General features: G+C 64.0%; 97 protein-coding genes and 1 tRNA gene (1 of these 98 running past the window's edge). 47 read left to right on the top strand and 51 right to left on the bottom strand.

Translation table 11 applies throughout. From position 1 onward, the window contains the following. Positions 1-450: 450 nt before the first annotated feature. On the top strand, positions 451-1,332 hold the full coding sequence (locus ACH196_RS13205) for a LysR substrate-binding domain-containing protein (protein WP_396647364.1): 882 nt from the start codon (positions 451-453) through the stop codon (positions 1,330-1,332). A gap of 58 nt (positions 1,333-1,390) precedes the next feature. Here the strand turns inward: ACH196_RS13205 and ACH196_RS13210 are convergent, their stop codons facing one another. Further along, positions 1,391-2,023 (bottom strand): YybH family protein, encoded by a 633-nt coding sequence (locus ACH196_RS13210; RefSeq protein WP_396647365.1) that lies wholly within the window; start codon positions 2,021-2,023, stop codon positions 1,391-1,393. A gap of 44 nt (positions 2,024-2,067) precedes the next feature. Between ACH196_RS13210 and ACH196_RS13215 the strand changes: the two genes are divergently transcribed. Further along, positions 2,068-3,015: a LysR family transcriptional regulator gene (locus ACH196_RS13215; protein WP_396647366.1), complete on the top strand. Its 948-nt coding sequence runs from the start codon at positions 2,068-2,070 to the stop codon at positions 3,013-3,015. A 313-nt stretch (positions 3,016-3,328) separates the two neighbouring features. On the opposite strand, the gene ACH196_RS13220 is transcribed toward ACH196_RS13215, so the two are convergent. Then, positions 3,329-4,486 (bottom strand): phytanoyl-CoA dioxygenase family protein, encoded by a 1,158-nt coding sequence (locus ACH196_RS13220; RefSeq protein WP_396647367.1) that lies wholly within the window; start codon positions 4,484-4,486, stop codon positions 3,329-3,331. Between the two features lie 279 nt (positions 4,487-4,765). On the opposite strand from ACH196_RS13220, the gene ACH196_RS13225 reads away from it, so the two are divergent. Together ACH196_RS13225 and ACH196_RS13230 are read left to right on the top strand one after the other, a co-directional pair. After that, the gene (locus ACH196_RS13225) at positions 4,766-6,088 is read left to right on the top strand and encodes an NAD(P)H-dependent oxidoreductase (RefSeq protein WP_396647368.1); all 1,323 of its coding nucleotides are present in this window, start codon (positions 4,766-4,768) and stop codon (positions 6,086-6,088) included. Between the two features lie 16 nt (positions 6,089-6,104). Then, entirely contained in the window at positions 6,105-6,686 is a 582-nt protein-coding gene (locus ACH196_RS13230) for a histidine phosphatase family protein (RefSeq protein ID WP_396647369.1), read from the top strand. Positions 6,687-6,771: 85 nt separating this feature from the next. On the opposite strand, the gene proC is transcribed toward ACH196_RS13230, so the two are convergent. The 3 genes from proC to ACH196_RS13245 all read right to left on the bottom strand — a co-directional run bounded on the left by proC (position 6,772) and on the right by ACH196_RS13245 (position 10,042). Next, the gene (proC, locus tag ACH196_RS13235) at positions 6,772-7,584 is read right to left on the bottom strand and encodes a pyrroline-5-carboxylate reductase (RefSeq protein WP_396647370.1); all 813 of its coding nucleotides are present in this window, start codon (positions 7,582-7,584) and stop codon (positions 6,772-6,774) included. Positions 7,585-7,650: 66 nt separating this feature from the next. Further along, positions 7,651-9,039 carry an O-antigen ligase family protein gene (locus ACH196_RS13240; RefSeq protein ID WP_396647371.1) on the bottom strand — a complete coding sequence of 463 codons (1,389 nt, stop codon included), beginning with the start codon at positions 9,037-9,039 and terminating at the stop codon, positions 7,651-7,653. After that, positions 9,008-10,042: a glycosyltransferase family 2 protein gene (locus tag ACH196_RS13245; protein WP_396647372.1), complete on the bottom strand. Its 1,035-nt coding sequence runs from the start codon at positions 10,040-10,042 to the stop codon at positions 9,008-9,010. Before ACH196_RS13245 ends, ACH196_RS13240 begins: the two co-directional genes overlap by 32 nt. Positions 10,043-10,306: 264 nt before the next feature. On the opposite strand from ACH196_RS13245, the gene ACH196_RS13250 reads away from it, so the two are divergent. Beyond that, on the top strand, positions 10,307-11,170 hold the full coding sequence (locus ACH196_RS13250; protein WP_396647482.1) for a DUF6492 family protein: 864 nt from the start codon (positions 10,307-10,309) through the stop codon (positions 11,168-11,170). A 236-nt stretch (positions 11,171-11,406) separates the two neighbouring features. On the opposite strand, the gene ACH196_RS13255 is transcribed toward ACH196_RS13250, so the two are convergent. Beyond that, positions 11,407-12,702 (bottom strand): lipopolysaccharide biosynthesis protein, encoded by a 1,296-nt coding sequence (locus ACH196_RS13255; RefSeq protein ID WP_396647373.1) that lies wholly within the window; start codon positions 12,700-12,702, stop codon positions 11,407-11,409. A gap of 193 nt (positions 12,703-12,895) precedes the next feature. On the opposite strand from ACH196_RS13255, the gene ACH196_RS13260 reads away from it, so the two are divergent. The 5 genes from ACH196_RS13260 to ACH196_RS13280 all read left to right on the top strand — a co-directional run bounded on the left by ACH196_RS13260 (position 12,896) and on the right by ACH196_RS13280 (position 20,402). Beyond that, positions 12,896-16,003 carry a Wzz/FepE/Etk N-terminal domain-containing protein gene (locus tag ACH196_RS13260; RefSeq protein WP_396647374.1) on the top strand — a complete coding sequence of 1,036 codons (3,108 nt, stop codon included), beginning with the start codon at positions 12,896-12,898 and terminating at the stop codon, positions 16,001-16,003. A gap of 134 nt (positions 16,004-16,137) precedes the next feature. Then, positions 16,138-17,037 (top strand): bifunctional methylenetetrahydrofolate dehydrogenase/methenyltetrahydrofolate cyclohydrolase FolD, encoded by a 900-nt coding sequence (folD, locus tag ACH196_RS13265; RefSeq protein ID WP_396647375.1) that lies wholly within the window; start codon positions 16,138-16,140, stop codon positions 17,035-17,037. 126 nt (positions 17,038-17,163) lie between these two features. Further along, positions 17,164-18,126 (top strand): GlxA family transcriptional regulator, encoded by a 963-nt coding sequence (locus tag ACH196_RS13270; protein ID WP_396647376.1) that lies wholly within the window; start codon positions 17,164-17,166, stop codon positions 18,124-18,126. Between the two features lie 7 nt (positions 18,127-18,133). Then, on the top strand, positions 18,134-18,634 hold the full coding sequence (locus ACH196_RS13275; RefSeq protein ID WP_396647377.1) for a GNAT family N-acetyltransferase: 501 nt from the start codon (positions 18,134-18,136) through the stop codon (positions 18,632-18,634). 73 nt (positions 18,635-18,707) lie between these two features. Then, positions 18,708-20,402 carry a VWA domain-containing protein gene (locus tag ACH196_RS13280; RefSeq protein WP_396647378.1) on the top strand — a complete coding sequence of 565 codons (1,695 nt, stop codon included), beginning with the start codon at positions 18,708-18,710 and terminating at the stop codon, positions 20,400-20,402. A gap of 36 nt (positions 20,403-20,438) precedes the next feature. Here the strand turns inward: ACH196_RS13280 and ACH196_RS13285 are convergent, their stop codons facing one another. After that, on the bottom strand, positions 20,439-21,236 hold the full coding sequence (locus ACH196_RS13285; protein WP_396647379.1) for an SDR family NAD(P)-dependent oxidoreductase: 798 nt from the start codon (positions 21,234-21,236) through the stop codon (positions 20,439-20,441). Positions 21,237-21,320: 84 nt separating this feature from the next. Between ACH196_RS13285 and ACH196_RS13290 the strand changes: the two genes are divergently transcribed. After that, positions 21,321-22,280 (top strand): GNAT family N-acetyltransferase, encoded by a 960-nt coding sequence (locus ACH196_RS13290; RefSeq protein WP_396647380.1) that lies wholly within the window; start codon positions 21,321-21,323, stop codon positions 22,278-22,280. 109 nt (positions 22,281-22,389) lie between these two features. On the opposite strand, the gene ACH196_RS13295 is transcribed toward ACH196_RS13290, so the two are convergent. Beyond that, positions 22,390-22,842 (bottom strand): hypothetical protein, encoded by a 453-nt coding sequence (locus ACH196_RS13295; protein WP_396647381.1) that lies wholly within the window; start codon positions 22,840-22,842, stop codon positions 22,390-22,392. Between the two features lie 447 nt (positions 22,843-23,289). On the opposite strand from ACH196_RS13295, the gene ACH196_RS13300 reads away from it, so the two are divergent. Further along, positions 23,290-24,819 carry an ABC-F family ATP-binding cassette domain-containing protein gene (locus ACH196_RS13300; protein ID WP_396647382.1) on the top strand — a complete coding sequence of 510 codons (1,530 nt, stop codon included), beginning with the start codon at positions 23,290-23,292 and terminating at the stop codon, positions 24,817-24,819. A 526-nt stretch (positions 24,820-25,345) separates the two neighbouring features. Here ACH196_RS13300 and edd read toward each other — a convergent pair. The 3 genes from edd to zwf all read right to left on the bottom strand — a co-directional run bounded on the left by edd (position 25,346) and on the right by zwf (position 29,404). Next, positions 25,346-27,166, bottom strand: a complete 1,821-nt coding sequence (gene edd / locus ACH196_RS13305; protein ID WP_396647383.1) for a phosphogluconate dehydratase — start codon at positions 27,164-27,166, stop codon at positions 25,346-25,348. Positions 27,167-27,235: 69 nt separating this feature from the next. After that, on the bottom strand, positions 27,236-27,934 hold the full coding sequence (pgl, locus tag ACH196_RS13310) for a 6-phosphogluconolactonase (RefSeq protein ID WP_396647384.1): 699 nt from the start codon (positions 27,932-27,934) through the stop codon (positions 27,236-27,238). A gap of 6 nt (positions 27,935-27,940) precedes the next feature. After that, complete coding sequence (zwf, locus tag ACH196_RS13315; protein WP_396647385.1) at positions 27,941-29,404, bottom strand: glucose-6-phosphate dehydrogenase; 1,464 nt, start codon at positions 29,402-29,404, stop codon at positions 27,941-27,943. 190 nt (positions 29,405-29,594) lie between these two features. Here zwf and ACH196_RS13320 point away from each other — a divergent pair, with 190 nt between their 5' ends. Beyond that, positions 29,595-31,070 carry an aldehyde dehydrogenase family protein gene (locus ACH196_RS13320; protein WP_396647386.1) on the top strand — a complete coding sequence of 492 codons (1,476 nt, stop codon included), beginning with the start codon at positions 29,595-29,597 and terminating at the stop codon, positions 31,068-31,070. 153 nt (positions 31,071-31,223) lie between these two features. After that, positions 31,224-31,970 (top strand): SDR family oxidoreductase, encoded by a 747-nt coding sequence (locus ACH196_RS13325; RefSeq protein ID WP_396647387.1) that lies wholly within the window; start codon positions 31,224-31,226, stop codon positions 31,968-31,970. Positions 31,971-31,973: 3 nt separating this feature from the next. Here the strand turns inward: ACH196_RS13325 and ACH196_RS13330 are convergent, their stop codons facing one another. From ACH196_RS13330 to aceA, 7 genes are all read right to left on the bottom strand, one after another. Continuing rightward, positions 31,974-32,519 (bottom strand): DUF3291 domain-containing protein, encoded by a 546-nt coding sequence (locus ACH196_RS13330; protein WP_396647388.1) that lies wholly within the window; start codon positions 32,517-32,519, stop codon positions 31,974-31,976. Between the two features lie 76 nt (positions 32,520-32,595). Next, the gene (locus tag ACH196_RS13335) at positions 32,596-33,462 is read right to left on the bottom strand and encodes an SH3 domain-containing protein (RefSeq protein ID WP_396647389.1); all 867 of its coding nucleotides are present in this window, start codon (positions 33,460-33,462) and stop codon (positions 32,596-32,598) included. Between the two features lie 322 nt (positions 33,463-33,784). Continuing rightward, the gene (locus ACH196_RS13340) at positions 33,785-35,071 is read right to left on the bottom strand and encodes an NAD(P)/FAD-dependent oxidoreductase (protein WP_396647390.1); all 1,287 of its coding nucleotides are present in this window, start codon (positions 35,069-35,071) and stop codon (positions 33,785-33,787) included. A gap of 135 nt (positions 35,072-35,206) precedes the next feature. Then, a complete protein-coding gene (locus tag ACH196_RS13345) occupies positions 35,207-36,640 on the bottom strand; it encodes a glutamine synthetase family protein (protein WP_396647391.1) in 1,434 nt (477 codons plus the stop codon). A 47-nt stretch (positions 36,641-36,687) separates the two neighbouring features. Beyond that, the gene (locus ACH196_RS13350) at positions 36,688-37,158 is read right to left on the bottom strand and encodes a response regulator (RefSeq protein WP_396647392.1); all 471 of its coding nucleotides are present in this window, start codon (positions 37,156-37,158) and stop codon (positions 36,688-36,690) included. A 262-nt stretch (positions 37,159-37,420) separates the two neighbouring features. Next, positions 37,421-37,687 (bottom strand): hypothetical protein, encoded by a 267-nt coding sequence (locus ACH196_RS13355; protein ID WP_396647393.1) that lies wholly within the window; start codon positions 37,685-37,687, stop codon positions 37,421-37,423. A gap of 30 nt (positions 37,688-37,717) precedes the next feature. Beyond that, entirely contained in the window at positions 37,718-39,007 is a 1,290-nt protein-coding gene (gene aceA, locus ACH196_RS13360; protein WP_396647394.1) for an isocitrate lyase, read from the bottom strand. 293 nt (positions 39,008-39,300) lie between these two features. Here aceA and ACH196_RS13365 point away from each other — a divergent pair, with 293 nt between their 5' ends. Beyond that, positions 39,301-40,758 carry a short-chain fatty acyl-CoA regulator family protein gene (locus tag ACH196_RS13365; protein WP_396647395.1) on the top strand — a complete coding sequence of 486 codons (1,458 nt, stop codon included), beginning with the start codon at positions 39,301-39,303 and terminating at the stop codon, positions 40,756-40,758. 203 nt (positions 40,759-40,961) lie between these two features. Then, entirely contained in the window at positions 40,962-43,091 is a 2,130-nt protein-coding gene (locus tag ACH196_RS13370) for an adenylate/guanylate cyclase domain-containing protein (protein ID WP_396647396.1), read from the top strand. Between the two features lie 98 nt (positions 43,092-43,189). Here ACH196_RS13370 and ACH196_RS13375 read toward each other — a convergent pair whose 3' ends face one another. Then, positions 43,190-44,188, bottom strand: coding sequence for a DUF2971 domain-containing protein (locus ACH196_RS13375; protein WP_396647397.1), 999 nt, complete (start codon positions 44,186-44,188; stop codon positions 43,190-43,192). A gap of 263 nt (positions 44,189-44,451) precedes the next feature. Next, positions 44,452-45,324 (bottom strand): LysR family transcriptional regulator, encoded by an 873-nt coding sequence (locus ACH196_RS13380; RefSeq protein WP_396647398.1) that lies wholly within the window; start codon positions 45,322-45,324, stop codon positions 44,452-44,454. A 374-nt stretch (positions 45,325-45,698) separates the two neighbouring features. Between ACH196_RS13380 and ACH196_RS13385 the strand changes: the two genes are divergently transcribed. The 6 genes from ACH196_RS13385 to ACH196_RS13410 all read left to right on the top strand — a co-directional run bounded on the left by ACH196_RS13385 (position 45,699) and on the right by ACH196_RS13410 (position 53,694). Then, positions 45,699-46,652, top strand: a complete 954-nt coding sequence (locus ACH196_RS13385; RefSeq protein ID WP_396647399.1) for a DMT family transporter — start codon at positions 45,699-45,701, stop codon at positions 46,650-46,652. A 355-nt stretch (positions 46,653-47,007) separates the two neighbouring features. After that, entirely contained in the window at positions 47,008-48,105 is a 1,098-nt protein-coding gene (locus ACH196_RS13390; protein WP_396647400.1) for a polyamine ABC transporter substrate-binding protein, read from the top strand. Positions 48,106-48,168: 63 nt separating this feature from the next. Further along, positions 48,169-49,311, top strand: a complete 1,143-nt coding sequence (locus tag ACH196_RS13395; protein WP_396647401.1) for an ABC transporter ATP-binding protein — start codon at positions 48,169-48,171, stop codon at positions 49,309-49,311. A 9-nt stretch (positions 49,312-49,320) separates the two neighbouring features. After that, entirely contained in the window at positions 49,321-50,283 is a 963-nt protein-coding gene (locus ACH196_RS13400; RefSeq protein WP_396647402.1) for an ABC transporter permease subunit, read from the top strand. Beyond that, a complete protein-coding gene (locus ACH196_RS13405; RefSeq protein ID WP_396647403.1) occupies positions 50,280-51,098 on the top strand; it encodes an ABC transporter permease in 819 nt (272 codons plus the stop codon). Before ACH196_RS13400 ends, ACH196_RS13405 begins: the two co-directional genes overlap by 4 nt. Before the next feature lie 235 nt (positions 51,099-51,333). Then, positions 51,334-53,694 carry a beta strand repeat-containing protein gene (locus ACH196_RS13410; protein ID WP_396647404.1) on the top strand — a complete coding sequence of 787 codons (2,361 nt, stop codon included), beginning with the start codon at positions 51,334-51,336 and terminating at the stop codon, positions 53,692-53,694. Between the two features lie 87 nt (positions 53,695-53,781). Here ACH196_RS13410 and ACH196_RS13415 read toward each other — a convergent pair whose 3' ends face one another. Beyond that, on the bottom strand, positions 53,782-55,611 hold the full coding sequence (locus ACH196_RS13415; protein WP_396647405.1) for an AsmA-like C-terminal region-containing protein: 1,830 nt from the start codon (positions 55,609-55,611) through the stop codon (positions 53,782-53,784). Between the two features lie 275 nt (positions 55,612-55,886). On the opposite strand from ACH196_RS13415, the gene ACH196_RS13420 reads away from it, so the two are divergent. Beyond that, the gene (locus ACH196_RS13420) at positions 55,887-57,845 is read left to right on the top strand and encodes an acetoacetate--CoA ligase (protein ID WP_396647406.1); all 1,959 of its coding nucleotides are present in this window, start codon (positions 55,887-55,889) and stop codon (positions 57,843-57,845) included. Between the two features lie 283 nt (positions 57,846-58,128). On the opposite strand, the gene ACH196_RS13425 is transcribed toward ACH196_RS13420, so the two are convergent. From ACH196_RS13425 to ACH196_RS13435, 3 genes are all read right to left on the bottom strand, one after another. After that, positions 58,129-59,829 (bottom strand): ABC transporter permease, encoded by a 1,701-nt coding sequence (locus ACH196_RS13425; protein ID WP_396647407.1) that lies wholly within the window; start codon positions 59,827-59,829, stop codon positions 58,129-58,131. 78 nt (positions 59,830-59,907) lie between these two features. Beyond that, entirely contained in the window at positions 59,908-60,957 is a 1,050-nt protein-coding gene (locus ACH196_RS13430; RefSeq protein WP_396647408.1) for a Fe(3+) ABC transporter substrate-binding protein, read from the bottom strand. A gap of 261 nt (positions 60,958-61,218) precedes the next feature. Continuing rightward, positions 61,219-65,964, bottom strand: coding sequence for an ATP-binding protein (locus tag ACH196_RS13435; RefSeq protein ID WP_396647409.1), 4,746 nt, complete (start codon positions 65,962-65,964; stop codon positions 61,219-61,221). 276 nt (positions 65,965-66,240) lie between these two features. Between ACH196_RS13435 and ACH196_RS13440 the strand changes: the two genes are divergently transcribed. From ACH196_RS13440 to ACH196_RS13455, 4 genes are all read left to right on the top strand, one after another. Then, a complete protein-coding gene (locus tag ACH196_RS13440) occupies positions 66,241-66,705 on the top strand; it encodes a phasin (RefSeq protein WP_396647410.1) in 465 nt (154 codons plus the stop codon). Positions 66,706-66,937: 232 nt separating this feature from the next. Next, a tRNA-His gene (locus ACH196_RS13445) sits at positions 66,938-67,014 on the top strand. A 40-nt stretch (positions 67,015-67,054) separates the two neighbouring features. Next, complete coding sequence (locus tag ACH196_RS13450; protein WP_396647411.1) at positions 67,055-67,987, top strand: DUF930 domain-containing protein; 933 nt, start codon at positions 67,055-67,057, stop codon at positions 67,985-67,987. Between the two features lie 154 nt (positions 67,988-68,141). Further along, positions 68,142-68,363 carry a hypothetical protein gene (locus ACH196_RS13455; RefSeq protein ID WP_396647412.1) on the top strand — a complete coding sequence of 74 codons (222 nt, stop codon included), beginning with the start codon at positions 68,142-68,144 and terminating at the stop codon, positions 68,361-68,363. Between the two features lie 118 nt (positions 68,364-68,481). On the opposite strand, the gene xseA is transcribed toward ACH196_RS13455, so the two are convergent. Continuing rightward, positions 68,482-70,077 carry an exodeoxyribonuclease VII large subunit gene (gene xseA / locus ACH196_RS13460; protein WP_396647413.1) on the bottom strand — a complete coding sequence of 532 codons (1,596 nt, stop codon included), beginning with the start codon at positions 70,075-70,077 and terminating at the stop codon, positions 68,482-68,484. A gap of 284 nt (positions 70,078-70,361) precedes the next feature. After that, a complete protein-coding gene (locus tag ACH196_RS13465) occupies positions 70,362-71,297 on the bottom strand; it encodes a hypothetical protein (RefSeq protein WP_396647414.1) in 936 nt (311 codons plus the stop codon). Positions 71,298-71,979: 682 nt separating this feature from the next. Here ACH196_RS13465 and ACH196_RS13470 point away from each other — a divergent pair. Then, positions 71,980-72,144, top strand: a complete 165-nt coding sequence (locus tag ACH196_RS13470) for a hypothetical protein (RefSeq protein ID WP_396647415.1) — start codon at positions 71,980-71,982, stop codon at positions 72,142-72,144. A gap of 76 nt (positions 72,145-72,220) precedes the next feature. On the opposite strand, the gene ACH196_RS13475 is transcribed toward ACH196_RS13470, so the two are convergent. Continuing rightward, positions 72,221-72,847, bottom strand: a complete 627-nt coding sequence (locus tag ACH196_RS13475; RefSeq protein ID WP_396647416.1) for a class I SAM-dependent methyltransferase — start codon at positions 72,845-72,847, stop codon at positions 72,221-72,223. Between the two features lie 268 nt (positions 72,848-73,115). On the opposite strand from ACH196_RS13475, the gene ACH196_RS13480 reads away from it, so the two are divergent. Further along, complete coding sequence (locus tag ACH196_RS13480; RefSeq protein WP_396647417.1) at positions 73,116-74,411, top strand: adenylate/guanylate cyclase domain-containing protein; 1,296 nt, start codon at positions 73,116-73,118, stop codon at positions 74,409-74,411. Positions 74,412-74,944: 533 nt separating this feature from the next. Here ACH196_RS13480 and ACH196_RS13485 read toward each other — a convergent pair. Both ACH196_RS13485 and ACH196_RS13490 read right to left on the bottom strand, forming a co-directional pair. Then, positions 74,945-77,122: a hypothetical protein gene (locus ACH196_RS13485; RefSeq protein ID WP_396647418.1), complete on the bottom strand. Its 2,178-nt coding sequence runs from the start codon at positions 77,120-77,122 to the stop codon at positions 74,945-74,947. 172 nt (positions 77,123-77,294) lie between these two features. Further along, on the bottom strand, positions 77,295-78,251 hold the full coding sequence (locus tag ACH196_RS13490) for a LysR substrate-binding domain-containing protein (protein WP_396647419.1): 957 nt from the start codon (positions 78,249-78,251) through the stop codon (positions 77,295-77,297). Between the two features lie 164 nt (positions 78,252-78,415). On the opposite strand from ACH196_RS13490, the gene ACH196_RS13495 reads away from it, so the two are divergent. After that, complete coding sequence (locus ACH196_RS13495; protein WP_396647420.1) at positions 78,416-78,679, top strand: DUF1127 domain-containing protein; 264 nt, start codon at positions 78,416-78,418, stop codon at positions 78,677-78,679. Positions 78,680-78,866: 187 nt separating this feature from the next. Here ACH196_RS13495 and ACH196_RS13500 read toward each other — a convergent pair whose 3' ends face one another. The 4 genes from ACH196_RS13500 to ACH196_RS13515 all read right to left on the bottom strand — a co-directional run bounded on the left by ACH196_RS13500 (position 78,867) and on the right by ACH196_RS13515 (position 80,738). After that, the gene (locus tag ACH196_RS13500) at positions 78,867-79,124 is read right to left on the bottom strand and encodes a toxin-antitoxin system HicB family antitoxin (protein WP_396647421.1); all 258 of its coding nucleotides are present in this window, start codon (positions 79,122-79,124) and stop codon (positions 78,867-78,869) included. A gap of 81 nt (positions 79,125-79,205) precedes the next feature. After that, the gene (locus ACH196_RS13505) at positions 79,206-79,538 is read right to left on the bottom strand and encodes a type II toxin-antitoxin system HicB family antitoxin (RefSeq protein WP_396647483.1); all 333 of its coding nucleotides are present in this window, start codon (positions 79,536-79,538) and stop codon (positions 79,206-79,208) included. Beyond that, a complete protein-coding gene (locus ACH196_RS13510) occupies positions 79,466-79,744 on the bottom strand; it encodes a hypothetical protein (protein ID WP_396647422.1) in 279 nt (92 codons plus the stop codon). The genes ACH196_RS13505 and ACH196_RS13510 overlap by 73 nt, the downstream gene beginning before the upstream one ends. Positions 79,745-79,760: 16 nt before the next feature. Further along, positions 79,761-80,738: a DUF937 domain-containing protein gene (locus tag ACH196_RS13515; RefSeq protein ID WP_396647423.1), complete on the bottom strand. Its 978-nt coding sequence runs from the start codon at positions 80,736-80,738 to the stop codon at positions 79,761-79,763. Positions 80,739-81,017: 279 nt separating this feature from the next. Between ACH196_RS13515 and ACH196_RS13520 the strand changes: the two genes are divergently transcribed. Further along, positions 81,018-81,587 carry a TrmH family RNA methyltransferase gene (locus tag ACH196_RS13520; RefSeq protein ID WP_396647484.1) on the top strand — a complete coding sequence of 190 codons (570 nt, stop codon included), beginning with the start codon at positions 81,018-81,020 and terminating at the stop codon, positions 81,585-81,587. Here ACH196_RS13520 and ACH196_RS13525 read toward each other — a convergent pair. Then, positions 81,584-82,957: a glutamate--cysteine ligase gene (locus tag ACH196_RS13525; RefSeq protein ID WP_396647424.1), complete on the bottom strand. Its 1,374-nt coding sequence runs from the start codon at positions 82,955-82,957 to the stop codon at positions 81,584-81,586. The genes ACH196_RS13520 and ACH196_RS13525 overlap by 4 nt on opposite strands. A 376-nt stretch (positions 82,958-83,333) precedes the next feature. Between ACH196_RS13525 and ACH196_RS13530 the strand changes: the two genes are divergently transcribed. After that, entirely contained in the window at positions 83,334-84,452 is a 1,119-nt protein-coding gene (locus ACH196_RS13530) for a hypothetical protein (protein ID WP_396647425.1), read from the top strand. Between the two features lie 291 nt (positions 84,453-84,743). After that, entirely contained in the window at positions 84,744-85,397 is a 654-nt protein-coding gene (locus tag ACH196_RS13535; protein WP_396647426.1) for a TerC family protein, read from the top strand. 47 nt (positions 85,398-85,444) lie between these two features. Here ACH196_RS13535 and ACH196_RS13540 read toward each other — a convergent pair whose 3' ends face one another. After that, complete coding sequence (locus ACH196_RS13540; RefSeq protein ID WP_396647427.1) at positions 85,445-86,179, bottom strand: 16S rRNA (uracil(1498)-N(3))-methyltransferase; 735 nt, start codon at positions 86,177-86,179, stop codon at positions 85,445-85,447. Positions 86,180-86,210: 31 nt separating this feature from the next. Next, the gene (locus tag ACH196_RS13545) at positions 86,211-86,870 is read right to left on the bottom strand and encodes a TetR/AcrR family transcriptional regulator (RefSeq protein WP_396647428.1); all 660 of its coding nucleotides are present in this window, start codon (positions 86,868-86,870) and stop codon (positions 86,211-86,213) included. 266 nt (positions 86,871-87,136) lie between these two features. Between ACH196_RS13545 and ACH196_RS13550 the strand changes: the two genes are divergently transcribed. Further along, positions 87,137-90,163, top strand: coding sequence for a calcium-binding protein (locus ACH196_RS13550; protein ID WP_396647429.1), 3,027 nt, complete (start codon positions 87,137-87,139; stop codon positions 90,161-90,163). Between the two features lie 207 nt (positions 90,164-90,370). Here the strand turns inward: ACH196_RS13550 and ACH196_RS13555 are convergent, their stop codons facing one another. From ACH196_RS13555 to ACH196_RS13570, 4 genes are all read right to left on the bottom strand, one after another. Then, the gene (locus ACH196_RS13555; RefSeq protein WP_396647430.1) at positions 90,371-91,393 is read right to left on the bottom strand and encodes a phosphotransferase family protein; all 1,023 of its coding nucleotides are present in this window, start codon (positions 91,391-91,393) and stop codon (positions 90,371-90,373) included. Positions 91,394-91,507: 114 nt separating this feature from the next. Beyond that, positions 91,508-92,722 carry an acyl-CoA dehydrogenase family protein gene (locus tag ACH196_RS13560; protein ID WP_396647431.1) on the bottom strand — a complete coding sequence of 405 codons (1,215 nt, stop codon included), beginning with the start codon at positions 92,720-92,722 and terminating at the stop codon, positions 91,508-91,510. Positions 92,723-92,730: 8 nt separating this feature from the next. Then, positions 92,731-93,495 (bottom strand): SDR family NAD(P)-dependent oxidoreductase, encoded by a 765-nt coding sequence (locus ACH196_RS13565; RefSeq protein ID WP_396647432.1) that lies wholly within the window; start codon positions 93,493-93,495, stop codon positions 92,731-92,733. Between the two features lie 53 nt (positions 93,496-93,548). Beyond that, positions 93,549-94,259 (bottom strand): SDR family oxidoreductase, encoded by a 711-nt coding sequence (locus ACH196_RS13570; RefSeq protein WP_396647433.1) that lies wholly within the window; start codon positions 94,257-94,259, stop codon positions 93,549-93,551. Positions 94,260-94,530: 271 nt separating this feature from the next. Between ACH196_RS13570 and ACH196_RS13575 the strand changes: the two genes are divergently transcribed. Next, positions 94,531-95,217, top strand: a complete 687-nt coding sequence (locus ACH196_RS13575) for a PspA/IM30 family protein (protein ID WP_396647434.1) — start codon at positions 94,531-94,533, stop codon at positions 95,215-95,217. A 63-nt stretch (positions 95,218-95,280) separates the two neighbouring features. Beyond that, positions 95,281-95,568 carry a YiaA/YiaB family inner membrane protein gene (locus tag ACH196_RS13580; protein ID WP_308057498.1) on the top strand — a complete coding sequence of 96 codons (288 nt, stop codon included), beginning with the start codon at positions 95,281-95,283 and terminating at the stop codon, positions 95,566-95,568. A gap of 183 nt (positions 95,569-95,751) precedes the next feature. Here the strand turns inward: ACH196_RS13580 and ACH196_RS13585 are convergent, their stop codons facing one another. The 3 genes from ACH196_RS13585 to ACH196_RS13595 are packed head-to-tail and all read right to left on the bottom strand — an operon-like array spanning position 95,752 to position 97,788. Then, positions 95,752-96,645: an NAD(P)/FAD-dependent oxidoreductase gene (locus tag ACH196_RS13585; protein ID WP_396647435.1), complete on the bottom strand. Its 894-nt coding sequence runs from the start codon at positions 96,643-96,645 to the stop codon at positions 95,752-95,754. Next, a complete protein-coding gene (locus ACH196_RS13590) occupies positions 96,642-97,094 on the bottom strand; it encodes an Rrf2 family transcriptional regulator (RefSeq protein WP_396647436.1) in 453 nt (150 codons plus the stop codon). The genes ACH196_RS13585 and ACH196_RS13590 overlap by 4 nt, the downstream gene beginning before the upstream one ends. 55 nt (positions 97,095-97,149) lie before the next feature. Further along, positions 97,150-97,788, bottom strand: a complete 639-nt coding sequence (locus ACH196_RS13595) for a hypothetical protein (protein ID WP_396647437.1) — start codon at positions 97,786-97,788, stop codon at positions 97,150-97,152. An 87-nt stretch (positions 97,789-97,875) separates the two neighbouring features. Between ACH196_RS13595 and ACH196_RS13600 the strand changes: the two genes are divergently transcribed. Both ACH196_RS13600 and ACH196_RS13605 read left to right on the top strand, forming a co-directional pair. Then, the gene (locus ACH196_RS13600) at positions 97,876-98,574 is read left to right on the top strand and encodes a type 1 glutamine amidotransferase (protein WP_396647438.1); all 699 of its coding nucleotides are present in this window, start codon (positions 97,876-97,878) and stop codon (positions 98,572-98,574) included. Between the two features lie 206 nt (positions 98,575-98,780). Continuing rightward, complete coding sequence (locus tag ACH196_RS13605; protein WP_396647439.1) at positions 98,781-98,912, top strand: hypothetical protein; 132 nt, start codon at positions 98,781-98,783, stop codon at positions 98,910-98,912. Positions 98,913-98,949: 37 nt separating this feature from the next. On the opposite strand, the gene ACH196_RS13610 is transcribed toward ACH196_RS13605, so the two are convergent. Together ACH196_RS13610 and ACH196_RS13615 are read right to left on the bottom strand one after the other, a co-directional pair. Continuing rightward, positions 98,950-99,690: a metallophosphoesterase gene (locus tag ACH196_RS13610; RefSeq protein ID WP_396647440.1), complete on the bottom strand. Its 741-nt coding sequence runs from the start codon at positions 99,688-99,690 to the stop codon at positions 98,950-98,952. A gap of 139 nt (positions 99,691-99,829) precedes the next feature. Then, positions 99,830-101,230, bottom strand: coding sequence for a sugar porter family MFS transporter (locus tag ACH196_RS13615; RefSeq protein WP_396647441.1), 1,401 nt, complete (start codon positions 101,228-101,230; stop codon positions 99,830-99,832). A 124-nt stretch (positions 101,231-101,354) separates the two neighbouring features. Here ACH196_RS13615 and ACH196_RS13620 point away from each other — a divergent pair, with 124 nt between their 5' ends. After that, complete coding sequence (locus tag ACH196_RS13620) at positions 101,355-102,599, top strand: serine hydrolase domain-containing protein (protein WP_396647442.1); 1,245 nt, start codon at positions 101,355-101,357, stop codon at positions 102,597-102,599. A 59-nt stretch (positions 102,600-102,658) separates the two neighbouring features. On the opposite strand, the gene ACH196_RS13625 is transcribed toward ACH196_RS13620, so the two are convergent. Further along, the gene (locus ACH196_RS13625; RefSeq protein WP_396647443.1) at positions 102,659-103,465 is read right to left on the bottom strand and encodes an FCD domain-containing protein; all 807 of its coding nucleotides are present in this window, start codon (positions 103,463-103,465) and stop codon (positions 102,659-102,661) included. A 503-nt stretch (positions 103,466-103,968) separates the two neighbouring features. On the opposite strand from ACH196_RS13625, the gene ACH196_RS13630 reads away from it, so the two are divergent. The 7 genes from ACH196_RS13630 to ACH196_RS13660 all read left to right on the top strand — a co-directional run bounded on the left by ACH196_RS13630 (position 103,969) and on the right by ACH196_RS13660 (position 110,544). Next, on the top strand, positions 103,969-105,279 hold the full coding sequence (locus ACH196_RS13630; protein ID WP_396647444.1) for a DUF3422 family protein: 1,311 nt from the start codon (positions 103,969-103,971) through the stop codon (positions 105,277-105,279). Positions 105,280-105,373: 94 nt separating this feature from the next. After that, complete coding sequence (locus ACH196_RS13635) at positions 105,374-106,870, top strand: FAD-linked oxidase C-terminal domain-containing protein (protein WP_396647445.1); 1,497 nt, start codon at positions 105,374-105,376, stop codon at positions 106,868-106,870. A 122-nt stretch (positions 106,871-106,992) separates the two neighbouring features. Next, positions 106,993-107,571, top strand: coding sequence for a Uma2 family endonuclease (locus ACH196_RS13640; protein ID WP_396647446.1), 579 nt, complete (start codon positions 106,993-106,995; stop codon positions 107,569-107,571). 7 nt (positions 107,572-107,578) lie between these two features. Then, positions 107,579-108,778: a glycolate oxidase subunit GlcE gene (gene glcE, locus ACH196_RS13645; RefSeq protein WP_396647485.1), complete on the top strand. Its 1,200-nt coding sequence runs from the start codon at positions 107,579-107,581 to the stop codon at positions 108,776-108,778. A 47-nt stretch (positions 108,779-108,825) separates the two neighbouring features. Further along, positions 108,826-109,041 (top strand): DUF433 domain-containing protein, encoded by a 216-nt coding sequence (locus ACH196_RS13650; RefSeq protein WP_396647447.1) that lies wholly within the window; start codon positions 108,826-108,828, stop codon positions 109,039-109,041. After that, a complete protein-coding gene (glcF, locus tag ACH196_RS13655) occupies positions 109,042-110,340 on the top strand; it encodes a glycolate oxidase subunit GlcF (protein WP_396647448.1) in 1,299 nt (432 codons plus the stop codon). Positions 110,341-110,355: 15 nt separating this feature from the next. Then, positions 110,356-110,544, top strand: coding sequence for a hypothetical protein (locus ACH196_RS13660; RefSeq protein ID WP_396647449.1), 189 nt, complete (start codon positions 110,356-110,358; stop codon positions 110,542-110,544). Between the two features lie 90 nt (positions 110,545-110,634). Here ACH196_RS13660 and ACH196_RS13665 read toward each other — a convergent pair whose 3' ends face one another. From ACH196_RS13665 to ACH196_RS13680, 4 genes are all read right to left on the bottom strand, one after another. Next, a complete protein-coding gene (locus ACH196_RS13665; protein WP_396647486.1) occupies positions 110,635-111,309 on the bottom strand; it encodes a DUF2161 domain-containing phosphodiesterase in 675 nt (224 codons plus the stop codon). 85 nt (positions 111,310-111,394) lie between these two features. Then, entirely contained in the window at positions 111,395-112,321 is a 927-nt protein-coding gene (locus ACH196_RS13670; protein WP_396647450.1) for a bifunctional 5,10-methylenetetrahydrofolate dehydrogenase/5,10-methenyltetrahydrofolate cyclohydrolase, read from the bottom strand. 199 nt (positions 112,322-112,520) lie between these two features. Then, the gene (locus tag ACH196_RS13675; RefSeq protein ID WP_396647451.1) at positions 112,521-113,207 is read right to left on the bottom strand and encodes an outer membrane protein; all 687 of its coding nucleotides are present in this window, start codon (positions 113,205-113,207) and stop codon (positions 112,521-112,523) included. A 210-nt stretch (positions 113,208-113,417) separates the two neighbouring features. Further along, entirely contained in the window at positions 113,418-114,224 is an 807-nt protein-coding gene (locus tag ACH196_RS13680; RefSeq protein WP_396647452.1) for a L,D-transpeptidase, read from the bottom strand. A gap of 238 nt (positions 114,225-114,462) precedes the next feature. Here ACH196_RS13680 and ACH196_RS13685 point away from each other — a divergent pair, with 238 nt between their 5' ends. Further along, the gene (locus tag ACH196_RS13685) at positions 114,463-115,110 is read left to right on the top strand and encodes a DNA-3-methyladenine glycosylase I (protein WP_396647453.1); all 648 of its coding nucleotides are present in this window, start codon (positions 114,463-114,465) and stop codon (positions 115,108-115,110) included. A gap of 3 nt (positions 115,111-115,113) precedes the next feature. Here ACH196_RS13685 and ACH196_RS13690 read toward each other — a convergent pair whose 3' ends face one another. Next, a protein-coding gene (locus ACH196_RS13690; protein WP_396647454.1) for a PaaI family thioesterase crosses the window boundary here: on the bottom strand, positions 115,114-115,343 show its 3' portion. The gene runs 229 nt beyond the window's last position; only the last 230 of its 459 coding nucleotides appear in the window; its start codon lies beyond the right edge, outside the window — the gene reads right to left on this strand; the stop codon is at positions 115,114-115,116.

Below are 115,343 nucleotides of genomic sequence, written 5' to 3' on the forward strand. Positions count from 1 at the left end.
CACGGCAAAGCCGCTGCCTAAAAAGCCGATGGTTTCCGTCCAGAAGTCCACGATATCTCTCCTGACAAAAGCGGCCGCGACATAGCGGGCGCCGGCATTTCAACGGGATCTTCGCCGCCTGCCTGCTACGCCGTGGCCAAGCGTGACCGGGTTTTCGGGCAAACCTCCGGCACCGCCTCCGCGGAGGATGGAGCCGCGGGCACGCCTTGCTGACGGTGGTTTGGATCGGCGCCGGAGGGGCGCTTACCCGGTCGACGATTTCAAGAACTGCGTTTGCTCTTGTCTCTCTGTGTTCCTAGCTTCGATCGGCCCAGACCATGGCAACGCCAGGCCGGGCTGCGTAAAACACCCGCCAGTAGTTCCCTTCAGCCACGGCTTCTACCTCTGATGGCGTCCCTGCATTAGCCGGCATAAACTGGATTCACCGTGCAGAATTTTGCATAATGCCCTATGCGCATCGATGAGATCACCGTATTCGTCCGCGTTCTGGAGGCCGGCAGCTTCGCTGCGGCTGCCCGTTCGCTCGGCATGCCGACGACCACCGTCAGCGCCAAGGTGGCTGCGCTCGAGGCGCGTCTGGGCACGACGCTTATCCAGCGCACGACACGGCAATTGCGGGCGACGCCAGCCGGAGAGCTTTATCTCGACCGCTGCCGCACCGCGCTGCAGGAGATCGAGACCGCCGAAGCGGAACTCGCCTCCGACAATGACGAGCCGACGGGCACGCTGCGGATCACCGGCCCGACCGCTCTGGGCCGTACTCTCCTGCCCGAACTCATCGCCGGCTACCGGCAGGAATTCCCCGCCGTCAAGGTCGAGGTGCTGGTGATGGACCGGATCGCCGACCTGGTCGCCGAGAGCATCGACCTTGCCATCCGTGTCGGCCCGCTGAAGGATTCCAGTCTGATCGTGCGGAAACTCCTGGACGGTGACGGCGGCTTCTACGCCAGCCAGGCCTATCTCGATCGGCACGGCACGCCGCAGACGCTTGACGATCTCGCCAATCATCAGATCGTCGGCTTCGCCCGCGGCGGCAAGATGCTCTATCGCGGCGAGATTGTCGAAGTGACGCTCGACGCGCCGATCACGACCAACGACTTCCATGTCAGCCGCGCCTTCATGGACCTGGACCTTGGCATCGGCTATCTGCCGTCGCCGTTGGAAAAGGCCTGGCGCGGCCAGCAGGCGCTGGTGCGCGTCCTTCCGGAATACTCGACCCCGCCGAGGTCGTTGTATTTCGTCTATCCGCGCCAGCGCTTCGTGCCGGCGCGGGTGCGGAGCTTCATTACGTTCGCAACGGCGAGGGCCGAACTGCTGATCTCGTCGCGTTGACATGACTCTGCTCCAATAGTGCGTGGCATAACCGCCGTCTCGTTCCGCGCCGTCCTGGTCAGCCGCGCGCCAGCGCGGCGGCCTGCTCCAGGCTGATCTTGTTGACGAGCGGGTCGGCGTGCCGATGCGCCAGTTGCCATACCTGCCCATTGCGGCGGTAAACCTGGGTGACGCGCAGCGACCATTCCTGATCGGGCAGTCCGCCGACCTCGCCATGCTGCCGCTCGATCATCACCAGGACGATCATGTCATCGGAAACATATGACTTCTCCACCTCCAGCGTGCCGCCACCGTTGCGGAAATAGGCGGCAAGTTCGGCGAGATGCTCCGGGCTGTCGTCGAAGCCATGGCTGGCGGGGCCGCCGAACGGCTGCATCAAGGTGAAGTCGTCGGCGAGGCGTATGAGGCCCATCCATCTCTTCATGTCTCCCGACATGAAGGCGTCGGCCTGTTCCTTGGTCCGCTGGATGATATCCGCAAGGGCTGCGTCTCCATCTGCCTCTGACGAAGCCTGAGCGGAATGAACGGACAGTGGCGCGGCCAGCGCCAATGTCATGGCCGTGCGTCGCGAAATCGTTTTCGACCGGCGCCGCTTCGTTTTGGTATCGAGTGTCGGAGCGTCCGCGACAGTGAACATGGGAAATCCTCTTTGCGTATAGATCGTGCGGGCCAGTTGCCCGATGGCCGTCATTCCCATTTCCCATTCACTGAATCCAGTGATATGATTTCAGCAATATGCTGCATGAAATCGATCTATCCAGGATTGACCTCAATCTGCTGGTGCTCTTCGAAATTGTCATCGAGGAGCGGCATGTCGGACGGTCGGCGCAACGTCTCAACCTTTCGCCCTCGGCTGTAAGCCACGGGCTCGGTCGCTTGCGCTCACTCTTGGGTGATCCGTTGTTCTTGAGGACGCCCAAAGGCGTCGTTCCTACCGAACGTGCGGAAGGACTGGTCGAACCCATCGCCGATATCCTGTCGCAGGTGCGCAGCGTGGTTGCCACTGCCGGGCCGTTCGATCCCGCGACATCGACACGCCGTTACACGATCGGATCGCCCGACGGCGTGTCGTCCGTGTTTCTGCCGCCGCTCCTTGAAAAACTGGCCCATGCGGCGCCTGGCATTGCCGTCAGCATCCGGCAACTGCTGCCGCGCCAGGGGGAGCCGACACCCGGTCTCGCCTGGCAGGATGCTGTCGCCGATCTGGAAGCGCGCGTGATGGACGTAGCCATCATCCCTCACGACGACTTTCCGGTCCGTTTCTTACGCCACCCATTTTATGACGAGGATTTCGTCATCGCCGCGCGCGCCGGACACAAATTCGCCGACGAACCCAGCCTTTCGAATTACTGCGGCCTGCAGCACCTCGTGGTTTCGCAGGCGGGCGACCCGTATGGGTTTGTCGACAATGTTCTGGCCGAGCGGAGCCTATCGAGGCGTGTGGCCCTGACAGTGCCGAATTTCATGTTTGCGCTTGCGGTGCTGTCCGCAAGCGACTTCGTTTCCGCATTGCCGCGCCGCTTTGTCGAGTTGCACGCGGCTCGCTTCGGCGTCGTTGGCGTCGAGGCGCCGATTCCGCTGGGCTGCTTCAGCCTGAATGTTGTCACGCCGCAAGTTGCAATGCGGGACGCCGGTATCGCCTGGCTTGTCTCCCTGCTCGAGGAAGTCGGCTCCGCTCCATGAAATCGCGGCGTTGAACTTGCTTGGTGCAGGTGGCCGGCGCTGATGTCGAGCAACTGGCCACCACTTGCGGTCAAGGCTGCCGACCGGTCGAACCCATCGGCAACACTTATCGGACCAGACGGGGGAGTGTCACCGCGCCATACCGGATCGGCCAGCCGTCGCCGCATGACGCAAACGAAACAGCCCCGGAAAATCCGGTGCAGCTCATGCCGCTCGCCCTGTCGATTGTCAGACTTGACGGCTTGATCGAGGCAATTCAGATCAGTCCCAATTCGACCGGGAACATCACTTCCTGCCGACGGCGGAAAATCCCTCAGATATAGTTCTGCATGAACCGGACGCCGGTTCTGTCCACATATTTGCGCACCAGCGCTGCCGCCTCCTGGATGTCCTGGTTCTGCGACCTTGCCGCGCTTTCGAGCTTGTGGTCGCTGTCGAGGAGCGGATAGCCGAAAAGCGAGTTGGTGTATTGGACCTGCGCCATCAGCCGCCATTCTGTTTCCGGCTCGGCACCCTTGTGCAGCGCCCGCGTGTCGACCAGGAACAGCGTGCCGGCCTTGCCGGTAATCCGCACCTCCTTCTCCAGCAGTCCGTCGCGCGCCACATCCTCGTCCGAGTGGCGTCCATCCTTCCATAGCGCGGCAGGGCGCTCAAGATGCGTGCCGGGGATCAGCGTGTGCGGGCCTGAGCCGGGTCCGACATCGGTCAGGTAGACGAACAGCTTCACGAAGCTCAGCCGGTGCATGTCGTGGTGGTAGAGCTGCGCGGTGTCGGAAAGATCTTTTTCGGTCCTGGCCTTGGCGGCGGAGTTGAGGAAGGAGACCGGCGTGTTGAAGATCGGCGGCACGCCCATGTAACTCTGCATGATCGACAGCAGGACGGGATCGGCGGCAAGCTCGTACATTTCCTCGAACGTCAGCAGCCAGGAGGATTTCGACTTGAACTGGCGTATCGCGCCGGCCGTGCCTTCGATCGATGCCTGCAGCTTGGCGGCGTCCTGCTCGGCCCCGAACTTGCCCATCACCTTGCTTTTCAGGCTTTCGACAAGGCGCTGGGGGGCATCGAACTTCGCTACCCAATAGCCATGGTTCTTGAGGTGATGAAGCGCGGTGCGGCGGATGTTGTCCCAGTATTCGGCGTCCGGCGGCCGCTTGGCTGCGGGGGTCTTGAGGTCGTGGCGCGAAAACATGGTGCTGGAATAGTCATACTTTTCCTTGCGGATGTAGGACGCGATGACGTCGGAAAATACTTTGTGGCTGCGGCCCTCGGTTTCGCTGAACGCGACGCGCAGGTTGTAATAGTCGTCGTTCTCCGTGTTGCCGTTGAGAATATAGCGTTTGTAGCCTTGGACCATCTGGCGGGTCGTCCACGACGGCGGCAGGTAACTGTCGATATTGTATTCGAGGTCGAGTGCGGCCGCCTGTTCGAGGCGCACCGAGTCGATCCTTGCGTCTATCAGCAGTTTGTCCATACGGCGTCCGTCCCCGATGCGAATTGCGGTCCGCCAGCGTTGGCCGGCCCGCGGACTGCTACCGTAATTTCCGTTCCGCCGCAATTTTCGCGCTGGCCGATGCCGACGGCGCACCGCCGGTCGCTATCACAGTGCAGGCATGGCGTACCGGGATAGGCCGGGGTGTTGTCCGCCGACCTCCGATCGGTTGACATTGGGCCGCCTTTTTCTGCTATCAGCGCGAAGCCGGGCTCAAATACGGCTGGGGCAGGACATGACGATCTCTCTCGGACGCTTTTCATGACCAATGTCGCGCTCACCGGGCTAGGTCGCGAGCTTGCGGCGCGCGCCGACGCCGGCAAGCCGGTGCGCATCGGCGTCATCGGCTCCGGCGAGATGGGCACCGACCTCGTCACCCAGGGCATGCTGATGAAGGGCGTCGAGGTCTGCGCGATCTCGACGCGACGGCCGCATACGGCGCGGGAGGCGATCCGCATCGCCTATGGCGACGATGCGATGGCGGCGGAGGCGGATACCCAGTCAAAGGTGACGGCGGCGATCGAGGCTGGGAAAATCGGGATTACCTCCAACGAGATGCTGGTGAAAAACCCGCTGATCGACGTGGTGATCGACGCGACGGGAAAACCCGGCGTCGCCGCCGATTTCGACCTGATGGCGATGGAGCACGGCAAGCACGTCGTGATGATGAATGTCGAGGCCGACGTCACCATCGGCCGCTACCTGAAGAGCGCCGCCGACCGGCTGGGCGTCGTCTATTCCGTCGGCGCCGGCGACGAGCCGTCCTCCTGCATGGAACTGATCGAGTTCGCCAGCGCGCTGGGCTACACGATCGTCTCGGCCGGCAAGGGCAAGAACAACCCGTTGAACCACGACGCGGTGCCCGACGACTATCGCGAGGAAGCCGAGCGCCGCAACATGAACCCGCGCATGCTGGTCGAGTTCGTCGACGGCTCGAAAACCATGGTGGAGATGGCGGCGATCGCCAACGCCACCGGGCTGGTGCCGGATGTGCCGGGCATGCACGGCCCCAATGCCGACCGCGATAACATGGTGAAAGTGCTGATCCCGCGCGAGGATGGCGGCATCCTGTCCAGGAAGGGCGTGGTCGACTACACGATCGGCAAGGGCGTGGCGCCTGGCGTCTTCGTCATCGTCGAGGCGACGCATCCGCGCATCATCGAGCGCATGGACGATCTGCATGTCGGCAAGGGGCCGTATTACAGCTTCTTCCGGCCCTATCATCTCACCTCGCTGGAAGTGCCGCTGACGGCGGCGCGCATCGTGCTGCATGGCAAGCCCGACATGGTGCCGCTGCCCTATCCGGTGGCCGAGGTCTGCGCGGTGGCCAAGCGCGACCTCATGGCTGGCGAGACATTCGATGCGATCGGCGAGACCTGCTACCGCTCCTGGACGATGACGGCGGGCGAGGCGCGGGCGAAGAACGCTGTACCGGTCGGCCTGCTGGAAGGCGGCAAGGTCTTGAAACCGGTCCGCAAGGGCGAACTATTGACCACCGACAATGCCGTGCCGGACAAGACGACACGGCTCTATGCCCTGCGCAAGCTTCAGGATGCGATGCACCCCGCTGGGGCGGCTGGGTAGGGCAAGGGGGGCAGAAATGGCCAGCGCTTTTCCCGAGATTTACCTCGTCCGACACGGTGAGACCGAATGGAGCGCGTCCGGGAAGCATACCGGGCGGAGCGACATTCCATTGACACCAGCCGGCGAGCAGGCCGCCCGGCAACTCGGCGATCGCCTGCAAGGCCCGTCATTCGCAGCCGTCTGGTCGAGCCCGTCTCAACGCGCCTTCAACACCTGCGTGTTGGCCGGCTTTGGCGAAGGCGCCCTCAAAAAGGATGACCTGGCCGAATGGGACTACGGCGCCTACGAGGGACTGACGACCAAGGAGATAATGGCGCAACGTCACGGCTGGCGCCTTTTCCGTGACGGATGCCCGGGCGGTGAGCAGGCGTCCGATGTCGGCACCAGGGCGGACCGGATTGTCAGCCAGCTCCGCGAGGTCGAGGCCAACATGCTTGTGTTTTCGAGTGCCCATTTCCTGCGTGTGCTCGCCGCGCGTTGGCTTGGCCTGCCGCCTGAACAAGGCGCCTGCTTCGTTCTCGACACCGCCAGCATCAGCGTGCTCGGCTATGAGCATGATCTCAGCGAGCCGGTGGTTCGCAGATGGAACCAGCGATAGCTCCTGGTCAGTTGCGGTCACAGTCGTCGGTGGCAAGGACGACGACGTTTCGCGACACGCTCCACTGAGTTGATCGGCGAAAGCCCTACTTCCCCAACTCCACCGACCGTACCCGCGCGGCATCGACAGCCTCGGTGAGCAGCGTTTTCAACCGGTCCTCGCCCATCAGCACAGAGAGAGCTGCAGCCGTTGTACCGTTCGGACTGGTCACCTGCTTGCGCAGCACGGCAGGCTCCTCGCCGCTTTCGGCCGCAAGGCTGGCGGCGCCAAACACCGTCTGCATCGCAAGCAGCTTTGCCGTCTCCGCCGGCAGGCCCGCGCTCTCACCGGCAGCGGTCAGGCATTCGATGAAATGAAAAATGTAGGCAGGGCCGGAGCCGGAAACCGCGGTGACCGCGTCCATCAGGCCCTCGTGGTCGATGGTTGCGACCGCGCCGCTGGTGGCGAGCAGGTCCTTGACAAAGGCAAGGTCGGCCTCGGCCGCGCGCGGATTGGCGAACACCACCATCATGCCCTTGCCGATCGCCGCCGGCGTGTTCGGCATACAGCGCACGAACGGCACGGGGCCGAGGATTTCTTCGAAGGTTTTGACCGGCGTGCCTGCCGCGATGGAAAGGAACACCGTCTTGCCGCCGGCGAAGCGTCGGTAGCCGGCGGTGACGTCCCGGATGACCTGCGGTTTCACCGCGAGGATGACCAGGCGTGGCGCGGCGTCTTCGGGCATGTTTTCCGCGCCGGCGCCGGTCGCGACGCCGAGAGCCGCCGCACGGGCGCGAAGCTCGTCGTTCGGCTCGACCACAAAAACGTCGGCTGCAGCCAGCCGGCCCGATTTCAGCCAGCCGGAGAGCATCGCATAACCCATATTGCCGCAGCCGACGAGCACCGCCTGGATGGTCATGAAGTCGTTCCCCGATTTGCCGGACCGCCGGCCTGGATACGCCGCCATAGCGCGGCGCCGCATCGTCTAGCGGGGATTCCTTGCCGCGCCAAGCGCTTGCGGGCGAGCGACCGGAGGCAGCTTCGCGGCAGCGGCTGTCTCGGGCCGCGATTTTACGGCAGGGAAACGGGCGGCGAGCCTCAGCCCGATGACGGCAAAGACGAAGAACAGCCAGACCGGATCGGCACGACGGAAAAAGAAGCTCTCCAGAAAGGCGTTCAGCGCGGTGAACAGCAGGATCATCATGAACAGGTCGCCGAGCAGCACGTTTTCCCGGTAGCGGGGAATGCGCAGATAGTCGACGACGGGCGTGATCAGGAATGCCCAGACCGCCACGCCGAGCCCCGGCAGGCCCATCTGGAGCGCGATGTCGAGATAGCCATCATGGCCGTGGACGATGGTGCGGATGTCCCAGTCGCGGTCGAAGGGCTGGCTCATCGATTCCAGAAACGGGGTTCCCCAGAAGCTGTCATAGCCGTAGCCGACCCACGGCCTCTTCATGATCATCTCGCCGGCGAAGTCCCAGAGCGTCGTCCGGCCGGTGAAGGTCATTTCGGGAAAATTCCAGGAAACGAACTGTTTCAGCGGATCGATAAAGACAGTGCCGAGCGTGGCGACCGCGGTGCCGGCGATGGCGATCCAGAAAAGGGCGGCGGCGATCGAGCGAACGCCGAAGAGGCCGGGCGCGGCGACCACGATCATCGCCACCGGCACGAGGCCGGCGGTGGTCTTGGAGCCGGTATTGGCCATGAAGATGAAGGCCGAGACGAACAGGATCGCGCCTGACCATTTGCGGCCACGCCGAAAAAGATAGAGCCCACAGAAGGACAGGCAGGCCATGACCGGACCGGCGACGTTCTTGTGCGAGAAGACGCCGCGCCACAGGCCGGCATGCTGGGGCTCCATCGAGGCCGCCGTATGTCTCGCCACGTCCGGTAAAAGCACCAGGCCGATGTAGCAGATGGCGACGACGGTGAGACCGGCGACCGACAGCACCGTCGAGAAGGCGTCGGCGTCGCGCGGGATGGCGAGTACGGCGGCTACGACCAATATGCCGATAAGAGTGAACGAGAATGCCCGCATCGCGGCCGACGGGCTGGTGGCGTCCGCCACCGAAAGCATCGCGAAGCCGATCATCAGCAGGAACGAGAAACTGAACAGCGCCGAGACGACGCGCGGCGTGGCGAGCCAGCCCAGCGAGAAGATCGAGATTGCTCCCAATGTGCCGAAGCCGAGCTGATTGATCATGTTGGCGCCGAGTTCCGGCTCGTTCCCGCTGCCAGAGGGAAATGGCTGGAACGAAATCATCAGCATCGTCAGCAAGCCGGTGGCGATGACCGTCGGCAGATGCGCCGAGGACAGCAGCGAGGAAAAGGCGACCGGGTTAGTTCTTCTCGGGCTGACGGTATTGCTCATTGGCGTATCCGAACTCGGCCATGACGCGTCCGGCAGCAACATACACCGGATAAAGGCCGACCGAAGGCGAACCCGTACGAAGCAGGCGAATTGTGCCGCGCAGTGGCGACGCCGCGAGCAGCGCCAGGCTCTTCAGGAGGACTTTGGTATTGGCAAAGGGAGTCCCGGCGCGCTTCTTCTTCTCGACCAATGTAGAAATGACGCCGTTGCGCAGGCTGCGGGCGCGGATCCAGTCGGCTTCGACGCGCCGCGCAGGCACCGTTTCGCGCACGATCGCTTCCGCGCACCAGGCAAGCTTGAAGCCGCGCTGCGCGGCCCGGCTGAGGAAATCCGAATCGCCGCCCCCCATGAAGTTGAATTTCAGGTCGAGGAAGGGGCGCTCCATCGCGTCTAGCACGCTCCGCGAGACCAGGAGATTGCCGGAGGAAAAAAGCCCCGGCACCCTGCCGCTGACGCGGTAGGGCGGAGCGAACACCGGATGATCCGCCCATTGCTGATGCGACGATTGTGCAAAAACCGGCACTTGCGGCCCACCGACGATATCGGCGCCGAAATTGGCCGCGGCATCGCACAGGCGCTCCAGCCACTCCGGATCGGCGATCTCGTCGTCGTCGATCACCGCGATGGCCTTGAGATTGGGGAAGCGCTCCAGCGCCGTCTGCCAGCCGGCATTGTAGGCACAGCAATTGCCGCGCTCATGCGCGATGATGACCATGCCTTCAAGAGAGCCCGACAGGAACCGTGGCGCGGCGGCATCGACACCCTGCCGGCCTTCAGCGTCGTTTTCGATGACGACGATGGCGAAGCGGCGGCTGGTGCGTTGCGCGGCAATCGATGCGAGCGTATCGAGAATCTGCTGCGGCCGGCGGAACGTCGGCACGGTGACCGCGACCTCGACGGCTTCGCAATCGAGATCGGGCGAGATCGCCTCGATCGTTATAGTGGGGGTGTCAGGCAAAGCCGGTGTTTCCGACGCGGTTTGTGGAGCGGGGTGAGATTGCATCGGCGGTTATAAGGATTCGTTAAACACCTTGGGCGATGTCGGCTACAACCGCTCGCAAGTAACCGATCATATGCGTGTTTTATCAAAATTTCATCGGCATCAGCTAGCGTGTCGATCAGGAAGCGGGAGCATCCGCAGGTCTGGAATGCATCTTTTGTTCGCCAAATCAGCGCAGCACAATATCCCTGCATGAACAAGCGTTTCCCGTCCGCAGACCCTACCACATCGGCGGCTCCGGCCGTCGAGGACCCGTCGAGGGCGGCGATGGTGACGGCGAGCTATGCGCCGGACTTCGAGCGCTGCCGGCTGCTTTGCGAGACCGCTGACAGCCATGTCACTGGAATCGCTCATCATTACATCCTCGTGGAAGGCCGCGACGTCGCCCTGTTCCGCCAGTTGGAGACACCGAAACGCACGGTGGTCGATGAGCGCGATCTGCTGCCTAAGTGGCTGAAATGTTTCGACGATCCACTGAGCGGCTTCAAGCGCCGCATATGGCTCAGTTTTCGCACGCAGCCGCTGCGCGGCTGGCATGTGCAGCAGTTGCGCCGTATCGCGATTGCCGCGCATGTCCCTGAAAACGTTCTGGTTTTCTGCGATTCCGACGTGGCTTTCCTGCGCCCTTTCGATTTCTCCGTCTTCCGGCGGGACGGCAGGACGCGGCTGTTCCGCCGCGACCATGCGTTGCGCGAGGAGGGCCTCGACGGCCACATCCAGCAGCGAATCTGGTCGACCAATGCCGGTAAGGTACTGGGATTGCAGGCGAAAAACGATGTCGGCCACGACTACATCACCACGCTGATCGCCTGGGACCGCGAGACGGTTTTGGCGATGTGCAGGCATATCGAGGCGGTCAATCATCGCCATTGGGTTGCGGCGATCGGGTCGGCGCGCAAATTCTCCGAATGCCTGATCTACGGCCGCTATGTCGACGAAGTGATTGAAGGCAAAGGGCATTTCCACGATTCTCGGGAGTTCTGCAACGTCCTCTGGTACGGCACCGCGCTGTCGGACGACGAGTTCCGCGCCTTCGTGGCGGGCATGTCGCCGGAGCAGGTGGCCATCGGCATGCAATCCTTCATCGGCACGGACGTGTCGCGCATCCGACGCCTTGTTTTGGCTGCATAATTTCCCGAAATCCAATGCGGACCGATCTCGTGTCATGCTTGGAAAATGAAGCGATATCATCGGGTTGCCGAAGAGCGACCGGAGTACGCTGCGTTACGGCATGACATTGACCCCTCGGAAGCATGACAAAACAGCTTTTGAGCCGCGTTTCAGCTGCCTTCGCCTGCCGGAAGGCCTCCTTGGCGCCGATGCGCCGACGTGCCGTGGCCGGTTCCGGGTTGCAAAAAGAATATCGCTCAGATCTTCTTCGCCCGCATGCGCAGTGCCGAATAGGTGAGGGCGGCCGATGTCAGGTACAGGATCGCGAACATAGGGTTCAGCGACCAGATCAGCTCGGCGGCCTCCGTCGTATGTTCAAGCAGGATGACGAGCAGGATGGCCTTGGCGGCTGCCAGCAGGGCAAGGTTGATGGCGCGCACCCCCGTCTGGCCGCGGGCGAAAAGCAGTTCGGCCTGGTATTCGACGAGATTGCGCGCGCCGGGGATCGCCAGCGCCAGGATGACCAGCCCGGCGGCCTGGGCGATGTTGCGGCCGAGCGCGTTGGGGAAGAAATACAGCACCAGCGCCAGCGCGCAGAGCGCCGCGGTCGAGACGGCGAAGACGCCCAGCTCGATGCCGGCGCGCAGTCTCAGGCTGGACAGCATGGCGGGAGAGCGCATCATGCGCTGCACCAGCATCATCGTGAAGGTGCGGATCGGGATGGCGGTCAGGTCGACCAGCCGCATGATGACGGCATAGATGCCGGCGAGATGCGCGCCGCCGATGGCCAGGACGACGAGTTTGTCGAACTCCATCTGCAGGTAGAACAGTATCTCCGCGCCGGCGACGTAGAGCGAATCGGCAAGGCGTCGCCAATAAAGTCTTGGCCGGAATTTGATCCGCTGGCGCGGGTAGAAGATGCCGAACGCGATCAGGAAGACGGCGGCGTTGGCGGCGAGGTAATAAAGCGCCCAGTTGGCCAGCGAGACGTCTGCCTGCAGCATGAAGACGCCAGCTGCGAGCGCGCGCATGGCGGTGCCGAGGATGGTGAGCAGCGAGGCCTTGCCGAACCGGCCGAGGCCGTTGTTGACGATGATTGCCAGTTCGACCGGCCGCCACAGCAGCGCCTCCGCGGCAATCACCATCGCGAACACTTTGAGCGGCAGCAGGCCGTCGAAGAACAGCGCGAAGGTCAGCAACGACGCCAGCGCCAGCACTGGCAGCGACAGCGCCGAAAGCAGGATGAAGCCGCCGGTGAAGGTTCCGATCAGCCGGGGCCGGATGGTGGCGACGCGATAAAGCGCCGAGATGAAGCCGAAGCCGAGGATGCGCGACAACATGACGCCGGCGGCCGAAGCGGTGGCGAACACGCCGAAATCGGCCAGCGACAGCGTGTTGGCGAGGAAGATGAAATAGGCGAGCGAGAAGACCAGCCGCCCGCCGGCGCCGCTGACCGCCGCCATATAGTCGCGCAGCAGGCCGCGACGCTCGGAAAGGAGCGCTACCAGCCGCGAAAGCGGGCGCTTTCGCGAGGTATCGGCAGGGTCGGCCATGATGCCGACACTAATCTGGAATGATTAATTCGCCGTTCCGGGCGGCATCGCAACAGCAATCCAAAGTTGCATAAATTCAACCAGATCGCCATTGACGGTTGTTCGGAATTAACCTTTTGTTTCCCATGTCGGTTTAGGGTGCCTTAACGGATCGATCCTTGCCGGCAGGCCAAGCGGAATAAGCGCGCATTTCATGCTGCAACCCGACGACAATGATGCCTTGGAGCGTGAGCGGTCCCTGCTGTCGCTGGGAGATGCGTTGCGCGATGAACCAGCGCCGGAACCGTCTCGGCTCGCCAGGGCGATCGCCGAAGTGCGTTCGGAGAAGGATGCCGGCATACAGCCATCCAGGGACGCCGCCGCGCGGCATCGCCTTGCGCGGTCGCGCAGGAGCGTCCGCGAGACGCCGCTGCTCAATGCCCTCCGCCATGCGCCGGAAGCGTCGGTAGCCGAGAGCCAGCCCGAGCCGGAACCTGTGCCGCAGCCGGCGAAAGCCAGGGAAAATCTCGTCGCGGCGGCTATGCCCGACATGGTTGACGAACCGGATTTCCCGTCAACCGAAGAGGCCGCCGAGCGTCGCTATGAGGAGCCTGTCCGGTCGCGAGAGACGCGCCGGGAAGAGGCCGCCACATCGATGTGGGAAGAGCCCGCGCCGCAGCGCCGTCCAGCCTATCGCGAACCGCCTGCGCCATCGGTCGAAGAGGTCGCCGAGCGCCGTTATGAAGAGCTTGCCCGGTCGCTGGAGACTCGCCGGGAAGAGGCCGCTGCATCCACGTGGGAAGAGCCTGCGCCGCGGCAACGTCCGGCCTATCGCGAACCGCCCGCCCCATCGGACGAAGAGATCAAGACAGCCGAGCGCCGCGCCGACGGGCCTGAACCACCGCAGCCGCCACGCCAGGAAGAGCCCGTCGGATCGATGTGGGACGAACCCGTGCCGCAGAGCAGCCCTGTCTATCGCGAACCCGCCTACCGTGAACCGGTTGCTCAGGCCGCCGCGCCCGGTGACACTGGCGGGCTGTGGAATCCGCTGATCGATCCCGGCACGGTGGTCGCCGGCATCATCCGCTCGAAATGGATCATCGTGGCGACCACGATCGCCGGCGCTCTGCTCGGTGTCCTCATAGCGTTGAACACGCCGAAGAAATTCGAGGCGTCGACGGAACTGCTGGCCGATCCGCGCGACCTCAATCTCGTCGACCGCGAACTGACGCAATCCGGCATTTCCAACGAGGCGACACTCGCCATCGTCGAGAACCAGGTCCGTATCCTTACCTCCGGCACCGTCATCTCCAAGGTTGTCAATCAGCTCCACCTTGCCGATGATCCGGAATTCAACGGCCAGGGACCGGCTTCCGGCCTCAAGGGCATGCTGTCGCCAATCCTTTCTGTGTTCCGCGCCAAGGATGGCGAAGACGACCCGAACCGCCGCTACGCGCTGGCAGCCATGAATCTCGGGCGGGCGCTGTCGGTCGAGCGCGGCGGCAAGACCTTTGTCATCGTCGTCAGCGCGACGGCGAACAGCGCCGACAAATCGGCGTTGATCGCCAACACCATGGCCGACGTGTTCCTGCAGAGCTACGGCCAGTTGCAGTCGGATACGGCGGGCAGGGCGGCGACCGAGCTGTCCTCGAAACTCGACGAGTTGCGCAAGGGCGTCGAGGCGGCGGAGCGCAAGGTCGAGACCTTCCGGTCCGAGAACGATCTCGTGGACGCCCAGGGGCGGCTGATCTCCGACGACGAAATCCTGAAGCTCAACGAACAGCTCTCCATAGCGCGGGCACGCACGCTGGAACTCAACGCCCGGGCCGCCTCGACGAGAAGTGTCAGCACCGACGCGGTGCTGGCGGGCTCGCTGCCGGAGGAATTGGCGTCGCCGTCCATGCAGGAACTGCGCGCCCAGTATTCGGCGCTGAGGGGCGAGGCGGACCGGCTGGCGGTGCGGCTCGGGCCGAGGCATCCGCAGCGCCTGGCGCTGGAATCGCAGCTCAGCGGCGCGCGCGGGCTGATCGATGCTGAACTGAGGCGGATCGTTTCGTCCATCCAAACCGATCTCAAGCGGGCGGTGCAACTGGAACAGGAATTGTCCTCGCGCCTGGCGCAGCTCAAGGCCAGGCAGGCCAGTCTCAGCGACAAGCTGGTCTCGCTGCGCGAACTGGAGCGCGACGCGACGGCGAAGCGCGCGGTGTATGAAGCCTATCTGCTGCGCGCCCGCGAGACCGGCGAACAGCAGGGCATCAACAGCGCCAACATCAGCGTCATCTCGAAGGCCTATCCGCCGCTCGAATCGGAACCGCCGTCGCGCAGCCAGATAGCACTTGCCGGCATGCTGCTTGGACTGATGGCCGGCATCGGCATTGGCGGCGTGCGTGGCACGATGGACAGCCTGCGCGACAGGGCGGGTGGAAAACCGCCAAAGCTTGCCTGGCGCCTGCGTCGCCGGCCGGTGGCGACCATGTTCGGCCAGGACAACGGCATGGCGGACGCCGATGACGCAATTGCCGAAACCGCTGCCGAAGGCCCGGCGGAAAACCATGCGGAGCAGGGGTCCGAACCCGCGCCGAGCGCATCCCATTCCCAATTCGCCTATTCGTCCGAACCCCCGAAGGACACCTCCATGCAGCATCCGTTCGCCATGCAGCCGCCGCCGTTCGATCCGAACCAGCCGCAGCCTCCTGCCGGCTATACCTATGCCGCGCCCGGCCAGGCGCAGCAGCCGATGCCGCAGGCTGCCTATCCCCAGCAGCCGGCGCAGCCCGCCAGCTATACGCCGCAGCAGCAGCCCAGCTACGCGCCGCCCCAGCCGGTGCAGCCAGCCGCCTATGCCCAGCAGCCTGTACCGCCAGCGGGTTACCCACCGCAGCAACCTTCCAACTACGCGCCGCAGCAGCCGATGCCGCAGGCAGCTTATGCGCAGCCCTATTATCCGCCCTATCCGCAGCAGCAGCCGCAACCGATCCAGCAGACGCAGCCCGGCTATGCGCAGCCTTATGGCTATGCCCAGCCGGCGCCGCCTCAGCAGCATCCCTATGCGCAGCCGGCGCAGGGCTATTGGCAGCCGCAGCCGTTTCCGCCCGCGCCGCAGCCCTATGTGCAGCCAATGCCGGCGTACCCGCAGGGCTACGCCCCCCAGCAGCAGATGCCGCCGCAGCAACCGGTGAATCCTCAGCCACAGCGGCCAATCGCCCAGAGCCTGCAGCCGACCGAGGAAACGCCGATCGAGGAGATCCGCGCCAGCCTGCGCGAGTTCCGCGACGCCATCCGCGATCTGGCAGAGTCCCGTTCGCGCCGCCGCTATTTCTGAGTGTTCGTTCGTACCCTTCGAAACCGAAATCGGCTGCCGTGACGGGTTTGCGGCAGCGTGCGACGCTCTGGCGGGATTGCGCCTCCGAATTTTGATGACTATGCCGACCCGACACGCATGCCGGGGAGCAAATCATGGCTGACATCATCGACGGCAAGGCCGTGGCGGAGGACGTGGTCGCGAAAGTGAAAAACCTTGCGGCCGCGCTGAAGGCCGACAAGGGCATCCTGCCGGGGCTGGCGGTCGTGATCGTCGGCGAGGATCCGGCCAGCCAGGTCTATGTCGCTTCCAAGGGCAAGAAGGCCAAGGAGTGCGGTTTTCACTCGGTGCAGCACACGCTGCCGGCCGAGACCGGCGAGGCCGAGCTGGTCAAACTCATCGAGACGCTGAACGCCGACCCGGCGATCCACGGCATTCTCGTGCAACTGCCCCTGCCGGGGCATATCGATTCCGGCCGCATCATCCAGACGATCTCGCCGGACAAGGACGTCGACGGCTTTCATTTCATCAATGTCGGCAAGCTCGGCACCGGCGAGTTGGAGACGGCCTTCGTTCCCTGCACGCCGGCCGGCTCGATGCTGCTGATCGAGCGGGTGCGCGGCAAGGATCTGTCCGGGCTCAATGCCGTGGTGGTCGGCCGCTCCAACATCGTCGGCAAGCCGATGGCCAATCTGCTGCTTGCCGCCAACTGCACGGTGACCATCGCCCACAGCCGCACCAAGGACCTCCCCGCGCTGGCGCGCACCGCCGACATCCTGGTCGCCGCGGTCGGCCGGCCCGAGATGATCACGGGCGATTGGGTAAAACCCGGCGCCACGGTGATCGATGTCGGCATCAACCGCATACCGGCGCCCGACAAGGGCGAGGGCAAGAGCCGCTTGGTCGGCGACGTCGCCTATGCCGAGGCAGCGAAGAATGCCGGCGCCATCACGCCGGTGCCTGGCGGAGTAGGCCCGATGACGATCGCGCTGCTGATGGCCAACACCCTGGTTTCGGCGTATCTGCGCGCGGGGCTGGAGAGGCCGACATTTTAAGAGCGAATAGCGAATAGGGAGTAGCGAATAGGGATTTTTTCCGTTTCCTGCTACTCGCTACTCGCTACTCGCTACTCGCTCGCCTCCCGCCTTGCACCCGAAACGCCTTTCTGTAGAACGTCGCTGATGATGGACGATCCACAAACCGGCAGGCAGTTCGGCTTCCTGCTGGTCGACAAGTTCTCGATGTTCTCGCTCGCCGCAGCCATCGACGCCTTTCGCTCGGCCAATCGCCTGCTGGGCCGCGATTACTACGGCTGGACGACGGTCTCGGCCGACGGCGACGCCGTCATGGCTTCCAACGGCCTGCCGCTGAAGATCGACTACAGCGTCGCCGACCTCCCGCCGGTCGACGTGCTGTTCGTCTGCGTCGGGCTGACCACGGAATTTCCGGGCAAGAGCAAGGTCCTTGGCGCCTTGCGCAGCCTTGGGCGGCGAGGTGCGGCGCTCGGCGCGCTGTCGGTCGGCTCCTACATCCTGGCGGAGGCGGGGCAACTGGAAGGCCACCGCTGCACCATCCATTGGGAAAACCGCGCCGGTTTCATGGAAAAGTTTCCGGAGATCGACTGCACCGGCAACGTCTATGAGATCGACCGCAAACGCTACACCTGCGCGGGCGGCACCACTTCGATCGACCTGATGCTGGAGATCGTGCGCCGCGACCACGGCGTCAACATCGCCAATGGCGTCGCCAACCAGTTCCAGCACGAGCGCATCCGCTCGGCCGGCGACCGCCAGCGCGTCGGGCCGGAGCGGGACCTCACAGGCAAGTCGGAAAAACTGAAGAAGATCGTCGAGCTGATGGCCGACAATCTCGACGAGCCGTTTTCCGCTGTGCAACTCGCCAAGTCGGCGGGCCTGTCGGTGCGGCAGGTCGAGCGCCTGTTCCTGCGCCACCTGACGGTCACGCCCGGGCGCTACTACATGCGGCTGAGATTGGAGCGAGCACGCGAACTGCTGCGCCAGACCAACATGCCGATCCTCGACGTGGCGATCGCCACCGGCTTCACATCGCATTCCTACTTCGCCCAGAGCTACCGGCTGCAATTCGGCCGCCCGCCCAGCGAGGAACGGCGAACGACGTATTGAGGCTGACATGCTGACGGTTCGATCCGCCACGGACTCCGACGCGGATGCGATCTGGGGCATGCTCGAACCGGTGCTGCGGACCGGCGAAACCTACGCCTTGCCGCAGGATTGGACGCGCGGCGAGGCTCTCGCCTACTGGTTCATGCCGGGACACGAGGTGTTCGTGGCCGAGGCCGATGGCGGGATTTGCGGGACCTGTTTCCTGCAGGCCAACCAGCGTGGCGGAGGCGCGCATGTCGCCAATTGCGGCTACGTGACCGCCGGCAGCGCCGCCGGCAAGGGCGTGGCGACGGCGATGTGCGAGCATTCGCTGCGGCATGCGGCGGCGCTAGGGTTTAGCGCGATGCAGTTCAACTTCGTCCTGTCGTCCAACACCCGCGCCGTGGCTCTATGGCAGCGGCTCGGCTTCGCCATCGTCGGCACAATCCCGGCGGCCTTCGATCATCCGAGGTTCGGCCTGGTCGATGCCTATGTCATGCACCGTTTTCTCGACACAACCGGATCGTAACGGGTAGGCCGCTTCCAGTTGCAACGGCGGCGGACTAAACACTTGGCCCGCCGACCGAATCGCGAGGGATTCCATGCTTTCCAGCTTCGCCCGTGCCCTGCTGCCGCTGTCGTTTCTGACCGCGGCGGCAATGCCGGCCTCCGCCGCCGACCGCACCATCGTCGTTCTCGACGCCTCCGGCTCGATGTGGGGGCAGATCGACGGCCAGCCGAAGCAGATGATTGCCCGAGAGGCGCTGAAGACCGTTCTTCAGGGTCTGCCCACCGGCCGCGAGCTCGGGTTGATGGCCTATGGACACCGCGACAAGGCCAGTTGCGAGGATTTCGAGACGCTCGTGCCGCCCGCTGCCGGGTCGGCCGGTGCGGTCACGGCGGCGGCCGATCGGTTGACGTTTCTCGGCAGGACGCCGCTTTCGGCGGCGGTGCGCAAGGCGGCAGAGGAGCTGAATTACGTGCAGGACAAGGCGACTGTCGTGCTGATCACCGATGGGCCGGATAGCTGCAAGGCCGATCCCTGCGCGCTCGGCCGCGAACTGGAGCGGGCCGGCGCCGATCTGACGGTGCATGTCGTCGGCTTCGGCCTGACGGCGGAGCAGGGCCGGCAGGTCGCGTGCCTCGCAGAAAGCACCGGTGGCAGATATGTTCAGGCGCGCAATGCCGGGCAACTGGAAGAAGCCCTGCGGCAGACCCTGATCGCCGCGCCCGAACCGGCCGCGTCGCAGCCCGCGCCGTCAGCCGAAGCGCAACCCACGCCGGCATCCGAACCTGCACCGGAGCAGCCCGAGTTCAACTTCATGCCGACCGTCGTCATGGCCGAGGGTGGGCAACCGCTGACCGACGCCGGTCCGTCCTACGAGATCCATGCCGCGAATTCCGACGGCAGCAAGGGCGAGCGGCTGGCCATCGAGTTCAACCCGTACAAGGGCCATCTGAAACCGGGCGACTACATCGTGCATGCATCGCTGGGTGAGGCGGCGGTGGAGCAGAAGCTCAAGGTTGAGGCCGGCATGACATACCAGCCGGCCTACGTGCTCAACGCCGGTACGCTGATCGTCCGGCCGCGCACAAGCGCCGGCGGCGAGGTCAACGGCGCCGCGTCGATCGTGATCGACTATCCCGGCGCACCTTTTCCGGCGACATACTACGGCGAGGCCAAGGCCGTGCTGCCGGCGGGCGAGCAGAAAGTGACCGTCAAGATCGGCGGCGGCGAGACCAGCGAGACCGTCCAGCTTGCGGCCGGCCAGACCGTCGAGAAGGACATCGTGGTCGCCGTCGGGCAGATGCGGGTCAACGCCCTCTACAAGGCCGGCGGCGAAAAGATAGGCGTTTCCGGGCTGGCGGTCACCGTCTTCAAGGCCGGCGGATCGGGCGACGAGGCCGGCTACGGCTACGGTTCGGAAAGCAGCTACGAACTGCCGCCCGGCGACTACAGGGTGGTCGCGCGGCTCGACCGGGCGGAGGCCGAAGTTCTGGCGAGCGTCAAGACCAGCGAATCGTCTGACGTGACGGTCATCCTCGACGCGGGGACACTGTCCATCTCGGCGCCCGACGCCAACGAGATCGAGATCTTCGCCGCGGCCAAGGATGCCCAGGGCAACCGAAAGTCCTTCGGCAAGGCCTATGGCGACAGCGAACTGACGACGCTGCCCGCCGGCGACTATGTCATCTCGGCCGGATATGCGGAAACCGACAGGAAGTCCGAAGCGGCGGCAACGGTGAAGGCCGGCGAGCGGACCGAGGTTTCGGTAACGCGGCAGCAGCCCGGCTGACGGCGCTTCGCAGGCTCTTGCTTTCGGTGCGCCGGGTCAGCCGCTGAGGAAGCCTCCGTCGGCCGCCAGTACATGGCCGACGACATAGGCGGACTGGTCGGACGCCAGCCATACTGCCGCCTCCGCGACCTCTTCCGGCCGCCCCATGCGGCGCAGCGGCAGGCCGGCGGCGACGGTCTCGACACCGCCAATGAAGGATACGGCGGCCATCATCATGTCGGTGACCACGCGGCCGGGCGCGACGGCGTTGATGCGCAGACCACGCGGCGCGCATTCCATCGCCGCCGAACGCATGAGCGAGATCACGGCGGCCTTCGAGGCGGAGTAGAGGGAGAGGCCGGGATTGGGATTGCGCATGCCGCTGACCGAGGCGTTGATGACGATGCTGCCGCCTCCGCCGGAAAGCATGGCGGGGATCTGGTGGCGCAGGCACAGGAACACCGAGCGCACATTGGCGTCGAAAACGGCATCGAAGGTTTCGCCGGTCTGCTCCTCGATCGGCTTGCGTTTCTCCTGATGGCCGGCATTGTTGAAGACCACGTCGATCCGCCCGAAGCGCTCCGTCGCGGTTCGCACGAGCCTTGAGACGTCTTCCTCGTCGGTGACGTCGGTGCGGACGAACAGGCTTTCGGTTCCCGCTGCCAGGCACGCGTCGGCGGCAGCCTCGCCCTCTGCGACGCGGCGGCCGGCGACAATGACCGCCGCCGCTCCCTCGTTAGCCATCAGCAGGGCGGTTGCTCGCCCGATGCCGCTGCCGCCGCCCGTCACCAGGCAGATTTTGCCCGCCATCCGGCCTTGGACGGGGCGCGACGAGGTTTCGGACACTGCGGTCATCCTTGTTTCTCCTGCTCGGCACAGACGGCATCTTGCGATAATTAAGTTGTATGATACAACTATATTCTGGAAAGGAAAGCCGCCATGGACAGACCGAAAGACCCATCGCAGATCGAGAAGGTGCGTGATTCCTCGCGGCGGATCGTGCGCGAACTGGGCTTCATGAAACCCACCGTGGGCGCCACCGGCCTGCCGATCTCGGCCGTGCACGCGCTAATCGAGATCGGTGGCCGAGAACGGCCGACCGCGGCCGCGCTTGGCGACATCCTCAACCTGGAAAAATCGAGCGTCAGCCGCATGCTGCGCAAGCTTGTCGACACTGGCGAGATCGAGGAACGCGAAAACCCAGAGGACGCGCGTTCGAAAATCCTGTCGCTGACGGAGCATGGCCGAAACATGTTGGAGCGGATCGACCGTTTCGGACAGAGCCAGGTTGACGGTGCGTTCGGCCACCTGTCGCATGACCAGCGGCGAGTCGTCGTTGCCGGTCTCGACGCCTACGCAGACGCGCTGGCTACCGCTCGCCGGAGGGAGGACGGTCGCGCCACGGCGGCGGATGCCGAGATTGTCACCGGCTATGTGCCGGGCGTGATCGGCCGCGTCGCCGAGATGCACGGGCGCTACTATGTCGAGCCTTACGGCTTCGGTCGGTTCTTCGAGGCGAAGGTCGCCAGCGGTATCGCCGAATTCTCGCAAAGGCTGGACCGGCCAATAAACGGCCTCTGGGTGGCGTTGCGCGGCGGCGAGATCGTCGGCACGGTTGCTGTAGACGGCGAGGACTTCGGGCCGGGCATCGGCCATCTGCGCTGGTTCATCATGGACGATGCGGTGCGCGGGCTGGGCATCGGCCGCCGTCTCCTGTCGGAAGCCATCGGTTTCTGCGATCGCCAGGGATTCCGGCATGTCGATCTCTGGACGCTGCGAGGCCTTGATGCCGCGCGAAAGCTCTATGAGGATTTCGGTTTCACGCTGGCCGAGGAGTTGGTCGGCGACCAATGGGGGACGAAGGTGACCGAGCAGCGATTTCGGCGCGTGGCGCAGTAGTGGGCGTCAGTGCTCCGCCCTCAGGGCGTGGCGGCGGTAAGGTGTGTGGCCCCAATGCGATCAGCGCTGCCCTTGATGGGGAAATCCTGTGGAGGCGAAGCCGGGCTGATCAGATCTTGATCACCGGAAAGAAAGTGATCAAGTGCAGGCCGTAGGGCCGCTGCGCCATCTTTCGCGCGTAGATGTGGACTTGTCCCGCCGGAAACCGTCCGCGCTGGTCGCGGCACCAAAAGGCCGGAACCTCGGGATCCTCGATAAGATATTCGCCGTCGGGCCGCTCCGAGAAATTCGCCACGAATGGCGCATTGGCCATCGCCGTGACGGCGTCGCTGAGCACTTTCGCCGCGCTGTCGACGCTGAGGAAGGCGGAGCGCCAGAACACCTCCTTGCGGTCGTGCCGGCCAGGCCCGGCTTCCATGCGGGTGATCAGGCCAAGCCGGCTGATTGTGATGTGCTGGCGGATCGTGTGTCCGACATTGCGACCCTCCTGATCCGGCTTGTTCTCCGAATGCTGGATGACCGTCTTCGCCTCGGATTCGCTCAGCGTCAGTCTCGTCGCCATGGGCACTCCCAATGCAAGCGGTCAAGGTTGGCGGCGCCAGACGTATTGGAGCCGCCCCATCCGTACGCTAACCAGCCGGCTTTGCGCCTTGATGTCTTCCGCTCGCCGGTTTGTATCAAACAAAAGTGCGCGAAGCGGCCGTGATTGCATTTTGCCTTGGGCCGTATTATGAGCGCCCGCATCAACACCTCTAGAAAGGAGGGCTGCGCGATGGTTTTTTTCCGGCATATCCGCCAGTGTGGCCCGATCCAGGCCCTGCAAATGCGTTTGCAGGGCTGACCAGAGACGATCGTTCCTCGCATCTTCCGGTCTGCCCATTGTGGTGACGCCGTGCCGAGCCTTCGGGTTCAAGCGTAGGCGTGATGGCAATCCCCCGAACCTGTTCGCCCATAATGCATTCCCGCGTGAGCGGATGCGGGCGCCGGTCCGGCAGACCAGAGAACGACGATGGCACTGATCAACCTGCGATCCCTGGGCGTGACACTCGGCGCGCCGCTTTTCTCCAACTTGAACCTCTCCGTCGAACCCGGCGACCGCCTCGGCATCGTCGCCGCCAACGGCCGTGGAAAATCGACGCTGCTGCGCGCCATATCCGGCGCCTTCGAGCCGACATCCGGCGACGTGACGAGGGCGCGCGGCCTGCGCATCGGCCACGTCGAACAGGATATTCCGGCGGACTTGCTCGATGCGAGCTTCCATCGGACGGTGCTCGGCGCCCTGCCGGCGGAGCAGGCCGAAAGCGAGAGTTGGCGCGTCGACATCGTGCTCGATTCGCTCGATGTGCCGGAAGAGATGCGCGAGAGGCCGCTGTCGAAACTGAGCGGCGGCTGGCAGCGGCTGGCCATGCTGGCCCGCGTCTGGGTGACCGAGCCCGACATGCTGCTGCTCGACGAGCCGACCAACCATCTCGACCTCGCCAGGATCAGCCAGCTCGAGGATTGGCTGAACGCGCTGCCGCGCGACATCCCGGTGGTGATCTGCAGCCACGACCGCGCCTTCCTCGACGCGGTGACCAACCGGACGCTGTTCCTGCGGCCGGAAAATTCGCAGGTCTTTTCGCTGCCCTATTCGCGGGCGCGCGCCACGCTCGACGAGATCGATGCGTCCGACGAACGCCGATTCCAGAAGGACATGAAGACGGCGCAGCAGCTTCGCCGGCAGGCCGCGAAACTCAACAATATCGGCATCAATTCGGGCAGCGACCTTCTGGTGGTGAAGACCAAGCAGTTGAAGCAGCGCGCCGAAAAACTGGAGGACGCGGCGCGGCCGGCGCACCAGGAGCGCTCGGCCGGCGCGGTGAAACTTGCCAATCGCGGCACGCATGCAAAAGTGCTGGTTACGCTGGAGGACGCGCCCGTCGCGACGCCGGACGGCACGCTGCTGTTCCGCACCGGACGGCAGTGGATCAGGCAGGGCGACCGGGTCGTGCTGCTCGGCCGCAACGGGACGGGCAAGACGCGGCTGGTCAACATGATCCGGCAGGCGATCCTGTCGCCCGAAAATGCGCCCAGCGGCATCAAGGCGACGCCATCGCTGGTGCTGGGTTATGGCGACCAGTCGCTGTCCGACCTTCTGGACAGCGACACGCCGCTCGGCGTGGTCTCGAAACGCTTCGAGCTTGGCGAGCAGCGCGCCCGCACCCTGCTGGCTGGCGCAGGCATGGGCATCGACATGCAGACGAGCGCAGTCGGCCGCCTGTCGGGCGGGCAGAAATCGCGGCTGGGCATGCTGGTGCTGCGGCTCACCAACCCGAACTTTTATCTCCTCGACGAGCCGACCAACCATCTCGACATAGACGGCCAGGAGGCGCTGGAGGGCGAACTGCTGAAACACGAGGCCAGTTGCCTGCTGGTGTCGCACGACCGCAGTTTTGTACGCGCGGTGGGCGACCAGTTTTGGCTGATCGAGAAGAAGCGGATGATCGAGGTCGAAGGGCCAGAGGCGTTTTTCAGCGAGGTCGCCACGAGTGGCCGGTAGGCAAGTAAGGGCGGCATTGTGGCCAAATTGCTGGCCACAGATTTGATTTCCCGCATGTGTGTAAATACCGTCATTTCCACCGGATTCATCAGTTATGGTCGATGCCAAGTCGCCATGATATCGCGTGGGAACTCCTAAATGCAGTGCCCGGAATGCTCGCACCTCTTGTCGGATCAAAGATCCGGCTCAACTCTTGTGATAATCTGCGAAAATTGCGGATGGAATGTTGCCACAACAAATTATGAAACGCCGGGTTGGGACAGCACGCGCTACACAATTCACCTGACGGCTCCGGAATCCGTCAGGTCGAAGGTAATCGCGAAGCTTTCAGTTCTGTTGGGAATACGGGCAATTGAGATAAAGCAAATGCTCCACGCAAACCTCCCTATCGCCGGCAATCTGTCTGCTACCGACGTTCAACGCCTGAAGACGGTACTGATGTCCATGGATGTTGGTCTGAGTATTTCGCCGCCGTTTCCATGGGCTGACGAAGACTTCGGCTAAGCGAAATACCCGATTTCGACCGTCACGCCGCGAACGCACTCGCTCCCTGGTCCGCCCGCCCGACCATCTGCCGGAAACCGGCAAACAGTTCGCGGCCGAATCCGTACTCGCCGCCTGACAGGTCCGCCTCGGGAATGTCGCGGCCTTCCAGTTCGTGCGGCGAAACCAGCACCTGCAGCAGGCCGGCATCGGCGTCGAGGCGGATCAAATCGCCGTCGCGGATCTTTCCGATCGTACCGCCGTCCAGTGCCTCGGGCGTCACATGGATCGCCGCCGGCACTTTTCCGGAAGCGCCGGACATGCGGCCATCGGTGACCAGCGCGACGTGGCGGCCGCGATCCTGCAGGATGCCGAGCACGGTGGTCAGCTTGTGCAGTTCCGGCATGCCGTTGGCCTTCGGGCCCTGGAAGCGTACGACGGCGATGAAATCGCGGTCGAGGCTGCCGGCCTTGAAGGCGTCATTCAGCTCCTGCTGGGTGTCGAAGACGAGGGCGGGGGCCTCGACAATGCGACGCTCCGGCTTGACGGCCGAGGTTTTGATGATCGCGTGGCCGAGATTGCCTTCCAGCACCTGCAGGCCGCCGCTCGTCTGGAACGCCTTGGCGCAGGGCGCCAGCACCTTCTCGTCGCCGCTGACCGCAGGCGCCGCCTCGCGCACAACGCCGCCATCGGCGCCGAGTTTTGCCTCGACCGCATAGCTGCGCAGGCCTTCGCCCCAGATCGTCTGCACGTCCTCGTGCAGGAACCCGGCGTCGAGCAGCTCGCGGATCAAAAAGCCCATGCCGCCGGCGGCGTTGAAATGGTTCACGTCGGCCAGCCCGTTCGGATAGACGCGGGCAAGCAACGGCACGGCGTCCGACAGGTCGGAAATGTCCTGCCAGGTCAGCTTGATGCCGGCCGCGGCGGCCATGGCGATGAGGTGGATCGTGTGGTTGGTCGAGCCGCCGGTGGCATGCAGGCCGACCACGCCGTTGACGATGGAACGCTCGTCGATCATGCGGCCGACCGGCGTGTAGGCGTTGCCCAGCGCGGTGATCGCCAGCGCGCGCTTGGCGGCTTCGCGCGTCAGTGCGTCGCGCAGCGGCGTGCCGGGATTGATGAAGGAGCCGCCTGGCGTGTGCAGGCCCATGATCTCCATCAGCATCTGATTGGAGTTGGCGGTGCCGTAGAAGGTGCAGGTGCCCGGCCCGTGGTACGATTTCGACTCGGCTTCCAAAAGTTCGGCGCGGCCGACCTTGCCCTCCGCATAAAGCTGGCGGATTTTTGCCTTCTGGTCGTTGGGGATGCCGGACGGCATCGGCCCGGCCGGGATGAACACCGCCGGCAGGTGTCCGAAGCTCAGTGCCGCGATCACCAGGCCGGGCACGATCTTGTCGCAGACGCCGAGATAGACGGCGGCGTCGAACATGTTGTGGCTGAGGCCGACCGCCGCCGCCATGGCGATGACGTCGCGCGAGAACAGCGACAGTTCCATGCCCGGCTGGCCCTGGGTGACGCCGTCGCACATGGCCGGCACACCGCCGGCCACCTGGGCGATGCCGCCGGCTTCCTTTGCGGCCTCCTTGATCAGCGCCGGATAGGTCTCGAACGGCTGATGCGCCGACAGCATGTCGTTGTAGGAGGTGATGATGCCGAGATTGGGCACGATCTCGCCGCTGAGCGCCACCTTCTCGGTCGGGCTGCATACGGCAAAACCATGCGCGAGGTTGCCGCAGGAGAGCACCGCGCGGTTGGCGGCCTGGCCGGCGGCGCGGCCGATGCGGTCGAGATAAAGTTCGCGGGTCGGCTGCGAGCGATGGCGAATCCGCTCGGTGATGCCTTGGATGTCGTTCCTGGCGGTCATTCGGTCGGTTCCTTCTTCGCATCCGGCCTGATCGTGGGAGGCGAGCCGACCGGAAATGGTTCGTCGTCTTCAGGGCGCCCAGAACACTTCGACGGGTTCGTGCGCGGCTTCCAGCACGGCGCGGATGGGCAGTTTTTCGCCGGCGGTCACGCTGGCAAACACCTTGCGCTTAGCGTCGCCTTCGATGTGCAGGGCGATGAAACCGGCATTGGCGATCGCCGGCATGGTAAGCGTCAGCCGCGGCTCGCCGCCACTTGCGGCATGAACGGGCATGACCAGCTTCCGGTTCTCCGTTGCGAGCAATTGCGGCAGCGTCGTTGCATCCGGGAAGAAGGATGCGGTGTGGCCGTCGCCGCCCATGCCAAGCACCACGGCGTCGAGCGGCAGACCGAGGCCATCGATGACGTCGTTAGCCTCGCGCGCGGCTTCCTCGACATCCGGCGCATCACGGTAGAGGCCGACGAAACGCGCCGCCGCGGCCTTGCCCTGCAACAGGTTCGCCTTGGCCAATCCGGCATTGGATCGCGGCGAATCTTCCGGCACGAAGCGCTCGTCAACCAGCGTCACGACCACCTTCGCCCAGTCGAGATCGGCCTGCGATAGCGTGCGGAAGAACAGGCCCGGCGTGGTGCCGCCGGAGACGGCGAGCAGCGCGCGTCCGCGCGTCTCGATCGCCTCGCCAAGGACCGATGTGACCTTGGCGGCGAGGCTTTCCGCCACCGCCTCGTGTGACGGAAATTCCCGCAAAGTCATCGCAAGGTCGGTCATCGCCGGTCAGCTCTCGTGCCAGGTGCGGCCGTCGCGCTCGATCAGCGCGATCGACGCGGAGGGACCCCAGGTGCCGGCGGTATAACCCTGCACTTCCTGGCGGCTGTCGGCCCAGGCGTTGAAGATCGGATCGATCCATTTCCAAGCGGCCTCGACCTCGTCGCGGCGCATGAACAGCGTCTGGTTGCCGCGGATCACGTCCATGATGAGGCGTTCATAGGCATCCGGATTGCGCTCCTGGAACGTAGCGGCAAAACTCATGTCGAGCGCTATCTGGCGCAGCCGCATGCCGCCCGGGCCGGGATCCTTGCTCATGATCCACTGCTTGACGCCCTCGTCCGGCTGCAGGCGGATCACCAACTGGTTGGGCTGGATGCGCCCGGCATTGTCGCCGAAGATGGAGTGGGGGATCGGCTTGAACTCGATGACGATTTCGGAAACCCGTGATGCAAGCCGCTTGCCGGTGCGCAGGTAGAAGGGCACGCCGGCCCAGCGCCAGTTGGCGATATCGGCCTTGATGGCGACGAAGGTTTCCGTGGTGCTGTTGGGATTGCCGAGTTCGTCCAGATAACCCTTCACCGCGCCACCCGCCGAAGCGCCGGCGCGATATTGCCCGCGCACGGTGGATTTCGGCGCCTCCGCGCCGTTGATGCGCTTCAGCGCATGCAACACCTTCAGCTTCTCGTCGCGCACGGCGTTGGCGTCCATCGACGACGGCGCTTCCATCGCGACCAGGCAGAGCAGTTGCAGCATGTGGTTCTGCACCATGTCGCGTAGCGCGCCCGCCTTGTCGTAATAGGTGACGCGATCCTCCAGCCCGACCGTCTCAGCGACAGTGATCTGCACGTGGTCGATATGCGCCGAATTCCACAGCGGCTCGTAGAGCATGTTGCCGAAGCGCAGCGCCATCAGGTTCTGCACCGTCTCCTTGCCGAGATAGTGGTCGATGCGGAAGATCTGGTGCTCGCCGAAATCCGCGCCGATCTGGTCGTTCAGCGCGCGGGCCGAGGCAAGGTCGCGGCCGATCGGCTTTTCCACCACGATGCGCGAATTCGGTGTCACCAGCCCGTTTTCCTTGAGCTTGTGCGAGATTTCGCCGAACAAAGGCGGGGCGACCGCGAGATAAAAGGCGCGGATGACATCGTCGTTGCCCAGCGCCTTCTTCAGCTTCGAAAAACCGTCACCGGTAATTGCATCGACCGATACGTAGGAAAGCCGCTCGAGGAATTTCTTCAGCTCGCCTTCCCTGACGTCCGATTCCTTCACATGCTCGACGATCGCCTTCCTGGCGAATTCCCGAAACTCGGCGTCGCTGAGTTTTGCGCGCGACGCGCCGATGATCCGGGTCGGCTCGGAAAACTGGCTCTGCCGGTAATAGAGCGCAGGCAGCAGCTTTCGCTCGGAAAGGTCGCCCGTACCGCCGAAAATGACGAAATCGAACGGGTCTACGGGAATGATCTGGCTGGTCATAGTGGTTCCGTGAGTGGCGACAGCCCTAGCTGTCCATCATTTAATCTAATCGATTTAAGCTCGCCAGCGTCATGGTGTCACATGCGCTGTCCGGCGATTGGCTCATCTGCTGCCGGAGGGTTGCGCTTCCGGTTCGTTCGCGGTTGCACCATAGTGGCTAGGCACACACGAAGGCAAAGGAGTTTTCGTCATGGGGACTCATCTTTCGAGGACGATCGCCGAAGGTCGGGCATTCACGCAACTGGTCGGCGGGCGGGCGGTGGATTCGCTGTCGGGCGAGCGGATCGATGTGCTCAGTCCATCCGACGGCAAGGTCTTTGCGTCCATCCCGGCGTCCGGTGCGGCGGATGTCGATCTGGCTGTGCGGGCGGCGCGTCGCGCCTTCGACGACGGCCCCTGGGCGCGTATGCCGGCAGTAGAACGCGGCAGGCTCCTCACCAAACTCGGCCAGCTTGTCGAAAAGAACGGAACCGAACTGGCGGCGCTGGAATCGCGCGACACCGGCAAGCCGGTGCGGCAGGGCAGGGCGGACGTCAACGCGACCACGCGCTACTACGAATTTTACGGCGGCGCCGCCGACAAGATCCATGGCGACACTATCCCCTTCCTCGACGGCTATACAGCGCTGACGCTGCGCGAGCCGCATGGCGTGGTGGTGGGCATCATCCCGTGGAACTATCCGCTGCAGATTCTTGCTCGCGTGGCGGGCGCGGCGCTCGCCATGGGCAACACGCTGGTGGTCAAGCCGGCGGAGGACGCCTCCCTCACCACGATACGCATCGCCGAATTGGCGCTGGAGGCGGGATTTCCGGAGGGTGTGTTCAACGTCGTTACCGGCTACGGCCGCGATGCGGGCGCCGCTCTTTCCGGACATCCGCTGGTCGATTACGTGACCTTCACCGGTTCGCCGGCAACAGGTGCTGCAATCCAGAAAGCGGCGGCCGAGAACAATCGCGGCGTCACCCTGGAACTCGGTGGAAAATCGCCGCAGATCGTGTTTGCCGATGCCGACATCGATGCGGCTGTGCCGGTGCTGGTCAACGCCATCATCCAGAACGGCGGGCAAACCTGCTCGGCTGGTAGTCGGGTTCTGATCGAGCGGGCGGTTTACGACGAGGTGGCCGAGGCGCTGGCCGAGCGGTTCTCGGCGCTGGTCGCCGGTCCGCATGATGCCGACCTTGATCTTGGCTCGCTGATCAACCCGCGCCAGCGGCAGAAGGTGACGGGGATGGTGAGCGACGCCGAACGAGCCGGTTGTGAAATCCTGGCGCGCGGGTCGATCCACGCCGATGCGCCGGAAAGCGGTTTCTATTACGCGCCGGCGCTGATCGCGGCGAAAGACACAAAACTGGCCATTGCCCAGGAAGAGGTGTTCGGGCCGGTGCTGACCCTTCTCGCCTTCGACGACGAGGCGGATGCCATCGGCATCGCCAACGGCACTGAGTACGGCTTGGTCGCCGGCATCTGGACGCGCGACGGGGCACGCCAGCACCGGGTTGCCAAGCGAGTGCGCGCCGGCCAGGTCTTCGTCAACGGCTACGGCGCCGGCGGCGGCATCGAGCTACCCTTCGGTGGGTTCAAGAGATCGGGCCACGGCCGCGAGAAGGGTTTCGAGGCGCTATACGATATGAGCGCCACGAAGACGGTGGTGTTCAATCATGGGTGAGGAGCGGTCCGCGTAGCGGACGAAAAGCCAACGGTGAGCTTGCGAACGCTTTTCGAGCGACGAACGCCCAGGGCGAAAGCGAAGGGCCGGGATACGTTCGATCGTAGAGGTATTTTGGACCACGCCACCAGACATCGAGAGCAGGGAGGAAGAATGAGACTCAAAGACAAAGTCGCCATCATCACCGGCGCGGCATCCGGCTTCGGCGAAGGCATGGCAAAACGCTTCGCCGAGGAAGGCGCAAAAATCATCGTTGCCGATCTGAACGCCAAGGGCGCCGAGCGGGTCGCCGAGGAGATCGGCGAAAATGCCATCGCCGTCACCACCGATGTGTCATTGCGCTCCGAAGTCGAGGAGATGGTCTACGCCGCCAAGAGTGTATTCGGCCGCGTCGACATCATGGTCAACAACGCCGGCTACACGCACCGCAACGGCGACATGCTGAAGGTTGAGGAAGCGACCTTCGACCTGATCACTGCGATCAACATGAAGGCGATCTATCATTCGACGCTGGCGGTTGTGCCGATCATGGAACGCCAGGGTGGCGGCGTCATCATTACCACTGCCTCGACCGCCGGCCTGCGGCCGCGCCCAGGGCTGACTTGGTACAACGCCTCGAAAGGCTGGGCGATCACTGCGACAAAATCGATGGCGGTGGAACTGGCGCCGAAGAAAATCCGCGTCAACTGCCTGTGCCCAGTGGCCGGCGAGACGGGTATGCTGGCGCAGTTCATGGGCGAGGACACGCCGGAGCGTCGCGCCCAGTTCAAGGCGGTGATCCCGCTCGGCCGTTTTTCGACGCCGCTCGACATCGCCAATGCTGCCTTGTGGCTGGCCTCCGACGAAGCGGAGTTCATCACCGGTGTCGCGCTGGAGGTCGATGGCGGCCGCTGCGTGTGAGCGTCATTCGACCCGGATTCTGTCGCCCGTCTTTCGCTGCCGGAGCGCAGCGCGGTCAATCACTGTCGGCTGGTTGTGCTCGTCATAGGGATGCTTGAAGTCGAAGGCATGGGCGCTCGGCCCATGATCGTGGAGGTGCTCCAGCCGCGCGACGCCTTCCGCCCAGAGCGGCGTGCGGTCGGCTTCCACCCACCACAGCACGTAAGGGGGCCATTCCGGCTCGATGAACCAGTCTCGCGCATGCCGCAGCGTCTCTGCGTGAAAACCCGAATAGGAAAACGCCATCAGCGAGCCGAGGTCACGCCAGAGCGATAGCGTAGAAGGCGCCCATCCGTCGCCGCGCTCGACATAGAAGCGCGGATAGACCTGGATACCCCAGCTTTCAGGGCCGGGTTCGTCAGCATAACCTGACCGCGCGATAAAACCGTTGCTCTGCTCGGCGGTAGCGAAATTCCGGTCGTTGCGGTCGTGAAAACCCTGGATGTCAGGATGATCCGAACGTTGCCGGAACTGGCCGAAATTATAGATGGCAAGATTCTTGCCACGCATCGCGTCACCTTGGTGAAGTTCTTGTGAGGGAGAGAAAGGACCGAAAGGTGGGCGAACGATCGGCGGGCGGGCCGTTCTACCGGCCGTTGTTGCGCAGGAACTTTCGATAGACGAAGCCGCGCTTGCCCTTGTAGACAATCTCGCACCAGGAGGCGCAGGACACCACCTGCACGTCGGCTCTGCCCGGAACGGTGCCAAGCACCCCGCCACGGTCGTCCGGCTTGGCGCGCATGGTGACGGAGCGCGCCGTGCGCCCCGGACGTCCAGCGCTCGCCACCTTCTTCTCGGCGGCCGGTTGCTCTACGGCCTTGTCGGGTTGGCCCGCGTCCTGAGCAGGTTTCGCTGCGGGGATGGCAGCGGTCGCCGCGTTGTCTGCGCCTTCTTCGTCCTCCGCATAGGCGCTGGCCACAGAAGCGGGTTCGGAAGCGCTCGACGACGCCGCGGGAGGAACCGTCGCAGTCGCGGTCGCCGCGGCATGACCCGCGGTTGCGCTGATCCAACGGGGATCGGTCGGGTCCAGCGGTTCGATCTGCATGGGCTCCGGTATGGAGGTGGTGGACGAGGCCGGCGGCGGCGCCGAGGAGGCGATTTCGATGGCCGCCGTGCTGGCCGTTGGCTTCGGCCCATCGACAGGCTTCACCTCGGCGGCCGGTTGGCTCGGCTGCTCGGTTTCAGCCTGTTGCGCAGGCATCGAAGCGGCGGATGCCGGGGTAACGCGAGGCGCGGCTTCCACCCGGCTGACGATCTGCTCGGCGCTATCGGAAGGCAAGGCGAGCCAAATCGCGGTGCCGGCCATGCCGAGCATGGCAACGGAACCGACGCCGGCGACGATAAGATGCGAGCGTTCCGCGATCCTGTGCCAGATGGAAGGCCGCACGTCATAACGGAAATCCAGCGACGTACGCCGGGCCCTTGACTTGCCGGAGCCGAACCAGCCTTTCAACGCAAACCTCTCCGCGCCTGCCGATCTTCAGTACGGCTTCGCGCCTTGGAAAATTCACCCTTGCCGAACGCCGTCCGGCATAACAGAGAACCCAGCCGGAATCACCTCCCGTAGCCTGCTGGTCCTACCAGCGTGGACGAAGATTGTGGCATCTCTGCGCCCAAACCGTCATTTTCCGGCATTGGATGCCGGAAATGCCGCCCTGAATAGACCGAAAGACGGTAGAAACGCAACTCCGGCACGTGTTTGCACCAGCTTATGCCTGAAGGGCGGGCCGGAAACGGGATCGCTTCCGTGGCGGAATCCTCGAAGATCGCCGCCGTCAGATACGGTCCCTCAACGCAAACCAGTTGAGCGCCAGGAACAGCAGCGGAGACCGGAAACGCGTCCCGCCCGGAAAGGCCGGGATCTTCAAATCCTCGAACAATTTCAGCCGGTCGCGGTTTCCGGCGACGGTTTCGGCGTAGAGTTTGCCGACGAAGTTCGACAGCATGACGCCGTGGCCGGAATAGCCGCCCGCTGAAATGACGTTCGGCATCACCTCGCGCACGAACGGTTTTCGGGGCACCGTGATGCCGACATAGCCGCCCCAACCATGGGTAATCGGGATGTCCTTCAGCGCCGGGTAGAGTTCGGTGATCTGCCGGCGGATGTGGATATGGATGTCCTTAGGGTCTTTCACGCCGTAGATTTCGCGGCCGCCGAAGAGCAATTCCCGGGTCGGCATCCGCCGGAAGTAGCGAACGACGAAGCGCGAATCCGACACCGACTCGCCGCCCGGCAGCACCAAACTGCCGAGGTCGAGCGGCTCGGTCGCACCGATGAAGGAGCCGATCGGCATGATATGCGAGGCGGTCGACTTTTCCAGGTCGCCGGAATAGGCGTCGATCGCCAGCAGGCCTTTCTGCGCCGTCACGGTGCCACGCGCGGTCGACACGATCACCTTGCCGCCATTGGTCGTCACGCCAGTCGCCTTGCTGTTCTCGAACAGTTGAGCGCCGGCCTCGGCGGCAACCCGCGCCGTGCCGATCACCAGCTTGAGCGGATGGATGTGCCCAGTGCCCGTGTCGCGCACGCCGCCGAAATAATGCGTAGAGCCAAGGCGCAGTGCGGTTTCGTCCGCGTCCATGAATTTGAGATGCGGATAGTTGAACCGCGTCGTCATCGCCTCGGCATGTTCGAGGAATTCCGGCAGCTCGCGCTTTTTGTGCGCAACATTCATGTGCCCGGGTTGGAAGTCGATGTCGATATTGTTGACGGCGGCGAATTCCAGCAGGTGCGCCTTGGCTTCTTCGGCGAGGTCGAAAAGCGCCTTGGCACGCTCGAACCCGTATTCGGCTTCCAGTTCCTCCGCGCCGGCGCGCTGGCCGGTGCCGAGCTGCCCGCCATTACGGCCGGACGCGCCGTCGCCGAAGCGGTGCGCTTCGAGCAGCACGACATTCGTGCCCATTTTGGCGAGATGCATCGCCGCCGACAGGCCGGCGAAGCCTCCACCGACGATGACGACGTCGCAGGTCCGGTTGCCATCCAGAGCGGGATACTCGGGTCGCGGGCCAGCGGTGTCTTCGTACCAGGAGTAGCCGGGGGAGATGGGGGATTGGTAAGTCATGACAGTGAGCGAATAGCGAATAGGGAATAGGGAATAGGGAAAAATAAGCTGGCGATTGGCATTTCTTGAGGGTTCATCCTTCTATTCGCTATTCGCTATTCGCTATTCGCTATTCGCTATTCGCTATTCGCTAGTTTAAACATTCAGCAGAAGATACTCCCGCTCCCACGGGGAAATCACTTCCATGAACGTCTCGAACTCGGCCCGCTTGATCGCTGCGTAAGTCGAGGCGAACGAAGCGCCCAGCATATCGTGCAGGTCCTCATCCGCCTCGAACAGATCGACGGCCTCCAGCAGGCCGCGCGGCAGGTCGATCTCGTCCTCGTTGACCGTGGTGCCGACCGGTGCATCGGGCTCGATGTTTTTCGTCATGCCGATCAGCCCGCAGGCAAGCGATGCCGCGAGCGCGAGATAAGGATTGGCGTCGGAGGAGGGGATGCGGTTCTCGACGCGCCGAGCTGCAGGGTCAGATCGCGGCACGCGGAAGGCGGTGGTGCGGTTGTCGTAGCCCCATTTGGTGTTGACCGGCGCGGAGGCGGCCTGCGTCAGCCGGCGGTAGGAATTCACATAGGGCGCGAACATTACCAGCGCGCTCGGCACATGCTTCTGCATGCCGCCGATGAAATGCCGGAAGGCGTCGGTCTCCGCGCCGTCCTCGCCGGTGAAGATGTTCCTGCCGGTTTTCTTCTCGACGATCGATTGGTGGATGTGCATGGCCGATCCGGGCTGGCCCTGGATCGGCTTGGCCATGAAGGTCGCATAGGTCTCGTGCTTCAGCGCCGCTTCGCGGATGGTGCGCTTGAACATGAACACCTGGTCGGCGAGTTCCACCGGGTCGCCATGGCGCAGATTGATTTCGAGCTGGCCGGCGCCTTCCTCGTGGATCAGCGTGTCGATCTCCAGCCCCTGGCTTTCGGAGAAGTGGTAGATGTCGTCGATCAACTCGTCGAATTCGTTGACGCCCGCGATCGAATAGCCAGCGCCGCCGCCGATCGGCCGGCCGGAGCGGCCGACGGGCGGCGTCAGCGGATAGTCGGGATCGGGGTTCTTGCGAACGAGGTAGAACTCGATTTCCGGCGCGACCACCGGCTTCAGCCCGCGCTTGCCATAGGCCGCGACGACCCGCTTCAGCACGTTGCGCGGCGTGAATTCGACGCTGCGGCCGTCCTGGTGCACCAGATCGCAGATCACCTGCGCGGTCGGGTCATCCTCCCACGGCACTACTGAAAGCGTCGACAGATCCGGGACCAGTTTCAGGTCGCCGTCATCCTCCGGATAGGCGAAGCCGTTGCCGTCCTCGGGGTAGTCGCCCGAAATCGTCATCATGAAGGGGGCCGAGGGCAGGGCCAGCGACGTGTTGGACGTGAATTTCTTCGACGGCATCATCTTGCCGCGGGCGACGCCCGCCTGGTCGGGCGTGATGCATTCGATATCCTCGATGCTTCGCCATTCCAGCCACTCGCTGACCTGCTTCCAGTTGGTCACGCCACGAAGGTTCTTCACATAGGAGGGTACGCGAGCGCGGCCCGCGCGACCGGAGGGGCGGGCTTCCTTTTTTTCAGGCGGCATCAATCACCAGAATGTTGAGATGTCCGAAGTATAGCCGCGCAGCTTTGCTAAAGGAAAGGGGGGTCAGGGGGATCCCTGCCAACGAGCCGGTCAACGACGGGCTGCAGCAGCTCCGGCAGGATCGGTTTCGACACGACCGCGTCGACGATACCGGCATGGGCGAGAGTGACTTCGGTGAAATTGCCGGTGGAAAGCAGGATAACCGCCGGCAGGCCGACACTCTGCCGCAGCTCGCCGAGCGGCGGCATCAACTCCTCGCAATCGCCGTTCGCGGCGCCACCATCGAGGATGACCAGCGCCGGCAGCACGCCCTTCAGTGCATCGCCGGCGCGTTCTGGGGGCTCGGAAATCGAATGCAGGCCTGACCGCTCGGCGATCTTGGCGACAACCACCGCGTTGATTCGCGACCTGCCGACGACCAGGACCAGCAAAGGATCGACGGTGACGCCATCCGTCTCGAATACTTCGCGCCTCAGAGTTTCCGGCCCGTTGCCAGGGCCGGAGGCGGTCATCGTCATGCGGAAACCGGCGACTTGTGTTCGTTCTTCTCGCTTTTATTTGCAATGACGCAAAAATCGCGAATGCCCAAGCTCCACCTTAGAACGCCCGGCCCGGTTTCGCTAGACAAAACATTTCATCGGCGCAGACCCGGAGGTTGCCGGTAAATGCAGTGCCGCTTTGGCGTCGGCGATCACAGGTCAGGAGGTTCCCGTCAAAGGCCTGAAGGAAGGGTGGACGCGCGCTGGCTCCCCAGCGCGGTCTCGCTTGGGGCCACGCCGCTCAGCGGCTGGCCTGGGTGACGACGACGGGGATCAGCAGGTCGCCCCAGTTGCCGTCGCCGCCATGGTGGCGGGCCGAGCGCACCAGTTCGACCGACACGCCGGCTTCCACCGCCTTCATCACCGACTGGTTGAGACGGTGCAGGTCGTTGGCGAGCATGCGGATCGCCGTCTGCTGCGATGCCGACATCGCACTCGACTGTTCCTCGGCCCGCTCCTTGACGCGGGTCTTCGGGGTCTTGGTGGGGTTTTCGACTGTGTCCAGCATGGTCTTTCTCCTCACTGTCTGGTTGTCTGTTTATTCCGCCGCAGGCCTGAACTGCGCGTGCTCGGTCGATTCATGCATTGCGGTGGTGGACGACTTTCCACCGGTGATTGCCATCGACACCGCGTCGAAATAGCTCGTGCCGACCTCGCGCTGATGTTTCGTGGCGGTGTAGCCGTTCACTTCGGAGGCGAATTCGGCCTCCTGCAGTTCCGAATAGGCCGCCATCTGGCGGTCGCGATAACCCCGGGCCAGTTCGAACATGCCGTAATTGAGCTGGTGGAAGCCGGCCAGCGTGATGAACTGGAACTTGTAGCCCATCGCGCCGAGTTCCCTCTGGAACTTCGCGATCGTCGCATCGTCGAGGTTCTTCTTCCAGTTGAACGACGGCGAGCAATTATAGGCGAGCAGCTTTTCCGGATGGTGCCGGCGCACGCCCTCCGCGAATTTTTTGGCCTGGGCCAGATCCGGCTTCGAGGTCTCGCACCAGATCAGGTCGCAAGAGGGAGCATAAGCGACGGCCCGCGCGATACACGGCTCGATGCCGTTTCTCACCTGATAAAAACCTTCGACGGTGCGGCCTGCCGAATAGTCGACGAACGGCTGGTCGCGCTCGTCGATGTCGGAGGTCAGCAGCTTCGCCGCCTCGGCGTCGGTGCGGGCGATGACGAGAGTCGGCGTGCCCATCACGTCGGCGGCGAGCCGCGCCGCGTTGAGGTTGCGAATATGCGCCGCCGTCGGGATCAGCACTTTTCCGCCGAGGTGGCCGCACTTCTTCTCCGATGCGAGCTGGTCCTCATAGTGGACGCCCGCAGCCCCCGCCTCGATGAAGGCCTTCATGATCTCGAAGGCGTTGAGCGGTCCGCCGAACCCGGCTTCCGCGTCGGCGACGATCGGTGCGAACCAGGTGTCGACCGACAGGCCGTTTCCTTCCGACGTTTCGATCTGGTCGGCGCGCTGAAGCGTCCGGTTGATGCGGCGGCACAGCTCCGGCGCGGCATTGGCCGGATAGAGCGACTGGTCCGGATACATCGACGACGCCGTGTTGGAATCCGCCGCGACCTGCCAGCCGGACAGGTAGATCGCCTTCAGCCCGGCGCGCACCTGCTGCATGGCCTGGTTGCCGGTCATGGCGCCCAGCGCGTTGACGAAGTTCTCCTCGTGGATGAGCTTCCACAGCCGGTTCGCGCCGTTCTCCGCCAGCGAATGGCGGATGGCGACGGAGCCGCGCAGCCGCTTCACGTCTTCCGCAGAGTAGGGCCGCTCGATGCCGTCGTAGCGGCCTTCCGGTGCGGAAGGAACGAGGTTGTAAAAATCGGTCATTTTCTGCTCCGTCTTGCGATGCGATTTTTGTCCGATCGGTCGGCAGCGCCGCCGTTCTCCTGTCATCGATTTACATTGCAGTGCAAAAACAGCCAGAAAAATCAGACAATGCCCCACAGGAAAAAGGAAAAACGGTATTGAGATTGACAGAGGCGCAGCGTAAATTTGTTAATATTGTGAATGGGCGGCAATCAGGTGGGGGCGCTCGGATTTGTCAAAGGCTGTAAATAGCGTTGACGTGCAGAGCGCTGTTCCACCTGCATCCGGGCATTTCAACAGGGCAGGCGCATCCTATGGCTGAGCAGAAAATCTTCGCAGGCCCGCGCATCCGCCGTATCCGCAATGCCAAGGGGCTGACCCAGACGGCGATGGCCGAGGGGTTGGGCATCTCGCCCTCCTATCTCAACCTGATCGAGCGCAACCAGCGGCCGCTGACTGTCCAGCTCATCTTGAAACTTGCTTCCATCTACAAGGTCGACCCGGAGGAACTGCAGGGCGAGGCGCGGGGTTCGATCGCCGGCCTGCGCGAGGTTTTTGCCGACCCGCTGCTTGCCGCCGAACTGCCCGGCGAACAGGAACTGGTCGAGATGGCCGAAGCCGCGCCGAACATGTCGGCCGGTGTGATAAAGCTGTACCGTGCGTATCGCGAGCAGGCGGCCCGGTTGTCCGACCTCAACGACCTCATGGCCCATGAGGGCAGGGCGGGCGCGATCTCCGGCGCGCGCATGCCGCTCGACGAAGTGCGTGACGTTCTGGAACGCCAGCCGAACCATTTTTCCGGCATCGAGGCCGAGGCGGAAGCGTTCACCGCGCTGCTCGATCCAGGCGAAGATCTGGCGGGCGCGCTGAAAGCCTGGCTGAAGCGGGAACATGGCATCGTCGTGCGTGTGCTGCCGGCCGCGGTGATGCCCAACTGGCGCCGCCGCTACGATCGTCACTCGCAGCGGCTGTTCATCTCCGAGCGGCTGTCGCCTTTCGACCAGTTGCGCGAGATCGCCGTCGAGGCTTGCCTGTTGCGCATGTCGGTCGCCATCGCCGCGGAGATTCAGGCGCTAAAACTGTCGTCCGACGAGGCGCGGCGGCTGGCGCGCTTCGAGCTTGGGCGCTACGCCGCGCACGCGCTGATGATGCCTTACGCGGTGTTCCAAACGGCCGCCGTCCGTGCCCGCTACGACATCGATGTCCTGCGCTCGCGCTTTTCCGTCTCGTTCGAGCAGGCGGCCAACCGGCTGACAACCTTGCAGCGCCAGAACGCCACCGGCGTGCCGTTCTTCCTTATGGAGATCGATCACGCCGGCAACCGTTTTCGCAGGGCGGGCGCGCAGGGTTTTCCGCATGGCCGTTTCGGCGGCGGCTGCCCGAAACTGCCGGTCCACGTGGCGTTCGCCCAGCCGGGCCAGATCCTGGTCGAAGCCGTCGAGATGCCGGACGGCGCAGAGTTCCTAACCGTCGCTCGCACGCTGGAAGGGCCGCAGGGCGGTTTCGGCGAACGCCCGCGCCGCACCGCGATGCTCATCGGCTGCGACATCGGCTTTCGCGACGAGATCGTCTATGGCGCGGCGCTTCCCGCTGGCGCGCTCGGCTCCGGCGCGACATCAGGTAAACCCGGTCAGAATGCCGCCACGCCGATCGGTCCCGCCTGCCGACTCTGCGAGCGCACGGGCTGCCTGTCGCGTGCCGAGCCGCCGATCACAAGGCCACTCGGCCTGGATGAGATGGTGACCGGCTTAAGCGCATTCGATTACCGGTGAACTCTCTGGGCAGCCAGACGGAAGTCGCGCCAGGCCTTTTGCGACGCGCGGCAAAAACCTTCTCGCGTCAGATTGCGCTGCCCATCGCCCGGCGAATGCGGTAGAATCCGTCGACTGTTCGCAGCGAACGGTTTCAGCCGGGGGGTACCATCATTATCACAGACCATTTCCACCCGGCGCGTCTCATCGGTCAGGCCTGAGTCATGTCTTCTATGGAAGCAAACGGCTCGTCGCCTGTACGCTGGGGGCTGGCCGCAAAACTGTTCGCGACCCTCCTGCTGCTTGGCGCGAGCGCGGTGCTTGTGACCGGCGTGCTTGGCTATTTCCGCGCCAAGGACGCCCTCGAAAAAGCCGTGTTCGATCAGCTCACCGCTGCTCGCCAGGCGAAGACGCGCCAGGTCGAAACCTACTTCCACACGATCCAGGCGGAACTGCGCCTGCTTGCCACCTCAAAGATGGTGGTCGAGGCGACACGTGAGTTCAAGCTCGCCGTCGACCAGCTCGATCGGAATGGCGCGCCACCCGTGCTGCGCCAGAAGGTGGGCGATTGGTACGCGGAGAATTTCATCCCGCAGATGACAGAGGTGCTGGGCAGGGAGCCGCCCCTTTCGGACTACCTTCCGGTTGGTGGCGCCCCTTACTATCTCCAGTATCATTACATCGTGAAAAACCCGAACCCGGCCGAGCGGCGGAAGCTGCTCGACGATGCCGGCGACGGAAGCGATTACACCAGGCTGCATGCCATCTATCATCCGCTGATGCGGGCCGCTGCCACGACAGTGGGTTTTTTCGATTTCATGATCGCCGATCCCAAATCGGGCCGCCTGGTCTACACGGTCCAGAAGGAAGTCGATTTTTCCACGTCCCTCCAGTTCGGTCCTTATCGCAGTTCCAATGTCGCCGCCGCCGTCGCCCGCTGCGCGGAGACGGCTGACCGGTCCGCCATATGCCTTGAAGATTTCGCGCCCTACGCACCGTCGGGCGGCGAGCCGATCGCCTTCATGGGAGCGCCGATCATCGATAACGGAGTCGTCATCGGCGTGTTGATCGCGCAATTGTCGAACGAGGAGATCGACAACGTGGTGACCGGTGGCCGCCATTGGCGGCAGGACGGTTTTGGCAACACGGGCGAGGCTTATCTTGTTGGGCCTGATCATATGGTGCGCTCGGCGCCGCGCGCTTTCTATGAAAATCCCGAGGGCTATTTCGCCGAGCTTAAGTCGGCCGGCACGTCGGGTGACGAGATCGATGACATCCGCCGCTACGGGACGCCGGTGCTGCATCAACGCATTGACACCAAGGCCACGCGGGCGGCGCTTGCGGGCGTCGAAGGCACGGGTGAGGTCGTCGGATACCGCGGTGCCCCGACACTCGCTTCGTGGGGGCCACTGGCGATTGACGGCGTCAAATGGGCCATTGTCGCCAAGATCGACAGTGCCGAGGCTTTTGCACCGATCGCACAACTCCGCCGGGATCTGCTGATCGTCGGCGGGTTGGCGCTGCTGATCGTGGCCGCCACCGCCGCCTGGCTTTCGCGCGCCCTGCTTGGGCCGCTGCGCGAACTTACGGCCGGAGTAAAGCGCTTCGCGGCCGGCGACTATGCGGCCAGCGTGCCGGTCCGCACGAAGGACGAGATTGGCCAGCTCTGTGCGGCCTTCAACGGTATGGTCGGTGAACTCAGCCGGCAGAATGTCGTCATCCAGAACAAGAATCGCGAGAACGAGCAACTGCTTCTCAACGTCCTGCCCGCACCGATCGCCAACCGGCTGCGCGGCGGTGAGCACGGGATCGCCGACGGCTTTGCCGAGGTCACCGTTGCCTTCGCCGACATTGTGGGCTTCACCCAGTTGTCGTCGGAAATGCCGCCCCAGGACGTCGTGAACCTGCTGAACGGCCTGTTCACGCGCTTCGACGTCGCCGCCCAGGATCTCGGAATCGAGAAGATCAAGACGGTGGGCGACGCCTATATGGCGGTGTGCGGCTTGCCGGAGCAGGTGTCTGACCACGCCGAGCGCATGGTGCGCATGGCCATCCGCATGGTCCACATCACCCGCGAACACGCCATGGAAAACAATGTCTCGATGAAGCTCCGGGTCGGCGTCAACAGCGGGCCGGTGGTGGCCGGCGTCATCGGCAAGAGCAAATACATTTACGATCTTTGGGGCGACACGGTGAACCTCGCGAGCCGCATGGAATCCGGCGGAATCCCCGATACCGTCCAGGTGACGCGCCCGGTCTACGAAAAGCTCAAGGATCATTTTGTCTTCGAGCCGCGCGGCGCCATCGAAGTCAAGGGCAAGGGCAAAGTGGACGCCTGGCTGCTGAGGTTGTAGAGCCGTGGCATCGCACCGGGCGGCTGGCCCGTGTCACGCAGAGACCTTGCGATCGGTCTTTCTTTCGCGATCACCCGCCGTCTCGGCGTGGATGAGGCTTAGCGCCGCTGACTATCGGTGAATTCGCTGTGAAGCACTGACATCCGCGCGATCGGCGATCCGCCGGACCGCCGCGAACGCGACTCCTGATACGGGACATCGCTTTGGTGCCAGCCACCACAGGTCAATTGATTGGCTTGCAGAAGATGCTCGATGGCGTTCCGTCGCTCCATGAAATTGTCACGCGGAGGTCCAATGTGCACCGTGTCGAAGATACGTGAAGAGGTCTTCAACAGATAGGGTTCGAGAGAGATTTTCGTATAGGGGTTGACGATGCCATCTCTTCTCCTGGTGTATTTTGTCAGGTGTGGGGAAAGAAAAACCAGGCGAAATTCGTTTTCGTCCGAAAGGCGCGGGTTCTTCAGAAAGCCGATCAATTTCGAGATAGGCATGTAAAGCCGTCTTTCGATCAACATATCAGCTTCGCTGCCGCTTTCCACCTCTGCGTCGGCAACGAACGGCAAGACCTTCTTGACTTTATCCAGTATTTTTTCTCCTTGCACCCGGTAATCGTAATATACTCTGCCGGAGAACGAGTCCTTCTCGTTGACAAGCTTCTTGAGGGCTTGAAGGTTGAAGCCGAGCGAATAGCCGTCGACCGGTGCATAGGTGCGCCATCCGCTCAATGTGTCGGGCACCAGACAGAACGAGACGACGAAAACGTTCATGGGAAAGCGCTCTAGCAAAAAGCGGCGAACCCACGCTTCGGCGCGAATCTTCTCCGAATCCGTAAATTCCGAACATTCACGGATCGAACTGATGATCATGCAGGAATAATAGAGGAATTCCTCACTCAGGCTATTGTAGCAAGGATTGGCTGCAATAAGGGATTTCTCATCGCATATGCCGAAGACTCCATCTTCATCGGTATAGTGGTTGCACTGGTTGGCGACGGGGAGGGCCGAGAAGTCAAAAGCTGTATTGCGATATTGCTCTATGAAATGATGGAACGGACCAAGGGCTCTGTCGACTTGAAGGGAAAGTTCCGAAGGGTTCATGATGGCTCGCTGAATGAACGATGCGGGTGCAGTGAAAACGGCGACGGGGATGCTTGGCGCCGAACTCTCGGGCTCCTGTTGAAATCAGGATGTCGGTCGCATGATCTGCCGTCAAGCCGGGCGGCGCCGACTGTCGAGGCAGGCCAACCGGCTGGCGGGTCGGCCGGCACCACTCTTGCGACGGGTTTTCCCGCCGATGACGGACATCAGCCATCTCAGCCCTGTTGCGGGGCCGAAGGTATCCTGCCCCGATCCAACTCCGCCTATGCCCCCACCGGCCGTTCCCCGGCAAACAGCGCGGCATGCGCGCTCACCAGCGCCACGACGCGGTCGATCACGGTGCGCACGTCGCGGCGATGGCGGTCTTCATTGTGCATGACGATCCACTGGCCCTCCCGCAACTCGTCGATCCGCTCGCCGGCGCGCTCCAGCAGTGGGTCGCGGTCGCCGGCGAAACACGGCAGCACGCCCTTGCCGACGCCGCCGCGGATCAGGTCGCGCAGCGTCGGCGGCGTGTTCGCCCAGGCGGCGAAGGTTGCGCCCTCCTGCGCGTTCACCCAGCGCGCCGAGCGCGTCGTCTCGTCGCCGGGCGCTATGGCGACCCAGTCCTCGCGGCCGGGGTTTTGGTGATTGCGGGCGCGGAACGGCGCCTGTGCCACCTCCACGGTGCGCCGCGCGGCGAGGTTGGGGCTGTCCGGCTGCTGGTTTCTTATGCCGATCTCGACCTCGCGATGCGCGATGTCCAGCTTGGCCTCGGTGGTCTTGAAGGCGATGCGGAACGGGTCGTCCGGCCTCCACAGTTTTGAAAAATTCTCGGCGAAGAAGTTCGCCGTCCAGGTGCCGGCCGAAATGCGCACCAGCGAGCGCTGGCCGTCGACCGCCAGCCAGTCGGCGATCGGCTTGGCGCCCGCCTCCATGGCGAGCGCCTTCGACAGCAGCGTCTTGCCATCCTTCGTCAGCGCGTAGCCCGACTGGCGCCGCATGAACAGCGGCCGGCCCACCGCCTCCTCCAGCGCAAGCATTCTGCGCCCGACGGTGGCCGGGCTGGAGCCGAGTTCAACGGCCGCCGCCGACAGGCCGCCGCCGCGCGCCACGGACAGGAAGATGCGCAGGTCGTTCCAGTCGAGGTTTTTCATAAATGAAAAATATCTGACGAATTCGGTCGGCTCAAGCCCGCTCTTGGCGCCCTACACTCCGGATACGAAAAGGAACCGGGAGCCCGTCATGGACCAGATGCTGGTATGGACTGTCGTCTACACGCAGGAGCTTCAAGGCAGACGGCGAAGGCGGAATTGGGAACAGCGCTATTACGGTGGCTTTGGCGGGGGACCGGGCGCTAGCCTGCCGCGCTCCGCGCTGCGCTTGGCCGCCAGCCTGTTTTCCGCGTCCCGGCCGCAATTGCCCCAACCGGATGCCATGCCTGGATCACGCCAGATTCCCGGCGATCCGCTAGGCGGGGCAATCGTCGGCGGACCGGCCGGCAACACTCTTGCGACGGGCTCTCCCGCCGATGACGGACATCAGCCATATCAGCCCTGCACCGGGGTCGACGGCATCCGGCCGCGAGGAGCGGGTCGGAATGCTGCTGGTTTTCCTGTCGGCCTTCGTCTGGAGCACCGGCGGCACCATCGCGCGTTTCCTCGAGGCCGATAATAGCTGGACCGTGGTGTTCTGGCGTTCGTTCTTCGCGGCCCTTTTCCTGCTCGCCTTCCTCGTATTTCGCGACGGTGCGCGTGGCGCCGTGGTGCAGTTCCGGGCGATGGGCCTGCCCGGCGTTCTTGTCGGGCTATGTTTCGCTTCCGCCTCGACCTGTTTCGTGCTTGCCATCGCCCATACGACCATCGCCAACGTCATGCTGATCAATGCCGGTGTGCCGCTGTTCGCGGCGCTGCTGGGCTGGCTGCTGTTCCGCGACACCGTGTCGAAGACCACCTGGTTGGCGATTGCCGCCGTGCTCGCCGGCGTCGCCATCATGGTTTCGGGCTCGTTCGACGGCCGCATCTCACCGGTCGGCGACATACTGGCGATGACGATCACCGTGTCCTTCGCGCTTGCCACTGTCATCACTAGACATTTTTCCGGCGTCAGGATGACCTCGGCCGTCTGCTTCGGCACGCTGGTCGCCGCAGCGGTCGCCTTCGGCATGTCCGGCCCGCTTGCCGTCTCATGGACCGATTTCGGCCTGCTTTTTGCGTTCGGCGCGCTCAATCTCGGCCTCGGCATGGCACTTTTCGCCAGCGGCGCGCGGCTGGTGCCGGCCTCGATGGCGGCGCTGCTTGGCACCTTCGAGACCATCGCCGGCCCGGTCTGGGTCTGGCTTGTGCACGGCGAGGTGCCCTCGATGCGCACGATCCTCGGCGGCGCGGTGGTCTTTGCCGCTCTTCTCGTGCATATCGGCATGCAGTTCCGCAGGCAGCCTCGCCCCGTTCGGCCCGGCGTGACCGGAATTCCCGCCCCCCATTGACAGGTTTACGGGCGAGGGCGCACCTTGGCCTTCATCGGCAACCAACAAGCAGGCGTGTCTTGCCAGTTACCGCAGCGGGCCACGCAGAGGGCCGTGCAGGTTTCACCAGAGAAGGCCGGTCGCACCCGTTGCGACGGCAAGGCGGATTTGAACGGCGGCAACCGATGCCGCGCGGCAGCCTCTACCCCGGATTGAAGCCTTGTCCTGTGCGGCCTTCCGCCGGTCGCGGTGGACTGTCTTCTGCTGCTTCGATTCGCGCTTGTCGCACTGCGGCAATGCCAATAGTCTTTCAAGAAAAGCCGGGCGATCCGAACCGATCGGCCGTCCGTCGGGAACACTGGAAAAGGAGAATATGATGATCCGTAGGGCACTCTTGCTGTCCGCCGCCACCGCCCTTCTGGCGGCCTTTGCCGGCGGCGCGGTCGCGCAGGAAAGGGTGGTGAACGTCTACAACTGGTCGGACTATATCGATAGTTCGATCATCGATGACTTCACCAAGGAAACCGGCATCAAGGTCGTCTACGACGTCTTCGATTCCAACGAGATCCTGGAAACCAAGCTGCTCGCCGGCGGCAGCGGCTATGATGTCGTGGTGCCGAGTGGCCATTTCCTCGCCCGCCAGATCCAGGCCGGCGTCTTCCAGAAGCTCGACAAGTCCAAGCTGCCGAACCTCTCCAACATGTGGGACGTAGTCTCCGAGCGCACCGCGGCCTACGACCCGGGCAACGAATACTCGATCAACTACATGTGGGGCACGACCGGCATCGGCTACAACGTCAACAAGGTGAAGGAAGCGCTGGGCATCGACAAGATCGATAGCTGGGACGTTGTCTTCAAGCCGGAGAATCTGGCCAAGCTGAAGGATTGCGGCGTCTACGTGCTCGACCAGGCGCAGGACATCATACCGGCGGCGCTGTTCTATCTCGGCCTTGATCCCAATTCGCGCGACAGCGGCGATCTGGCCAAGGCCGAGGAACTGATGCTGTCGATCCGCCCGTCGATCCGCAAATTCCACTCCTCCGAATACATTAACGCGCTGGCCAATGGCGACATCTGCCTGGCCGTCGGCTGGTCGGGCGACGTTTTCCAAGCCCGCGACCGCGCGGCCGAGGCCGATCAGGGCGTGGTGATCGACTATGTCGTGCCCAAGGAAGGCGCGGAAATGTGGTTTGATCAGATGGCGATCCCGGCCGACGCACAGCACGTCGCCGAAGCCCACGAGTTCCTGAACTACATCATGAAGCCGGAAGTCGCCGCCAAGGCCTCCAACTACATCTACTATGCCAACGGCAACAAGGCCTCCCAGCAGTTCATCGAGAAGGCCATCATCGAAGATCCGGCGATCTACCCGGACGAGGCGACGCTGAAGAAACTCTACACGGTGCAGCCCTACGATCCGAAGACCCAGCGTCTGGTCACCCGGTCCTGGACCAAGATCACCACCGGGCAGTAAAATCAAAAGTCCCGGCGGGCGCCCCCGCCGGGACTTTTCGTTGCGGGGACAAGGGACAGCATCATGAAATCGCTCGGCAGCATCCGCAGGGCATTTGCGCCGTGGAATGACCCGGCCGCCAAGCCGTACATCACGTTCGAGAACGTGACGAAGCGCTTCGGCGACTTCACCGCGGTCAACAATCTCTCGCTGTCGATTTTCGAGCGCGAGTTCTTCGCCCTGCTCGGCGCGTCCGGCTGCGGAAAGTCGACGCTGCTGAGAATGCTGGCCGGCTTCGACGAGCCGACTTCCGGCCGCATCCTGCTCGACGGGCAGGACCTGCGCGGCATCCCCCCCTACCGCCGGCCCGTCAACATGATGTTCCAGTCCTATGCGCTGTTCCCGCACATGACGGTCGAACAGAACATCGCCTTCGGTCTGAAGCAGGAGGGCATGCCGAAGCCCGACATCGAGCAGCGGGTCGCCGAGATGCTGAAGCTGGTCAAGCTGACGCAATTCGCCAAGCGCAAGCCGCACCAACTCTCCGGCGGCCAGCGCCAGCGCGTGGCGCTTGCCCGTTCGGTGGCCAAGCGGCCGAAAGTGCTGCTGCTCGACGAACCGCTCGGCGCGCTTGACAAGAAGCTGCGCGAGGAGACGCAGTTCGAGCTGATGGATCTCCAGCAGACGCTCGGCCTCACCTTCGTCATCGTCACACACGACCAGGAAGAGGCCATGACCATGGCCGACCGCATCGCCATTCTGGACAAGGGCGAGGTGATGCAGGTGGCGACGCCGGCGGAGGTCTATGAGGCGCCAGGGTCGCGCTACGTCGCGAGTTTCGTCGGCAACATCAACATGCTGGAAGGCCTAGTCGCCGAGCGGACTGATAACCGGGCAAGGATCACCGGTGCCAGCGGCGCCCAGATCGTGGTCGAGAACGCCGGCGACGCGGCCACCGGCAACACGGTGGCATTCGCGATCCGTCCGGAGAAGATCAAGGTGTCGTCGCGCCCGCCCGCCGAAGGCACGGCGAATGTCATGGAGGGCGAAATCTACGACCTCGCCTATCTCGGCGACATGACCGTCTACCACGTCAGGCTTTCCGATGGGCAGGTGCTGAAGGCCAGTGCGCTCAACAGCTCGCGCGTCACCGAGGATCCGTTGACCTGGAACGACCGCGCCTGGGTCTCCTTCGCGCCCGACGCCGGCGTCGTGCTGACGCGCTAGGAGGCGGAGATGGCGAATACGGCAGTCTCTTCCTCTCCCGCGATAGCGGAGGCTCAGGCCGCGCCGGCGGTTTCCAACTCGCTCCTGAACGCCATCACCAGCCGGCTCGTCATCATAGTCCCCTATCTCTGGCTGCTGTTCTTCTTCCTCGTCCCCTTCGCCATTGTCTTCAAGATCTCGCTGTCGCAGACGGCGATCGCCATGCCGCCCTACACGCCGGTGTTCGGCGTCGACAGTTTCATGGATGCCGTCAGGCAGTTGAACTTCGACAATTACGTCTGGCTGACCCAGGACGCGCTGTATTTCAACGCCTATGTGTCGAGCGTCGTCATCGCGGCGATCTCGACGTTCCTCGCCTTGCTCATCGCCTATCCCATCGCCTACGGCATGGCGCGGGCGCCCTCGACCATCCGCCCGACCTTGCTGATGCTGGTGATCCTGCCGTTCTGGACGAGTTTTCTGATCCGCGTCTATGCCTGGATCGGCATATTGAAGCCCGAGGGCCTGCTCAACCAGGTGCTGCTGGCGACGGGCATCATCGACACGCCGCTGGTCATATTGAACACCCACACCGCGATCTTCATCGGCATCGTCTATTCCTACCTGCCCTTCATGGTGCTGCCGCTCTATTCCTCGCTGGAGAAGATGGACTATTCGCTGATCGAAGCGGCGCAGGATCTCGGCTGCCCGCCGATCAGCGCGTTCTGGAAGATCACCTTCCCGCTGTCGCTTCCCGGCGTCGTCGCCGGCTGCATGCTGGTCTTCATCCCGGCGGTCGGCGAATTCGTCATTCCCGACCTGCTTGGCGGCTCGGAAACGCTGATGATCGGCAAGACCTTGTGGAACGAATTCAACGCCAACCGCGACTGGCCGGTCTCATCCGCCGTGGCGGTGATCCTGCTCCTGATCCTCATCGTGCCGATCATGATCTTCCAGAGCGCCCAGGCGCGCGCGCAGGAGCAGGGGCGATGAGCGGGAACTGGAGCCGTTTCAACATCGTCTCGATCGTGCTGGGGTTTGCCTTCCTCTATCTGCCGATCGTGCTGCTCGTCATCTTCTCCTTCAATGAGTCGAAGCTGGTCACCGTGTGGGGCGGCTTCTCGACCAAATGGTACGTGGCGATGTTCCACAACCAAGGCCTGATGGACGCCGCCTGGGTGACGATCCGCGTCGGCTTAATCTCGGCGACGGTGGCGACCGTGCTCGGCACGTTGGCTGCGCTCGCGCTGGTCCGCTACACGCGCTTCCGCGGCCGCCTGCTGTTTTCCGGCATGGTGTTCGCGCCGCTGGTCATGCCGGAAGTCATCACCGGCCTGTCGCTGCTGCTGCTGTTCGTGGCGATCGGTCTCGACCGTGGTTTCTTCACGGTCACGCTCGCCCACATCACCTTCACCATGTGTTTCGTGGCGGTGGTGGTGCAGTCGCGGTTGATGACCTTCGACCGCTCGCTCGAGGAAGCGGCGATGGATCTCGGCGCGCCCCCGGTAAAAACCTTCTTCCAGATCACTCTGCCCGTCATCCTGCCGGCGATTGTGTCGGGCTGGATGCTGGCCTTCACGCTCTCCATCGACGACCTCGTCATATCGAGCTTCACCTCCGGCCCGGGCGCCACCACGCTGCCGATGAAGATCTACAGCCAGGTCCGCCTTGGCGTCACGCCGGAGATCAACGCCGCCTGCACGCTGATGATCGCCGTGGTCGCGCTCGGCGTCGTCGCGGCTTCGGTCGCCAACAAGCGCCGCGAAGTGCAGCGGGCGCGCGACGAGCAGGCTGCGCAGCGCGGCTGACAAAACTCTGTTCAAACCCAAGGCGACGGTCTGCTTCGCGGTCCGCCGGCGGCGAGGCGACGATCCCGGACCGCACTGCCCGCGCTGAGTGGGGCTCCGGCGCATCTGTCACAATTCTGTCAGCTCCCGAACGATATGGTTAACCTTCGTCGGGGGGCTCACCTGACATCCGTGTGAACGAAATCATGCTTGCCTGAGGTAATCGGGCGAGCCGTTGATTTATTGGGGAAATATCATGCCGAGTTTCACAGTTGCTGCAGGTACAACCGTCACCACCCGGCAGACGCTGGTCGGCAACGAGACAGGTCTTATCTCGAAGGACATCAACGGCATCCTCGCGGCCGGCATCCTCCAGGTCGGCGGTGACAAGCAGACGATACGCTTCAACGGCCCGACTGATGGCGCCACGGTTACCAACGAAGGCGCTGTCGAGAACACCAATGCGGATGGAAGGGCCATCCGCTTCAACGCTGCGGTCGGCAACGACGTGACCGCGACCATCAACAACAAGGATGGCGCCGTCATCAAAGCGATCGGGGACGCCATCCAGGTCGAGGAAGGCACGGTCGACGATGGCGTCATCACCATCAACAATACCGGCTCGATCACCTCGACCGGTGGGCAATCGCTCGACTTCGGCAACACTGCCGGCAAATTTTCGGTCGAGATCAACAACACCGTTGCCGCCGATTCCAAACCGGGCGTCATCGCTTCGGTGAATGACTCGGCCATCAAGGTTGGTGCGAACGGCACCATCTTCAACCAGGGCACGATCGACGGCGGCACCGGCGCCGCCAACAGCGACGGCGTCGACGGCATTGATTTCCAGGATGGCGCTACCGGAACGGTCACCAATATGGACGACGCCGGCGGGTCGATCAGCGGCGACCGTCATGGCATCAACGCCGGGGAAGGCTCCACCATAACCGTCACCAACGGCACCGGTCCCGGACTGGGCGGCGGCATGATCACCGGCCGCAACGGTTCGGGTGTCGGCTCCGACGGCGATGCGACCGTTTTCAACTACGGCACGATCACCGGCAGCTTCACGGCCGGGCTGGATATCCATGGCTCTACACCGGGCCAGCCCGACGGCGGCGCGCCGGACGGGAAGGATGATGGCGACGGCGACGGCATCGACGTCGACGGCAAGGCCACCATCGAAAACTACGGCGTGATCCAGGGTACCGGCGCCGGTGGCACCGGCTCGGACGGTCGGGAGAACACTAGCGAGGGAATTGCCGCGGGTGGCGGCAGCATCCTCAACGACGTATCGGGTACGATCAAAGGACTCGGCCTCGGCATCCTGATCGACGACAGTTCGCGCGGCAATTCGAAGTACGTGACGACGATCGTCAATGACGGCATCATAGAAGGCGAAAACAAGACCGCCATCGAGATCATCAGCACTTTCGCCGACACCATCATCAACGCCGGCAGCATCGAAAGCGGCAACGGCATCGCCATCCTGTTCGGCAACGGCAACAACACGCTGTTCATCAAGGACGGTTCGGTCATCACGGGGGTGACCGACGGAGAGGGTGGTATCGATATTCTAGACTACGGCGCCTACAGCACCGGCGTGACCGCCGATCTTGGCGGCAGTTCCACCGGTCTGGATCTGCTGACGCATTTCGAGAATCTGTATGGGTCGGCCCAGGATGACGGCCTCACCGGCGACTTTGCGGCAAACATTTTGAACGGCCGTGGTGGAAACGACCAGATGGCCGGTCTCGGTGGCGATGATACCTTCATCGTCGACAGCGCAAGCGATGTGGTGACTGAGGCGGCGGGCGGCGGTACCGACCGGGTCGGATCGGGGGTCAGCTACGCGCTTGGTGCAGGCCAGGAAATCGAGCTTCTGACCACGACCAATGCCGCTGCGGTTCGCTCGATCGACCTTCGGGGAAATGAACTTGCCCAGACGATCATAGGCAACAACGGCAAGAATGTCCTGCATGATGGCGGCGTCGACGCTTTCGGCAAGAGTAGCGCCGACACACTGATCGGCGGTGACGCCAACGACACCTACGCCGTCTACAACGCCGCCGACGTGATTGTCGAAACCACGGGTCAAGGCAATTTCGACCGTGTTTCGGCGGGTATCAGCTATGTTCTCGGCAAGGGCGTCCAGATCGAATCGCTGACGACGACCAGCCTGCACGCAAGCTACGCGATCGATCTCACCGGCAACGACCTCGCCCAGCAGGTCATGGGTAACGACGGCAACAACCGCATCGACGGCAAGGGAGGCATCGATACGATCCTGACCGGCCTTGGCAGCGACACCGTCGTGTTCTCGACCGCTCTCGGCGCCGGCAATGTCGATACGGTCTCCGACTTCAACGTGCCTGCCGACACGGTCGAACTGGACGACGCCGTCTTCGCCGCCTTGGCGACGGGGACCCTGGCGGTCGTCGCTTTCCGTGCCAACGCCAGCGGGTTGGCCGAGGATGCCGACGACCGCATCATCTACGAAACCGATACCGGCAATCTGTTCTACGATGCGGACGGCGTCGGCGGCTCGGCGGGCGTTCATTTTGCGACCCTGACCGCCGGCCTTGCCCTCGACAACGCGGATTTCGTGATCGCGTGAGTTAAGCCCGCAAGGGCCATGCTTCCCCGTCTTGCGGGGAGGTGGGGGCCGGCAGGCCGAGGCAGCGGCCGCGCGATATCTCTTCGTTTATTCTCCCGCCTTCACTGGCGAAATGAACGGTGCGCTCCAGGAGCCTCCCACGAAGAACTTGGCTTCGTCGGGCGGTCCTGCGGCCGTCCCGGTAACCGGCTGGAGTTGGCCGACACCGCCCGTCAGCGCCAGGCTGCGGTCGGCATAGGACGCCAGGCCCGACAGCCAGAGCCTGCGTGAGCCAAACCGGGCTTCCGCTCTGTCGAGCGTCGTGACGCCATTCGTCATCGTCCCCTGGATGTCGATGCCGTCGACCACAAGGCTGCCTCCCGCCGTCTCGTCGAGTGCGAAGAAGCCGCCCTTCCTGCAGCGCTCAAGAAACGCCGCGAGATCGAGCCCGGACAGCGCTCCCGCGCCGAGGCGCGCCGAAAAACGGCCGTCGCCATTTTCCATGACCGATCTGATGTCCGTCCCGCGCCCCTTGATATCGAATGTCACCGACCCGCGCCCGGTCGGAGCCAGCCGGTTCATGCCAATCGCCGAACCGAAGGCCGCGCCGTCGATGCCCGTTGCCGAAAGTGTGACCCTCGTGACTGTCTGCTCCTGGTCGCGGTCGAAGCGGATGCCGCCCCGCAATGCGCCGTCCAATGCCGTCGCATCGAGGATCTCGAAAGAGGCGAACCGGTCCTGGATATCGACGGTCGCGGCCATGTCGGACATTTCCAGCCCGCCGGCGCTGGCATGCGCAGCCGAAAGCCTGAGGTCGAGCATCAGGGGATCGAGCCAATTGCTCCCGGGCGCGGCGCCTACGGCCGCTTTGGCCGGGATCAGCGGCGGCAAGGCGCTGAACAACCCGTCCAGTTGCAGCGTATCGAAGGCGAGCGATCCCGAAACCGTCGTCCGGCCGTCAGCGGAAACCAGCTCGGCTGCACCGTCGGCCGTGCTGCCGTTCATCTGCAACTGCGCGCCGTCGAGCTTTAGGCGGCGCGCATCGCCGGAGACGGTTCCCGACACCCGGACGGCCTGGAGTTTTTCCCATCCCGGCAGGCCGGCGCCCACCCATCCGGCAAGGCGACCGAAGGATGATGTGGAGGCTGTGATCTGGCCGTCTGCGAAGGGCGTGCCGGAGAGGTTGGCCGTGCCGCTGAAGGATGCGCCGCCAAGCGCCGAATCGAGGCTTATTTCGGCCGGGGCGGTGCCTCCTGCAAACAGCAGCATCGGTGCGGCGCTTTCCGCGTCTAGTTTGATCGTCTCGCCCTTCCAGACGCCTTGGGCGACGAGGCTGCCGGCACGGTCGAGCGTCGGCCAGTCGACTTTGCCCTCGATCGCCGTCACCAGCGGCGTGCTGTCGACGCCGCCGTCATCGAGCTGGATCGAGCCGTCCTCGATCCTGATACTGCCGAACGGACCGGCGGGCATGAGGGACTTCAGCGAGGCCGGGTCGGCCTGGCTGGCGACCACGGCGCGGGCTTCTTCGATGGCCGAACGGATACGCCCCTTGCCGGCCAGCGTCGCCCATATTCCCCGGTCGGCCTCGGCACCGATCCGCAGCACCGGCTTGACCAGGCGCGCCGAGGTGAAAACCGTATCGCCGCGCATGGCGGCCAGCGCCGACAGCTCGATATCGATGCGCTCAACCGTCCCGATCGAACGCTCGCCGCCCGGCCCGGCATCCGAGAACGAGACGTCCCTCAGCACCGCGCGCAATCTCGGCCAGATGTCGATCCGCGGAGAACCCTCGATCCTGACCGCATATCCGCTCCAGGCGCCGATCTCCTGCGCGATGCGGTCGCGGACGATCCGTGTCGAGGCGATGTAGGGGACGGTGATGACGAGGACGACAATGAGCACGGCCAGTATGGCCAGCGCCCACATACTCCTCCTCATCGACGTCACCGGCATGCGCCCTGTCCGATCGCACTGTTGCGGAAGTCCTGTCCGGGCTCCCGATCCGTGCCCGGTTTATCCGACCGTGACGGCATTTCAAGCCATTGTGGCCCAGCGATGGCGGCTGCGTGCCGAGGTCCTCTATCACTCCCGGACAATTCCAAAGGCAAACGGCCAGCCGCCTGAAAGCCTTGACTCCCCACGGACATATCTCGTGGTTCTTGCGCTTGTGCGGCGCAATATGCATAAGCGCTTGACCGCTGGGAGGGACGAGCATGGCCATCACGCAACCGCTCTGGAAGCCGGACGCCGACCGCGTGGCCAGTTCGCCGCTGACGGCATTCACCCGCCAGGTCGAGCGGATCGCGGGGCGCGCTTTCCCCCGTTTTGCCGATCTCCATCGCTGGTCGGTCGAGAACCGCGAAGAGTTCTGGAATCTGGTCTGGGACTATTGCGGCATTGTCGGCGACAAGGGCGGCCGCGTGCTGGTCGACGGCCATCGCATGCCTGGCGCGGCCTTTTTCCCCGACGCAAGGCTGAATTTTGCGGAAAACCTCCTGCGCAAGCGCGGCGACGACGACGCGCTGGTCTTCCGCGGCGAGGACAAGGCGGAGCAGCGCCTGTCCTGGGATGAATTGCACGCTCTCGTCTCGAAGCTGCAGCAGCTTTTCCTCTCGCTCGGCATAAAACCCGGCGACCGCATCGCGGCGATGATGCCGAACATGCCCGACACCGTCGCCTGCATGCTCGCCGCTACCTCGATCGGCGCGGTCTGGTCTTCCTGTTCTCCCGATTTCGGCGAGCAGGGCGTTCTCGACCGTTTCGGCCAGATCGAACCAAAAATCTTCATCGCGCCGGACGGCTACTGGTACAATGGCAAGGCGATCGATGTTTCCGCCAAGACGGCGGCGGTGGCGGCAAAACTGCCTGGCCTGAGGAAGGTCCTGATCGCCGACTATCTCGGCAATGCCGCAACCGCTGCCGCCGGCATTCCGGGCGCGTCCACAGTCGCCGCCGCGGTCGCCGGCATCGAGGCCAAACCGGTGACGTTCGTGCCGTTGCCCTTCGCCCACCCGCTCTACATCCTCTATTCTTCCGGCACGACCGGCGTTCCGAAATGCATCGTTCATTCGGCCGGCGGAACGCTGCTGCAGCACGTCAAGGAACACCGCCTTCATGCCGGCATCGGCGACGGCGACCGGGTGTTCTATTTCACCACCTGCGGCTGGATGATGTGGAACTGGCTGATCTCCGGCCTGGCCTCCGGCGCGACGCTGCTGCTCTATGACGGCTCGCCCTTCCATCCGGACGGCAACGTACTCTTCGACTTCGCCGACCAGGAGGCAATGACCTATTTCGGCACCTCCGCGAAATTCATCGATTCCGTGCGCAAGGCCGGCCTGCGCCCCATCGACACCCACGACCTTTCAACAGTGCGGACGGTTTCCTCCACAGGCTCGCCGCTGTCGCCGGAGGATTTTCAGTTCGTCTATGACGGCATCAAGAAGGACGTGCATCTGGCCTCGATCTCGGGAGGCACCGACATCGTGTCCTGCTTCGTGCTCGGCGTGCCGACCGAACCCGTCTGGGTCGGGGAAATCCAGGGGCCGGGCCTCGGCATGGCGGTCGACGTCTGGGACGACGACGGAAAGCATATCAGGCGCGAAAAGGGCGAACTTGTCTGCTCGAAGGCGTTTCCCTCCATGCCGGTCGCCTTCTGGAACGATCCGGACGGCAAGAAATACCACGCCGCCTATTTCGAGCGCTTCGACAACGTCTGGTGCCATGGCGATTTTGCCGAGTGGACGGAACATGACGGGCTGATCATCCACGGCCGCTCGGACGCCACCCTCAATCCCGGCGGCGTGCGCATCGGCACCGCCGAGATCTACAACCAGGTCGAGCATTTGCCGGAGATCGCCGAGGCGCTATGCGTCGGCCAGGATTTCGACGGCGACGTGCGAGTGGTCTTGTTCGTACGGCCCGCAGCCGGCGTCGTGCTGGACGAGGAACTTGAAAAGCGCATCCGTGCCAAAATCCGCACGGGCGCCAGCCCGCGCCATGTACCGGCCAGGATTGTCGCGGTCGCCGACATCCCGCGCACCAAGTCCGGCAAGATCACCGAACTCGCCGTACGCGAGGTGGTTCACGGCCGCCCGGTGAAAAACAAGGAGGCGCTGGCCAACCCGGAAGCGCTCGAATTGTTTCGCGATCTGCCGCAACTTCGCGACTGAGCGGCGCGTGATGGTAAACCATTTCTGAAGTCCGAATTTACCTCGTTTTCAGAGGTGGAACGTTTCCGTAAATTTTTTGGAGGCCTGGCAAGGTTCTGTTAACGAACGCGGGCGATAGTCAGTGCAACTTGAGGGAGAGATTCCTGTCCTCCATCCCTCGGAGGAAGCGCACTTGCTCAAGCCCCCGTTGTAGCAGCATCCCAAATCTCAGGCGTCCGTTAGGGCGCCTTTTTCTTGTGCCCGCCTGCCGGCGTGCCGCCATCGGATCGAAAGACGTTGGTGCTTATAGGGATGCTTCCTGGTCGCCAGCCAATGCCCTCGACAGAAGGATGACGGGAACCGTCGCGGTGGCGATGATCAGCAGCGCGGCAATGGCTCCATCCTCGACGACAGCACGCGAAGCGTTCTCGTAGACCAGTGTCGCCAGCGTGTTGAAGCCGAAAGGCCTGAGCAGGATCGTCGCCGAAAGCTCCTTGACCGTATCGACGAAAACCAGCACCAAAGCTGTCAGGATGGCCGGTTTGAGCAGCGGTGCGAGGATGAGCGCCGCACTTGCCAGAGGCGCCTTGCCGAGGCTGCGCGCCGCCTCGTCCAGACTCGTCGGCAGCTTTTCCAATCCGGAGCGCACCGCGCCTTCCGCCAGCGCCAGAAAGCGGATCGTACACGCAAGGATCACGGCCGCGGCCGATCCGGTCAACAGCAGCCCCGTCGAAAAGCCAAGATATTCCCGAGAGATCGCATCGATGCGGTTGTCGAACTGCGCCAGCGCATAGAGCAGGCCGAGGCCGAGAATGGTGCCTGGAAGCGCGTAGCCGACCGAGGCCACACGCACCACCAGCCGCATCGGACCTGACCGCGACACCCGCACCGCATAGATCAGGAAAAGCGCCAGCGAGACGGTCAGCAGTGCTGTCACGCCAGCGGTCAGCACGGTGTTGACGAAGGCTTTTCCGAGATCGGCATTGATCAGGTAATCCAGCCGCCGCGACGCATAGCGGCCGAACACCCACAGCGGCACGCCGAACCCGACAACGACCGGCGCGGCGACGGCCAGCACGGCGGCACCAGCCCGCAAGCCTGTGAGTCTTATCCGTGGTGGCCGAGCCCTGATCTGCGTCGCCCGCATATTGTGGAAGCGTTGCAGGCGCCGCGCGAACTGCTCGCAGGCGAGCAATGCCAGCACCAGCACCAGCATCAGCATCGCCAGTTGCGCGGCGCCCTCCAGGCTGCTGCGGTTGATCCAGGTCGTGTAGATCGCTGACGTCAACGTCCGCACCCCCAGATATTCGGCGACGCCGATGTCGTTGATCGTCTCCATCAAAACCAGCACGACGCCTGCCGCAATGGCCGGCCGCGCCACGGGAAGCAGCACCTTGAAGAAGACGCGGGACGGCCTTGCTCCCAGCGTGCGCGCCACGTCGCCGATATTGCGGCCCTGCATCAGGAAGACCACGCGGCTGGTCAGGTAGACGTAGGGGTAGAGCACCGAGGCCAGCACGAAGGCCGCGCCCGGCGTCGAGCGCAGGTCCGGAAACCAGTAGTCCTGGGGTGTCTGGAAACCGAAGACGGTGCGCAACGCCGACTGGGCAGGCCCGGTGAACAGGAAGAATTCGCCGAAGGCGTAGGCCGCGAGATAGGGCGGCACGGCCAGCGGCAGCACCAGCACCCACGAGAACTGCTTTCGCAGGGGGAAATCGAAGCCGACCACCAGCCATGCCGCCGTTACGCCGATGACCGCGGTGCCGGCCGAAACCATGGCTATCAGCGCCGCGGTGGTGATTGCAGCGGTCGGCAGTACGTTGGCTGCGAGATGCGGCCAGTCCTCCCCGGTGCCGGAAAGGGCGATGACCGTGAGCGTGACGATCGGCGTCAAGACGACCGCCGAAACCGCGAGCGCAGCCGCAAGCATCAGCGGATGGCGCTGTCGCCGCACCGGGAGCCGGTCCGCCACGCCATTCACGCCGGTTGTCGCCGCTGCGCCCATGATTCAGTTCGTCGGATAATCAAACATCAAAGGCCGGGCCGCTCGCGCGGCCCGGCCCTTGGCTGACAGGGTCGGCTATCAACTGCTCGGGCCGTCATCCAGGCCGACACGGTCGACCATTTCGGAGGCAGCCTTGCGGTTCTTGGCGATGTCGGCCAGCGGCAGCGTGTCGGCGTGCAGCGTTCCGAACGATTTGACGATCTCGGACGGCTCCAGACCGGGCTCGACCGGGTACTCAAAAGTCTGCTCGGCATAGACCTGCTGCGCCTTGTGGCTGGACAGGAACTGGATCAGCTTGACGCCGTTGTCGCGGTTCGGCGCGTTCTTGGCGAGCGCCGCGCCCGAAATGTTCACATGCGTGCCGCCGTTCTCGAAGGTCGGGAAGATGACGTTGATGGCGTTGCCCCAGTCCTTCTCCTCAGGGTCCTTCTCGTTGGTGCGCATCAGGCCGACATAATAGGTGTTGCCCAGCGCGATATCGCATTCGCCGGCGAAGATCGCCTTGGCCTGCGGGCGGTCGCCGCCATCCGGCTTGTGCGCCAGATTGGCCTTCAGGCCCTTCATCCATTCTTCGGTCTTCTCCGAGCCCCAATGCGCGATCGCCGCCGAGAACAGGGCGAGATTGTAGTCGTGCTGGCCTGAGCGGATGCAGATCTTACCCTTCCACTTGGGGTCGGCGAGGTCGGCATAGGTGATTGCCGTGTCCTTCACGCGGTCCTTGGAGGCGTAGACCACGCGGGCTCGCTTGGTCACGCCGAACCAGTGGCCTTCCGGGTCGCGATATTCGGCGGGCAGGTTGGCGTTGACGGTGGCGTCGTCCAGAGCCTGCGTCACGCCCTTGTCCTTGGCGTTGGTGAGGCGGGCGATGTCGACGGTGAGGATGACGTCGGCCGGCGAATTCTGGCCCTCGGCAAGAATGCGGTCCTCAAGGCCCTTGTCGAGGAACAAAACCTCGGTCTTGATGCCGGTCTCGGCCGTGAAGGCGTCGAGCACCGGCTTGATGATGTCGGGCTGGCGATAGGAGTAGATATTGACGGTGCCGTCGGCCAATGCCGAGCCGGCAAACAATGTTGCGAAGGCAAGCGCGGCGTAGCCGGCGACTGTCGACCGGGCATTTCCCTTGGTCATCGTTCTCTCCTGGTCAGCGAGGGGTTTTGGCCCCCAGGTCCGGATTGTCTTGTTTTCCTTTCGGAACGATACGACCTATCGGCGAAAATGCGCCTCGCCGTCAATACAAACGCTAACAATTTCAATAGTTTAGAAGAATTCTAAACTGGACGGAATCTCACAGCTTTTCAATAAGTTGAGCAAAAATATCCGGCTTTCCAACCTTTGCCGCGACAGATTGTCCGCCAGATCATCACGAAAATTTTAGGCCGTAGCGGCGGATCAGTTCGCCAGTACCCGCGTCGATGGGAACGTCACCTCCACCAGCGTGCCTTCGCCGGGCGTCGAGTTGATGGTGAACCGGGCGCGGTTGGCTTCCACCATCGCCTTGGTCAGCGGCAGGCCGAGACCGGTGCCGTCGCCGCGCGAGCGCTTCAGCGTGTTGATCTGCTTGAACGGTTTCAGCGCCTGCTCGATCTCCGCCTGGGTCATGCCTATGCCGGTGTCGCGCACCCGCATCACAACGTCGCCCGAAGGTTCGTAGGAGGTCGAGACGATGACCTGGCCGCCGGCCTGCGTGTAGCGCACGGCGTTGGAGAGCAGGTTGAGCGCGATCTGCCTGACGCTGCGGGCGTCGGCCACGATATCAGGCAGCCGCGAGGCGAAGCTGGAGCGGATGATCACCCGCTCGCGATTAGCCTGCGGCTGCATCATCGCCACCGTCTGGCCGAGCGTCTCGTTGAGCGACACGGCCTCATAGGCCATCTCCTGCTCGCCCGCCTCGATCTTCGAGATGTCGAGCAGGTCGTTGACCAGTTCGAGCACATGGTTTCCCGACCGGTTGATGTCGAGCAGATAATCGCGATAGCGGTCGTTTCCGATCGCGCCGAAACGCTCGTCGATCATCAGTTCGGAAAAACCGATGATGGCGTTGAGCGGCGTGCGGATCTCGTGGCTGATGCGCGCCAGAAAATCCGACTTCTGCGAGGAGGCGCGCTCCGCCACCGAGCGCGCCTGGGTCAATTCCTCTTCGGCGCGCTTCCACTGGGTGATGTCGCGCACCACCGCGCAATAACCGCTGTCGTTGGGCAGCTTGCCGATGGTCATGAACAGCGGGATGAAGCGGCCTTGCGCTTCGCGGCCGATCACTTCGCGCCCGTCATTGAGCACGCTGGCGACGCCATGATCCGAGAGGCCGTTGAGATAGTCGCGCGCCGCCCGCTGGCTTTCCATGGCGAACAGCGAGACGAAGGGCTTTCCGCTGACATCGTCCGTGTCGAAGCCGAACAGGGCTTCCGCCGGGCGGCTGATCGAGCGGATCATGCCGTCATGGGTGATCAGGATCACGCCGTCGGTCGCCGTGTCGATGATCGCTCGCATCTCCGAGACGCGAGCCTTCAGCGCCTCGACATCGGGCTGCTGGGGCAGGGGCGCTTCGTCGTCCGAAACATCGACCGCCTCGCCCGTGCGGCGCACCACCAGCATCAGCGCGTGGCCGCCGCTCCACGGCACCGAACGCAGCAGCGCCTCGATGGGGAATTCCATATCGTCGGCGGTCCGCATCCGGAGTGACCGTCCCGTCCCGTCTCTCGCGTCATCCTGGTAGGGATCGGAAAACAGCGCGCCAAGCCCGCCCACCTCACGAAGCGCGTCGAGCGAGCCATAGCCGGTCAGGTTCAGGAATTCGTCATTGGCGTAGTGCAGCACGTCGCCGGAATGGATCAGAAGCGGCACCGGCAGGCGCGAGAGGATCGCCGTGTCCTGGAATCGCTTGCCGCTGTCCGGTGATGAGGAAAAGGCCGACGGCATGAAGCCGCCGGTCTTGAGTTCGGCGATAGCCGCCCGTGCCGCGGCGACCGGCGAGACGATTGCAGGCGCCTCGACCGCATCTGAAACGTCGGATGTCGGCTCTGGTGTTTCGTGGCCGGCGACGATTTCGGCCGTTGATGCGGGCAGGTCCGGCGATTCGGCCTTGGCGTCGTCGATGGAAATCGTATCGGCGTCCGCTTCAGTCTCATCCGATACGTGCGAGGCCAATTGCGGCTGCGGCTCGCGGCCGGCTCCGGGTTCGACCGGCGATTGAGGGCGTTCGGGTTGTTCCGTACGATTGCTGTCGATGGAAACCGTATCCGCGTCGGCCTCACGCGCATTCGCTTCCTGCCATGCCGGTTCGGCTCCGTGCGACGGTTCATGGCCTGGAATGATCCCGGCCCCCGAAGCTGACAGATTCAGCGATCCAGTCTCGGTGTCGTGGATCGAAACCGTATCGGCGTCCGCATCATCCAGTACCTCGGATGCCAGTGCCGGTTGTGGCTCGCGGCTGGCTCCGGATTCGATCGGCGATTCGGGCTGTTCTGTCCGATCGCTGTCGATGGAAACCGTTTCGGCCTCGGCATGCGCTTCCTGCCATGTCGGTCCGGTCGCCGGTGACGGTTCCTGGTCGGCAACGGTCCCGGTTCCCGTTTCGGGTAGGTCGGACTGTTCAGCCCGGCTGCCATCAATGGAAATCGTATCGGCGTGCGTATGTCCTTCGTGCGCGGGGAGCTCCTGCCACGCCGGCTCGGCTACAGGCTGAAATCTGGACGCATCTGCCAGCGACGCGGGCGGTTCGCCAGCGTCCACGACAATCGTATCGGCTGCCGCCGCTTCGGGCTCTCGGGCCGCCTGCGTGGTTAGTTCCGGCGCCTGTCCGGCGCGGGCCGGATGCTCCGAAGTGGCGCCCGTACCGGCGGCACCCGCGTCCGGCGTCACGAGGTCGCCGGTCGGCTCACGCGCCGCGTCGGCGATCGTTTCGACAGCCGCCGTTTGATATGACTGCGGTTGGGTAGCAGCGCTGGCCTCCGCTGCTGTCGGATCGGCCGCGGCCCCGACGTCTGCTGCCGGCTCCATCGATATGGTTGCAGCCGATGAAGCGTGAGCTTCGCCACCGTTCACGGGCTCGACGGCAAGACTGTTTTCGACCTCGCCCGGCATCTGCTCTGCCGTGGTCGCCACGCTGTCATTCGCGGCGGTTCCCATCGCCGCGACAGCGGCTTCCGTGCCCGACTGACGCGCGCCATTGGCGTTGCCGGCTTCCGGCAGGTCTTCGATGCCGCCCGTTTTCCTCAGCCTTTCGCCGATCTCGCGAAACGCGCTGCGCTCGACATTGGACAATCCCTTTTCGGCGACCGGCGGCCGGTGTTCCGCCAGACGGATGATCTTGTCGCTCGAGCGCCGATCCAGCTTTGGCGCGATGCTCAACGCAGGCACTTCGCCCTGGAACGGATCGGCGCTCCGGGACTCGCTTGCCTTGGGCTCCACTGGTCGCTCGGCGGAATCGGCGGTCGGTTCTGCTTCCGGGGCGGGATCGGCCGGTGAAGCGGCCGAGCCGAGCGTCAATCCGACGGCGTCGAGGTCGACCACGCTGTCGGCCAGGCGCGCCACGCCAAAACCGCGAAAACCTTCAAAACTGCGGTCGCGCGAATAGATCGGCAGCGCGGCAAGATCGACCGGAACCTTGAGGTCCGTGCCGGCGATCGGCCAGAGTACCGAGCGTCCGGACCATGTGTCGCGGCGCTCCAGCAGGCCGGCGATCTCGCCCTGCGGGTCGAGCCTGAGCACGTTCGAGACCTCAGCGAAAGGTTTGCCGATGATGTCGTCCGCCCTCGCGCCAACCCCGGCGAGGAATTCCGGCGACACCGCGCTGAAGCGGCCCACGGCATCCGTCTTCCAGACGAAGCGGACCGGTGCGGCGCTGCGGTCGACGGCCACTGGCCGGGCAATCGGCGGTTTGGAGAGGGCGGCAAATCCTGATTCCTTGCCGACGGCTGCCGGCGCGGACTCTGCTTCTGCGTCCGCGGTGGCGCTGTCGTCAGGCTGCTCTGCAACGGCATGCCCTTCGAGCTTCGCGGTGGGTGTCTCGGCGGCAGGTATCTCGAAGGTTGGTTCCGACGCCCAATCCGCTGCAACAACTTCGTTCGCCGGCGGCGTCATGATCCCGGCAGCGGCCGCAGGCTCCACCGGCTGGGCCACGTCCTGCGGCCCCCAGACATCGTCGATGGAGGGAACGGGATGGTCGTTGGCGAGGTCGTCTGCTACGGCGCTCTCGACGACGGGGCGTTCTTCCACCGCATCGGCGTTCGCCGAAACCGGTTCCACGGGCACGGCTACGTTGTAACTGTCTGCATTGGTGGCCGGCTCGGCGGACACGGTCGCGCTGGCCGCATCCGGTTCCGAGGCGTTCGGCTGGCCAAGGTCGACCCGTACGCCCTTTGGCGCTGCCTCGGCCATATCGACGGCGACAGCTTGCTCGACGACGGGCGCGGCCTCGGCAATTGCGGCCTGACCTTCATCCGCCAATGTCGGAGCGTTACTGGTGTCGGCTGCTTGCTCCTCGTCGATCATGACGAGCAGATGCCGCGCCGGATTGTCGCGCAGCCGCGCAATCCCGGCCGGAAACCGAGACGAACCCGTGGAGATGATCTTCTTGACGAGGCGGTCTGCTTCGCCGGCCACGTCCGCGACCAGTCCCGCCAACACCTGTGTGGGAATCTCGCGTGCAAAAAAATTTGGCGACGCCGCCTCGACCGCGCCCCGGCCGTCGAGGAACGCCACCAGATGGCCGGGCTCGGTGAAGCCGCCGATGGCGCGCGCCGCGATTTCGGTTTCCGGCGCTCCCGCGAGGCCGGCGGGTACGGCCAGCATGATCGCTTTCTCGCCGTCGGGCAGGACAACCGCGCTCGCAGAAAACCCCATGGCCCGGCTGTCCAGCCCTTGCGCCAGCCGCACCGTGATGGCCCGGTCGCGGCCGATATTTGGAAAACCCTTCGTCGCCATGATCTGCCGCCGGGCGGCGAAGCCCAGCCCGCTTTCGGCGCCGACGATCCGCTCGATGTCGGCATGACCGAACAGCGCTGCGCCCGGCCCGTTGGCCCACACGACCTCGGCAAGGTCGGTCGACAGGATGACAATCGCGTCGCCCGCGGCGAATCGCTCGCGCACGCCGTCGAGGACGGCGACGTCGATAAACGAATAGGCGGCCGATGGCATGTTGGACCTTTGCCCTCCGCGACGCGGAATCCCCACGGTTAATGCATTGTTAATAAAAGTTGGGCGCTTCCGCGTCCACTGCGCCGCGATTGGAAGCCCGAATTTCTGGGCGTTTGGTTAATCGCGGAGATGTTCTCAACCGGAATTTCCGCTTCGTTAACAGGCAGTTATATTGCGTCGCAATATTTATGTTGCAATGCAGCATAAGCCGCGCTATATGCTGATCACACATGAACGAGACGGCACCTTCAGCCGTCCCCCGAAAAGGATGGAAAAATGTCCAAGACCGCGACCAAGCCTGCCGAATTTATCCAGAACGTCGAATTCCCGACCTTTGATGCCTCCAAGGCTACCGATCAGTTCCGCGCCTTCGCCGAGAAGGGCGTCGAGCAGTCGAAGGAAGCCTACGCCAAGCTGAAGACGGGCGCCGAGAGCACCCAGAAGGCCGTCGAGACCACCGTCGAGACCGCCAAGGCCGCCGGCAGCGAGCTGTCGCTGAAGACCATTGCCGCGCTGCGCACCAATGCCGAGCTCGGCTTCTCGCATCTCGAATCGCTGGTCGGCGTCAAGTCGATCTCCGAGTTGATCGAGCTGCAGACCGCTTTCGTCCGCAAGGGCGTCGAGACCGCCGTGGCTCAGGCCAAGGACCTCCAGGCCGCCAGCACCAAGGCCGCCGAGGATGTCTCCAAGCCGCTGAAGGACGTCTTCGAGAAGACCTTCAAGGACCTCAAGGTCGCCTGATTCGGCTGACCGAAGTTACCCGCGGGGCGGTTCCTCCTCCCTCTGCCCTGCGGGATATGCCGCCAGAACCTCCTCCCTCTGGCGCGACATAGGAAAAGGCCGGCACCTCCTCCCGCCGGCCTTTTCTTTTGCGGCTTGAAATGCCGCGCATTTGCTCTTATGCACACCTCGCAAGCGACGCCTCGCGCCTTCATGGAGCGGGAGTGTTGCAGGACGCCTTCGGGCAGCATGTGCGGTTGTAGCTCAGTTGGTTAGAGCGCCGGATTGTGGATCCGGAGGTCGGTGGTTCGAGCCCACCCAACCGTACCATCTTTCAATAGTTTTCGGCATTTGGCAGCATGGGCGCTTGATGCCGGCACTGTTTCACTCCACATCGGTTGCGATGTTGGACCAGATGCCAGAGCAGCGGCGGGTGTTCGTGGGGGCTTTGGCTGCTTCCCTCGGCCTGCATTTGCTGATAGCCGCGCCGTTTCTGTTCGACCTGCCGTCGCTTCCGCAACCGCAGGAGGAGGAGGCGATAAAGGTGGATCTGGTGCCGCCGCCCGAACCGCCGGAGAAGCCCAAGGCTGAACCTCCGCCGGCTCCCGAACCGCCCAAACCGCCCAAGCCCGAGAAACCTCAGCAGGCCAAGGCCGAGCCGCCGCCGGCCCCGGCCAAGGAGACTGCCCCGCCCGCGCCTGCCTTGAGGCCCGTCGTCCAGTTCGGCGAGAAGGACGCCGGCCCCCGCCAAGCCTCAGACGGCGACAGCGCCGAGGAAGGTTCAACGCCCCCTGCGGCCCCCAGCGAGGCGGACGAGAAGGAGCTTGCGGAGCCGCCGACCGTGACGGCGGCCGGCGCGGCAATTCAGGTTCCGCCTCCGGGAACGCCCGGGACCAAGGCGCCCGAGGCGGCAAAGCCGGCCGAGGCGCAAAAAACCCCAAAGCTTAGGAAAGCCAAGAAATTATTCTCCGCGAGTACAACCGGCGATCCGATCGCGACAACCGCGATGGGTGACATGCCGCGCGGCATGCGGGTCGGCGAGCTGTGCGCGAGCGAAATCCGACAGCAGTTGCTCCATGCCTCGCCACCCTATCTTGCAGAGAGGTATCCGATCTATGAACTGAAGGACGGCACGGTCCTCGAGGCCCGCAGGGCGGCCTTCCGTGCCGGCGGGCAGTGGTACGATCTGAGCTTTCGCTGCGAGGTGGACGCCGATGCGACGAAGGTCGTGTCTTTCGCCTTCGGTATCGGAGACTTGATTCCACGCAGCGAATGGAGCCGCCGGAAGCCGCCCTTGCAATAAGGACAGGCCTTGAAGCGGCGGGTTGAACACACCCCTGCCCCTACCAGACTTTGGCTCCGATGGCGCAAAATCGTCGACATCAGGACGGGAACGGAAAGAACTGTCAGGCCGTTGCGCTTGCGTAAGCCAGACAATTCGAACCGAGGAGACCGTCATGGGTGTGCACAGCATCGTCTATATCGACCAAAGCCCGGAAGGCCAGCCGTTCACGTTTGCGGCCGTCCCGCATGAGGGCGACAAGCTTCTCGTTCCGGGGCGGGAAGAACCGATGACCCTGACCGTCGATACCGTCACCTATGTTGCCCAGAATGCCCACGCGGACGAGCGGGACGGGGTCGTGGAAATCCGGGCTTCGACACGCACTCTTGGCAACTGACCAACGCGTTTGCGGCGACGCGCCGCCTCGAACAGCGTAATCCCAAGGCAGGTGCTTGTGGGACGATGAAGGGTCCTGCCGCCATCACAATCCGGTCCAGCAAGAGGCGAGCCGCCGGCTAAAACAGCGAGCCTTGCCCGCCCGGCGCGGGCTTCTTCTCCGGCGCCTTTGCGCGTGGCGGCCTTGTCGTCGGCGCATCCGAAGCAGGAGCGCCCGCGCCGCCCGTTGCGAGCGCTTGCGCCTCGCCGTCGGCAAAACGCAAGGTGAGCGCTGCGCCGGCTGACACCTCTGCCGCCCGGCGGATGACGCCTCCTTCGCGGTCGAGCACAAGCGCATAGCCGCGGTCGAGGATCGCCTGGTCGGAAAGTTTCAGCGTCGACAGCAGCCTGTCGGCCTGGTTGAACCTGGCCCGCGCGCGTTCGAGCCGCAGGTCCATAGCCTTGTCATGGCGGCCGGCGAGGGACGAAAAAGCCTGCCGGGCGAGCCCGTTGCGGCGCGCGATCGGCGCCGGCGTCACCCGCGCCGCGGTCCGGGAAAAGTCGATCCGCCGCTGGCGGATGGCGCCGCGGAAGGCGGCGAAGGCGCGCGAAAAATCGCGGTCCAGATGTTTTCTGGTCTCGCCGATCCGCCGCGACAGCGTCGCCGGCGTCAGGCGGATGGCGGCGAGCCGCGCCCGCTTGCGGTCGGTGCTGACCGTCAGCGCCCGGCCGAGCCGGCTGGTCGCCTCGTCGAAATGCCGGCGCGGCAGCGCGAGCAACTGGTCGGGCGAGGGCAGGGCGCGCGCCGCGGCCCTCAGCGCCGTGCGCTTTCGCTCGGTCGAGCGCGAGACCGACGCGCTGAGCCGCGCTCCCAGATTGGCGAGCCTTGCCGCGAGTTCGTCGCGCACCGGCACGGCGATTTCGGCGGCGCCCGTCGGCGTCGGCGCGCGCACGTCGGCGGCAAGGTCGATCAGCGTCCAGTCGGTCTCGTGGCCGACAGCGGAAATCACCGGCAGGTCTGAGGCCGCCACCGCGCGCGCCAAAGCCTCGTCATTGAAGCCCCAAAGATCCTCCAGGCTGCCGCCGCCGCGCGCCACGATGATCAGGTCGGGGCGCGGGATCGGTCCGCCGGGAGGCAGGGCGTTGAAACCTTGCACCGCATTGGTGACCTCGGCCGCGCAACTGTCGCCCTGCACGCGCACCGGCCAGACGATGACATGCAGCGGGAACCGGTCTTTTATGCGGTGGACGATGTCGCGGATGACCGCACCGGTGGGAGACGTCACCACGCCGATGACGCGAGGCATGTGCGGCAGAAGCTGTTTTCGCGCCGGGTCGAACAGGCCCTCGGCCGCCAGCCGCCGCTTGCGTTCCTCCAGCAGCGCCATCAGCGCGCCGGCGCCCGCCGGCTCCAGATTGTCGATGACAATCTGGTATTTGGACGAGCCGGGATAGGTGGTGAGCTTGCCGGTGGCGATCACCTCCATCCCTTCCTCGGGACGGAATTTCAGCCGGCTCATCGTGCCTTTCCAGATGACGGCTTCCAGCCGGGCGCGGTCGTCCTTCAGGCTGAAATAGGCATGGCCCGATGAATGCGGGCCGCGATAGCCGGAAATCTCGCCGCGCACCCGCACATTGCCGAATGCATCCTCGACGGTGCGCCTCAGCGCGTTCGAGATTTCGCTGACGGTGAATTCGGCGGCATTGGTTTTCGATTCGTTCAAAAGGTCGTCCATCGGTGGATTGATCCGCTTTCGCGCGCCGGGGTCAAGGACTGGCGGCTTTTTTCGGTTCGCGCAACGTCCGGATCGCCTTGAAATCGGTTCGCGAAAGCTGGCGGTAAGCCGGCGCAAACGCCGGGGACAGTTTACTTTTATCCCCGCGCGTCACCCTGTCCCGCGCCGAGCTTTTCCGGGGATAAAAGTAAACTGTCCCCTGCATGCAGCCGTCTTCGTCGCCAGCCCGCGGAAAAATCGCGCCGGCCCTTGATCCCCAGCTTGTTACGTCCCGACGCGCCCCCTCACGACGTGTCTGGGCGCGGCTTCTCCAGCGCATACAGCGCCAGCGAGTGGCAGTGGATCAAAATCTCGTCGATGTCGCGGGTGCTTTTCTTGCGCCGGGCGTCGGGATCGTAGCGCCCCAGCCGGCAGCCCGGCGGTTTGCCCACCCTGAGCGCCGAAAACCGCATCGGCCGCAACGGCGCGCCGGGCTTTTCGCCTTTCGCGGTCTCGCCGGCCTTGCGCCGCGCCAGCCACGCCTCGTGCCGCGCCCGCCAGCGGGCGAAGCGTTTTGCCAGTCCGGGAAGATTGTCGAGCGCCCGGCCGAGCGCGTCCAGCCTGAGCGCCAGTTTTGCCGCATTGATCGGATCGTCCTTTGACGGCGGCGGCGGCAAGGATTGGCGTGGTGCGTCGGAATCGAGCCATGTGATGCGCGGCATGGCGTGGTTGGGTATGTAGCGGCGGCGGATGCGGAACGGGTTTTTCAGCGCATCGAGCAGCGGCAGGTTTAATTTTCGCGGGCGCAGGGCGCGGCGTTCGGCGGCTTTCAGTTCGGCCTGGTAGCGGGCAAAGTCCTCGCGACAGATTGACGGCAAGGCCGAGGCGGCGCATGGCGGCCACCGTGTCCGAAATCCTATGCTTCGGTTTTCGCGGAAGAACCAGCGGCAGCACCACCACGATGCCGCGCGCCGCCGCGATGACGAGGCGGCGGATTCGGCCGGGCGCAGCAGCCGCACGATGGCGCGGTAGAGATGGCGGGGCAGGCAGAGCGCCGGCGACGGTTTTTTCCGCCCCGTCTTCCCCGCTCGTCCAAGTCTCGGGGCGATGGCGGCTTCCCCAAGCACCAGCGACAGCAGCCTGCCGAACCCCATCTCGGCCATGCCGACCAGCATCAGCAGGATGTGTTTCAGCATCTGCCGGTTTTTCTCGACTGGCGAAACCCCTCCCATCAACTCCACCGACGCCATCTCCTTTCAACCACAGGCCGGCGGGAGTATGGCATGGGTCGGAGTTTGTGTAAATAGTCCTAGGAAAATAATCAGAGGACATGATGGCCAAAGCCGCATGTCGTGCGGGGATTCGCGCATAATCCTCGCAACATCCGCCGCTCCTACCTCCAATTCCTCTCCCGAAGGGACCGTCATGGTCACCCATCCTGGATTTGGCTGCGGCTGGCCGATTATAGATGCGCAGCCGCTTCTGCGCCGACTTTGGTTTCGCCGCCGTCGAGGCATGACGGGGTGGACGGCTCCCTTGTCTGAGTTGTCGATAACTCATTCCGGCACACGCGATGCCTTCAGGCGCCGTCCACCCCATCATGCCTCGACGGCGGCGAAACCAGAGCCGGCGCAGAAAATTCCAGGCTGTCACACTTGGCGGAAAATCCCACGCGGGATGTGTGAACATGATCGCCACAAGGAGAACGAGGACTTTGCGGCAGATGCAGCCAAGTGAAAATAATCCAGATACGACGGAAATCGCGAGGCATTCGTCACCGCCTGAACAACATCTTGAAAAGGCTTGGTTTTCGAGAGGCGGGCAGCATGCCTCAGTGCATTCCCGGCCTGGGTGCCGAGACCGGCCGGAAATCAGGTCATGTCTGTAAAGACAAGCGGAATCAGTTAGTTGGCGGCGAGGCGCATGGATTTTTACGCAATAAGCATAACCAAGGAGGCGGGCAAGGCGGACAAGGCGGCGATCGGGAGGGCCATGGAAATCCGGGAACAGTTTTCTCAATTCCTGTTCCTGCACTGTCGGTTGCGGACAGTGTCTCAGTTTGAATTTCGGCTCTCGACCGAAACCTGAAGTGCGACCCATCCCCGCCTGGTGCCACATGCGGACGTGACACGCCGCCTCCATCCGGCCCGGAACTCTGGGTGCGTCATCTCCGGCTCGCCCGAACGCTCAACCACCGGTCATCGGGCTTTCCGATACACTGACGTACCTCGCTGACGATCCAGCCGGCGTCTATGACTGCGGACCGCAGGGCCGGCTCGCGCCAGTACGTCTCGACATAGCGCCGAGGCGCTGCAGCGCTGCCGTGTGTGGACACATCCTCGCCATCGCCCTCTCTAACCGAGGCGTGCAGTCGGCCACCGGTCCGGGTCGCCTCGGCAAGCCGTCCAAGCACCGTGCCGAAATCCTCGCGCGCGACATGAATCAGGCAGGCACAGGCCCAGATCCCGTCATACGGCATGCCGGGACGCTGCGGGTCGGCCAGGTCCTCGCTCAGCGGGTCCAGCAGGTCGGCCTCGAAGCCCCTGTCGCGAAGCAGTTCGACGAAACCCTTCGAAATGTCAGTGCGCCGGACGCTGATCCCGCGCTTCTCAAGCTCAAGCGCGTCGCGCCCGCCACCGCTTCCGATCTCCAGCACCCTGCCCGAGCCACCCAGCCCGGCTACGAACGCATCGATCTCTGTCGCGACCCATTCGGGCATCGCCGCGGCCTCGGCAGCGTACTCCGCCGCGACCGTATCATAGGACCGCACCGTGTCCCGGTCGGTGCTCATCCCAGTGCTCCTCCCTCAAGACAAGAAGCCCCGATGAGCGAGAGGCCCATCAGTCCGTTGCGCCCTTCACACCTTCCGCGGTTGATGACATCGCGGGCGATTTGCCTCCCAGCCATAGCAGAAATTCGATCCGAGACTCTACCCGCGTTCCTGGCGTCCAAATTCAGACTGAGACATGACCGCTGTTCCCTCTGGCCGCTCCCGCTGACGGCGGTCGCTTCGCCGCGCCGCTTCGTTTATGACTACGGGCAGGCGAAGGGAGAAAACCTTGTTTACCAGCAGTCTCGCCGCGCGTCTGCGCGGTATCGTCGTATCCTATGTGGAGACGGGCGTCGGCGGTGTCGACGGCAAACGCCGCCGCGGCCGCGAGATCGTCAATTTCGTCAGCCTTGCCACGGTGATCTCCAACACCGGCTTCGCCATCCTGTTCGCGCTGCTGGATTTTTGGGGTTTCCTGCCTTTCGTGCTGACGCTGCTTTTCTTCTCGGCGGTCTGGCTGGCGACGCCGCTACTGCACCGCTTCGGCAATCTCGCCGCCGGAACGTATCTCTGGGCGACGGCCATGGCCGGCGATGCGGCGTTTGCGTGGATCGCCGGAACCGACGCCGGCTTCCAGTATTTCCTGCTCGCCGGCCCGGCGACGATCGTCATGGTGATGGGTTCGCGCCGGCTGAAGCTTGTCGGCTTCTATTTCTCGATCCTGCTGCTGGTGTTCGCGCTGATCGAACTGACGTTTCCGGCAAAATCCGCTTACATCACCATGTCGGCGGCGTTGACCACCTTCTCTTTCCTGCTGTCGGTGTGCATGTCGGCCGCGTTCAACCTGCTTGCCGCGCTCTACACTTTTCGCCGCGCCGAGGAATATGAGGACGCCTTCGAGGCCGAGCACGAACGCTCGGAAAAACTGCTGCTCAACCTGATGCCGGCTTCGATCGCCGAGCGGCTGAAGCAGGATCCCGACGGGTTGATCGCCGACGACCTGCCGTCGGTGACGATCCTGTTCGCCGACATCGTCGGCTTCACCGCGCGCGCCGCGGCCCTTCCGGCGAGCCGCCTCGTGCGGTTCCTCAACCGCATCTTCCTCGAATTCGACCGGCTGGCCGAGGAGCACGGGCTGGAGAAGATAAAGACCATCGGCGACGCCTATATGGTGGCCGGCGGCATGCCGGAGCCGCGCGCCGACCACGCCGGCGCGGTCGCCGAGATGGCGCTCGACATGCTGGACGTCATGCGAAAAGTGTCGGAGGAATACGGCGAGGACGTCGCCGTGCGCATCGGCATCCACAGCGGCCCGGCGGTGGCCGGCGTCATCGGCGAGCGCAAGCAGTTCTACGATGTCTGGGGCGACACGGTGAATGTCGCGGCCCGCATGGAATCGCATGGCGAGCCGGGCTGGATCCAGGTCAGCGCCGAGGCGAAGCGGGCGATCGGCCCCGCCTTCGGCTTCGTCGAGCGCGGCGTCGTCGAGGTCAAGGGCAAGGGGCCGATGGAACTGTTTTTCCTGGCCCCGCGCACCGAGGGTCTTGCCGCGCCGCCTGTCGGCGGCACGGCTTTCGCGTCTTAACCAGTGGCTGTTTGCTTTGACCGTCTGCGCTGCCCGTCCTTCGGACCCCCCTGCCGGGACCTTCTCCCCGTTTACATATCGTGTTCACACATCTCGAATACCGGACGCTGGCTTGCCGATTGACCGGACACAGCCAATTCTTCGTCGGCTTTGGCTTCACGACCTCCGAGGCATGGATTCCCGACACTCTCCGCTCGCTTCGCTCGCTCACGAGGTCGGGAATGACGACAGTCATGGGCCGTTTCCGCTAGTCGCCGCCGCGGGCGATTGGGCGGAGACATCAACGATGTCGTCATTCCCGACCTCGTGAGCGAGCGAAGCGAGCGGAGAGTGTCGGGAATCCATGCCTCGACGGTGATCCGGCCAGAGCCGGTGCCGGAAATCCCATACAATCACGCGAAGGCAGAGCCCAATCCAAAAATGTGTGAGTCCGATAGTCCCCGTTTACGGGGAGAAGGTCCCGGCAGGGGGTCCGAAGGACGGGCGGCGCAGACGATCGAGACAAATGCCCCTTGGTATTGGCTCGACACGTTCTACAGGATGATGTCTGCGGCCAGCGCCGTGGCACCGTTGGAGAACAGCACCCTTATGTCGGCCGTCCCGTCGCCGTTGACGTCGCCCTCGATCAAGCCGCCGACCGACCGCAATTCGCCGGCTATGTTGTGGAATGCCGCCGAGCCGATCAGCACGAACGCCTGGTTGCCGTCCGAGCCCAGATTGTTGGCGTCGATTGCGGAAAGGTTGATGTCGTCCAGCCCGGAGGTGAAGTCGACGATCGTGTCCATGGCGTTGTTGAACACGCTGGAATCGGTGACGAGGTTGTAGAAGAAATCGTCCGCGCCGTCGCCGCTGGTGATCTTGTCGGCGCCGCGTCCGCCCGTCAGTTGGTCATTACCGAGGCCGCTGCTCAATACGTCGTTGCCGTCGGCGCCGCTGAGGATGTCGTTGCCGGCATTGGTGGTGATGGAATCCGCGTTCGCCTTTCCCGTCACCGTGTCGACGCCGGAGCCGCCGGTGAATTTGAGTTTTTCCATGCTGTAGGCGTCGACATAGAAATTGCCTGAGGCGGAGCGCACGGCAAAGCTCGGGGAGGAACCGGCGAACACCTGCACCGCGCCTGTTTCGGCGGACGTGTCGACAACCAGCAGGTCGGTACCCGCTCCACCGTCCACCACGTCGATCGGCCCGCCGCCGGTCGGCCGCGTCATGGCGTTGACGACGTCGTTGCCGATGCCGGTGTTGATGGTGTCGGCCTGCGCGCCGCCGGTGATCGTGTCGTTGCCGCCGCCGGTGGTGAGCGAAATCCGTTCGATGTCGCGGATCGACGTCAGCCCGGCGGCCGTGATTTCCGTCGTCGTGCCGAGGGTGAACGCCACGCCCGTGGTCAGGGCGCCGAGATCGGCCAGCCAATGGTCGATGCCGCCGTTGCCGTCGACCGTTCCGCCATGATTGCCGGTATTGATCGAGTCCGCGCCGGCGCCGGTGGCGATCTTGATGATCTCCATATTGTAGGCGTCGACATAAAAATTGCCCGACGTGGAACGCACCGCGAAAGTCGGCGAACCGCCGGTGAACAGTTGCATCGCCTGCGTTTCGGCCGCGGCGCTGACGATCAGCGTGTCGCTGCCGCCGCCGCCGTCGACCACGTCGATCGGTCCGCCGCCGGTCGGCCGCGTCCTTGCGTTGATCGTGTCGTCGCCATTGCCGGTGTTGATCGTATCGGCCTCCGCGCCGCTGGTGATGACGTCGTTGCCGCTGCCGGTGGTCAGCGAGATGCGCTCGAGATTGGCGATGGAGGTCAGTCCCGCCGCGGCGATCGAGGTCGTGGTGCCCAGCGTGAACGCCACGCCCGTCGTCAGCGCGCCGAGATTGGCGGTCCAGTGGTCGGTGCCGCCATTGCCGTTGACGGTGCCGCCATGGTCGCCGGTGTCGATGGTGTCGTTGCCTGATCCGGTGGCGATCTTGATGATCTCCATGTTGTAGGCGTCGACATAAAAATTGCCCGACGTGGAGCGCACCGCGAAGGTCGGCGAACTGCCGCTGAACAGTTGCATCGCCTGCGTTTCGGCGGCGGCGCTGACGATCAGCGTGTCGGTATCCGCGCCGCCGTCGACGACGTCGATCGGCCCGCCGCCCGTGGGGCGGGTCCTGGCGTTGACTGTGTCGTCGCCGTCGCCGGTGTTGATCGTGTCGGCCTGCGCGCCGCCGGTGATTATGTCGTCGCCCGCTCCGGTCGCCAGGGAAATGCGTTCGATCGTCGAGATCGAGGTCAGCCCGGCCGCCGCGATGGAGGTGGTCGTGCCGAGCGCGAACGTCACGCCCGTGAACAGGCCGCCGAGATTGGCGAGCCAATGGTCGATGCCGCCGCCGCCGGCGACCGTGCCGCCGCGCTCTCCCGTGTCTATGCTGTCGTTGCCGGAGCCGCCGGTGAACTTCACCTTCTCCATATTGTAGGCATCGACATAAAAATTGCCGGACGTGGAGCGGACTGTGAAGGTCGGTGAGGAGCCGGTGCCCAGACTCACCGACTGCGTCTCGGCCGAGCAGTTGACGACCAGCGTATCGATGCCCGTGTTGCCGTCAACCACGTCTATGCCGGAGCCCGGCGCAGTGGGCCGGGTCTTGGCGTCTATCGTGTCGTTGCCGCCCAGCCCGTCGATCGTCTCGGCGTCGGAAGTGCCATTGATGATGTCGTCGCCATTGGTAGCCATGTGAATTTCCCCCCGGAAATTGAAAGACACACGCTACCAGAATATTAGACTTTAGGCTAATGCCTGTTTCGTGAGAACAAAAACTTATCCCGGAAGATCAAAATGTTGATAGCCGGCGTCATGGATGTCGGCTGCAGCAGAAAGTATTTGTACCCGTCTGGATTGAAATATTCTACCAGCCGGAGAGAACGGAGTTGGGCTTCGTGCGCTTGACCCGCGCAAAGGCCATGGCCGCGAAATCGAACGAGCCGTTCTCCTCGATTGCCGGCACCGAAATATTGTCGAGGCTTTCGGAAATGTGCCGGGCGAGCGCGTCTACAAGGTCCGGTCGGGTCGTGTGGCCGCGCATGATGCCGATTTTGCATTCAGGCAGGGCGCCGAAACCGTCGGCCTCGCCGAGCACGCGCATGCCGGGCCGGAGCGCGCATTCCGGCAGCACCGAGATCGCCAGCCCGGAAAGAACCGCCGCCGTGATGACGGTCGCCGAGAAACTGGAAAACAGCACGCGGTATTCGCGGTTCATGTCGTCGAGCAGATCGCAGGCGGCGCGCCGCCAGATACAGGTCGGCCGGCCGAAGGCCATGGGCAGGATTTCCTGCTCATGGGTGGCGTGATTGGCCGAGCTGACCCACAGCAGCGGCTCGCGCCGCACCACTTCCGACTGGCCGCGCGTGTCGTGGTGGGTGACCAGCGCCAGGTCGAGATTGCCGCGCTTGATGTGCTCGACCAGCCCCGGCGTCGGCTCGCAGATGACGGTAAGTTCGACCTTCGGATTGGAGCGCGAGAAGCGCGCCATGATCTCCGGCAGGAAGCGGTCGGCATAGTCGTCGGGCGTGCCGATGCGGATGACGCCCTCCAGCCGCGCGTCGTCGAAGGCCGACAAGGTCTCGCGATTGAGATGGATCAGGCGCCGCGCATAGCCGAGCAGCCGCTCGCCTTCCTCGGAAAGCTTGTTGAGCCGCCCTTCCTTCTCGAACAGCGGCTTGCCGATGCGTTCCTCCAGCCGCCGCATCTGCATCGACACGGCCGACTGCGTGCGATGCACCTCATCCGCCGCGCGCGTAAAACTGCCGGTGTCGGCGATCATGATGAAGGTCTGCAACTGGTCGAGGTCGAGCGGCGCTTTCATCGAACCTATCCATCACTGATGTTGATCCTAAAGATTAGAAACATTCGTTGGATTAATCAATCTCCTTGTGAAATTGTGAGGGTGTCCACGGAAGCGGTCGAAAGCTGGCGCGGCGGAAAATAGGTTCCGCCCGATCGATCGCGCTCGGACGAAAGGAGACTGCAATGACCACCCTCTTTGCCAACGGCACCACGCATTCCGAGCGGCGTCCGGCTCTTCTGGCGCGCGGGATCAACGCGGTATCGCAAATTTTCAGCGCCTGGCGAAACCGCCGCGCCTTCTACCGCCTTGGCGACATGACGGATTCCGAGCTTCGCGACATCGGGCTGACGCGCGCCGACCTGCACGTCGCGGTCGCGTTACCTTTCGGCCTCGACCCGACGACGCGGCTGCGCTCGATCATCGAATCGCGGATCGAGCAGCTCTGAGCCGCCGGATCCAAACGCCCTTCAGCAGGCGCTCCCCCACCCGGCACACCCCGCCGGATGCCTGCACGCTGCCCGGTCCGCCCCACGGACCGGGCATTTTCGTTTTGGAGGGAGCCAGACTGTATTTGAGACCTTTTGCGGATCGGCCAACAGGGCTTTCGATTGGGAAGCCTGTGCGACGGGTACTCTATGGCTTCTTCGGCTCAAGAACATCGCCGGCGTGAGGCGGCTCGTTTCCGGCCTCATCGAGGAAACGCAGGAATGCCTCGCGGTCACCGCGCGCCGCCCGGGCACGGAAAAATGCTTCGGTCTCCAGCGCCGAAAGCTTTTCGGCGACCGCGACATTGATGAACTGATTGAGGCTCGTGCCCTCGGCCGCCGCCAAACGCTCGGCGGCGCTTTTCAGCGAAGGCTGAAGGCGAAGCGCGTAGTTGGCCTTGCTCATTGAAGTCTCCTTATCAATTCAGCGGGGGTGACGATTTCAACGCGCATCTCGTCCGCACATCGCCAAGCTGCTTTTGGAGGCCTACGCTGGAATGACTCGCCTGGAAGGGGCGGGTATTTCTCGTCCCATGTCACGGGCTGCCTCCAGCCAGACCGTGATTGCATCCTGAACGTTTGTGATCGCCTCTTCGGGCGTATCGCCGTCGCTCATGCAGCCCGGCAGGTCGGGAACCCCCGCGGAGAATCCACCTCCGTCCTCCTCGGCCAGCGGAGCGATGATGACGGGATATTCGAGCGCCCGTGCCTTGTGCCTCGACCTCTTCGATGAACGCGATTGCTGCCCTAAAACTGATCGACAAAACGGATAACATAGGGATAAGTGAAAAACAGGACAATCAAACCGATAAGACAGAATGCCATGACGGCGAAGCTGGACTGATTGTCTTTATTCACCGATTTCCACGAGGAAGGCAATTTACCCGCAGACCTAAGCGAACCTTCAATATCCCGATAAGTAGGAAGTTGCGTTGCATCATAAATATCATCTCGGGTCATGGCGCGGATCAGTCCAAACAGCATGGAGGCCGCAGCAAATAATACCAATGCGGTGCCAAGCGTCATCAATTGCCTCCAGCACTCAGCGTCCCCGGTCCATGCCCTTCTTGAACTGCTCGAAGATCGACTCGACGCCCTTCTGGTAATCTTCTCGCTGTTTCGCGCCCGTCTCGAACATCTTTCCGAAAATGTCGTCATAGGGATTGCTTGGCCGCCCGCTCGGATTGGCGCGCGGCTGCGGCGCCGGGTCGGGTTCCTGCGGCGACGCCTGAGGACTCTGTGCGCCGCCAAGCATGTCCTGGAGAATCTTGCCCCACGGGTTGTCGCCCATCGGGTTGGGCGCCTGCCGGGGTTGCGCCTGCGGCTGCTGCGCGCCGCCGCCCAGCATGTCTTCCAGCATCTTGCCGAACGGATTGTCGCCCATCGGGTTCGGCGCTTGCCCAGACTGCGGCTGCTGGGCGCCGCCGCCGAACATGTCCTGCAAGATCTTGCCGAACGGATTGTCCAATGGATTCTGGGGCGCTTGGCGCGGCTGCGCGGCTCCGCCGCCGAGACCGCCGCCTTGGCGCATCATCTGCTCGATGATCTCGCCGAGCGGATTGCTGCCGCCGCCAAAGCCTCCGGCCTGCGCGCCAAGCTGGTTGGTCGACTGCTTGAACAGGCCACCCATGACCATCGAGGCGATGACCGGCAGCATCTGCTTCAGCACGTCCTGGCCGATGCCGGTGGCCTGCGCGGCTTGCGCCGCCACGGCCCGCGAAAGGTCCTTGGACCCGAAGAGTTGGCCGAGGATGTCATTGCCTTCCGCCATCCCTTGCGGCGTGAATGCAGCCTGCGGATTGTCGAAATATTTGGCGTTCTGGCTGTTTGCCAGCGCACTCATGAAAGCGGCAATGCCGTAGGGGTCGGAGGTATTGCGCTTCAGCCCCTGGCTGAAGGCCGGCATCAGCGCCTCCACCGCCTGCTGCGCCTGCTGCTGGGAAAGGCCGAACTGGCGGGCGAGTTGGTCGATGCCCTGGCCGTTCTGCGATTGGTTGAGCATGTCGAACAGGTTGAGCATGGCAGTTCCTCCTCGAGTGTCGGAGGGAGCGTAGATCGTTTCGGCGGGCGATTGAAGGGATATTCGGTCTGCCGGTTGCTCGCGGCCTCCGGGATTGCATCCTTTGAATAAAACAGGCATGCCCCGTGGAAGTATTGGGTGTGGCCATGGAAGAGATCGTCGAATCCAAAAAATCCGTCCGCAAGCGCGGACGAAATCCGCTCGTTTCGCTGCAAGAACCTGATCGCCGTGCTTGAGAATCCGACCGATATCAAGAACATCGGAACGGTGATCCGCAACGTGAATGCGCTTGGAGTGGAGAAGGTCTATGTCGTTGATCCCCGCCATTCCCTGCCCGACGACTGGCAGGACCTGCGCGAGAAACGATCGATTTCGAAGACCTCCGTTTCGGCGGTGAAATGGACGTTCGTGAGGCGCTTCGACAGCACCGACGCGTGTTTCGACCACCTCGAAAAGAAGGGATTCAAGTCGATCGTCACGTCGCCGCATGTGAAAGGCAAAGCCAGCATTTTCCTTCACGAAGGCGACTATACCGCCCACACCAAACTTGCGGTCTGGTTCGGCAGCGAGGCGGCCGGCATCAGCGATCGCGCGGTGGAAAGAAGCGAGATGTGCGTCTCTATCCCGATGTTCGGAATGATCGAAAGCCTGAACCTCGGGACAAGCTCGGGGATCGTTCTGTACGAAGTCGCAAAACAGAGGCGCGAATATCAAAGCAAATACAGATGGCGCAACAAAAAGGGCGAGCGCTCAAAACCGTTGCCGACTGTAATCACTCCGGCCACCCTGATCGACCAAAATCCGGCACCGGTCGAGAGCGGCCCGAATTCGGCAATCGGCGCGCCCTAATAAGCATACTCAAGGAACGCCGGCTCGATCGAGCCGCCCCAGCGCGTGTGATAGGCACTGAGCATCTCCTCGGCGCTGGTCGTGCCGCGCGCCACCACTTCGTCCAGTGTGGAGAGGAAAGTGCTTTCGTCATAGCCGTCGCGGTTTTTCCGCCCCCGGCCTTTCAGGCCGGCGCGTGAGATGTTCAACACCTCGCGGGCGATGTCGCGCAGGCTGTCGCCGCGGAATGTGGCGGCGATGCCCTCGGCCGGCACGGCGGCGCGCAGCTCGCGCACCTCCTCGAATGTCCAGTCGGCGGTAAGCGTCTCGGCGGCGTCGAGGGCCGCCTCGTCATAGAGCAGCCCCACCCAGAAAGCGGGCAGCGCGCAGATGCGCCGCCACGGGCCGCCGTCGGCGCCGCGCATTTCCAGGAACCGCTTCAGCCGGACGTCGGGGAACAGCGTCGACAGATGGTTCGCCCAGTCGCCCATGGTCGGCACGCCGTCAGGGATGGAGTTGTGCGCGGCGCCGTCCATGAACTGGCGGAAGGTGATGTGGGTCATGTCGTGGTAGCGGCCGTCGCGGATGACGAAATACATCGGCACGTCGAGCGCCCATTCGACATAGTCGGCGAAGCCGAAGGTTTCCGAAAAGCAGATCGGCAGCAGGCCGGCGCGCTGGTTGTCGGTGTCGGTCCAGATCTCGCCGCGCCAGGATTTCAGCCCGTTCGGCCGGCCCTCGGTGAAGGGCGAGTTGGCGAAGAGAGCAGTGGCCAGCGGCTGCAGCTTCAGCGAAACCTGCATCTTGCGGCGCATGTCGGCTTCACTCTCGAAGTCGAGATTCACCTGGATAGTGCAGGTGCGATACATCATGTCGAGACCTTTTGTGCCGACCTTCGGCATGTAGCGGGTCATGATATCGTAGCGCGATTTCGGCATTTTCGGCGTTTCGGCGAGCGACCATTTCGGGCTGCCGCCGAGGCCGAGGAAGCGGATGCCGAGCGGCTCGGCGATCTCGCGCAATTGCGCCAGATGCGCGTTGCCCTCGCGGCAGGTCTGGTGGATGGTCTCCAGCGGCGCGCCGGAAAGCTCGAATTGCCCGCCGGGCTCCAGGCTGATGGCGCCCTGGCCGGTCGGCTCGACCAGACCGATGATGCGTCCTTCGTCGAGGATGGGTTCCCAGCCCAGCGTGCGCTGCATGCCTTCAAGGATGGCGCGGATGCCACGTTCGCCGCCATAGGGAACGGGCGCGTGGCCGTCGACATAGAAGGGGAATTTTTCGTGCTCGGTGCCGATCCGCCATTTGTCGCGCGGCTTGTTGCCCGCCGCGAGATAGCCGACCAGTTCATCCATGCCCTCGATGGGTCGGAAATCCGTTGTGTCGCGGGCCATGCTGGTCTTCTCCGGCGGCCCTATGGCCGTGCGGCTTGATGGCCGAAATGGCCATGGGCAATCAAGCGAAAAATCCTGACGGATTTGTCAGGAGAGTTGATGCGGTTGTGCTGTGAAGGGCTGGCGGCGTGGAAATTCCGTGCTGACAGCAGCCGGACCGCCTCATAGGCCAGCCAGATGGTCGGCACGTACCCTTGTCTGGTCGATGGGCGGGGCACCCATGCTTTGCCGATCCTTCGGGCAATCGAATAGCTTCGGCCATTCTCGACACCTGGAAAGATGCTTTCATGTCTGGCGGTTTCGGCAAATTGTAAGAATAAATCTCTTGATTTTTAGAAGAAAAGTAATTCTATATTTTGACGAAAAGGAGAGAGCGATGCAAAACTCCGGACTTTTGCTTTGCGCGTTGCTGGGTGTCGTGCCGCTTCAGTCTGTTGCGGCGGAGCTGACGGACGTGGGCACTGTCACGGTGCCAAAGGTGGCACCCTACGACAGAGATGACGACGCCTTCGATCAAAGCCACAATTTGAGCGGCCTATTTTGTCCTGCCGCCGACTGGTGCCTGACGGTGGCGGATGAAAAGCGCGGATTTCATCGCCTCAAGGTCGCTCGCGGAGCCGACAATTGGCCAACGGTCTCTTACGACTCCAGCCTCGATCTTGGCGAACCCTCCAAGAACTTCATCAAGGCCCACAAGCTGAAGGGAAAGCTTAAGGAGTTTGATCTGGAGGCGATCGCGAGCAGTGGCGACAAGGTCATTTTCATTGGCTCGCACGCCAACAAGCGAAACAGCGGCAATTTCAATTCCGGTTCCCATCTGGTCGCCATCGCTGATGTTGCGGCGTTGAAAAACGACAATACAGTCGCGGCCGAATGGGCGAGCCTGGACGAACTGTTCAATCAGACTGATATGTTTCCAAACGCACTCGGCAAGGAATTGCAATGCGGCGGTCTCAACGTCGAGGGTGCGACGGTGTTGGGTGAGGACTTGCTGGTCGGGCTGCGTTCGCCGTCTCGTATCGAAGGCGGTTCCGAGCCCGCGGCCGTTGTCATCTCGACGCCGCTCGACGGTGTGCTCAAGGAGGACTTCAGCGACGCCAAGCTGCATATTCTCCCCACCGGATCGCCCTTCATTGGAATACGCGCGATGGAGACAGTTGGCGACAGCCTGGTGATCGTCACCGGTGATGCGGGGGTTAACGACCTGAAACCCAAGAAGGCGGACGACGACGAGCGCACCTGTGACACCAACGTGAACAAGGAAGACCCAACGCGTCGCTTCCAACTGCGCATGTGGAATCCCGCGAAAGGCGACGCGCTCGATCCCGGCGTCCTGTGGGACTTCGACCCGGTCAAGGACAAGGACGTAGAAGGCAACGAGGTAGCGGCCAAGCTCGAAGCTGTTGCCGCCGATCCGGCCCGGTCCGGCGCATTCTTCCTGCTTTTCGACAGCAGTGCGACGGTCCGCTATCTGAGCGGCGTCGAATTGAAGTAGCGGATCGGGGGTGCGTCGCTGATTGGACAATACTTGAGGTTGGTATTTCCCAAAGCTCTTGAATTCGGCCGCTCCACCGGCTACACGCAACCCACCAGACCGGGCCCCTCTGGCAGCCTCCGCAGGCTGTGATGTCGGACTGGAAGTCCAACCGGGGTCTGGTGTTCGTGGAATCAAGCTGACGACAGCCTGTGACGTTTGGCCGAAAGCGTGAAAACGCTTCCGGACGGTCGCACGCGCCTGCCGCTTTCCACCCATGCCGGCACCCCCATTTTGAAAAATGGGTGCCAAATGATGGAATATTTCACCGCGGACGCCATGTCAGCGCTTCTCCAGGTTATCATGATCGACCTGGTGCTGGCCGGCGACAATGCGATCGTCATCGGCCTTGCCGCCGCCGGCCTGCCGAAGGAGCAGCGGACCAAGGCGATCCTGATCGGCATCGTCGCCGCAACCGTGCTGCGCATCGGCTTTGCCGCGGCCACCACGCAACTGCTGCAGATCGTCGGGTTGCTCTTGGCGGGCGGCGTGCTGCTGCTGTGGGTCTGCTGGAAGATGTGGCGCGAGCTGCGCACCACGCATGCCGAGGAAGTGGCGGGCGCCGAGGCGCTGGAAGGCAAGGACTTGAACCAGGACGGGACGGTGGCCGGCGGCGCGCCCCGCAAGACTTTTGCGCAGGCCGCCTGGCAGATCGTCGTGGCCGACGTCTCGATGTCGCTCGACAATGTGCTGGCAGTGGCGGGTGCCGCGCGCGAGCATCCAGAGATCCTGGTGTTCGGCCTGATCCTGTCGATCGCCCTGATGGGCATCGCCGCGAGCTTCATCGCCCGCCTGCTGCAGCGCCATCGCTGGATCGCCTATGTCGGCCTTGCGATCATCCTCTACGTGTCGCTGGAAATGATCTATCGCGGTGGCCATGAGGTATTTGCGGTCATGAACGGCTGAGCCGGTGGCCCCGCGGCGGCCTGTTCGCAGCCTGCCGCAGGGCTCGTCTACCAGTCCCCGATTGTCGCCTGCACCAATGCGAGTGCCGCGACCGCCGCCGTGTCGGCGCGCAGGATGCGCGGGCCGAGCGGAATGGCCGTCACGAAGGGCAGGGCGCGCAGCATTTTTCGCTCGTCGTCGGAAAACCCGCCCTCCGGGCCGATCAGCAGGCCGAGTTTTTTCTCGGTGATGGCTTGCAGGGCGGGCAGTGGATTGTTGGTGGAGGCGTCTTCGTCGCAGAAGATCAGGCGGCGATCCTTGTTCCAGCCGGCCAGCAGCCGGTCGAGCCTCAAGGCTTCGGCGACCTCCGGCACGGCGAGCACGCCGCATTGCTCCGCCGCCTCAATGGCGTTGGCCCGCAGCCGGTCTATGCCGGGTTTTGCCACCTGCGTGTGCTGGGTGATCACCGGCACCAGCCGTCCGGCGCCCATCTCCACCGCCTTCTGCACGAGATAATCGAGCCGCCCCTGTTTCAGCGGCGCGAAACAATAGACAAGGTCCGGCGCCCGTGGCTGTGGGCGCGTTTGCTCCAGAGGCTTCAGCAGTGCCGCCTTCTTCGATTTCTGCTGGACGCCGGCGCGCCATTCGCCGTCACGGCCGTTGAACACCAGCACCTCGCCACCCTCCGCCATGCGCAGCACGTTGAGCAGATAGTGGCTGTGCTGCGGCCCGGCCTCGACCGCTTCACCGGCCGAAAGGTCGTCTTCGATAAAGAGCCGCTGCATCTTGTAGTTGGCGCGCATGGCCGAGCAATGCGGCAGCGCGGAAGGCGGGTCAAGGGAGCGCGCGCAGGGACACCACGGACTGCCGGCCGGCGTCCTCCGGTTCGGCTTGAGCCCTGACTTCTCGGCTTTGCTCGCCATGGCCGAGGCGATCGATGGCGAGAACCATCAGGCTGACGGCGGCCTCCTGGGACAGGCCCGCCTCGTGACGCAGATATCGCCAATTGAAGAACCGTAGCGTCAGGCCGAGCATGGCGCGCTGCTGGTCTTCCAGGCCGGCTCCCAGCGCCTCCTTCCATTCCGCGAACGGCCGGGCAAAGCGCAGCCTGCTGATCTCGCGCGTCAGTGCATGATGCTCGGCATCGCGCAGCACCCGCGCCATCAACGAGGCGTGACGTTCGTACCAGTCGTAGATCGCCCGGATTCCGACGGTCAGCCGTTCTCGCCGGTCCTCGACCTGGTGCCAGGGCGCGGCGTCCGGCATCGGATCGTCCTCGGCGACTTGGCCGGAGCAGGCCATCAGCAAGCTCCGCTCGTTCGGGAAATGCGCGTAAAGCGTATGCCGCTGCACGCCGGCGCGCTCTGCCACCATGCTGAACGTCGTCTGCGCCGGGCCGACGCTGCTATGGAGCTCTACCGCGGCCTCGACGATGCGCCGTCTCGTGTCGGCCTGCTGCTCTGCTCGCTTTTTTAATGTGTAGGTTCGTGTCATAATGATTTCACTGCACAGGCATATGTATTCATATTGACAGCTATCCCTCCTTTCGCTACACGCCATCGTATTCTGAAATAGTGGTGACTGTCCATCAATTCCATATGAACCCGCAGCGACAAAAGGTCGTCGCGGGATTGATTGCGTGAACCGCAATCACTGAAAGCGCGGGCAATTCGACCGGCGATTGGCCTTCGAGCGAAGGGCGACGCGGCGATTCCGCTTGGGCAGCCGGCCATCAGCGCAACAAGCAAAGGACGGAACAGGTGGCTTTTTACAATGGCACTGACAAATCCGAGACTATCCCGGGCACGGATGGCGCCGATACGCTGTTCGGCAATGGCGGCAACGACACCATCGCCGGCGGCTTCGACGATGATTTTATGGACGGCGGCGACGGCCAGGATACGGTCAAGGGCGGCTTCCAGGACGACAGCGTCTATGGTGGCACTGGAAACGACAGCCTGGAAGGCGGCTCGGGCGACGACTTCCTGCTCGGCGGGGAAGGCGCCGACACCATCCAGGGCGATCTCGGCGACGACACCATCCTGCTGGTGGACCTTGCCGACGGGGCCGGCGACAAGATCAATGGCGGCGTCGGCTTCGACAGCCTCAGCTTCAGCTTCGAGGATGCGGCGGTCGGCGTCACCTTCGTCGCGCCGGATACGGTGAAGACCACATCGCTGCTCGGCATGCAGATCGTTGATGTCGAACGCTTTGCGGTCAGCGGGACGGCGTTCGTCGACAAGCTCACCGGCGGAATGTGGACCGATACTCTGTCCGGCGGCGCCGGCAACGACGTGCTGAAGGGCGGCGGCGGGCTCGACTTTCTGCTCGGCGAGGACGGCAACGACACCGCCTATGGCGAGAATGGCGACGACGGCATCGTCGGCGGCATCGGCAACGACATACTCTATGGCGGCAACGGACGCGACAATCTGTTCGGCGAGGCGGGCAACGACCGGCTGATCGGCGACGCCGGAAATGATTTCATCAGCGGCGGGGACGGTATCGACAACGCCAATGGCGGCACTGGCGACGACAACATCTCGGGTGGCAGCGGTGACGACAAGCTGGATGGCGCGGCGGGCAACGACATGCTGGAGGGTGGCGCCGGCAAGGACACGCTCATCGGCGGCGCCAATGACGATACGATCACTGTGTCGATCGGCAGCGGTCCCGACACGGTCGACGGCGGCACGGGCATCGACCGGCTGATCATCAACGGGCTGTCGGGGACGTTCACCGCCAAGGCGCCGAATCTCACCAACACGCTTTCCGACGGCACGACCTTGATCAACATCGAGGCCTACACGATCACCGGATCGAGCGCCAAGGACACCTTCACCGCTGGCGCCGGCGACGACGTGATGTCGGCCTACTCGAGCAGCGACGCGCTGTACGGCGGCGACGGCAACGACATGCTCGATGGTGGCGAGGGCAACGACCTTCTCGACGGCGGCAATGGCGACGACGTGCTGATCACCGGCAAGGGCAAGGACACGGTGCGTGCCGGGGCCGGCACCGACCAGGTCGTCATCGACCGCGCCCACAACTTCGATCAGAACCTCACCTTCGCCATTGACGGACGATTCGGCAGGCTGTCGGACGGCTCGGTGATCGCCGACGCGGAAATCTTCACCATCACCACCAGCACCGGCAACGACGTGCTCGACGGGCGCGGCGCAAAGCAGGTGACGTTCACTTCAGGTCACGGAAACGACCGCCTCACCGGCGGCAATGGCGACGATGTCTTCGACGCCGGTTATGGCGACGACGTCGTGGTCGGCGGCGCTGGTAGCGACCGCATCCTTGACGCGGCCGGCAACAACACCATCGATGCCGGAGACGGTGCCGACACCGTGCAGATCGAGGTCGACTTCTTCCACGCGACCGGCGACACGAACTCCGTCAAGCTCGGCAATGGCGACGATAGCGTCTACCTCAACACCGCCAGCGGCAGCATCTACGGCGTCTACAGCGTCAATGGCGGCGCCGGCATCGACCTCGGCTGGATCAACCGCTCGGGCGCCAGTGCCGACCTGACCTTCACTCTGTCGGCCAACGCGTCGCTGGTGAACGGCAATGTCCGGCTGATCGACTTCGAACGCGTCCACATCCAGTCCGGCAGAGGCAATGACACGCTGACCGGCGGCAATCTTGCCGACGAATTGAACGGGTTTGAAGGCAACGACAAGCTGACCGGGCTCGGCGGCGACGACGAGCTGATCGGCTGGAACGGCAAGGACACGCTGCTCGGCGGCGACGGCAACGACATTCTGTGGGCGACCGGCGGCATTTCCGACAAGGACCGTGACGTGCTGGACGGCGGCGCCGGCAATGACGAGCTGCATATCAATGCCGGCGACAGCGCCACCGGCGGGGCGGGCTCCGACCGTGTCTTCCTCGACCTCTCGGACGTCACCGCCGCGATCAAGTTCACCTTCTCGACAGGCACGACCACGGTCGATGCGACCACGTCGTTCTCCAGCGTGGAAGCCATGGACTTCGTCGGCGGCACCGCTGGCGATACGGTCACCGCCGGCGCCGGCGCGGATTTGCTCGACGGGCGGGCTGGCAATGACGTGCTGAACGGCGGCTCCGGCAATGACGAACTGCTCGACGGCGAAGGCAGCGACAAGCTATCCGGCGGCATCGGCGATGATTCGTTCACCCGTACCAGCGGCGTCGGAACGGACGTGTTCGACGGCGGCACCGGCGACGACACGCTGTACTTCAATTTCCTATCGGGAATGTCGATCCGCGTCGATCTCGCCGACAACAGCCTGAATTCCGGCATGGCGAAGGGGCTGACGCTCACCAGCATCGAGCGCGTCGTTGGCGGCAACAGCGACGACGACATCCGCGGCACCGATGCCAACGAGGGATTCTACGGCAATGAAGGCGGCGACCGGCTCGATGGCCGCGGCGGCAACGACCTGCTGCGCGGCGGCCAGGGCTCCGACATGCTGACCGGCGGCGCGGGGAAGGACACCTTCGTCTTCGGCTGGGACGGCACCGACACCGGCGACCTGATCACCGATTTCACGCGTGGGTCGGACCTGCTGATGATAGAGCGGGAAGGGTTCGGCCTCGCCGACAATTATGCACTGAAGCTGGTGCTCGGAACCGGTACCGTCGCGACGACGGCCGGCGCGCAGTTTCTGTTCGAGACCGATACTGGCCGCGTCTGGTTCGACGCCGACGGCAGTGGCGGCGAATATGAGAGCACGCTCGTCGCCAAGCTGACCGGCGTCAGCACGCTGAGCGTCAGCGACTTCATCCTCATCTGAGGAACTGTTCCCGGGGTGGCGACGGTCTCGTCACCCCGAAAATTGCTGCGGACCGGCCTCGACCGCTCCGCCGGCCGAAAGGTTGTCTTCGATAAAAAGCCGCTGCATCTTGTAATTGGCGCGCAATGCGTCAGGCAGGGAAAACGGTCAAGGCCGGCGGCCGGACGCTGGAGTGCGCAGCATCAGCGCCTTTCCGCGCGCCAGACGTCACGCCGCTTCGACCAGTTTGGCGGCGCGGCTGGCGAGGATGCCCGCGAGTTTGCCGACGGTGCCGGCGTTGGCCGCGGCGGCGTTACCGGATCGTGCACGCGCCGCGATGCCCGCGAAGATGATCGCATTGCGGAACAGCGCGAAGGCGAGGTGGAAGGGTTTCAGCCTGTCCGCAGCACCGCTCAGCGCATAGTAGGTTTCGCAGAACTCGGCCTGGGAAGGGAGGCTGGTTGCCGCGAGATCCATCTCCATGACGCCGCCATATTCGGCCGAAGTCATGTGCCAGGTGAAGGCGCAGAGATGGGCGAGATCGGCAAGCGGTTCGCCAAGGGTGGCCAGTTCCCAGTCGAGCACCGCCACGACGTGCGGCTCGGTCGGATGGAACATCAGGTTGCCGATCCGGAAATCGCCATGCGCGATCGCCGCGCGGCCGGTCTCCGGCGGAATGTTGGCGGACAGCCACTGCGCGACACGCTCGACATCCGCATTGGGCGCCTCGCGCGACAGCTCCCACTGGCGGTGCCAGCGCGCGATCTGGCGGCCGAAATAGCCTGCCGGGCGGCCGAAATCGGCCAGACCGACGGAACCGGCGTCGACCCTATGGAGTTGCGCCAGGGTGCTCGCCGCCGACCGGTACATCGCCCTGCGTTCGCCGGCCGGCACGCCCGGCAGGCTGCAATCGTGAAAAACTCGGCCGTCGACATGATCCATGACGTAAAAGGCGGTGCCCGCGATGTCCGGCTCCATGTGGAGCAGCAGGACCTCCGGCACTGGCACGCCGCTCCCCGCTAGCGCCTTCTGGACGCGGTATTCCCGGTCCACCGCGTGAGCGGAAGGCAAAAGGTCGCCGCCCGGCCGCTTGCGAAGGACCAGCTTGCGGTTGCGAAAGGCAAGCACGAAGGTCGGGTTCGACTGGCCCCCGGCGATCGGGATGATTTCAAGCGCGCCCTCCAGCCCGTCGATCCGCTTCTTGAGGAAGCTTTCGACCGTTGCGTGATCGAGATCGGGATGGGAGGACATGGAAAGAAAAGCCTCTGCGGGCGGATGTTGAAGGAAAAGACTGGCGCTGTCCGTCATGTCAACGTCGAAACCGGCCGCAGGCGAGGCCGCCGGCAGCGAGCGATGTCGTTCCGGCTACACGAGCGGCTCCGCCACATCCCATTTCCAGAAGTCGCGGCCCTCGCCGGACAGATGGCGGTTGAGGACCATGCGATGCACCTCGTCGGCGCCATCGACCAGCCGCGCCTGCCTTGCATAGCGGTAGATCCATTCGAGCACGGTGTCCTTGGAATAGCCGCGCGCGCCGTTGATCTGGATCGCAATGTCGGCCGCCTCGTGCAGCAGGTTGGCGACGTGGATCTTGGCCATCGACACCTCCTTGCGCGCAAAGCCGCCGCGGTCGAGTTCCCAGGCCGCCTTCATCACCAAAAGACGGCCCATCTCGATGCGCATCGCGAGCCCGCCCAGCATCAGTTGCACGCTCTCGCGGTCGGCGAGCCTCACTCCAAAACCTTCGCGTCGCGCAGCGTATTCCTGCGCGATCTCCACCGCTCGCTTCGACAGGCCAAGCCAGCGCATGCAATGCGTCAGGCGCGCCACGCCGAGCCGCGTCTGCGTCACCTTGAGGCCGCGCCCGACGCCGCCGAGCACGTTCTCGTCGCCGATCTCCAGCCCATCGAATTCAAGCTCGCAATGGCCGCCATGCTCCTCCGGACCCATGATGCCGATGCGCCGGACGATGCGCCAGCCCGGCTGGTCCCTGTGAAACAGGAATGCGGTCAGGCCGTCGCGCGGATCGTCCGAGGTGCGGGCCATCAGGATGAAATGCGCCGCCTCGGCAGCGCCGGTGATGAACCATTTGCGTCCTGTGACGATCCACTTGCCGCCGCGCCTTTCGGCCTTCGTGCCGATCATCGACGGGTCCGATCCGCCGCCCGGATGTGGTTCGGTCATGGCGAAGGACGACCGCACCTTGCCGTCCACGATCGGCGCCAGCCAGCGCTCCTTCTGCGCCGGTGTGCCGAGTGCTTCGAGCACCATCATGTTGCCGTCGTCGGGCGCTGCCGAATTGAACACCGCCGGCCCGAAGATCGAGCGGTTCATCTCCTCGTAGCAGACCGCCATGCCGACGCGGCCGAGCCCGACGCCGCCCGAGGCGCGGCCGAGCTGGAGACACCACAGCCCGGCTCGCCGCGCCTTGGCGCGCATCCGGTCGAGCAGGTCGATGCGGATGTTATCGTGATCGTCATAGGAGGCGGCATCCGCCTCCAGCGGCATGATCGAACTTTCCACCATGTCGGCGATGCGCGCGCGGTAGCTCTCGATCTCGGGCGAGATTGTGAAATCCATTAAAATCCTCAGAGGCTGGAGACGAGATGGCCGCCATCGACGACGATGCTCGTGCCGGTCATGTAGGCGCCCGCATCGGAAGCGACCAGCAGCAGCGCGCCGTCGAGCTCGTGCTGCCGGCCGATCCTTCGCATGGGGATGCGCTTGACCATCGCCTCGCCGGCCTCGCTGGCGAAGAAACCGTCGTTGATCTCGGTCGAGAAATATCCCGGGCAAATCGCGTTGACCCGTATCCCATGCCGCGCCCATTCGAGTGCGAGCGACCTGGTCAATTGCACCAGCCCGGCCTTGGAGGCCGAATAGGCGGCGAGTTGTCCGGCGACCCTGTGGCCGAGGATCGACGCGATGTTGACGATCGACCCGCCGCTTCCGGCGGCCATGCGCCGCGCCGCCGCCTGCGCCACAAGGAACGCGCCCTTCAGATTGGTGTCGACGACCGCATCCCAGTCCTCGGCCGGGAAGTCGAGCGCCTTGCCGGCGATACCGATGCCGGCATTGTTGACGACGATGTCCGGCGCGAACTCCGCGAACACGGCAGCGATTGAATCCGGCCGGGTGACGTCGAGCGCCACGGCCGTCGCCGTCCCGCCGGCGGCCTCGATCTCGGCGCAGGCGTCGCGCAGCCTGTCCGCGCGCCGCGCCGCGAGAATGACCGACGCCCCGGCCGCCGCCAGCACGCCGGCGAAATGGCGGCCGAGCCCGCTCGACGCGCCGGTGACCAGGGCGGTCCGCCCCGCGAGCGACCATCTGCCGTCCGGGATTGTCGTGGTCATCCGCTCCTCCTAGCGCTGCCGGCCGATGTGTCCAGCGTAGCCTGTCCGCCGTCCTATGCGAAAGACGAGTCGGTTGGCATGACGACGAGGTCGCGGATGCAGATGCTAACCGGCAACTGCCAGCAGTAGAACACGATGTCGGCGAAATCGGCGGCGTCGATGAAGCTCGGGTTGCCCAGCAGCTTGCGGTATTCCTCGAACGAGATTCCCATGTCGGCATGGATGTCGGTCTTCACCAGGCCCGGAGCGACGTTGACGATGCGGATGCCGTTGGCCGCCTGCCCCTTCTGCAGCGACAGCGACAAGGAGCGGACCGCCGCCTTGCAGGCATGGTAGACCTCTCCGTCCGGCCCGGGCGTGCGGTCGCCGATCGAACTGATGTTGATGATGGTGCCGCTTTTGCGCTCGATCATGCCCGGCAGCACGGTCTGTATGCCGTTTACGACGCCCTTCAGCAGCACGTCGATCTCATAGGAGACGTCGCGAAAATCGCGGTTCTGCAGCGCTCCGATCTTCAGGAAACCCGCATTGTTGATCAGGCATCCCACCGGGCCGAAGGTTTTTTCGGCACGCGCGATGGCGTCGCCCAGTGCAGCATGGTCGGCGACGTCGGCCACGATGTGCATTGCATCGGGCAGGCCGTCCGCGTCCGCCTCATGGCGTGAAATCAGCAGCAGGGCATGACCTGCCTTTGAAAACCGCTGGGCGAGCGCCCGGCCGATGCCACGTGAAGCTCCGGTGATCACGACAAGCGAGGCCGGCATCGTTTTTCCTCCACTGGTTCCCATGGAGGCCGCAGCCTGCGACGTCATCGGCAGGTACGGCGAGTCCTGATGACTGCGAACAGGATTGGCGCCGCCCCTTAACAAAGGGTTACGCGTTTTCGCCGCACCGATCGTGGCCGCCCGCCTCCAAGCATCGCGGGGACTAACCATCACTCGTCGAAATTTTGAACGACGTTCATTTTCTATCTTGAACGTTGTTCACGATCATATAAGGTTCGCTTGTGAACAACGTTCATAGGGAGAGTTCAGCATGTGGAAACAACTATTCGCTCTTGCCAGGGGCAGGACGCATGAGGCCGGGCAGGGGATCGTCGATCGCAATGCGCTGGTCATCCTGCGCCAGCAGATCCGCGACTGCGCCGAGGCGATTGCCGCGGCGCGCAAGGCCATCGCCATCGCGATCGCCCAGAACGAGCAGGAGGTCCAGCAATACGCAAAGCTGGTGGCCCGCATCGAGAACCTCGAGAGCCGCACTGTCGCCGCACTCGATCAGGGCAGGAACGAGCTTGCCCGCGAAGCGGCCGAAACGATCGGCCTGCTGGAGGCGGAACGCGATGCGTCGGAGCAAGCGCAGAAGAACTTCGGGACGGAAATTGCGCGGCTGAAGCGCATCGTCACCGCCTCCGAGATACGGCTGCGCGACCTGCAGCGCGGCCAGCGCATCGTCTCGGCGACCGATACGACGCAGCGGCTGCGCGAGACCGGGCAGGGCGCGACGCTGTCGACGCTGCGCGATGCCGAGGAGACGCTGTCGCGGTTGCGGACCCGCCAGACCCAGATCGACGCGGCGGCTACCGCGCTCGAGGAAATGGAGCAGTTCGGCGACCCCGCCGCGCTGACCGAAAAACTGGCGGCCGCCGGCTGCGGCGCACCGGTCAGGACCAGCGCCGACGCCGTTCTCGAACGGCTGGCGAAACGCATGAGCGGTGCGGCTTGAGGTCGCGCAGAGCCTGAACCGAGAACCGCAATCCGAAACAGTCAACCGAAAAGGATCATCAAAATGTCTGTCAACTCATACACTCCGAAAGACTCCAGCGCCTGGAAGACCTTCACCATGCTGAGCTTTGGCGTCGCGGCCGCCATGATGGCCGGCGGCATCTACTTCCTGGAAGCCAGCTTCGCCGCCAAGGGTTTTTACGCGATGGCCGCGATCATGCTGGTGCACACCTCGATCACCATCACCAAGACGCTGCGCGACGCGGAAGAGGCCTCGCGCTTCATCAACCGGGTCGAGGACGCCAAGACCGAGCGCCTGCTGATGGATATCCAGCGCGGCGACGGCGCGTAAGCGGGTGCTTACTTAGGTAACGATGCCCCCTCCACCGCCCCCGGCGGTCCCCCTCCCCCGTAAACGGGGGAGGATCCAGGGCGTGCCGGCGGCGCCGCCGGTTCCTCCCCTGCGAAGCGGAGGGTCCGAAGGACGACCACGCGAAGCGTGGCGGAGGGGGCGCGTAATCCTCGCGGACTACGGCTACACCCCGCGAAAAATCAGCGACTGGTGCGTGCCGGCGCCGCCCATGGCGCCGTCGCCGACCGCCAGCGCGACATTGCCCGCGCCGCGCGCCGCGTCGCCGACGGCAAAAACGCCAGGCACGGTGGTCTCCTTGGTCCCGTCTGTGCGGATGAACGTGCCGAGCGGCCCTTCGTCGAAGTCGCAGCCGAGCTGTTCGGCGAGCGTCCCCGCCGGGCGCGTGCGCGTCAGCGTGAACAGGCCGGCAAGCGGAACGACCCGGCCGTCGCGCAATTCGACATCGGCCCGCTCGCCGGAAATCCGCACCACCGGCTCGCGCTCGATCGCCACCGAACGCCGGCGCAACTCGTCCATGCGGTCTTCATCGAGCTCGAACGCGCCGTTGACGAACAGCTTGGTCTTTCCCCAGTCCGGCAGCATCGATGCGTGATGCATCGACATGGCCGACACCGCCAGCACGCCGATAGGCCCGTCCCCCAGCTCGTAGCCGTGGCAATAGGGGCAGTGGAACACGCTTTTGCCCCAGCGTTCGGGGAGGCCCGGGATTTCCGGCAGCTCGTCGGTAACGCCGACCGCCAGCACGATACGCCTTGCCTCCAGGCTCTCGCCGTCCTCGGTCTCCACCGCAAATACCGGCCCTATCGCCTCGGCGGTGCTCGCCTTGCCGTCGATCCAGTCAACCGTCGGATAGGCCATGAGCTGGGCGCGGGCATCGGCCACGATGTCGCCGGGCGCCCGGCCGTCCTGGCCGAGAAAACCGTGCGAGGTCGCGGCGAAGCGGTTGCGCCGCTGGCCGCCATCGATCACCAGCACGTTGCGCCGCGCGCGGGCGAGCTGCAGGGCGGCGGAGAGACCGGCATAGCTGCCGCCAATGACGATCGCGTCGAACATCAAGCTTTCTCCTGTCTGTGAGCCCGGTGGGCAGCGGCGTGGCGGGAAAAGTCCTCGGCCAGCGCCGCCAGCGTCACCGTGCCCAGGCGGCTGATCAGCAGCGCTTCGGCTTCGGCGAAGGCAGGGGTCAGCGCGCGGTTGACGGCCTGTTCGATCAGGCAGGACGGGCTTTCGATATGCACACCGATGGCCAGCAGGGTTGGGGCTCCCAACGCATCGTAGACTTCCCTCAGCGTCACGGCGGCGAGATCGCAGGCGATCTCCCAGCCGCCGCCATGCCCCTTTTCGGAGCGGACGAACCCGACCTCGCGCAGCCCCGCCATGGTGCGCCGCACGACCACCGGATTGGTGCCCATGCACAATGCCAGTTCGCCGGAGGTCATTGGCCGGTCCTGTTCGGCCATATGCAGCAGCGCGTGAAGGGTGGCCGAAAGCCGGCTGTCATGTCTCATGTAACTTCATATGATACATGAAAAGGCCGGCGTCAAGCCGGACAGTTAGGCGGGCCTATCCGCTCCTGGGGCTCCACACTGGCTCGTATCCGCGTTGCAGGGCGGCCACCGTGGCCGGCGGCGTGAGCAGGCGGAGCGCGCCGAGCCTTTCAAGCGGGCCGGCGTCGGCGTAGCCCTCGAACGACCAGCGCAGCGCCCGCTTTCCGCGGAGCGCGTACGCGACGCCATCGTGGAAAACCATCGTGCCGTCCGGCAGTTGCGCGGCCTCTTCCGAGGTCAATTGCCTGGGGATTCCACCCGACGCGAGGCGCTGCTCATGCAGAACCGCGTCGATTTCGGTCACTTTCGGCCGCAAAAGCCCGTTTCCGGCGGCGAAACAGTCGGAAAATTCCCTCGCCCGTTCGCGCCGGCAGTAGAAGCAGGGGCGGTGGCCGGCGGCGAGCGCCGTCACCTCGTCGAGGAAGAACAGTTCGGTCCACCCGGCATTGCCAGATGGCGCGTTGCGCCCCATCACTTCGCGCTTACGACCCCGAAATTCGCATTCGCAGATCAGCCACGCCTTGGTCGTCCAGCGCCGCTTCAGTAGCGTCTTCGTATCCGGGTCGTGGATGACGCCGCGGTTCCCGGTAAACAGCCCGCGCGCCGCGACGGCATGGATTTCGCCGAACGGATCGACACGGTTCTGCAGCGGCATGGCAAGGTCCCGTTCTGGTCTATTCATTCCGATCAGGCCGCATGATATCGAACGCCAAAAGCGTTGCATTCCGAAACAGGCGGGCCGATGCGGGTTCTAGTCATCCAGAATTTTGACGGCAGCGGGCTGGGCCAGGTGGCGACCGCGCTCGGCGAGGCGGGCGCCGAGATCGACCTGCGCATGGCGCACCGTGGCGACGCCGTGCCGGAAAGTTCGGACGGTTACGATGCGGCGGTCGTGCTTGGCGGCGGCCAGAACGCGCTGGCCGACGACGAATATCCCTACATCCCGCCGCTGCTCGAACTCTCCCGCGATTTTTCCGCCAGGGACAAGGCCGTGCTCGGCATCTGCCTCGGCAGCCAGTTGCTGGCCCGCGCCTTCGGTGGAAAAAACCAGATCGGCGGGGCGAGCGAATTCGGCTGGTGTCCGGTCAGTCTCACCGACGAGGGCGCGGCCGATCCCGTGCTGCGCCACGCGCCGCGCGATTTCTCGATCTTCCAGTGGCACGACGACACGTTTTCGCTGCCAGCCGGTGCGCTGCATCTGGCGTCGAGCAACGTGGCCAGGAACCAGGCTTTTCGCGTTGGCCGCGCCACTTATGGCATACAGTTCCATTTCGAGGCCGACCGAAAACTGGTGCGCGAATGGAACGCCGCCTTCGCCACCACCATTGCCAAAAACCAGCCGGAGTGGCCGGGGCGCTATGAGGCCGAGGCGGCGCGCCACGGACCCGGGGCCGACGCCGCCGGCCTTGCGCTGGCCCGCGCCTGGGTCAGCATGATCTGAGTGGGATTTGCCTGCTTTTTCGAAATCCCCGCCCCTCAAGGCCGTGACATAAAAATCACGCTTCAAAACACTCTGCATCATGCATGGATATTTGCGTGGCTTTGCGCGTTTACTCAGCCTAGAAGCCCGCCTCGCGACGGGGTCGGCAACAGAATCGTAACCATCCGCTCGTAAGAGTTTAAGAGAATTCAACCGAGATCACCGCCTTGCGTCCCGCGCTCCTTTCCTTTGCCATGCTTGTCGCCATCGTCCTGTTCGGGCTGGGCGTTTATTCGGTCGATGCCGGCAGCCAGCAGGCCGTCGTCGACGGTTATGGCGTGGTCGCCGCCACGCACTGATCCCTCTCGGCCCTAGTGGCTGGGTTTTTCCGGAAATTCAGGCCTGCGCCGTGATCAGTCGCTTTTCCGCGCCGTCGATCACCAGGGCGGTCAGCACGCCGGAGCGCCACGCCCCCGTGTCGACATTGACGCGGTTGGCCAGCACTTCCGGGGCGTCCGTCATCGTGTGGCCGTGCACGATCACCTTCGGGTGCAAGTCCGGCCAGTCCAGGAATTCGTTGCGGATCCAGATCAGGTGGTCGGGATCCTGCCGGTTGAGCGGCACGCCGGGGCGAATGCCGGCATGGCAGAAGAAGAAATCGCCGAAGCCGATTGAAAAGCGCAGGTTCAGCATGAACGCCCGGTGCTTTCCCGGCACCTCGCACCGCAGTTCGGCCCAGGTCAGCCGCAACGCGTCCGGGCTGTGGAAGTGCGCGTCGACGCCATAGGATTTTGCCGTCTCCCTGCCGCCGTAGCGGGCGAACAGCCCGCCGCCGTCGGCCTCTTCCAGGAATTCGAGAAAACCCATGTCGTGGTTGCCGGCGAGTGCGATCATGCGCTGGTCGCGCGCGCAGGCCGCGATCAGGAAGTCGATCACGCCGCGCGAATCCGGGCCGCGGTCGACATAGTCGCCGAGATGGATGATGCGCCAGTCGGCGACCTTGTCCAAAAAAATCTCGCCGGCGATGCGCTCATGCATCCGCTCCAAAAGGTCGAGCCGCCCATGCACGTCGCCGATGGCGTACAGTCTTACGCCGTCCGGCCCGCGCGCGTCGAGGAAGTGGATGCCGTCAGTCATCAAGGTCTGCGGGGTATCGAGATTTACGCTGGCCATATCATGCCGCTTACTGTGCCGATCAAGCCCAGCCATACCGTTAGGACTCGGCGGCCGATATCCTGAAATTTCGTCCGCTTCGTGGATTTTTTTCAGGGGCAGGTCAATCGTGCCAAAGTCGCTCGATTTCCTCCAGCGAGCGCCCCTTCGTCTCGGGGACCTTGCGATAGATCCATATCCATCCGAGCAGGCAAAGCGCCGCGAACAGCCAGAAGGTGGCCGGCCTGCCCGCCACCTCGACAAGAGACAGGAAAAATTCGCTGACCAGGAACGCGGCTCCCCAGTTGACCGCCGTCGCAATCGCAACGCCCCGGCTTCTGATACGGCTCGGAAAGATCTCGTTGATGACCGTCCACACGACGGGACCGAGGGAAAATGCAAAGGACGCGATGAAGATGACGAGGGCGACGACCGTGATGATCGCTCCATAGTTGGACCCATCGCCGGATGTCTCGAAAAAACGGAAGGCGAGGCCCACGGTCGCCAGGCTTGCGCCCATGCCGATCAGTCCCGCGAGTAGCAGCGGCACGCGCCCGATCCTGTCGATGAATGCGATTGCGATCAGCGTCGCCAGCACGTTCGTAGCGCCTATGCCCCAGGTTGTCGCGGCGGCCTGTGCCGCGGGCGTCGCAAAGCCCGAGGCGGCAAAAATGGGGTTTGCATAGTAGATGATGGCGTTGATGCCGGTGACCTGCTGGAACACCGCCAGCCCGATCCCGATGGCGAGCGGCTTTCGATAGACCGGCTGGAACACCTCGCGCCACGAAACGGCCTTGGTCTCCAGGCGCAGCGCGTTTTCGATCTCGCTCAATTCGGCCTGGTAGTCATCCTTGCCGAGGAGGCGGGCCAGAATGGTGCCCGCGGCCTCCCGCCGACCCTGCTTGATCAGCCAGCGCGGCGATTCCGGCGCCGCGAGCGCAAAGACGGCCAGCAATAGTCCGGGAACCGCGGCCAGCCCCAGCATCAAGCGCCAGTCGGCGCCGTCCGAGAGCGCGCCGTTGACCAGATAGGCGAGAAAAATGCCGACGGTGATCGCCATCTGATAGGCCGAGACGAGGCGGCCTCTCCAGGCTGCCTGGGCCAGTTCGCTGCCGTAGAGGGGAGCGGCGACAGCGGCAACGCCAACCCCGAAACCGACGATCAGCCTTCCTGCAACCAGGACCGGCGTGTGCGGGGCCAACGCCTGGATCAGCGCGCCGAGAATGAAAAGAACCGCCGCGGCCAGCACCGTCCTTTTGCGGCCGATGCGATCGGCAAGTTCGCCAGCCGCCAGGGAACCGAACAAGGCCCCGAGCGTGACCCAGCTCGTGACCACTTCGATCAGCAGAGGGCTGAGACCCATCGCCTGCTTGATGCCGCTCAATGCACCGGAGATCACGCCCTGGTCGTATCCAAAGAGCAGTCCCGAGGTCAGGATCACGAGGAAGACGATTGCGATGAGTGTGGCCGGGCTCCTTGCCCAGAAAGCCGGAGCCGGGAAAGTCGAGTCCGATTGTGTCGCCATGAGAGGTGCCTGAAGCGGAATGGCGGAAAGCGTATCAGAAAACCGTTGCGTTGCTACTGGCCTTCGCTACCGTCCATCCAGAGCGCGCTTCGCGGGCGCGAGAGCTAAGAACGGATGATGTACAATGCGGAACGACCTGGGCACCAGTGTTGGACATAAAGAGAAGCTTATGGCTATGCCACCGGTGATCGGAGGGAATATGAAAGCGCAGGTTTTACGCAATTTGTTCTTGCTCGCAGGCTTGGCTGCGGGGCTCACGATCGCAACCGATGGTGTGGCCGCACCGACATGTCCCAAGGATCAGATCGTTACGTCCGACGGTTGCGTGAGCGTGCGTCAGGCTTCCAACAAGGTGACGGCGATCGTCAGAGATGCCATGCCGGGACTGAAGTTGAAAGCAGTCGTTGCCGGCTTCGCCGTTGATGGCTCGCCGCCTTTCCTGCTCGCCGAAGGCGTCTCGATGACTGGCGTCCCGGCCGCCCCGGACATGAAGTTCAGGAACGGCGCAATAGCGATCGCCTATATGGGCACCGTGCTCCTTCAGCTACGGGACGAGGGCGCGATCACGCTTGATGACCAGTTGTCCCGCTGGTTCCCCGAACATCCCAACGCAGATCAAGTCACACTTCGGATGCTCATCAACGGCACTTCCGGGTACGCAGATTATGTCACGGACGACGGTTTCCTCCGGGATCTCCATGCGGATCCCTTCCGCCACTGGCGACCGGAAGAACTTGTAGAAATCGGACTGAAGCGGCCCGTAGTCTGTGAACCGGGAGCCTGCTGGTCTTATGCACACACGAATTTTGTAATTCTCGGCGCGGTGATGGAGAAGGCCACCGGCCAATCACTGCGCGACCTCATACGCGCCCGGATCATCGAGCCGTTGGGATTGACCGGCACCCAAAGCACACAGACAGCGGCCATCCCCGAGCCTGTGCTTCACGCCTTCGACGCCGAACGTGGCCGATATGAAGAATCGACTTTCTGGAACCCTTCATGGACGCTGGCTGACGGTGCCGTCATGACGACCACTATTAGAGATGTTCTGCGAAGCGCCGAGGCAATTGGCGGGGGAACTCTGCTCACGCCAAAATCGCATGCGGAACAAATCGCACCGTTGATCGCAGGCTTCAAACCATGGTCTGAAACATCATATTACGGATTGGGAGTGTTCCTGATTAACGGTTGGATACTGCAAAACCCTTCCTTCTCTGGTTACGCCGCAACTATGGGATACCTGCCGGAAGGAAAGATATCGTTAGCCGTCTCAGTCACGATGGACGCTACCGCATCGATGGAGGGTAATCTTTCCACTGACGTCTTTAAAGAAATCGCCTCATACCTGGCGCCTGACGCACCGCTCTAGGACGCGGCCGTTTGGGCTTCAAGCATTAGGCCAAAGCGGACCTCGGCTAACCTGCTCACTTAACCCCGCCCTCCCATCGCGCGCTTTCCCGCCTCGCCGGAAAGCCGCTGCTTCAACCGCAGTTTCGACACGCGCTCCCATTCGCCGGTGCGCTCGGCCTGCGCCATCGCCTGTTCGATGAAGCTGATGTGGTCCATCGCCGCCTTGCGCGCGCCGGCCGGGTCGTGCCCAACCACTGCCGCGTGGATGGCGCGATGCTGCGCAAGCAGCTTTTCGCGCGCGTCAGCGAGCGTGAACACGATCAGCCGGTTCTCGAACACGCCGTCTGAAAGCAGTCGGTAGCAGGAGCGCAGCGTGTGCAGCAGCACGATGTTGTGCGCGCATTCGCCGATCGCGTGATGGAACTCGACGTCGATTTCCGCCTGCTCGGAAAAATCGCCGCGCTCATGCGCCTCGGCCATGCGCGCCATGATCCGGTCGAGCAAGGCGCGGTCGTCGTCGGTGATGCGCCGCGCCGCATATTCGGCGGCAATGCCTTCGATCTCGCGGCGGTATTCGAGATAATCGGCCCGCGCCTTGGCATGGCTGACGATCAGCTCCGCCACCGGCGGCGCGAACACCTGGCCGACGACGTCGGCCACATGGGTGCCGCCGCCATGGCGGGTCTGGATCAGCCCGCGGCCCTCGACGATCTTCAGCGCGTCGCGCAGGATCGGCCGCGACACCTCGAACAGCCGCGAAAGCTCGCGCTCGCCGGGCAGCCGGTCGCCGCTGCGCAGCACGCCCTCGAGGATGAGGCTCTCGATCTGCTGCACCACCTCGTCGGCAGTCCGCGAATGCTCGATCCTGGAAAAGATTTCGTCCAAGGCAATTCCCGTTCGGCAACCTTGTCGGACCATAGGGGCAGGTCTCACAATTGGTCAAATAAATTATCCAGTGGGGGTTTTGGAGCCTTCGAAGCCGGCTGCTCCCGCATTCACGCGCGAAATCGCTCCGGGCGGTTTTGGCGTCATCTCTCAGCGGTCCCAGGTCATGTCTCGACGGTCGAAATCGCCGCTTAAGTCATGCTTAGCGGGTACCAATGTCCGGTCTGTTGGACCAAAACACGCGAACCGCTCCAATAAGCCGTTTTTATTGCTTTCTATTCGAGACATGACATGAAATCTAACACGGCAACCGGCCTCGCCCGTCCGGGGACGCCCGGCAGGAACAGCCACCATGGAATCCAGCAAAAGCAAGAGCTTAGGCATCTTGAGTTCAAAAATATTGCAACGCGAAAAGATTATTGTGCGATGCAGCATTTTTCCCTGTTGGATTTTACCCCGCCATAAGGCCATAACAGGGCGTTTCGCGGCCCTGGAGCGAGCCTGTGACTGCCGAGCAGCCCGACTTCGTTTCGTCCCTGACCGGCACGGTCAAGGGTTTTCCCGCCCATGCCGACCGGGCGGCGGCACTCGGCGAGGTGCACGCCCGCCCGCATCCGATGCTGCTGCGCCCGCGCGTGCTGATCCAGCTTGCCTTCATGACCGAGGGCGGTTTTGCCGTCGACCATGCGGTTCTTTGCGAGCTTTCGCGCCGCCTCGGCGTCGCCGCGCCGGACCGCCAGGCGCGTCACTACACCATGAACTGGGGGCAGGGGACGCTGCGCTGGGAGCGCCACACCGAATTCTCGACCTATCTCTGGGAAGGCCCGCTCGACGAGACCGGCCGCCAGCCTGAGGACACGCCGTTCGGCAACGGTTTCTCGCCGCCTGGCACCGTGATTTCCGGCGTTCGGCTGGAGATTCGCGCTTGGAACAAGGCTGGAGAGGCGCTCGCCGGCGGCTTCGATCCCTCGGCGCTCTGCTATTCCACGGTCGAGGGCGGCAAGGCGGCGATCGCCACCGATTTCCGCCAGGACGGCGATGGGCTGACCAGGATCGTCGTTCTCGATCAGGGACTTACACCAGCGCGCAGCGGCGCCCTGGCGCAACGACTGCTGGAGATCGAGACCTATCGGACGCTCGCCATGCTCGGGCTGCCGCTGGCGCAATCGCTGTCGGCGCGGGTGCGCCGCATCGAGGACCGATTGGCTACGATCACTGCGGAGATGAAAGCGAGCCCGCGCCGCAACAGCCAGGAACTTCTGGCCGAACTCACCGAACTCGCGGCGGAACTGGAGGCCGATGCGGCGTCCAGCCTCTATCGTTTCGGCGCCAGCCGCGCCTATGACGTCATCGTCCAGGAGCGCCTGGAGGCGCTGGGCGAGGAGGCGATTGCCGGCGCCGAAACCTGGAAGGGTTTTTTGCAGCGGCGCCTTGCCCCTGCCATGCGCACCTGCCAGTCGGTCGAGAGCCGTCAGGAAAACCTGTCCGAAAAGCTCAGCCGCGCCACAACGCTTCTGCGCACCTGGGTCGACGTCGAGGTCGAGGCGCAGAACCGCGCGCTGCTCAAATCGATGAACGACCGCGCCAAACTGCAGCTCCGCCTCCAGCAGACCGTGGAGGGGCTGTCGGTCGCCGCTGTCTCTTATTACGTCGTCGGCCTCATCGGCTACCTCGCAAAAGGCCTCTCCCTGTTCGGTCACGCCGTCGCCCCCGAACTCGTCACCGCCGCCTCCGTGCCCCTTGCCATCGCCGCCGTCTGGTGGGGCGTGCGCCGAATCCGCAGCGCGCATAGCGAACACGACCGGCCACAATAAGCATAACATATTGAAAGAAAACGGTTATTTACGGCTTGCCGACTGCGGGAATTGCTGGTAAAAGATTTTTACCACTCGCCAAGGCCGTGCAAAAATGTCCGGACTAGCCATGCCGACGCCAGATGCCGCAACGCTGCGGCGGCGCGCCGAAATCGTCGCGGATATCAGACAGATCGTGCCGGGCGAGGGCGTGGTCGAAACCGTTAACGAGATGCGGGCCTTCGAGAGCGACGGGCTGACCGCCTATCGGCAACTGCCGCTGGTCGTCGTCCTGCCGGAAACCACGCGGCAGGTTTCGAAAATCCTCAAATATTGCGACGAACGCAACATCCGTATTGTGCCCCGTGGCTCGGGCACCTCGCTGTCGGGCGGCGCGCTGCCGCTGGAGGACGCCGTGCTGCTGGTGATGAGCCGCTTCAACGAGATTCTGGAGATCGACTATCTCAACCGCGTCGCGGTGGTGCAACCGGGCGTCACCAATCTCGGCATCACCCGCGCCGTCGAGGATGACGGTTTCTACTACGCCCCCGACCCGTCCTCGCAGATCGCCTGCTCGATCGGCGGCAATGTCGCGGAAAATTCCGGCGGCGTGCACTGCCTGAAATACGGGCTGACGGCCAACAATGTGCTCGGCATCGAGATGGTGCTGATGAACGGCGAGGTCGTGCGCCTTGGCGGAAAACATCTGGATGCGGAAGGCTACGATCTGCTCGGCGTTATGACCGGCTCGGAAGGTCTGCTGGGCGTTGTCACCGAGGTGACGGTGCGGATATTGAAGAAGCCGGAGACGGCGCGCGCCCTGCTTATCGGCTTCCCGACCAGCGAGCAGGGCGGGCAATGCGTCGCCGACATCATCGGCGCCGGCATCATTCCCGGCGGTATGGAGATGATGGACCGGCCGGCCATCCGGGCCGCCGAGGATTTCGTCCATGCGGGCTACCCGCTGGAATGCGAGGCGCTGCTGATCGTTGAACTGGATGGGCCGGGCGTCGAGGTCGACCATCTGATCGGCCTGGTCGAAGCCATCGCGCTCCGCAACGGCTCGACCACCTGTCGCATCTCGACCTCCGACCAGGAGCGGCTGAGTTTTTGGGCAGGGCGCAAGGCAGCGTTCCCGGCGGTCGGCCGCATCTCGCCGGACTATTACTGCATGGACGGCACGATCCCGCGCAAGGAACTGCCGCGCGTGCTGGCCGGCATGCGCGAGCTTTCTGAACAATACGGGCTGCGTGTCGCCAACGTCTTTCATGCCGGCGACGGCAACCTGCACCCGCTGATCCTCTACGACGCTAACAAGCCCGGCGAACTGGAAAAGGCGGAGGGCTTCGGCGCCGACATCCTGCGGCTCTGCGTAAAGGTCGGCGGGGTGCTGACGGGCGAGCACGGGGTCGGCGTCGAAAAACGCGACCTGATGCCGGAGATGTTTTCAGACGCCGATCTTGACCAGCAGATGCGGGTGAAATGCGCCTTCGACCCGAACCATCTGCTCAATCCCGGAAAAGTGTTTCCGCAGTTGCGCCGCTGCGCCGAGCTCGGGCGGATGCATATTTCCGGCGGAAAACTGCCGTTCCCGGACATTCCGAGGTTTTGATGACGACAGCGAGGGTCGTCGAGGATAGGAATTCCTGGCTGGCCTGCCAGCACTTCCCGGATTGTTTGGGGCTCGCTCTCCATCATGCTAGTCTTGTAGCCTGAAGGCAGGAAGGCATCGCCATGAACACTCACATCGCCCCGCCTCCCGGCAAGCTGACCGCGAAGCAGTTCCTCGAGTTCATTGAGGACCGGCCCCGCGAGGAACGCTGGCAACTGATCGACGGAGTGCCGTTTCTCATGATGTCGCCGGCCATGCTTCCGCATCAGCGTATCAGCGCAAACCTGATGCTGCTCTTGAATGCTGCCCTCGCCAGCAGGCGTCCTGAAATGTTTGCCATCCAGGAGGTCGCGCTACGAGTCGAAACGCATCCGGACACACGCGTTATCGCCGATGTGGCGGTGGTGGATTTCGAGGTGGAAGATGTGCTGTACGGCACGGGCTTCTATCTGGCGGCCGAGGTTCTGTCGGACTCCAATACCCGCGAACACATCAGCCGCAAGCGTGAGATATACGCTGACGCGCCCGGCTGCCTCCATGTTCTGATCGTCTCGCAGAGAGAGCACGCCGTCGAAGTATGGTCCCGTGCTGACGACTGGAACGGCCGTGTCTACCGCTCTCCCGACGATCTGATCGACCTGCCGGAATTCGGTTTCGCCTGTCGCCTCGCGGACCTTTACCGTGGCGTTTCCATGAAATGAGCCATCCCTGACCACCTTTACCCCCACCTCCGCCGATGAAGTTCTGTCCGCCGTCCAGTGGGCGGTCGGCGAGAACGCGCCGCTGGAAATCCTCGGCCACGGCTCGAAGCGCGGCATCGGCCGGCCGCCGCAGACCGAGCACGCGCTCGACCTGTCGAAGCTGACGGGCGTCACGCTTTACGAACCGGAGGAACTGGTGCTGTCGGCGAAGGCCGGTACGCCGCTGGCGGAGATTGGGAAATTGCTGGCGGAGCACGGCCAGGAACTGGCCTTCGAGCCAATGGATTTCGGCCCGCTGCTGGGCGGCGCGGCAGGGCGAGGCACGATTGGCGGCGCGCTCGCGGCCAACCTGTCCGGCCCTCGGCGCATCAAGGCGGGGGCGGCGCGCGACCATATCCTCGGCATCCACGCCGTGTCGGGGCGCGGCGAGGCGTTCAAGTCCGGCGGTCGCGTGGTCAAGAACGTCACCGGCTACGACCTGTCGAAGGTGATGGCCGGCTCGTGGGGCACGCTGGCGGTGGCGACCGACGTCACCTTCAAGGTGCTGCCGGCGGCCGAGACCGAGACGACGCTGGTGCTCTCCGGGCTGTTCGACGACGCGGCGGTGGCGGCCATGGCGCTGGTCATGGGTTCCTCGGCAGAGGTTTCCGGCGCGGCGCATCTGCCCGAGACGGTGGCGGCGCGGGTCGGCGACGGCGCGTTCAGGAGCGCCGCGACGCTGCTTCGCATCGAAGGGTTCGGGCCTTCGGTGGATTATCGGACAAGACATCTGCGAGAGGCGTTCGGCGACACTGCCGGGATCGACGAGATTTCCGGCGATGCCTCGAAGGCGATCTGGCGGGCGATGCGCGACTGCGTGCCTTTCGCCGACGGCAGCCAGAAGCCGGTCTGGCGCGTGTCGATGGCGCCGGGCGAGGCGCACAAGGCGGTCATGGCGCTGCGCATGGAAGTAGCCGTCGAGGCTTTTTATGACTGGGCCGGCGGGCTGGCCTGGCTGCGTATGGAAAGCGACCCGGAAGCCGAGCTGCTGCGCGGGCTGGTGAAAAGATTCGGCGGCGGCCACGCGACACTGGTGCGCGCCAATGTCGCCGACCGCGCCGCCATTCCGGTCTTCGAGCCTCAGCCGCAGGCACTGGCCGCGCTGTCGAAGCGGTTGAAGGAGCAGTTCGACCCGCAAAACATCCTCAACCCGGGACGGATGGGGTAAAATGGGGCCGCTTTCTCTCCCACGGAACGGTTCACGTTGAGGAGATCATGAGCGTTCACGATGTGCTGAGTTGCCGCTTGGACACGATGTCGGGTGCTGTTGTCATCAAGAGATCGCGCGTTCCCGTCGACACTCTCTTTGCATATCTTTCGATTGAAGAGTTTCTGGAGCAGTTTCCGACCATTACTCGCTCAGAGGCTGAAGCTGTACTGGCCGCAGCGTTGAACGAGTTGAAGAACCATTTCCCGCACCGAACGAGTTGAATGCAAACCACCTTCTCCCTCGCCCAACTCGCCGATCCGCATGTCGCGGAATCGGAAAAAATCCTGCGCAAATGTGTGCATTGCGGGTTTTGCACCGCGACCTGCCCGACCTATGTGACACTGGGCAACGAGCTCGATAGCCCGCGCGGAAGAATCTACCTGATCAAGGACATGCTGGAGAACGGCCGGCCGGCCGACAAGGAGATCGTCACCCATATCGACCGCTGCCTGTCCTGCCTGTCCTGCATGACGACCTGCCCGTCGGGCGTGAATTACATGCATCTGGTCGACCATGCGCGCGCCCATATCGAGCAGAGCTACAAAAGGCCGCTGGCCGACCGGCTGATCCGCCAGGTGCTGGCTTTCACGCTGCCTTATCCCCGGCGGTTTCGCGCCGCGCTGTCGCTGGCGAAGTTTGGACGGCCTTTCGCCGGCCTGCTGGCCGGAGTGCCGGCGCTGAAGCCGCTGACGGCGATGCTGAAGCTGGCGCCCGCGTCCGTGCCGGCGGTCTCGCCGGTGTCGCGGCCGGGTCGCCATCAAGCCAAGGGCGAAAGGCGGGGCAGGGTGGCGCTGCTCACCGGCTGCGCGCAGTCGGTGCTGGAGCCCGGCATCAACGAGGCTACGGTGCGGCTGCTCAACCGGCTGGGCGTCGAGGTGGTGGTGCCGGAAGGCGAGGGGTGCTGCGGGGCGCTGGTCCATCACATGGGCAAGGAAGCGGCCGCCCTCGCGGCTGCTCGGAAAAATGTCGATGCCTGGACGCGGCAGCTTGAAAGCGGCGGACTGGACGCCATTATCATCACCGCGTCGGGCTGCGGTACGACAATCAAGGATTATGGGTTCATGCTGCGGCTCGATCCGGCCTATGCGGACAAGGCGGCAAAAGTTTCGGCACTGGCAAAGGACGTGACCGAATTTCTGGCGACGCTCGACCTGCCGGAGCCATCGGTCAAGCCAGGCCTGACAGTTGCCTATCATTCGGCCTGCTCGATGCAGCATGGCCAAAAGATCACGCGGCAGCCTAGGGAATTGCTGGTCCGCGCCGGCTTCACCGTGAAGGAGCCGCGCGAGGGGCATCTGTGCTGCGGCTCGGCCGGCACCTACAACATCTTGCAGCCGGAGATTTCGGCGCGGCTGCGCGACCGCAAGGTCAGGAATATCGAGGCGACGGGCGCCGCACTTGTGGCGACTGGCAATATCGGCTGCATCACCCAGATCGCTTCGGCGGCGAAACTGCCGGTGGTGCATACGGTGGCGCTGCTCGACTGGGTGTATGGGGGGCCGAAGCCGAAAGCCTTATAGCCGGGGAGGTCGTGCATGGGAGCACTGCTTTATCTCCTGAGCCCGGTCGCAATCGCGATCGCCATCTGGCTGGGGATCAGGTTTCGCACCTCGAGCCGCCCATGGCTGGTAGGGCCGCTTTCAGGCTCCGTCGCATCGAATGATCGCGGTTTCGATTCCGGTACGTCCGGAGACGGCGGTGACGGAGGCGGTGGCGGCGATTGAAGGCCGATCGCAATAGGGAGGTTGTCGGCGGCCTGTCCAACTCGGGTTTCTCGCCTACAGCCGCTGCGACGGCCGGCGTTCAAGACGCTGCTACTCCGCCGCCTGCGGCAGGCTTTGCTGCGGCCAGCGCTCCAGCGCCAGGCGTCCGGCCTCCGTTAGGTCGTAGACGCCCCTTTCCGCCCGCAGGAACCAGCCATAGACATTGCGGCGCAGGATCGAAGCGGCTTTCGGCGCACCGGGCTTGAGGTCGCGCGGCCGCTTCGGGCCTTCGGCGAGGGCGGCGGCGCAGGCCAGCGCCTGCTGGCGGTAGGCGGTCATGATCGGCGCGCGCGAACCGCCGCCGGTTGCCGGATCGCCCTGGCGGCGGCGATGCTCGTCGACCAGCCGCGAGCGGCGGCGCGGATCGCGACGCGGCGGCAGGGCGGCCGGGCTGAGCAGGAGCTGGACTTCACCGTCGGTGGTGACGCCGAGCAGGCCGAAGCCGAGCCGCCGGCACAGATTGCGGAAACGCCTGTCGGCCTCGCGCCCCTTGCCGCGCGCCGACAGACGCGCCGCCAGCCAGACCTCGTCGCTGGCGGCGGCGCGGTCGACGCCTTGCAGCAGCAGTTCGAGGTTGAACTGCAGCTTCAGCTCGCAGATGACGACCACCGGCGGCTCGTCGCAGCCGAGCGCCACCAGATCGCAGCCGCCGACCTCGCCCTTGACCGAATAGCCAAGGCCTTCGAGGAAATGTTTCACCGGCAAATAGAGAGCAGTTTCGAGCATCGCCTCGTCACGCGCAGGGAGTCGCGACACTGGCCGATTCGGCCGTGCACGTCATCCCGGCAGGGCAGCCGCAAGCCAGAGGGCTTCAGCCGACCTTTCGCATGCTGGCCGCGCCGGATTGGTAGGTCGAGCGATAGTGCTCCCGCTGGCGCTCCAGCGCCACCATGGTGTTGCGCAGCAGGATAGCGACGGTGACGGGGCCAACGCCGCCCGGTACTGGCGTGATCCAGGAGGCCACTTCCTTGACGCTTTCGGTGTCGACGTCGCCGACGATACGCGTGCCGCCGTCGGCGGTGGTTTCGCTGTTGATACCGATGTCGATCACGGCGGCTCCGGGCTTGACCATGTCGGCCTTGATCAGTCGCGGCTTGCCGACCGCCACGAACAGCGCGTCGGCGCGGCGGGCGTGCGCGGCGACGGAGCGCGTCATATGGTGGCAGACGGTCACAGTGGCGCCTTCGCTCATCAGCAGGAAAGCAATAGGCTTGCCGACGATCTCGGAGTGGCCGACGACGACCACTTCAAGGCCTCTGAGGTCGAGGCCGGTCGCCTTCAGCATCTCGACCGAGGCAGCCGCCGTGCAGGGGGCGAGATCGAGTTCGTTGTAGACGATGTTGCCGATGGACGCTGGATGCATTCCCTCAACGTCCTTGAGCGGATGGATCGCGCCCTGGATCGCCTTGATCGGGATGTGGGCCGGCACGGGACGCTGGATGATGATGCCGGTGACGCGCGGATCGAGGTTCATGCCGCTGATGGCGGCTTCCAACTGGCCGGCCGAGATATCGGCGGGAAAACGTCGCTCGTCGAAATCGATGCCGGCGGCCTCGGCCTTCGAGCGCTGGTTGCGGACATAGACGTCGACGGCGGCGACATCGCCGACGGTGATCGAAACGAGTTTGGGCCGAAACCCTTCGGCCGCCGCGCGTTCCGCCTGCGCGCGCACCTCGGCGAGGATGCGGGCGGCGACCGGCGCGCCCTTCAGGTATCGGTGGTCGTCGGAAGTCGGCATCAGGGGCTCCAGCAGCATGGACGGGGCCAGCCGGGGAGATCGCGGCGGCGGGCACGGCCATTGGCATGGGGGTCCTTATAGGGTGGAAACCCGGCTGGCGAGACACCTTTTGGTGCAATGCGAAAAGGCGGCATGATTTCGGGCGGCGCGGCGATGAGGAGCTTGGGCGTCACGGGTCCTTCGCCACCCTTAGAGTGTTCTAGTGGCAAGAAGCCTTTTTCCAGTGATAGGACAGGCCGAGATTGAAGGCGTTGGTGAAAATATCGGCCTTCAGGCTGCCGCCGCCTTTGAGGTCAACGTCGTTGATCGTGTAGTTGCCCTTGTATTCGCCGAACACCGACAGCCAGTCGTTGACCGCGTAGTCGATGCCGGCCTGGATCTGGAAGGCCGGTCCGGCGACCTGATATTCGAAGGTTTTCGGCGCGCTGTCGGCGGTCTGCACCTCGACATGCGGGATGGAGAGGCCGGCGCCGGCGCCGAGATAGGGTGTCCAGGCGCGGCCGTCCTCGCGGAAACGATAGAGCGCGTTAAGCGTGATGATGTTCAGGCCGTCGGTGAATTCGAAGGTTTTCCAGCCGTCCGGCATCGGGTCGGCATAGACTTTCGCATGGGTGTAGTCGAGCGAGACGCCCCAGGCCGGCATGCTGTCGATCCACCAGGTGCCGCGCACGCCCCAATAGGGTGGAGTCTCGAACGATTTTCCCTCCCAGCGCTGGTCGAAATCGAAGTCGCCGACGCCGCCGGGCGCCGGGTCGGAGCCCGACACGCCGCTCTCGAAAGCGCCCTGGATGCCGCCATAGGCGGAGATCACGATTTCGGCGCACGCCCGTGTCGGAGCCAGCGCCACCAGTGCACCCAGTGCCAGAAAAACCGACCGTGCTGTCATGCCTGCTCCATCCTTCGCCGGACGAAACCGGGCGGTGCCAAGCGGTCGAAGCGCTGCCGGCTTCGTCGCAAGCGCACTCTGTCGAAGGTTTGTTGCAGGAAAACGAAAGGGCAGCGCGGTTGCCCGCGCTGCCCTTGCCCCCGGTCCGGAAGCGGCCCCCACCGCTTCCTCCAGCCGCGCCGCCCCCGCGAGCGCGGTCTCCCCGGTCCGCTATATGACGACCACCCTGGTGCCGACGCCGACGCGTTCGTAGAGGTCGACCACGTCCTCGTTGCGCAGGCGGATGCAGCCCGATGACACGTTCGTGCCGATCGTCCAGGGTGCGTTGGTGCCGTGGATGCGGTAGAGCGTCGAGCCGAGATACATGGCGCGCGCGCCGAGCGGGTTTTCCGGGCCGCCGGCCATGTAGGTGGGCAAATGGCGGCCTTTTGCGCGTTCGCGAACGATCATTTCCGAGGGCGGGCGCCAGTCCGGCCATTCGGCCTTGCGCGAAATCTTCTGCGTGCCGGTCCACACCATGCCTTCCTGGCCGACGCCGACGCCGTAGCGACGCGCCTTGCCGCCGGACTGGACGAGGTAGAGGAATTTCGAGGCGGTATCGATGACGATCGTGCCGGGCTTTTCCGATCCCGTGTACTCAACCTGCTGCGGCAGGTAGATCGGGTCCATCTGCGGCTGGATCTGCTTCTTGCGCGGTGCGGCCACGGCGGCGGTGCGAACCGGGTCCTGGCCGAACCAGTTGAAGCCTTGGTTGCGCGCGCCGCGCCGCGGCTGCTGGGCTGGCTCGCCGCGCATCACGCGCCGCTGCGTGCCCGGCTGGACGCGGACGCCGAAGCCGGCTTCGCGCTGCACGATCCTGCGGCCGGGCTGGTTGCCGAGCTGAATGACCCAGGGAGCGGAAAGATCGGGGCTGACGACCACCGGCGGGCGCTGGGCGTAGCGGTCCTGGGCGCCGGCCGGCGCCATTGCGAGGCCAAGAAACATGGCCGAGGTCAAAAAGAGAAAGCTGCTTTTCATCTTGCGCGTACTCGTCAACACACAACTCGCGAAACGGTGACACGGCGGGGCGCTCTCGCTCCGTCATGTCAGGAGCGTGACGGCAATCGGAAACCGAAAAGTGAATCGGGTTGCCTAAAAAGCCGGGATTTCCGTAAACCTTTCAGTGTGGTTACCGGCGCGTTCAGCGATTTGGTAAAGGCGCGGTCAACAGGCGAAAAAACGCGTTAACCAGCGGTTTTCGGCGAGGAGAAGCGGCATGACGGGATTGGTCGAGGGTTCGGATGGGGTGATCCGCTGCGCCTGGGCGGGCGATCTCGAGGATTACAGGCACTATCACGACCACGAATGGGGCCGTCCCGTCACCGACGACCGTCGGTTGTTCGAAAAAATCTGCCTGGAGGGTTTCCAGTCCGGCCTGTCCTGGCTGACTATCCTGCGCAAGCGCGAGAATTTTCGCGCCGCCTTCGCCAGCTTCGACTTCGACAAGGTGGCCGAATTCGGCGAGGCGGATGTCGAGCGGCTGCTGCAGGACGCCGGCATCATCCGCCATCGCGGCAAGATCGAATCGACGATCAACAATGCTAGGCGCGCGAGGGAATTGATTGCCGAGGCGGGTTCGCTGGCCGCCTGGTTCTGGCAGTTCGAGCCGCGGGACGGGCAGCGGCCGGCGAAGGTGGATCACGCCGCTGTCGTCGCCATGCCGAAGACCGAAGTTTCGGCGAAGATATCAAAGGAACTGAAGAAACGCGGCTGGAGTTTTGTCGGGCCGACCACGGTCTATGCCTTCATGCAGGCGATGGGGCTGGTCAACGACCATATCGAGGGCTGCCATTGCCGCGCGCCGATAGAGACGGCGAGGGCGGCTTTCAAAAGGCCCGCGCTGCGCGGCAAGTCGATCGCCTAACGTTTAGCCTTCGATGCCCTGCCGTCCGGTGACCGTCATCATCGTGCCGGTCATGGTGGCGATGAGTTTTGCCTCGCCGTCGGCGGCAAACGCATAGGCCTGGCCGTCGGCGACGATGATGGTGCGGCCGGGTTTCGTCACCGAGCCGCGGAACAGGAAACGTTCGCCCCGGCCTGGGGCCAACAGGTTGACCTTGAACTCGATGGTGAGCACCGCCGCGTTTTCCGGCATCA

Origin of the sequence: Mesorhizobium sp. IMUNJ 23232, assembly GCF_044326205.1 — a bacterium.
Lineage (GTDB): Bacteria > Pseudomonadota > Alphaproteobacteria > Rhizobiales > Rhizobiaceae > Kumtagia.

Excerpts from the sequence above, each read along its gene's own strand:
- ACH196_RS13230 (WP_396647369.1), top strand. The coding sequence starts at position 6,105 with ATGGCCAGCGCTTTTCCCGAGATTTACCTCGTCCGACACGGTGAGACC.
- ACH196_RS13320 (WP_396647386.1), top strand. The coding sequence starts at position 29,595 with ATGGGGACTCATCTTTCGAGGACGATCGCCGAAGGTCGGGCATTCACG.
- ACH196_RS13440 (WP_396647410.1), top strand. The coding sequence starts at position 66,241 with ATGTCCAAGACCGCGACCAAGCCTGCCGAATTTATCCAGAACGTCGAA.
- xseA (WP_396647413.1), bottom strand. The coding sequence starts at position 70,077 with ATGGACGACCTTTTGAACGAATCGAAAACCAATGCCGCCGAATTCACC.
- ACH196_RS13515 (WP_396647423.1), bottom strand. The coding sequence starts at position 80,738 with ATGCTCAACCTGTTCGACATGCTCAACCAATCGCAGAACGGCCAGGGC.
- ACH196_RS13210 (WP_396647365.1), bottom strand. The coding sequence starts at position 2,023 with ATGACGGCCATCGGGCAACTGGCCCGCACGATCTATACGCAAAGAGGA.
- zwf (WP_396647385.1), bottom strand. The coding sequence starts at position 29,404 with ATGACCAGCCAGATCATTCCCGTAGACCCGTTCGATTTCGTCATTTTC.
- ACH196_RS13380 (WP_396647398.1), bottom strand. The coding sequence starts at position 45,324 with ATGAAAAACCTCGACTGGAACGACCTGCGCATCTTCCTGTCCGTGGCG.
- ACH196_RS13640 (WP_396647446.1), top strand. The coding sequence starts at position 106,993 with ATGAACACTCACATCGCCCCGCCTCCCGGCAAGCTGACCGCGAAGCAG.
- ACH196_RS13500 (WP_396647421.1), bottom strand. The coding sequence starts at position 79,124 with ATGAGCAAGGCCAACTACGCGCTTCGCCTTCAGCCTTCGCTGAAAAGC.
- ACH196_RS13340 (WP_396647390.1), bottom strand. The coding sequence starts at position 35,071 with ATGACTTACCAATCCCCCATCTCCCCCGGCTACTCCTGGTACGAAGAC.
- ACH196_RS13300 (WP_396647382.1), top strand. The coding sequence starts at position 23,290 with ATGGCACTGATCAACCTGCGATCCCTGGGCGTGACACTCGGCGCGCCG.
- ACH196_RS13595 (WP_396647437.1), bottom strand. The coding sequence starts at position 97,788 with ATGCCGCTGCAGAACCGTGTCGATCCGTTCGGCGAAATCCATGCCGTC.
- ACH196_RS13405 (WP_396647403.1), top strand. The coding sequence starts at position 50,280 with ATGAGCGGGAACTGGAGCCGTTTCAACATCGTCTCGATCGTGCTGGGG.
- ACH196_RS13350 (WP_396647392.1), bottom strand. The coding sequence starts at position 37,158 with ATGACGATGACCGCCTCCGGCCCTGGCAACGGGCCGGAAACTCTGAGG.
- ACH196_RS13475 (WP_396647416.1), bottom strand. The coding sequence starts at position 72,847 with ATGAGCACCGACCGGGACACGGTGCGGTCCTATGATACGGTCGCGGCG.
- ACH196_RS13385 (WP_396647399.1), top strand. The coding sequence starts at position 45,699 with ATGACGGACATCAGCCATATCAGCCCTGCACCGGGGTCGACGGCATCC.
- ACH196_RS13390 (WP_396647400.1), top strand. The coding sequence starts at position 47,008 with ATGATCCGTAGGGCACTCTTGCTGTCCGCCGCCACCGCCCTTCTGGCG.
- ACH196_RS13570 (WP_396647433.1), bottom strand. The coding sequence starts at position 94,259 with ATGCCGGCCTCGCTTGTCGTGATCACCGGAGCTTCACGTGGCATCGGC.
- ACH196_RS13685 (WP_396647453.1), top strand. The coding sequence starts at position 114,463 with ATGACGGGATTGGTCGAGGGTTCGGATGGGGTGATCCGCTGCGCCTGG.
- ACH196_RS13395 (WP_396647401.1), top strand. The coding sequence starts at position 48,169 with ATGAAATCGCTCGGCAGCATCCGCAGGGCATTTGCGCCGTGGAATGAC.
- pgl (WP_396647384.1), bottom strand. The coding sequence starts at position 27,934 with ATGACCGACCTTGCGATGACTTTGCGGGAATTTCCGTCACACGAGGCG.
- ACH196_RS13255 (WP_396647373.1), bottom strand. The coding sequence starts at position 12,702 with ATGGCCGACCCTGCCGATACCTCGCGAAAGCGCCCGCTTTCGCGGCTG.
- ACH196_RS13260 (WP_396647374.1), top strand. The coding sequence starts at position 12,896 with ATGCTGCAACCCGACGACAATGATGCCTTGGAGCGTGAGCGGTCCCTG.
- ACH196_RS13345 (WP_396647391.1), bottom strand. The coding sequence starts at position 36,640 with ATGCCGCCTGAAAAAAAGGAAGCCCGCCCCTCCGGTCGCGCGGGCCGC.
- ACH196_RS13400 (WP_396647402.1), top strand. The coding sequence starts at position 49,321 with ATGGCGAATACGGCAGTCTCTTCCTCTCCCGCGATAGCGGAGGCTCAG.
- ACH196_RS13660 (WP_396647449.1), top strand. The coding sequence starts at position 110,356 with ATGGGAGCACTGCTTTATCTCCTGAGCCCGGTCGCAATCGCGATCGCC.
- ACH196_RS13240 (WP_396647371.1), bottom strand. The coding sequence starts at position 9,039 with ATGAGCAATACCGTCAGCCCGAGAAGAACTAACCCGGTCGCCTTTTCC.
- ACH196_RS13560 (WP_396647431.1), bottom strand. The coding sequence starts at position 92,722 with ATGGATTTCACAATCTCGCCCGAGATCGAGAGCTACCGCGCGCGCATC.
- ACH196_RS13615 (WP_396647441.1), bottom strand. The coding sequence starts at position 101,230 with ATGGCGACACAATCGGACTCGACTTTCCCGGCTCCGGCTTTCTGGGCA.
- ACH196_RS13220 (WP_396647367.1), bottom strand. The coding sequence starts at position 4,486 with ATGGACAAACTGCTGATAGACGCAAGGATCGACTCGGTGCGCCTCGAA.
- ACH196_RS13435 (WP_396647409.1), bottom strand. The coding sequence starts at position 65,964 with ATGCCATCGGCCGCCTATTCGTTTATCGACGTCGCCGTCCTCGACGGC.
- ACH196_RS13245 (WP_396647372.1), bottom strand. The coding sequence starts at position 10,042 with ATGCAATCTCACCCCGCTCCACAAACCGCGTCGGAAACACCGGCTTTG.
- proC (WP_396647370.1), bottom strand. The coding sequence starts at position 7,584 with ATGACCATCCAGGCGGTGCTCGTCGGCTGCGGCAATATGGGTTATGCG.
- ACH196_RS13420 (WP_396647406.1), top strand. The coding sequence starts at position 55,887 with ATGGCCATCACGCAACCGCTCTGGAAGCCGGACGCCGACCGCGTGGCC.
- ACH196_RS13455 (WP_396647412.1), top strand. The coding sequence starts at position 68,142 with ATGGGTGTGCACAGCATCGTCTATATCGACCAAAGCCCGGAAGGCCAG.
- ACH196_RS13325 (WP_396647387.1), top strand. The coding sequence starts at position 31,224 with ATGAGACTCAAAGACAAAGTCGCCATCATCACCGGCGCGGCATCCGGC.
- ACH196_RS13485 (WP_396647418.1), bottom strand. The coding sequence starts at position 77,122 with ATGGCTACCAATGGCGACGACATCATCAATGGCACTTCCGACGCCGAG.
- ACH196_RS13490 (WP_396647419.1), bottom strand. The coding sequence starts at position 78,251 with ATGAAAGCGCCGCTCGACCTCGACCAGTTGCAGACCTTCATCATGATC.
- ACH196_RS13545 (WP_396647428.1), bottom strand. The coding sequence starts at position 86,870 with ATGACACGAACCTACACATTAAAAAAGCGAGCAGAGCAGCAGGCCGAC.
- ACH196_RS13290 (WP_396647380.1), top strand. The coding sequence starts at position 21,321 with ATGGACAGACCGAAAGACCCATCGCAGATCGAGAAGGTGCGTGATTCC.
- ACH196_RS13450 (WP_396647411.1), top strand. The coding sequence starts at position 67,055 with ATGCCGGCACTGTTTCACTCCACATCGGTTGCGATGTTGGACCAGATG.
- ACH196_RS13215 (WP_396647366.1), top strand. The coding sequence starts at position 2,068 with ATGCTGCATGAAATCGATCTATCCAGGATTGACCTCAATCTGCTGGTG.
- ACH196_RS13415 (WP_396647405.1), bottom strand. The coding sequence starts at position 55,611 with ATGAGGAGGAGTATGTGGGCGCTGGCCATACTGGCCGTGCTCATTGTC.
- ACH196_RS13610 (WP_396647440.1), bottom strand. The coding sequence starts at position 99,690 with ATGACTGACGGCATCCACTTCCTCGACGCGCGCGGGCCGGACGGCGTA.
- ACH196_RS13670 (WP_396647450.1), bottom strand. The coding sequence starts at position 112,321 with ATGCCGACTTCCGACGACCACCGATACCTGAAGGGCGCGCCGGTCGCC.
- ACH196_RS13295 (WP_396647381.1), bottom strand. The coding sequence starts at position 22,842 with ATGGCGACGAGACTGACGCTGAGCGAATCCGAGGCGAAGACGGTCATC.
- ACH196_RS13525 (WP_396647424.1), bottom strand. The coding sequence starts at position 82,957 with ATGGCCCGCGACACAACGGATTTCCGACCCATCGAGGGCATGGATGAA.
- ACH196_RS13365 (WP_396647395.1), top strand. The coding sequence starts at position 39,301 with ATGGCTGAGCAGAAAATCTTCGCAGGCCCGCGCATCCGCCGTATCCGC.
- ACH196_RS13575 (WP_396647434.1), top strand. The coding sequence starts at position 94,531 with ATGTGGAAACAACTATTCGCTCTTGCCAGGGGCAGGACGCATGAGGCC.
- ACH196_RS13530 (WP_396647425.1), top strand. The coding sequence starts at position 83,334 with ATGCAAAACTCCGGACTTTTGCTTTGCGCGTTGCTGGGTGTCGTGCCG.
- ACH196_RS13425 (WP_396647407.1), bottom strand. The coding sequence starts at position 59,829 with ATGGGCGCAGCGGCGACAACCGGCGTGAATGGCGTGGCGGACCGGCTC.
- ACH196_RS13565 (WP_396647432.1), bottom strand. The coding sequence starts at position 93,495 with ATGACCACGACAATCCCGGACGGCAGATGGTCGCTCGCGGGGCGGACC.
- ACH196_RS13555 (WP_396647430.1), bottom strand. The coding sequence starts at position 91,393 with ATGTCCTCCCATCCCGATCTCGATCACGCAACGGTCGAAAGCTTCCTC.
- folD (WP_396647375.1), top strand. The coding sequence starts at position 16,138 with ATGGCTGACATCATCGACGGCAAGGCCGTGGCGGAGGACGTGGTCGCG.
- ACH196_RS13510 (WP_396647422.1), bottom strand. The coding sequence starts at position 79,744 with ATGACGCTTGGCACCGCATTGGTATTATTTGCTGCGGCCTCCATGCTG.
- glcF (WP_396647448.1), top strand. The coding sequence starts at position 109,042 with ATGCAAACCACCTTCTCCCTCGCCCAACTCGCCGATCCGCATGTCGCG.
- ACH196_RS13280 (WP_396647378.1), top strand. The coding sequence starts at position 18,708 with ATGCTTTCCAGCTTCGCCCGTGCCCTGCTGCCGCTGTCGTTTCTGACC.
- ACH196_RS13600 (WP_396647438.1), top strand. The coding sequence starts at position 97,876 with ATGCGGGTTCTAGTCATCCAGAATTTTGACGGCAGCGGGCTGGGCCAG.
- ACH196_RS13225 (WP_396647368.1), top strand. The coding sequence starts at position 4,766 with ATGACCAATGTCGCGCTCACCGGGCTAGGTCGCGAGCTTGCGGCGCGC.
- ACH196_RS13540 (WP_396647427.1), bottom strand. The coding sequence starts at position 86,179 with ATGCGCGCCAACTACAAGATGCAGCGGCTCTTTATCGAAGACGACCTT.
- ACH196_RS13355 (WP_396647393.1), bottom strand. The coding sequence starts at position 37,687 with ATGCTGGACACAGTCGAAAACCCCACCAAGACCCCGAAGACCCGCGTC.
- ACH196_RS13270 (WP_396647376.1), top strand. The coding sequence starts at position 17,164 with ATGATGGACGATCCACAAACCGGCAGGCAGTTCGGCTTCCTGCTGGTC.
- ACH196_RS13675 (WP_396647451.1), bottom strand. The coding sequence starts at position 113,207 with ATGACAGCACGGTCGGTTTTTCTGGCACTGGGTGCACTGGTGGCGCTG.
- ACH196_RS13580 (WP_308057498.1), top strand. The coding sequence starts at position 95,281 with ATGTCTGTCAACTCATACACTCCGAAAGACTCCAGCGCCTGGAAGACC.
- ACH196_RS13370 (WP_396647396.1), top strand. The coding sequence starts at position 40,962 with ATGTCTTCTATGGAAGCAAACGGCTCGTCGCCTGTACGCTGGGGGCTG.
- ACH196_RS13470 (WP_396647415.1), top strand. The coding sequence starts at position 71,980 with ATGGATTTTTACGCAATAAGCATAACCAAGGAGGCGGGCAAGGCGGAC.
- ACH196_RS13635 (WP_396647445.1), top strand. The coding sequence starts at position 105,374 with ATGTCCGGACTAGCCATGCCGACGCCAGATGCCGCAACGCTGCGGCGG.
- ACH196_RS13410 (WP_396647404.1), top strand. The coding sequence starts at position 51,334 with ATGCCGAGTTTCACAGTTGCTGCAGGTACAACCGTCACCACCCGGCAG.
- ACH196_RS13620 (WP_396647442.1), top strand. The coding sequence starts at position 101,355 with ATGCGGAACGACCTGGGCACCAGTGTTGGACATAAAGAGAAGCTTATG.
- ACH196_RS13250 (WP_396647482.1), top strand. The coding sequence starts at position 10,307 with ATGGTGACGGCGAGCTATGCGCCGGACTTCGAGCGCTGCCGGCTGCTT.
- ACH196_RS13535 (WP_396647426.1), top strand. The coding sequence starts at position 84,744 with ATGATGGAATATTTCACCGCGGACGCCATGTCAGCGCTTCTCCAGGTT.
- ACH196_RS13650 (WP_396647447.1), top strand. The coding sequence starts at position 108,826 with ATGAGCGTTCACGATGTGCTGAGTTGCCGCTTGGACACGATGTCGGGT.
- ACH196_RS13205 (WP_396647364.1), top strand. The coding sequence starts at position 451 with ATGCGCATCGATGAGATCACCGTATTCGTCCGCGTTCTGGAGGCCGGC.
- edd (WP_396647383.1), bottom strand. The coding sequence starts at position 27,166 with ATGACCGCCAGGAACGACATCCAAGGCATCACCGAGCGGATTCGCCAT.
- ACH196_RS13495 (WP_396647420.1), top strand. The coding sequence starts at position 78,416 with ATGACCACCCTCTTTGCCAACGGCACCACGCATTCCGAGCGGCGTCCG.
- ACH196_RS13680 (WP_396647452.1), bottom strand. The coding sequence starts at position 114,224 with ATGAAAAGCAGCTTTCTCTTTTTGACCTCGGCCATGTTTCTTGGCCTC.
- aceA (WP_396647394.1), bottom strand. The coding sequence starts at position 39,007 with ATGACCGATTTTTACAACCTCGTTCCTTCCGCACCGGAAGGCCGCTAC.
- ACH196_RS13430 (WP_396647408.1), bottom strand. The coding sequence starts at position 60,957 with ATGACCAAGGGAAATGCCCGGTCGACAGTCGCCGGCTACGCCGCGCTT.
- ACH196_RS13375 (WP_396647397.1), bottom strand. The coding sequence starts at position 44,188 with ATGAACCCTTCGGAACTTTCCCTTCAAGTCGACAGAGCCCTTGGTCCG.
- ACH196_RS13665 (WP_396647486.1), bottom strand. The coding sequence starts at position 111,309 with ATGCTCGAAACTGCTCTCTATTTGCCGGTGAAACATTTCCTCGAAGGC.
- ACH196_RS13590 (WP_396647436.1), bottom strand. The coding sequence starts at position 97,094 with ATGAGACATGACAGCCGGCTTTCGGCCACCCTTCACGCGCTGCTGCAT.
- ACH196_RS13285 (WP_396647379.1), bottom strand. The coding sequence starts at position 21,236 with ATGACCGCAGTGTCCGAAACCTCGTCGCGCCCCGTCCAAGGCCGGATG.
- ACH196_RS13275 (WP_396647377.1), top strand. The coding sequence starts at position 18,134 with ATGCTGACGGTTCGATCCGCCACGGACTCCGACGCGGATGCGATCTGG.
- ACH196_RS13330 (WP_396647388.1), bottom strand. The coding sequence starts at position 32,519 with ATGCGTGGCAAGAATCTTGCCATCTATAATTTCGGCCAGTTCCGGCAA.